Source organism: Streptomyces sp. NPDC033177 (genome assembly GCF_055577715.1).
In genome coordinates this window covers 108,819-221,505 of sequence record NZ_JBVIPS010000004.1, presented here as the reverse complement: position 1 = coordinate 221,505, position 112,687 = coordinate 108,819, and the positions used below count along the sequence as shown (strand labels likewise).

General features: G+C 69.9%; 105 protein-coding genes and 4 pseudogenes (2 of these 109 only partly in view). 49 read left to right on the top strand and 60 right to left on the bottom strand.

Annotation, left to right across the window (positions count from 1 at the left end; translation table 11 throughout):
• Together ACZ5U5_RS15785 and ACZ5U5_RS15780 are read right to left on the bottom strand one after the other, a co-directional pair.
• Positions 1-681, bottom strand: the 5' portion of a protein-coding gene (locus ACZ5U5_RS15785; RefSeq protein ID WP_469021431.1) for an oxygenase MpaB family protein. The gene continues 546 nt to the left of window position 1, outside the view; 681 of the gene's 1,227 nt are visible here — the first part of the coding sequence; its start codon is at positions 679-681; its stop codon lies beyond the left edge, outside the window.
• 17 nt (positions 682-698) lie between these two features.
• On the bottom strand, positions 699-1,934 hold the full coding sequence (locus ACZ5U5_RS15780) for an oxygenase MpaB family protein (protein WP_469021429.1): 1,236 nt from the start codon (positions 1,932-1,934) through the stop codon (positions 699-701).
• A gap of 145 nt (positions 1,935-2,079) precedes the next feature.
• Here ACZ5U5_RS15780 and ACZ5U5_RS15775 point away from each other — a divergent pair, with 145 nt between their 5' ends.
• Positions 2,080-2,775, top strand: coding sequence for a TetR/AcrR family transcriptional regulator (locus ACZ5U5_RS15775; RefSeq protein WP_469021426.1), 696 nt, complete (start codon positions 2,080-2,082; stop codon positions 2,773-2,775).
• A 4-nt stretch (positions 2,776-2,779) separates the two neighbouring features.
• Here the strand turns inward: ACZ5U5_RS15775 and ACZ5U5_RS15770 are convergent, their stop codons facing one another.
• A complete protein-coding gene (locus ACZ5U5_RS15770) occupies positions 2,780-2,950 on the bottom strand; it encodes a hypothetical protein (protein WP_469021423.1) in 171 nt (56 codons plus the stop codon).
• Between the two features lie 223 nt (positions 2,951-3,173).
• Between ACZ5U5_RS15770 and ACZ5U5_RS15765 the strand changes: the two genes are divergently transcribed.
• Together ACZ5U5_RS15765 and ACZ5U5_RS15760 are read left to right on the top strand one after the other, a co-directional pair.
• The gene (locus tag ACZ5U5_RS15765) at positions 3,174-3,644 is read left to right on the top strand and encodes an NUDIX hydrolase (RefSeq protein WP_469021420.1); all 471 of its coding nucleotides are present in this window, start codon (positions 3,174-3,176) and stop codon (positions 3,642-3,644) included.
• 168 nt (positions 3,645-3,812) lie between these two features.
• Positions 3,813-4,533: pseudogene (locus tag ACZ5U5_RS15760) on the top strand (dienelactone hydrolase family protein).
• Between the two features lie 58 nt (positions 4,534-4,591).
• On the opposite strand, the gene ACZ5U5_RS15755 reads toward ACZ5U5_RS15760, so the two are convergent.
• The gene (locus ACZ5U5_RS15755; RefSeq protein WP_469021417.1) at positions 4,592-4,957 is read right to left on the bottom strand and encodes a hypothetical protein; all 366 of its coding nucleotides are present in this window, start codon (positions 4,955-4,957) and stop codon (positions 4,592-4,594) included.
• Between the two features lie 136 nt (positions 4,958-5,093).
• Here ACZ5U5_RS15755 and ACZ5U5_RS15750 point away from each other — a divergent pair, with 136 nt between their 5' ends.
• Positions 5,094-5,636 (top strand): hypothetical protein, encoded by a 543-nt coding sequence (locus tag ACZ5U5_RS15750; protein WP_469021415.1) that lies wholly within the window; start codon positions 5,094-5,096, stop codon positions 5,634-5,636.
• Positions 5,637-5,663: 27 nt separating this feature from the next.
• On the opposite strand, the gene ACZ5U5_RS15745 is transcribed toward ACZ5U5_RS15750, so the two are convergent.
• Positions 5,664-6,443, bottom strand: a complete 780-nt coding sequence (locus ACZ5U5_RS15745; protein WP_469021412.1) for an inositol monophosphatase family protein — start codon at positions 6,441-6,443, stop codon at positions 5,664-5,666.
• A 53-nt stretch (positions 6,444-6,496) separates the two neighbouring features.
• Here ACZ5U5_RS15745 and ACZ5U5_RS15740 point away from each other — a divergent pair.
• A pseudogene (locus ACZ5U5_RS15740) lies at positions 6,497-7,398 on the top strand (LysR family transcriptional regulator).
• Positions 7,399-7,408: 10 nt separating this feature from the next.
• On the opposite strand, the gene ACZ5U5_RS15735 reads toward ACZ5U5_RS15740, so the two are convergent.
• From ACZ5U5_RS15735 to ACZ5U5_RS15695, 9 genes are all read right to left on the bottom strand, one after another.
• On the bottom strand, positions 7,409-8,017 hold the full coding sequence (locus ACZ5U5_RS15735) for an NAD(P)-dependent oxidoreductase (protein ID WP_469021411.1): 609 nt from the start codon (positions 8,015-8,017) through the stop codon (positions 7,409-7,411).
• Positions 8,018-8,489: 472 nt separating this feature from the next.
• A complete protein-coding gene (locus ACZ5U5_RS15730) occupies positions 8,490-9,770 on the bottom strand; it encodes an NADase-type glycan-binding domain-containing protein (protein WP_469021409.1) in 1,281 nt (426 codons plus the stop codon).
• Positions 9,767-10,348, bottom strand: coding sequence for a phage tail protein (locus ACZ5U5_RS15725; RefSeq protein WP_469021406.1), 582 nt, complete (start codon positions 10,346-10,348; stop codon positions 9,767-9,769). The genes ACZ5U5_RS15730 and ACZ5U5_RS15725 overlap by 4 nt, the downstream gene beginning before the upstream one ends.
• A 43-nt stretch (positions 10,349-10,391) precedes the next feature.
• Positions 10,392-12,350, bottom strand: a complete 1,959-nt coding sequence (locus ACZ5U5_RS15720) for a putative baseplate assembly protein (protein WP_469021403.1) — start codon at positions 12,348-12,350, stop codon at positions 10,392-10,394.
• Positions 12,350-12,802 (bottom strand): GPW/gp25 family protein, encoded by a 453-nt coding sequence (locus ACZ5U5_RS15715; protein ID WP_363212340.1) that lies wholly within the window; start codon positions 12,800-12,802, stop codon positions 12,350-12,352. The genes ACZ5U5_RS15720 and ACZ5U5_RS15715 overlap by 1 nt, the downstream gene beginning before the upstream one ends.
• 73 nt (positions 12,803-12,875) lie before the next feature.
• On the bottom strand, positions 12,876-14,792 hold the full coding sequence (locus tag ACZ5U5_RS15710) for a VgrG-related protein (RefSeq protein ID WP_469021399.1): 1,917 nt from the start codon (positions 14,790-14,792) through the stop codon (positions 12,876-12,878).
• The gene (locus tag ACZ5U5_RS15705) at positions 14,792-15,511 is read right to left on the bottom strand and encodes a CIS tube protein (protein WP_469021396.1); all 720 of its coding nucleotides are present in this window, start codon (positions 15,509-15,511) and stop codon (positions 14,792-14,794) included. The genes ACZ5U5_RS15710 and ACZ5U5_RS15705 overlap by 1 nt, the downstream gene beginning before the upstream one ends.
• Before the next feature lie 72 nt (positions 15,512-15,583).
• Entirely contained in the window at positions 15,584-16,006 is a 423-nt protein-coding gene (locus tag ACZ5U5_RS15700; RefSeq protein WP_365825742.1) for a phage tail protein, read from the bottom strand.
• 68 nt (positions 16,007-16,074) lie between these two features.
• A complete protein-coding gene (locus ACZ5U5_RS15695) occupies positions 16,075-16,455 on the bottom strand; it encodes a hypothetical protein (protein WP_469021393.1) in 381 nt (126 codons plus the stop codon).
• Positions 16,456-17,839: 1,384 nt separating this feature from the next.
• Here ACZ5U5_RS15695 and ACZ5U5_RS15690 point away from each other — a divergent pair.
• On the top strand, positions 17,840-17,998 hold the full coding sequence (locus ACZ5U5_RS15690; protein ID WP_469021390.1) for a hypothetical protein: 159 nt from the start codon (positions 17,840-17,842) through the stop codon (positions 17,996-17,998).
• Positions 17,999-19,734: 1,736 nt separating this feature from the next.
• Here ACZ5U5_RS15690 and ACZ5U5_RS15685 read toward each other — a convergent pair.
• The 4 genes from ACZ5U5_RS15685 to ACZ5U5_RS15670 all read right to left on the bottom strand — a co-directional run bounded on the left by ACZ5U5_RS15685 (position 19,735) and on the right by ACZ5U5_RS15670 (position 22,519).
• The gene (locus ACZ5U5_RS15685) at positions 19,735-19,893 is read right to left on the bottom strand and encodes a DUF6760 family protein (protein ID WP_361195977.1); all 159 of its coding nucleotides are present in this window, start codon (positions 19,891-19,893) and stop codon (positions 19,735-19,737) included.
• A complete protein-coding gene (locus tag ACZ5U5_RS15680; protein WP_469021388.1) occupies positions 19,890-20,396 on the bottom strand; it encodes a hypothetical protein in 507 nt (168 codons plus the stop codon). Before ACZ5U5_RS15680 ends, ACZ5U5_RS15685 begins: the two co-directional genes overlap by 4 nt.
• Complete coding sequence (locus tag ACZ5U5_RS15675) at positions 20,396-20,839, bottom strand: phage tail protein (protein ID WP_469021386.1); 444 nt, start codon at positions 20,837-20,839, stop codon at positions 20,396-20,398. The genes ACZ5U5_RS15680 and ACZ5U5_RS15675 overlap by 1 nt, the downstream gene beginning before the upstream one ends.
• Positions 20,840-20,923: 84 nt before the next feature.
• Complete coding sequence (locus tag ACZ5U5_RS15670; RefSeq protein WP_469021383.1) at positions 20,924-22,519, bottom strand: phage tail sheath subtilisin-like domain-containing protein; 1,596 nt, start codon at positions 22,517-22,519, stop codon at positions 20,924-20,926.
• A gap of 254 nt (positions 22,520-22,773) precedes the next feature.
• On the opposite strand from ACZ5U5_RS15670, the gene ACZ5U5_RS15665 reads away from it, so the two are divergent.
• Positions 22,774-24,597: an eCIS core domain-containing protein gene (locus tag ACZ5U5_RS15665; RefSeq protein WP_469021381.1), complete on the top strand. Its 1,824-nt coding sequence runs from the start codon at positions 22,774-22,776 to the stop codon at positions 24,595-24,597.
• Positions 24,598-24,719: 122 nt separating this feature from the next.
• The gene (locus ACZ5U5_RS15660) at positions 24,720-26,117 is read left to right on the top strand and encodes a hydrolase (protein WP_469021378.1); all 1,398 of its coding nucleotides are present in this window, start codon (positions 24,720-24,722) and stop codon (positions 26,115-26,117) included.
• Between the two features lie 48 nt (positions 26,118-26,165).
• Here ACZ5U5_RS15660 and ACZ5U5_RS15655 read toward each other — a convergent pair whose 3' ends face one another.
• The 4 genes from ACZ5U5_RS15655 to ACZ5U5_RS15640 form a co-directional block, all read right to left on the bottom strand.
• Complete coding sequence (locus tag ACZ5U5_RS15655; RefSeq protein WP_469021376.1) at positions 26,166-28,262, bottom strand: ATP-binding protein; 2,097 nt, start codon at positions 28,260-28,262, stop codon at positions 26,166-26,168.
• On the bottom strand, positions 28,259-28,936 hold the full coding sequence (locus ACZ5U5_RS15650) for a Pvc16 family protein (protein WP_469021374.1): 678 nt from the start codon (positions 28,934-28,936) through the stop codon (positions 28,259-28,261). Before ACZ5U5_RS15650 ends, ACZ5U5_RS15655 begins: the two co-directional genes overlap by 4 nt.
• A gap of 218 nt (positions 28,937-29,154) precedes the next feature.
• Positions 29,155-29,820 (bottom strand): helix-turn-helix transcriptional regulator, encoded by a 666-nt coding sequence (locus tag ACZ5U5_RS15645; protein ID WP_469021371.1) that lies wholly within the window; start codon positions 29,818-29,820, stop codon positions 29,155-29,157.
• A 61-nt stretch (positions 29,821-29,881) separates the two neighbouring features.
• Positions 29,882-30,625: an FG-GAP repeat domain-containing protein gene (locus ACZ5U5_RS15640; protein WP_469021369.1), complete on the bottom strand. Its 744-nt coding sequence runs from the start codon at positions 30,623-30,625 to the stop codon at positions 29,882-29,884.
• A 763-nt stretch (positions 30,626-31,388) separates the two neighbouring features.
• Between ACZ5U5_RS15640 and ACZ5U5_RS15635 the strand changes: the two genes are divergently transcribed.
• The 4 genes from ACZ5U5_RS15635 to ACZ5U5_RS15620 all read left to right on the top strand — a co-directional run bounded on the left by ACZ5U5_RS15635 (position 31,389) and on the right by ACZ5U5_RS15620 (position 34,802).
• Complete coding sequence (locus ACZ5U5_RS15635; protein WP_469021367.1) at positions 31,389-32,057, top strand: DUF1360 domain-containing protein; 669 nt, start codon at positions 31,389-31,391, stop codon at positions 32,055-32,057.
• A gap of 37 nt (positions 32,058-32,094) precedes the next feature.
• On the top strand, positions 32,095-32,919 hold the full coding sequence (locus ACZ5U5_RS15630) for an alpha/beta fold hydrolase (protein ID WP_469021364.1): 825 nt from the start codon (positions 32,095-32,097) through the stop codon (positions 32,917-32,919).
• Between the two features lie 23 nt (positions 32,920-32,942).
• Positions 32,943-33,446, top strand: coding sequence for a metallophosphoesterase family protein (locus ACZ5U5_RS15625; RefSeq protein ID WP_469021362.1), 504 nt, complete (start codon positions 32,943-32,945; stop codon positions 33,444-33,446).
• A 333-nt stretch (positions 33,447-33,779) separates the two neighbouring features.
• Entirely contained in the window at positions 33,780-34,802 is a 1,023-nt protein-coding gene (locus tag ACZ5U5_RS15620) for a DNA-directed RNA polymerase subunit alpha (RefSeq protein ID WP_365825773.1), read from the top strand.
• Between the two features lie 79 nt (positions 34,803-34,881).
• Here the strand turns inward: ACZ5U5_RS15620 and ACZ5U5_RS15615 are convergent, their stop codons facing one another.
• The gene (locus ACZ5U5_RS15615) at positions 34,882-35,856 is read right to left on the bottom strand and encodes a helix-turn-helix domain-containing protein (RefSeq protein WP_469021360.1); all 975 of its coding nucleotides are present in this window, start codon (positions 35,854-35,856) and stop codon (positions 34,882-34,884) included.
• Positions 35,857-36,147: 291 nt separating this feature from the next.
• Between ACZ5U5_RS15615 and ACZ5U5_RS15610 the strand changes: the two genes are divergently transcribed.
• From ACZ5U5_RS15610 to ACZ5U5_RS15585, 6 genes are all read left to right on the top strand, one after another.
• Positions 36,148-36,972, top strand: a complete 825-nt coding sequence (locus ACZ5U5_RS15610) for an alpha/beta fold hydrolase (protein ID WP_469021357.1) — start codon at positions 36,148-36,150, stop codon at positions 36,970-36,972.
• A gap of 139 nt (positions 36,973-37,111) precedes the next feature.
• Positions 37,112-37,942, top strand: a complete 831-nt coding sequence (locus ACZ5U5_RS15605) for an alpha/beta fold hydrolase (RefSeq protein ID WP_469021355.1) — start codon at positions 37,112-37,114, stop codon at positions 37,940-37,942.
• Positions 37,943-37,956: 14 nt separating this feature from the next.
• Positions 37,957-38,748: an alpha/beta hydrolase gene (locus tag ACZ5U5_RS15600; RefSeq protein WP_469021353.1), complete on the top strand. Its 792-nt coding sequence runs from the start codon at positions 37,957-37,959 to the stop codon at positions 38,746-38,748.
• 61 nt (positions 38,749-38,809) lie between these two features.
• Entirely contained in the window at positions 38,810-39,238 is a 429-nt protein-coding gene (locus ACZ5U5_RS15595; RefSeq protein WP_469021350.1) for a VOC family protein, read from the top strand.
• A gap of 75 nt (positions 39,239-39,313) precedes the next feature.
• The gene (locus ACZ5U5_RS15590) at positions 39,314-42,328 is read left to right on the top strand and encodes a helix-turn-helix transcriptional regulator (RefSeq protein WP_469021348.1); all 3,015 of its coding nucleotides are present in this window, start codon (positions 39,314-39,316) and stop codon (positions 42,326-42,328) included.
• A gap of 216 nt (positions 42,329-42,544) precedes the next feature.
• Entirely contained in the window at positions 42,545-43,495 is a 951-nt protein-coding gene (locus ACZ5U5_RS15585) for a helix-turn-helix transcriptional regulator (protein ID WP_469021346.1), read from the top strand.
• A 375-nt stretch (positions 43,496-43,870) separates the two neighbouring features.
• Here the strand turns inward: ACZ5U5_RS15585 and ACZ5U5_RS15580 are convergent, their stop codons facing one another.
• Together ACZ5U5_RS15580 and ACZ5U5_RS15575 are read right to left on the bottom strand one after the other, a co-directional pair.
• A complete protein-coding gene (locus tag ACZ5U5_RS15580) occupies positions 43,871-44,572 on the bottom strand; it encodes a response regulator (protein ID WP_469021342.1) in 702 nt (233 codons plus the stop codon).
• Positions 44,569-45,864 carry a sensor histidine kinase gene (locus ACZ5U5_RS15575; RefSeq protein ID WP_469021340.1) on the bottom strand — a complete coding sequence of 432 codons (1,296 nt, stop codon included), beginning with the start codon at positions 45,862-45,864 and terminating at the stop codon, positions 44,569-44,571. Before ACZ5U5_RS15575 ends, ACZ5U5_RS15580 begins: the two co-directional genes overlap by 4 nt.
• A gap of 221 nt (positions 45,865-46,085) precedes the next feature.
• Between ACZ5U5_RS15575 and ACZ5U5_RS15570 the strand changes: the two genes are divergently transcribed.
• From ACZ5U5_RS15570 to ACZ5U5_RS15545, 6 genes are all read left to right on the top strand, one after another.
• Complete coding sequence (locus ACZ5U5_RS15570) at positions 46,086-46,778, top strand: ABC transporter ATP-binding protein (protein ID WP_469021338.1); 693 nt, start codon at positions 46,086-46,088, stop codon at positions 46,776-46,778.
• Positions 46,775-49,198 (top strand): ABC transporter permease, encoded by a 2,424-nt coding sequence (locus ACZ5U5_RS15565; protein WP_469021335.1) that lies wholly within the window; start codon positions 46,775-46,777, stop codon positions 49,196-49,198. The genes ACZ5U5_RS15570 and ACZ5U5_RS15565 overlap by 4 nt, the downstream gene beginning before the upstream one ends.
• A gap of 353 nt (positions 49,199-49,551) precedes the next feature.
• Positions 49,552-50,913 (top strand): polyprenyl synthetase family protein, encoded by a 1,362-nt coding sequence (locus tag ACZ5U5_RS15560; protein WP_469021333.1) that lies wholly within the window; start codon positions 49,552-49,554, stop codon positions 50,911-50,913.
• Entirely contained in the window at positions 50,910-52,445 is a 1,536-nt protein-coding gene (locus tag ACZ5U5_RS15555; protein WP_469021330.1) for a phytoene desaturase, read from the top strand. Before ACZ5U5_RS15560 ends, ACZ5U5_RS15555 begins: the two co-directional genes overlap by 4 nt.
• A complete protein-coding gene (locus tag ACZ5U5_RS15550; RefSeq protein ID WP_469021328.1) occupies positions 52,442-53,497 on the top strand; it encodes a phytoene/squalene synthase family protein in 1,056 nt (351 codons plus the stop codon). Before ACZ5U5_RS15555 ends, ACZ5U5_RS15550 begins: the two co-directional genes overlap by 4 nt.
• Entirely contained in the window at positions 53,494-54,531 is a 1,038-nt protein-coding gene (locus tag ACZ5U5_RS15545; protein WP_469021326.1) for a DUF5914 domain-containing protein, read from the top strand. Before ACZ5U5_RS15550 ends, ACZ5U5_RS15545 begins: the two co-directional genes overlap by 4 nt.
• 66 nt (positions 54,532-54,597) lie before the next feature.
• On the opposite strand, the gene ACZ5U5_RS15540 is transcribed toward ACZ5U5_RS15545, so the two are convergent.
• The 6 genes from ACZ5U5_RS15540 to ACZ5U5_RS15515 all read right to left on the bottom strand — a co-directional run bounded on the left by ACZ5U5_RS15540 (position 54,598) and on the right by ACZ5U5_RS15515 (position 59,871).
• A complete protein-coding gene (locus ACZ5U5_RS15540; RefSeq protein WP_469021323.1) occupies positions 54,598-54,939 on the bottom strand; it encodes a hypothetical protein in 342 nt (113 codons plus the stop codon).
• Positions 54,940-54,951: 12 nt separating this feature from the next.
• The gene (locus ACZ5U5_RS15535; RefSeq protein WP_469021321.1) at positions 54,952-56,517 is read right to left on the bottom strand and encodes an FAD-dependent oxidoreductase; all 1,566 of its coding nucleotides are present in this window, start codon (positions 56,515-56,517) and stop codon (positions 54,952-54,954) included.
• Complete coding sequence (locus ACZ5U5_RS15530) at positions 56,514-57,233, bottom strand: class I SAM-dependent methyltransferase (protein WP_469021318.1); 720 nt, start codon at positions 57,231-57,233, stop codon at positions 56,514-56,516. The genes ACZ5U5_RS15535 and ACZ5U5_RS15530 overlap by 4 nt, the downstream gene beginning before the upstream one ends.
• On the bottom strand, positions 57,230-58,495 hold the full coding sequence (locus tag ACZ5U5_RS15525) for a lycopene cyclase family protein (RefSeq protein ID WP_469021315.1): 1,266 nt from the start codon (positions 58,493-58,495) through the stop codon (positions 57,230-57,232). Before ACZ5U5_RS15525 ends, ACZ5U5_RS15530 begins: the two co-directional genes overlap by 4 nt.
• Positions 58,496-58,636: 141 nt before the next feature.
• The gene (locus ACZ5U5_RS15520) at positions 58,637-59,137 is read right to left on the bottom strand and encodes a hypothetical protein (RefSeq protein WP_469021312.1); all 501 of its coding nucleotides are present in this window, start codon (positions 59,135-59,137) and stop codon (positions 58,637-58,639) included.
• Positions 59,138-59,253: 116 nt separating this feature from the next.
• A complete protein-coding gene (locus ACZ5U5_RS15515; protein WP_469021309.1) occupies positions 59,254-59,871 on the bottom strand; it encodes a sigma-70 family RNA polymerase sigma factor in 618 nt (205 codons plus the stop codon).
• Between the two features lie 177 nt (positions 59,872-60,048).
• Here ACZ5U5_RS15515 and ACZ5U5_RS15510 point away from each other — a divergent pair, with 177 nt between their 5' ends.
• On the top strand, positions 60,049-61,041 hold the full coding sequence (locus tag ACZ5U5_RS15510; RefSeq protein ID WP_469021306.1) for a MerR family transcriptional regulator: 993 nt from the start codon (positions 60,049-60,051) through the stop codon (positions 61,039-61,041).
• Between the two features lie 258 nt (positions 61,042-61,299).
• Here the strand turns inward: ACZ5U5_RS15510 and ACZ5U5_RS15505 are convergent, their stop codons facing one another.
• The gene (locus tag ACZ5U5_RS15505; protein WP_469021303.1) at positions 61,300-61,794 is read right to left on the bottom strand and encodes a hypothetical protein; all 495 of its coding nucleotides are present in this window, start codon (positions 61,792-61,794) and stop codon (positions 61,300-61,302) included.
• 321 nt (positions 61,795-62,115) lie between these two features.
• Between ACZ5U5_RS15505 and ACZ5U5_RS15500 the strand changes: the two genes are divergently transcribed.
• Complete coding sequence (locus ACZ5U5_RS15500) at positions 62,116-62,739, top strand: hypothetical protein (protein ID WP_469022438.1); 624 nt, start codon at positions 62,116-62,118, stop codon at positions 62,737-62,739.
• A 769-nt stretch (positions 62,740-63,508) separates the two neighbouring features.
• On the opposite strand, the gene ACZ5U5_RS15495 is transcribed toward ACZ5U5_RS15500, so the two are convergent.
• From ACZ5U5_RS15495 to ACZ5U5_RS15485, 3 genes are all read right to left on the bottom strand, one after another.
• Positions 63,509-63,892 (bottom strand): winged helix-turn-helix transcriptional regulator, encoded by a 384-nt coding sequence (locus ACZ5U5_RS15495; protein WP_469021301.1) that lies wholly within the window; start codon positions 63,890-63,892, stop codon positions 63,509-63,511.
• A gap of 135 nt (positions 63,893-64,027) precedes the next feature.
• Positions 64,028-64,675, bottom strand: coding sequence for a DUF1707 SHOCT-like domain-containing protein (locus ACZ5U5_RS15490; protein WP_469021299.1), 648 nt, complete (start codon positions 64,673-64,675; stop codon positions 64,028-64,030).
• Positions 64,676-64,864: 189 nt separating this feature from the next.
• Positions 64,865-65,065 (bottom strand): hypothetical protein, encoded by a 201-nt coding sequence (locus ACZ5U5_RS15485; protein WP_469021296.1) that lies wholly within the window; start codon positions 65,063-65,065, stop codon positions 64,865-64,867.
• A gap of 175 nt (positions 65,066-65,240) precedes the next feature.
• On the opposite strand from ACZ5U5_RS15485, the gene ACZ5U5_RS15480 reads away from it, so the two are divergent.
• The 4 genes from ACZ5U5_RS15480 to ACZ5U5_RS15465 all read left to right on the top strand — a co-directional run bounded on the left by ACZ5U5_RS15480 (position 65,241) and on the right by ACZ5U5_RS15465 (position 68,907).
• Positions 65,241-65,750, top strand: a complete 510-nt coding sequence (locus ACZ5U5_RS15480; protein WP_469021295.1) for a nucleoside deaminase — start codon at positions 65,241-65,243, stop codon at positions 65,748-65,750.
• Positions 65,751-65,839: 89 nt separating this feature from the next.
• Positions 65,840-66,040 (top strand): hypothetical protein, encoded by a 201-nt coding sequence (locus tag ACZ5U5_RS15475; protein WP_469021292.1) that lies wholly within the window; start codon positions 65,840-65,842, stop codon positions 66,038-66,040.
• A gap of 41 nt (positions 66,041-66,081) precedes the next feature.
• Positions 66,082-67,320 (top strand): MFS transporter, encoded by a 1,239-nt coding sequence (locus ACZ5U5_RS15470; RefSeq protein WP_469021290.1) that lies wholly within the window; start codon positions 66,082-66,084, stop codon positions 67,318-67,320.
• A 402-nt stretch (positions 67,321-67,722) separates the two neighbouring features.
• Positions 67,723-68,907 carry a PP2C family protein-serine/threonine phosphatase gene (locus tag ACZ5U5_RS15465; RefSeq protein WP_469022435.1) on the top strand — a complete coding sequence of 395 codons (1,185 nt, stop codon included), beginning with the start codon at positions 67,723-67,725 and terminating at the stop codon, positions 68,905-68,907.
• Between the two features lie 44 nt (positions 68,908-68,951).
• Here ACZ5U5_RS15465 and ACZ5U5_RS15460 read toward each other — a convergent pair whose 3' ends face one another.
• Positions 68,952-69,896, bottom strand: a complete 945-nt coding sequence (locus ACZ5U5_RS15460; RefSeq protein ID WP_469021287.1) for an SDR family oxidoreductase — start codon at positions 69,894-69,896, stop codon at positions 68,952-68,954.
• 205 nt (positions 69,897-70,101) lie between these two features.
• On the opposite strand from ACZ5U5_RS15460, the gene ACZ5U5_RS15455 reads away from it, so the two are divergent.
• The 3 genes and pseudogenes from ACZ5U5_RS15455 (at position 70,102) to ACZ5U5_RS15445 (ending at position 72,451) form a co-directional block, all read left to right on the top strand.
• On the top strand, positions 70,102-70,944 hold the full coding sequence (locus ACZ5U5_RS15455; RefSeq protein WP_469021284.1) for a helix-turn-helix transcriptional regulator: 843 nt from the start codon (positions 70,102-70,104) through the stop codon (positions 70,942-70,944).
• A gap of 81 nt (positions 70,945-71,025) precedes the next feature.
• Positions 71,026-71,618 (top strand): annotated as a pseudogene (locus ACZ5U5_RS15450) (TetR/AcrR family transcriptional regulator).
• A complete protein-coding gene (locus tag ACZ5U5_RS15445; RefSeq protein ID WP_469021282.1) occupies positions 71,615-72,451 on the top strand; it encodes an alpha/beta fold hydrolase in 837 nt (278 codons plus the stop codon). The pseudogene ACZ5U5_RS15450 and the gene ACZ5U5_RS15445 overlap by 4 nt, the downstream one beginning before the upstream one ends.
• Positions 72,452-72,514: 63 nt before the next feature.
• Here ACZ5U5_RS15445 and ACZ5U5_RS15440 read toward each other — a convergent pair whose 3' ends face one another.
• Together ACZ5U5_RS15440 and eno are read right to left on the bottom strand one after the other, a co-directional pair.
• Positions 72,515-73,324 carry a leucine-rich repeat domain-containing protein gene (locus ACZ5U5_RS15440; protein WP_469021280.1) on the bottom strand — a complete coding sequence of 270 codons (810 nt, stop codon included), beginning with the start codon at positions 73,322-73,324 and terminating at the stop codon, positions 72,515-72,517.
• Positions 73,325-73,393: 69 nt separating this feature from the next.
• A complete protein-coding gene (gene eno, locus ACZ5U5_RS15435) occupies positions 73,394-74,683 on the bottom strand; it encodes a phosphopyruvate hydratase (protein ID WP_469021278.1) in 1,290 nt (429 codons plus the stop codon).
• 169 nt (positions 74,684-74,852) lie between these two features.
• Here eno and ACZ5U5_RS15430 point away from each other — a divergent pair, with 169 nt between their 5' ends.
• The 6 genes from ACZ5U5_RS15430 to ACZ5U5_RS15405 all read left to right on the top strand — a co-directional run bounded on the left by ACZ5U5_RS15430 (position 74,853) and on the right by ACZ5U5_RS15405 (position 78,910).
• Positions 74,853-75,296 carry a MarR family winged helix-turn-helix transcriptional regulator gene (locus ACZ5U5_RS15430; RefSeq protein ID WP_469021274.1) on the top strand — a complete coding sequence of 148 codons (444 nt, stop codon included), beginning with the start codon at positions 74,853-74,855 and terminating at the stop codon, positions 75,294-75,296.
• A 415-nt stretch (positions 75,297-75,711) separates the two neighbouring features.
• Entirely contained in the window at positions 75,712-76,143 is a 432-nt protein-coding gene (locus ACZ5U5_RS15425; RefSeq protein WP_469021271.1) for an STAS domain-containing protein, read from the top strand.
• A gap of 32 nt (positions 76,144-76,175) precedes the next feature.
• On the top strand, positions 76,176-76,832 hold the full coding sequence (locus ACZ5U5_RS15420) for a response regulator transcription factor (RefSeq protein ID WP_469021267.1): 657 nt from the start codon (positions 76,176-76,178) through the stop codon (positions 76,830-76,832).
• A gap of 26 nt (positions 76,833-76,858) precedes the next feature.
• Positions 76,859-77,944 (top strand): PAS domain-containing sensor histidine kinase, encoded by a 1,086-nt coding sequence (locus ACZ5U5_RS15415; RefSeq protein WP_469021265.1) that lies wholly within the window; start codon positions 76,859-76,861, stop codon positions 77,942-77,944.
• Positions 77,941-78,345: a response regulator gene (locus tag ACZ5U5_RS15410; RefSeq protein ID WP_469021262.1), complete on the top strand. Its 405-nt coding sequence runs from the start codon at positions 77,941-77,943 to the stop codon at positions 78,343-78,345. The genes ACZ5U5_RS15415 and ACZ5U5_RS15410 overlap by 4 nt, the downstream gene beginning before the upstream one ends.
• Before the next feature lie 91 nt (positions 78,346-78,436).
• Positions 78,437-78,910, top strand: coding sequence for an ATP-binding protein (locus ACZ5U5_RS15405; RefSeq protein WP_469021259.1), 474 nt, complete (start codon positions 78,437-78,439; stop codon positions 78,908-78,910).
• Between the two features lie 31 nt (positions 78,911-78,941).
• Here ACZ5U5_RS15405 and ACZ5U5_RS15400 read toward each other — a convergent pair whose 3' ends face one another.
• Positions 78,942-80,198, bottom strand: coding sequence for an FAD-dependent monooxygenase (locus ACZ5U5_RS15400; protein ID WP_469021256.1), 1,257 nt, complete (start codon positions 80,196-80,198; stop codon positions 78,942-78,944).
• The gene (locus ACZ5U5_RS15395) at positions 80,195-81,592 is read right to left on the bottom strand and encodes an MFS transporter (protein WP_469021254.1); all 1,398 of its coding nucleotides are present in this window, start codon (positions 81,590-81,592) and stop codon (positions 80,195-80,197) included. Before ACZ5U5_RS15395 ends, ACZ5U5_RS15400 begins: the two co-directional genes overlap by 4 nt.
• Positions 81,593-81,750: 158 nt before the next feature.
• Here ACZ5U5_RS15395 and ACZ5U5_RS15390 point away from each other — a divergent pair, with 158 nt between their 5' ends.
• Positions 81,751-82,392: a TetR/AcrR family transcriptional regulator gene (locus tag ACZ5U5_RS15390; RefSeq protein ID WP_469021251.1), complete on the top strand. Its 642-nt coding sequence runs from the start codon at positions 81,751-81,753 to the stop codon at positions 82,390-82,392.
• Between the two features lie 235 nt (positions 82,393-82,627).
• On the opposite strand, the gene ACZ5U5_RS15385 is transcribed toward ACZ5U5_RS15390, so the two are convergent.
• Both ACZ5U5_RS15385 and ACZ5U5_RS15380 read right to left on the bottom strand, forming a co-directional pair.
• The gene (locus tag ACZ5U5_RS15385; RefSeq protein ID WP_469021249.1) at positions 82,628-84,241 is read right to left on the bottom strand and encodes an amidase; all 1,614 of its coding nucleotides are present in this window, start codon (positions 84,239-84,241) and stop codon (positions 82,628-82,630) included.
• Between the two features lie 141 nt (positions 84,242-84,382).
• On the bottom strand, positions 84,383-85,333 hold the full coding sequence (locus ACZ5U5_RS15380; protein ID WP_469021247.1) for an RNA-binding protein: 951 nt from the start codon (positions 85,331-85,333) through the stop codon (positions 84,383-84,385).
• Between the two features lie 78 nt (positions 85,334-85,411).
• On the opposite strand from ACZ5U5_RS15380, the gene ACZ5U5_RS15375 reads away from it, so the two are divergent.
• Both ACZ5U5_RS15375 and ACZ5U5_RS15370 read left to right on the top strand, forming a co-directional pair.
• Positions 85,412-85,894: a hypothetical protein gene (locus ACZ5U5_RS15375; RefSeq protein WP_469021244.1), complete on the top strand. Its 483-nt coding sequence runs from the start codon at positions 85,412-85,414 to the stop codon at positions 85,892-85,894.
• Positions 85,895-86,176: 282 nt separating this feature from the next.
• Positions 86,177-88,135 carry an acyl-CoA dehydrogenase family protein gene (locus tag ACZ5U5_RS15370; RefSeq protein WP_469021241.1) on the top strand — a complete coding sequence of 653 codons (1,959 nt, stop codon included), beginning with the start codon at positions 86,177-86,179 and terminating at the stop codon, positions 88,133-88,135.
• A 62-nt stretch (positions 88,136-88,197) separates the two neighbouring features.
• On the opposite strand, the gene ACZ5U5_RS15365 is transcribed toward ACZ5U5_RS15370, so the two are convergent.
• Both ACZ5U5_RS15365 and ACZ5U5_RS15360 read right to left on the bottom strand, forming a co-directional pair.
• A complete protein-coding gene (locus tag ACZ5U5_RS15365) occupies positions 88,198-88,662 on the bottom strand; it encodes an SMI1/KNR4 family protein (protein ID WP_469021238.1) in 465 nt (154 codons plus the stop codon).
• A gap of 157 nt (positions 88,663-88,819) precedes the next feature.
• Positions 88,820-89,386 (bottom strand): TetR/AcrR family transcriptional regulator, encoded by a 567-nt coding sequence (locus ACZ5U5_RS15360; RefSeq protein WP_469021236.1) that lies wholly within the window; start codon positions 89,384-89,386, stop codon positions 88,820-88,822.
• A 111-nt stretch (positions 89,387-89,497) separates the two neighbouring features.
• Between ACZ5U5_RS15360 and ACZ5U5_RS15355 the strand changes: the two genes are divergently transcribed.
• Positions 89,498-90,508 (top strand): NADP-dependent oxidoreductase, encoded by a 1,011-nt coding sequence (locus ACZ5U5_RS15355; RefSeq protein WP_469021233.1) that lies wholly within the window; start codon positions 89,498-89,500, stop codon positions 90,506-90,508.
• A gap of 30 nt (positions 90,509-90,538) precedes the next feature.
• Here ACZ5U5_RS15355 and ACZ5U5_RS15350 read toward each other — a convergent pair.
• The 8 genes and pseudogenes from ACZ5U5_RS15350 to ACZ5U5_RS15315 form a co-directional block, all read right to left on the bottom strand.
• Positions 90,539-90,682: pseudogene (locus tag ACZ5U5_RS15350) on the bottom strand (GNAT family N-acetyltransferase); the annotation flags it as partial.
• A gap of 132 nt (positions 90,683-90,814) precedes the next feature.
• Positions 90,815-91,561 carry an SDR family NAD(P)-dependent oxidoreductase gene (locus tag ACZ5U5_RS15345; protein ID WP_469022432.1) on the bottom strand — a complete coding sequence of 249 codons (747 nt, stop codon included), beginning with the start codon at positions 91,559-91,561 and terminating at the stop codon, positions 90,815-90,817.
• A 14-nt stretch (positions 91,562-91,575) separates the two neighbouring features.
• The gene (locus ACZ5U5_RS15340) at positions 91,576-92,547 is read right to left on the bottom strand and encodes a fumarylacetoacetate hydrolase family protein (protein WP_469021231.1); all 972 of its coding nucleotides are present in this window, start codon (positions 92,545-92,547) and stop codon (positions 91,576-91,578) included.
• Positions 92,548-92,643: 96 nt separating this feature from the next.
• Positions 92,644-93,579: a VOC family protein gene (locus ACZ5U5_RS15335; protein WP_469021228.1), complete on the bottom strand. Its 936-nt coding sequence runs from the start codon at positions 93,577-93,579 to the stop codon at positions 92,644-92,646.
• 3 nt (positions 93,580-93,582) lie between these two features.
• Positions 93,583-94,617, bottom strand: a complete 1,035-nt coding sequence (locus tag ACZ5U5_RS15330) for an amidohydrolase family protein (protein WP_469022429.1) — start codon at positions 94,615-94,617, stop codon at positions 93,583-93,585.
• A gap of 62 nt (positions 94,618-94,679) precedes the next feature.
• Positions 94,680-95,810: an FAD-dependent oxidoreductase gene (locus ACZ5U5_RS15325; RefSeq protein ID WP_469021225.1), complete on the bottom strand. Its 1,131-nt coding sequence runs from the start codon at positions 95,808-95,810 to the stop codon at positions 94,680-94,682.
• 24 nt (positions 95,811-95,834) lie between these two features.
• Positions 95,835-96,797, bottom strand: a complete 963-nt coding sequence (locus tag ACZ5U5_RS15320) for a cyclase family protein (RefSeq protein ID WP_469021222.1) — start codon at positions 96,795-96,797, stop codon at positions 95,835-95,837.
• Complete coding sequence (locus ACZ5U5_RS15315; protein WP_469021220.1) at positions 96,794-97,846, bottom strand: fumarylacetoacetate hydrolase family protein; 1,053 nt, start codon at positions 97,844-97,846, stop codon at positions 96,794-96,796. The genes ACZ5U5_RS15320 and ACZ5U5_RS15315 overlap by 4 nt, the downstream gene beginning before the upstream one ends.
• A gap of 148 nt (positions 97,847-97,994) precedes the next feature.
• Between ACZ5U5_RS15315 and ACZ5U5_RS15310 the strand changes: the two genes are divergently transcribed.
• Complete coding sequence (locus tag ACZ5U5_RS15310; protein WP_469021217.1) at positions 97,995-98,954, top strand: LysR family transcriptional regulator; 960 nt, start codon at positions 97,995-97,997, stop codon at positions 98,952-98,954.
• A 2-nt stretch (positions 98,955-98,956) separates the two neighbouring features.
• On the opposite strand, the gene ACZ5U5_RS15305 is transcribed toward ACZ5U5_RS15310, so the two are convergent.
• Positions 98,957-99,391 carry an alpha/beta hydrolase gene (locus ACZ5U5_RS15305; protein ID WP_469022428.1) on the bottom strand — a complete coding sequence of 145 codons (435 nt, stop codon included), beginning with the start codon at positions 99,389-99,391 and terminating at the stop codon, positions 98,957-98,959.
• A 37-nt stretch (positions 99,392-99,428) separates the two neighbouring features.
• Between ACZ5U5_RS15305 and ACZ5U5_RS15300 the strand changes: the two genes are divergently transcribed.
• Positions 99,429-99,683 (top strand): hypothetical protein, encoded by a 255-nt coding sequence (locus tag ACZ5U5_RS15300; RefSeq protein ID WP_469021214.1) that lies wholly within the window; start codon positions 99,429-99,431, stop codon positions 99,681-99,683.
• Between the two features lie 66 nt (positions 99,684-99,749).
• On the opposite strand, the gene ACZ5U5_RS15295 is transcribed toward ACZ5U5_RS15300, so the two are convergent.
• The 5 genes from ACZ5U5_RS15295 to ACZ5U5_RS15275 form a co-directional block, all read right to left on the bottom strand.
• The gene (locus ACZ5U5_RS15295; protein ID WP_469021211.1) at positions 99,750-100,652 is read right to left on the bottom strand and encodes a Gfo/Idh/MocA family protein; all 903 of its coding nucleotides are present in this window, start codon (positions 100,650-100,652) and stop codon (positions 99,750-99,752) included.
• A 322-nt stretch (positions 100,653-100,974) separates the two neighbouring features.
• Positions 100,975-102,189, bottom strand: a complete 1,215-nt coding sequence (locus ACZ5U5_RS15290) for an ROK family protein (RefSeq protein ID WP_469021208.1) — start codon at positions 102,187-102,189, stop codon at positions 100,975-100,977.
• A gap of 126 nt (positions 102,190-102,315) precedes the next feature.
• Positions 102,316-103,182 carry a carbohydrate ABC transporter permease gene (locus ACZ5U5_RS15285; RefSeq protein WP_469022425.1) on the bottom strand — a complete coding sequence of 289 codons (867 nt, stop codon included), beginning with the start codon at positions 103,180-103,182 and terminating at the stop codon, positions 102,316-102,318.
• Between the two features lie 80 nt (positions 103,183-103,262).
• Positions 103,263-104,246, bottom strand: a complete 984-nt coding sequence (locus ACZ5U5_RS15280) for a carbohydrate ABC transporter permease (protein ID WP_469021205.1) — start codon at positions 104,244-104,246, stop codon at positions 103,263-103,265.
• A gap of 63 nt (positions 104,247-104,309) precedes the next feature.
• The gene (locus ACZ5U5_RS15275; protein WP_469021202.1) at positions 104,310-105,716 is read right to left on the bottom strand and encodes an ABC transporter substrate-binding protein; all 1,407 of its coding nucleotides are present in this window, start codon (positions 105,714-105,716) and stop codon (positions 104,310-104,312) included.
• 136 nt (positions 105,717-105,852) lie between these two features.
• On the opposite strand from ACZ5U5_RS15275, the gene ACZ5U5_RS15270 reads away from it, so the two are divergent.
• From ACZ5U5_RS15270 to ACZ5U5_RS15255, 4 genes are all read left to right on the top strand, one after another.
• A complete protein-coding gene (locus tag ACZ5U5_RS15270) occupies positions 105,853-106,899 on the top strand; it encodes a zinc-dependent alcohol dehydrogenase (RefSeq protein WP_469021199.1) in 1,047 nt (348 codons plus the stop codon).
• Between the two features lie 98 nt (positions 106,900-106,997).
• A complete protein-coding gene (locus tag ACZ5U5_RS15265; RefSeq protein WP_469021196.1) occupies positions 106,998-107,798 on the top strand; it encodes a sugar phosphate isomerase/epimerase family protein in 801 nt (266 codons plus the stop codon).
• On the top strand, positions 107,795-109,180 hold the full coding sequence (locus ACZ5U5_RS15260) for an MGH1-like glycoside hydrolase domain-containing protein (protein WP_469021193.1): 1,386 nt from the start codon (positions 107,795-107,797) through the stop codon (positions 109,178-109,180). The genes ACZ5U5_RS15265 and ACZ5U5_RS15260 overlap by 4 nt, the downstream gene beginning before the upstream one ends.
• Positions 109,177-111,147, top strand: a complete 1,971-nt coding sequence (locus ACZ5U5_RS15255; protein ID WP_469021190.1) for an amylo-alpha-1,6-glucosidase — start codon at positions 109,177-109,179, stop codon at positions 111,145-111,147. The genes ACZ5U5_RS15260 and ACZ5U5_RS15255 overlap by 4 nt, the downstream gene beginning before the upstream one ends.
• A 13-nt stretch (positions 111,148-111,160) precedes the next feature.
• Here ACZ5U5_RS15255 and ACZ5U5_RS15250 read toward each other — a convergent pair whose 3' ends face one another.
• Both ACZ5U5_RS15250 and ACZ5U5_RS15245 read right to left on the bottom strand, forming a co-directional pair.
• On the bottom strand, positions 111,161-111,973 hold the full coding sequence (locus tag ACZ5U5_RS15250) for a methyltransferase domain-containing protein (protein WP_469021187.1): 813 nt from the start codon (positions 111,971-111,973) through the stop codon (positions 111,161-111,163).
• Between the two features lie 409 nt (positions 111,974-112,382).
• Positions 112,383-112,687, bottom strand: the final stretch of a protein-coding gene (locus ACZ5U5_RS15245; protein WP_469021184.1) for a lipase family protein. Its footprint extends 1,006 nt past the window's final position; only the last 305 of its 1,311 coding nucleotides appear in the window; its start codon lies off the right edge, out of view; the stop codon is at positions 112,383-112,385.

The window sequence follows — 112,687 nt, the reverse complement described above, 5'->3', positions numbered from 1 at the left end:
AATGTCCGCCTGGCTGATGGGGATCTTCTGGCCACCGCTGTTCTGCACCCAGGCCGGGGACTGCGGCAGCAGATGCCGTACCGCCGCGTGCACCATCCGCGTCTTCACCGCGGTCACGATCATCGAGCCCTGCGGCTGGTAGGCGTCCAGGTCCCCGATGTCGTACCCGAGCCGCGCCGTCTTGGCGATGCGGTCCTTCATGTCCGCACCGCCCTTGGAGTAGTAGACGGCACGCGCCTCCCGGGGAATGGCGGTGCTCATCAGACCGCTGCCGAGGCCGTACAGCGCCCCTACGTAGATCCCCTTGGTCTTGCTGAACTGGGCGCCGCGGTCGAGTTCGGCCCGGTCGGCCCAGGACGGCAGCCGACGGGCGTGCTCCATGAACTCCCGCAGATCACGCGGCAGTCCGTCGGGGAGCGGCTGATCGTTGCGGGTCCACTGCCGTAACGCCGCGTTGACCTTGGCCACGTCACCGCGGTCGAGTACGGCGGCCAGGACCGGGTCGGCCTCCTCGTCCCACAGCCACTGCGGGTCGACGCCCGCGCCCTTGCCCGCGATCGACGATGCGGGAGACCACGACCACAGGGACCGGGCCCCGGCCGGCGAGGCCATGCTCAGCGCCCCGACGGCGCCCAGGGTTCCGCCCGTCATCAATACCTTGCGTCTGCTGAGTTCATCCATCGCTGCGCACTCCTCCTTCAGCTGGTGCCCGGCCGATTGGTGTCGGGGATCTCGATGTGGGTGCCCTTGCCCTTGGTGAGGTAGAAGAGGATGTACTGGCGGGCCGCCTCGTCGAGCGTCCAGGCGAGCGGTGGCACCAGCGGCAAGGGGATGAGTTTTTCGCGGAAGGCCACCAGCTTCGGCCAGATGCTTTCTAGGACGCCGTCCCAGAACGGCTCCTTGGGGATGCCGTCCATGTCGGCGACCCGGTCACCGACCAGGTACCGGCCGAGTGCGTTGCACAGGGGCCGGTCGATGCCGCCGGGGCTGGTCTGCTCGGCGAGCTGGCCGAGCAGGATGTCGGTCAGTTCGACGCCTTCCCTGGTGGAGGTCAGGATCGGGTCGAGGACCTGTTTGGACTGGGAGTTGGCCGCCTCCCAGCTGGCCGGGATGTATTCGTCACGGACACCGAGCATGTGTACGGTCACCTGCCACACATGCAGGTAGGCCCCGGCGTCGGCGGAGCTGACCGGGACTTTCCACTCAAGGAGCTTCTGCATGGCGTAGGTGGCCAGGCTGTGCCAGGTGACCAGGATGTCGGCCTGGCTGATGGGGATCTTCTGGCCGCCGCTGTTGCGCACCCAGGCCGGGGACTGCGGCAGCAGATGGCGCACCGCCGCGTGCACCATGCGGGTCTTGACGGCGTGCACGATGACATCGCCGTCGGGCCGGTAGGCGTTCAGGTCCCCGATGGCGAAACCGAGCAGGCTCGTCTTGGCGACGCGGTCCTCCATGTCGGCGCCGCCCTTGGAGTAGTAGACCGAGCGCGCCTCCCTGGGGATGGCGGTGCTCAGCATGCCGCCGCCCACTCCGTTGAGCAGATTGAGGTAAAAGCCTCGGGACTTGTTGAACGCGGCTGCCCGCTCCAGCTTGTCCCGGTCCGCCCATGAGGGCAGTTGGCGCGCCCTATCCATGAACTCCCGTACATCCTGCGGGAGTCCGGCCGGTGGCGCCTGGTCGTTGCGGGTCCAGGTGCGCAGCAGTTCATTGACCTTGGGCACGTCGCCGCGGTCGATCACGGAGGCGAGCAGCTGGTCGGCCTCCTCGTCCCACACCCACTCGGGGTCAACTCCCGCGCCCTTGCCCGCTATCGAATTGCTCGGGGCCCAGGTCCACAGCGCCCTCGCACTGGCCGGCGATGCCGCTCCCAGCGCCCCGACGGCCCCCAGTGCACCACCCGCCGTCAACATCTTGCGTCTACTGAGTCCATCCATTGCTCTGAACTCCTCCGTGAGTCCGGCAGCTCTGTGGTTCCGCAGTTCGCTTGGTACGATGAAACGTATTGAGCATCTCTGTATCAACAGGGGAGCACAGACGAGGCTTGAACGCCAGAGGCTTCACGCAATCAGGGAGGCAGTAGTGGAACCTGTCCTGCCGGACCTCACCGGGCCTGCTCTCGGCTCCCCGTCGGTGCTGGAACTCGCGTTCAGCGACGCCACCGACGGGGCCTACGAGGCTGATCCGGCCGACGACGTGTCCACGCGGCTGCTCGACGCCGCGTACGAGCAGTTCTGCCGCATGGGGATCAAGCGCTCCACCATGGCGGACGTGGCACGCCTTGCGGGAGTCTCCCGCATCACCGTCTACCGCCGTTTCGCCACCAAGGAAACGCTGGTCGAGCACGTCGTACGCCGTGAATTCCGGCGCTACTTCGACCAGTTCACCCGCGAGATCCAGAACGCCGAGACCGTCTCCGACCGAGTCGTCCTGGGCTTCGTGAGTTCCCTGCGCGCCATTCGCCACAACCGTCTCATCGGCGGACTCATGGCCGTCGAGCCCGACGCCCTCACGCTGTCGACGGCCGGTGACGGCGGCCGCACCCTTGCCGTGGTGCAGCAGTTCGTCGCCGAACGGCTCCGACAGGAGCAGCGGGCCGGCCATGTCGCGGGCGAGGTGGACGTCGATGTCGTCGCCGAGATGATGGTCCGCGTCTCGGCCTCCTTCCTCGTCATCCCAAGCCAGGTCATCGATGTCGATGACGACGAGCGGATGCGATCGGTGGCCCGGCAGTTCCTCGTCCCCATGCTCGGACCACCACGGTCTGCTCACTCGTAGGGTCCTAAGGGATTTCGCGCCAGATCCCCGCCCCCAGCGCGACGATCACCGTCGCTGCCCACAGCGTCGGCACCACGGTCCGCCGCAACCGACGCAGCCACACCCAGACGCCGCCCATCGTTCTTCCCGCGGCCTGAGGCTGTCGCCGCTCGGCGTCCAAGGCAATGCTCCGCATCTCCACACACCACACGCACGCAGCAGTACCGCGCGGCGGAGAAGCAAGCCCGTAGGCTCCCGCCACCTTCGCCCTCGCTTCTCGCTCCGAGTCGTTTTTGTCCATGATCAGCTCAACGACGCACGGTGCACCGTGAGATGGCCCCGTCAGTACACGAAACAACGCACACGCTTTCGTGTCCCGACACTCCGCGTCCGTTGACGTGCCGCGTAGCGTCAGGGTGGTGGAGACAACGCAACGACCCGCCGCCCGGGTCATCTGCCTGGACGCTGCCCATCGCCTGCTCCTTCTGCGCTGGCGTGATCCGTTCGACGGAACATGGCTCTGGGAGCCTCCCGGTGGCGGCATCAAGGCTGACGAGACACCGCTGGTGGCGGCACGGCGTGAGCTGGCCGAGGAGACCGGTCTTGACCCGGCGGCCGTTCTGGACCGGTCCGTGCCCGTGGACCGCGATGTGCAGTGGAACGGCAAGCGGTACACGGGCACGGAGCACTTCTTCGTCGCCCGGTTCTCCGAGGCCCAGCCATCGCTGGTGCGCACAGGCCTGCTCCCCGACGAGCAGGCCAGCCTGGACACCCACATCTGGATCGCGTGGACGGATCTGGGCTCGCTGCCGGACCCCGTCGAGCCGCCGCAGCTGCTGACCGTACTCGGAGCCTTGGCGCCGGCTGGCCCGTGGTGTGAGCGCAAATAATTCGTTGGCGGACCATGGCCACCCCTGCTGGTTTCCCGGAGGCCGTGCGAGAGAACGAGGAGGTGGTACCCGTGAACGCAGAATCGACATGGGTGCTCCCCTCTGGGGTCACGGTCGGGCGATAGGTCGTCCGGGAGCGCCGTTCGCGAGCTCCCGAAAGGTACGACCATGCACTTCACTTCCGAGCAGCGCCTCGACGACGGCGTACTCGAACGCGAATTCACCCTCGGCGAGATCCCCGGCACCCTGTGGACTCCGGCATCCGCTCCCGCTCCGCTGGTCCTGATGGCCCACAACAACGGCCTTCCCAAGCGTGACTCCCGGCTCATGGCCCGGGCCCGGCACACCGCGGCGCACGGCTACGCGGTGGCCACCATCGACGCCGCCGGGTGCGGCGAGCGGCCCCGTTCCGCCGCGGACGAGCAGGTCCGCGCCGACCTTCGCCGGGCGATGCAGGCCGGCGAGCCGGTCGACGGGGTCTTCGAGTCGCTCATCGGCCCGCTGGTCGAGAAGGCGGCCCCGGAATGGCAGACCACGTTGGATGCCCTTCTTGCGCTGCCCGAGATCGACGGCCCGGTCGGGTACTCGGGTTGGACCGCCCTTGGCATCCGGCTCGCGGCGGTCGAGCCGCGCATCGCGGCCGCCGGCTTCTTCGCCGGGGGGTTATGTGCCCCACGCCCAACGCGAGGAGGCCCGGCAGGTCACCATCCCGCTGCTCCTTCTGCTGCAGTGGGACGACGAAGGGAACCCGCGCCGGCGGGCCCTGGACCTGTTCGACGCCTTCGGCACCAAGGAAAAGACACTGCACGCCAACCTGGGCGGGCACACCGGCACCCCGTGGTTCGAGATAGAGGACGGGGGCCGCTTCCTCGACCGGCACCTGAAGTAGGGCGGACCACCGGCGGGGGACGGTGGCCACCGCCGGCCATGGTGGGCGGCAGCCAGCTTCAGGTTGACGTTGCCCGCAGCCATTGACGTGCAGCCGCAAGTGTCACCTCGATGTCCTCGCTCCATGAGCAGACCTCGAGCCACGACAGGTAGCCGTCCTGCGTGAAGACCAGGACCTCACCAGGACACTCCCCGGCCTCGGTGACCAACTGCGCTGCGGCCGCCACGACGGTGCCGGGGCCGGCGGGCGCCGGCTCCACCTCGCTGGTGTCGAGTTCGAAGTAGGCGGTACCGCACCCGCATGTGCACCGTTCTCGCACGCTGAGGTGCGGCACCTGCTTTCGGAGCGCGACATGAACCGAATCCTCTGCGTCGAGGACCAGGGCAAGCACATCGGCTACGTCGGCAGGCATGCTCTCGGTCATCGAGTCACCGTATCTGCCGAGCAACTTCGGATGATGATGGCTCAGCTCCGATGGCCGGCCTGCCAGCAATGCCCCTCGGCATATACTCCGCACGATGTGGCCGCACGCCACGCGAACCAAGGGGGACATAACGCCCGTGCCTGACTTCGACGACCCGGCGTGGGGCCCATTGCCTGTTCGTCCGGCCCCACTGCGTTGGCTGTTGCTGCTGCCCCTCACTCTCCTGCTGCTGCCGCTGTGGTGGATGATGTGGCTTCTCCTGGCGGCTCTGTGCTACTGCGTGGCCTCCGTGGCGCAGCTGTTCGTCTATATGGTGCCGCGCGCCGAGAACGGTGCCGTTCGGGTGCTGGATGCCACCCTGGGCCAGGTTCCGTTCATCCCGCTGTGGTGCGTGACCCCGGTGTCTCTCGTACGCGAGGGCAACGCGGCGTACTACCGCGCTCGCGTGGACCGGCGCATCGAGAAGCAGACCCGACGCGTGGAGAACGCCGCCGTCCTTGCCGGGTACGACCGCGATCTCGACCTGGGAGCCCACTACTTCCGCGGTGCGGGCGCCAGTTACGTCGTGGGCGCGGCCTCGGAACAGAACTGGAGCCTGCACCCGCTGCTGCGCTCCCACCCCCGACGCCGGATCCGCCTGCGCCACAACGGCCGCCCACGCACGGACATCAGGACCTGACCTGCTCGCCGGGTCCCTCGACTCCCCTCAGGCGACGAGGACTTCGAGCGCGGCCGCGTGCACGCCCGACGCGGCGGCGAGGTAGCTCTTGGCGGCCAGGTCCCACGCCTTGCCCTCGAGGTCGGTCACGATGCCTCCGGCCTCTTGGACCAGCAGCACACCTGCCGCGTGGGACCGGACCTGGTCGAACTGCCAGTGCACGTCCATGCGCCCCGCCGCGACCTGGGCGAGCTGGCCGATGACCGGTACGGAGACCTGCACGTACAAGGCGGAGTTCATCATCGCGGCGAAGGCATCGCCCATCCGTCGGGCGAGTTCGGGGTGGTGTCCCGGCTGGGCCTGGCCGGTCCCGGCAAGGGCGGCGTCCAGCGATGCCTTGACCGAGACCCGCCGCCGCACACCGTTGAGGAACGCCCCGCCGCCCTCGGTCGCCGTGAACATCTCGTCGAGGACCGGGAAGTAGAGCACTGCCAGAACCGGGCGGCCGTCACGGACCAGGCTCACGCCGATGTTCCAGTCGGGCATCCCGTGCATGGCGTTGACATTGCCGCCGACCGGGTCGATGAGCCACCACTCGCCCGCGGCCATGGGCCCTGATCCGTGTTCGTCGTTGAGCCATCCCGCGTTCGGCAGGGCCTGGGCCAGTGCCGGGCGCAAGGTGTCGACCACGGCTGCGTCATTGGCCTGGAGGCTCGCGAGGAGTTCGGGGAGCCCCGGCTGGGGGGTCTCGGTGGAGTAGCTCGTCATCATCCTGGCGCCGGCCTGGCGGACGGCGGCGACGGTGGCGGCAAGCAGTTCCTGACTCATGGGATGCTCCGGGTTGATCGAAATGGATGTACTGCTGGCTAGGATTTACTTCCATGCACTTGGACTTGAATCTGCTGACCGTGCTAGACGCCCTGCTCGAAGAAGGCAGCGTGATGGGCGCGGCCGAGCGGCTGCACCTGTCCTCGCCCGCGGTCAGCCGCACCCTCGGCCGGCTTCGCGCCGTCACCGGGGACGACATCTTGGCGCGCACGGGCCACTCGATGACTCCCACCCCGTGCGCGGTGTCGGTGCGGGAGGAGGTGCACCGGCTGGTTCAGCAGGCACACGAAGTGCTTTCGCCCGTACGTGAGTTGAACCTGGCCGAGCTCGATCGCACCTTCACGATCCAGTGCCACGACGCGGTGACTGCCTCGATGGTCCCGGTACTGGTCGGGAGGATTCAGCAGCGGGCTTCCGGGGTGCAGCTGCGGGTGTTGGCCGAGAACGCCGTCGACACCGATGACCTGCGCCATGGCCGGGTCGATCTGGAACTCGGTGGCGACAGGCCCACCCTGCCGGAGTTCCGGTCTGAGCCCCTCGGCGACGATCGTCTCGTCGTGGCGATGCGTGCGGACCATCCTTGTGCCGCTGGATTCGATCTGACCGCCTATGCCCCTCTCAGCCGCATGTGGTGGTTTCCCGGCGTGGCCGCCTGACCGCGCCGATCGATGAGGTGCTGGCCGCCGAAGGCCTGCGACGCCGAGTGGTCGCGGCGGTGGCGACGGTCTCCACGGCCCTGCAGATCGCTGCCCACGGTGACGCGCTGGTCACCTGCACGGCGACCCTCGGCCGGCCGCTCATCGCGGCGCTCGGTCTGCTCGCCCGGCCGCTGCCGGTCGAGACACCGGCGGCGACGATCCACTGCAACTGGCACCAGCGCTTCGATTCCGACCCCGCCCACGCGTGGCTCCGCGAGCAGGTCCGAGCATCCCTGGAGGAGATCACCGCCTGCTGAACCACAGCGTCTACGCAGCCAGCGGCAGGGCCACGGCACCAGTGAAGCCAGGGGCTTCGGCTTCGTCGAGCATCGCTGCGGCGACGGTTTCGCGGCTGACCTTCACGCCGAGGTCAAAGGGAGGTCCGGCTTTCAAGCCGACCGTGCGCCGACGGGGGCTTTCCGACCCGTCAGCGAGCATGCCGGCGTGGAAGACGGTGCCTCCTGCCGCAAGGATGGCGTTGTCGGCTGCGACCTTGTCCGCGAGGCGATCGCCCAGCACCTTGGCGAGGACGCTCGCGCCCTTGCCCGCCGCTTCGGTCGACCTACCCGTGCCATAGGCGCCGAGCCAGATGATGCGCCGAGGGCCGGCGGCGATGACAGCGCGTGCGCCGGTCAAAAGAATCCCGGCCATGTCCGTGCCGAGTGCGGAGAGGACCACGGAATCCTCGTCCACGACGGCGGCGACGCTTGCCGCGTCGTTCACGTCACCCACCACTTTACGCAGGTTCGGGGTGTCGGGCAGGGCGATTCGCTCGGAGTTTCGGGCGATGGCAATCACGGTGTGACCGCGACGCAACGCCTGTCGGGTGAGGGCCATTCCGGTCCGGCCTGAGGCCGCGAGGACGGTGAGGTTCATGCCGAGAACGTTAGGAAGACCAGAACTTAACATCAAGTGCAAGTATCTGACGCAGTACGTTACTCAGGCGCAATCTGCCGGAGGGGCCAAGCTTCCGTCGAGAGGCCCGGCCTCGGAGGTGATGATTACTCCCTTGCCGAGGGACGCCACTCCCCTGCCGGACAAGGCGACTTTGGCACTGTGCGGAGGGTCGAGGAAATCGACTTGTCTCCCGTAGCGGTCAATTGCTTCCAGCACCACGTGGTGGGAGCCTGAACCTGCCGCATCGGTCGCGGGGTCGACACGGAAGGTCTGCCCGGCCCGAGCTATGCCGCCCACACATCGAACGATGCAGACGGCTTCCGACGACGTGGCGGTTTCGACGGAAACCATCTGCAGTCTGCTGGGTTCGCGGTCAAGCTTTCTTGAGGTCACGGCGACCGATCGTCGCATCCCGTGCCTCGCTGACCAACTCCCCGGCGGTCTCGATCGCTCAGGTGCGGCTGCCGTTGGATCGGCCGAAGAGTTCGACCTCGGCGATGGCCACCTGCTTCTTGGCCGACGCGGCGTGGGCCGACTGGACGGTGAAGCGGACCCGGGTGACCTCGCCCACGCGGAAGGAGCGGCGCTGGCCGCCCGGGCCCGGGTCCAGGGTGAGTTCGCGGGTCGCGGTGGAGCCGTCCTTCTTGGTGACCGTGGCCGTGACGCGGTGCGGCAGGGCTGACTTGCCGAGTTCGTCGGCATGGGTGGACACGCCGGGCGTGATGATGACGTCCAGGAGGCGGGTCGGCTGAGTGAAGCGCGCCTCGATCCACTCGCCCTGACCCGATTCCGCGACTCCCGGGCCCCACCAGGTGTTGTTGAGTTTGTCGAAGGCCAGCTTCGCACCATGGCCGGCGTACGCGTTCGAGGCGCGGATCTCGTCCGGTTCGACGGGGGCGCGCTTGGCGAAGTGGTCCCGCGTGGCCTGGATGCCGTCGGAGAGGTTCACCGCGGCGAAGATGAGCAGCGTCAGGACGATGGCCCAGGTGATCCAGGTGCCGATGTGGTCGAACACGCGGCGCAGCCGGGGGCGTTCACCCGCCCACGGCGTCTGGTTGCGGCCGGGGCCCATGAGGCGGCGCCACCACGGCAGCGGCGCTGACGGCTGGTCCGGCGTCTCTGCGAGCGGCATCGCGCAGCGGGCGCAGAAGTGCCGGTCGGGGCGGTTCGGGGTGGCACACCACGGGCAGGGCGGGCCGTTGCCGGCCTGCGGTTGCTGTCCGGGCACGCGGACATGCGGGCGCTCGGCATCGGGCCGGCCGGGGAGGACCGGGCTCACGGCCGGGGGCGGCGGGGTGGCTGCCGCCGGGTCCGAGACGGGCACGAGGAGGGACCGGACCGTTTCGGGACCCGGAGTATGCGCGGGCGCCACTGGCTCGTTGGGCGTCGTGTCCGTCAAGTCCGGGTTCCCCGACGCGGGTTGGGGCGGGGCCGTGGGCTCTGCGGACGCGGCCCGACGGGGCAGGCCGGAGTCGGTGGCACGCAGATCGGCGGCCGGGGTCCGCACCGGGCCGCCCGCGGCCGGGGCCGGCCCTGCGGCGAAGGCGTCCCGGCCGGGGCCCTGGTCGGCGCCCGGACGCCCGGCCCCGGAGCCCGCGTGGGAGTCCGCGGCCGGCGCCGCCCCCGAGCGCGCCCCGGCCGTATCCCAGCTGAGGACGGCGCCGCAGGCGTCGCAGAACGACTGACCGGGTTCCACGCGGGCGTCGCACTCGGTGCAGTTCTGCCTGGTCATGACTCCAGGGTCCTTTCAGTGGCGGTGGCGGTGACGTTGGCGGTGGCTGTGACGGTGACGGAGTAGGGCATGTGCGCGGGTCGGGCGGCGGCGACGAGCGCGTCCAGGCGGTGCGCGTCCGCCGGTGTCGGCTCGGGCAGCCGCAGCGCCACGTGCAAGCGGGGTCGGGGGTCGCCCGGGATCGGCCCGCGAGGACGCGCGCTCCATGCCGCGCCGCCGCTCTCGGTGATCTCCGGTGTGGTGCCGAACGCCAGGCGCACCGCCTCCGAAAGACCCTGGCGCGTGCCCCGTACCCGGTGCAGCGCGGCAGCGGCGGCGACAGCGGCGCGCAGCCGTTCCTCGGAATCGATGCCGTCCGTCTCGGCGCCCACCCAGATGCCGAGCCACTGGGCGAAGTCGATCGGGGTGAGAGCGGGGTCGAAGTAGGTGTCCAGGCAGTCGAGGACGTTCAGGATCGGCGCCAGGACCTCGTCGAGGCCCGCGACGAAATGCTGGGCCAGGTCGTCGTCGGCGAAGACGGCCGGGAGCATCATCCCGAGGGGCGCGGAGGAGCCCAGGCCGTCGATGGAGCCCCTCATCGGCGGCCGCCGCACTGTCGCTGCGGATGGCGCGGGGTCGTCCTCACGAGGCGTCCCCGATCACCCGTACGCGGTGGTCGAAGGAGAACACCAGGGCGGACGGCTCCAGGTCGATGCGGTCGGTGCGGTCACCGCGCTTGCCGGTCAGCGGGTCGGCCGGGTGCAGGACGACCTCGTCCACCAGCTCCACGCCGGGCACTCGCTGGAGGACCGCGAAGACCTCGCCCGCCTGGACGGGGCGGCCGAAGGGCCAGCCTCTGCCGTCCGCGCCACCCGTCAGTGGGTCGAGATGGCGGTAGATGGCGTCGTGGGTGGCGCGCCGTACGCGGTCGGTCTCCACGCCGCGGAATGCGTGCACGGTGGCCACCACCGTGATGCCCTGGTAGAACGGCGGGCCGACGGCGAGCCGGGTGCCGATGAGGCGTCGCTCGTCCAGGTGGCGGGTGATGCGCTCCAACAGGGCGTCGCCGGGGACGAGTTGCTCGAAGCGCAGCCGCCCACCGGGGTCGGCGACGGCCTGCGGCACGACCAGGACACGCACCGCGTGCGCCCCATGCTCGTCGGGTTTGCCCTCCAGGCAGGTGATGCGGGCCGTCTCCGGGGCGGCCCGGCGGGCGAGCTCCTCGTAGTCGCGCAGGGTCACGGCACGCTCCTGGGCGCGCAGCGTGATGGGCGCGCGGACCTTGGCCTCCTCGACCGTCTCCCCGTCGACACCGCCCCGGGCGGCCTCCCGGTTGACGACCTCGGTGACGTACGGGATGGAGGTACGCAGCACGCGTATCGCGCCGCGGGCCACGTTGCCGGAGCGGCCGCCGCCGATGCGGTAGCGGCGGGCGCGGATGACGGAGCCCTTGGGGGCGACCCCGCCGTACTGGCGCAGGGAGCCGTCGGCCTCGCGCACGGCGGGGCCGAAAGCGATGGCGCCGGTGGTCGCGTCCAGGGTGATGTGCCGGTCGTCCGGGCGGGATTCGGCGAAGTGCGTGACCACCTGCCAGTCCTCCCAGCCGTGGTGCTCGGCGGTCTGAAGGAGCACCGGCGGTTCGTCGCCGACGACGGGTGCGTGGGCGAGCCGCAGCCGCTGGCCGGGCAGCCCGGTGGCCTCGCCGAGCGCCTCGTCGTACACCGTGTCCGCGTGCACGACCGGGGTGGTGCCGCCGATCGTGCAGGCGTCGCTGGAGCGCACCGTCGGCGAGGTGGTGTAGAAGGGCTGGTCCGCCAGCGGCTCGGTGACGCGGCAGCGCAGCCAGCCCGCCTCGTGGCCGCCGTTGCGGGACAGGACGTGACCGCCGGGTATGTGCAGGACCACATCGCCGGGCCGGTTGAGGCCGCCGGTGCCGTCACTGTGCACCTCGCACGGCTGCCAGCCGTCCGCCGTCCATGCCTCCCAGACCAGCGGAGGCTGGCGGGGGTCGACGCCCACGCCGTCGACACGGCTGTCGAGTTCGAGGGCGACCGCGCAGTGCGGGACGGCGGCGGTCAGGCCGAACAGCAGGCAGTCGCCGGGGCTCGGGGCCTCGCTGAAGCACAGCACGTCGCTGCCCTCGGCGAGGTCGGCGGTGCGGTCGTTGACGGGCTCGCCGCGTCGCTGCACCATCAGGTGCCGCAGCATGCACGGGACGATGCGCAGGTCGTGCTCGGTGGCGAAGACGACGGCGTCCTCGGTCTCGGTGCGCAGCGTGGTCACCTCGGTGCCGACCGGCACGGCCACCGGCTCGTCACGGGGTGCGGACAGCCAGAAGGTGACGTCGGTGCGGGCGGCCGACGGCGGGAAAAGCGTGATGCCGACCAGGTCGAGGAACGCCAGGTGGTTCTTCTCCGGGACGCGGTTGAGGCGGTAGACGATCTGGTCCGCCATGTGCGCGACCGTCTCGACGAGGGTGACGCCGGGGTCGGAGACGTTGTGGTCGGTCCACTCCGGGGCGCGCTGCTGTATGTAGCGCTTGGCGTCGTCGACGAACTGCTGGAAGCGGCGGTCGTCGAGGTTGGGGCTCTGCAGGGACATCAGCGGTCGCTTTCGGGGAAGGCGCCGGGGCCGTCGGACGTCTCCGCGGCCCCCGGCTCCTCGTGGGAGGGGATGACGTAGAAGGGGAAGACGAGGCTGCGCGGGTTGTTCGTGCCGCGGATCGCGTAACGCACGTCGATGAACAGCACGCTCTGGTCCTCGCCCGCGGTGACCTCGACCTCGTGCACCTCGATGCGCGGCTCCCAGCGGTCCAGGCTCAGGTACACCTCGTGCTGGATGCGGCCCGCGGTCTGCTCGTTGACCGGCGCGAACACCAGGTCATGGATGGCGCAGCCGAATTCCGGGCGCATCGGCCGCTCGCCGGGGGCGGTCGCGAGGACCAGCCGGATGGCCTCCTCGACCTCGCGCTCCCCGCTGACCAGGGCGATGCCTCCGGTGGGGCCGATGCGCAGCGGGAACGCCCAGCCGGAGCCGACGAACTGTTCGGCCATCAGAGAACCACCGGTCCTTGCTTGGTGTGAGCGTGTGGGCGTGGGGCGGGTGAGCATGCGGGCGCGTGGGTCATCAGAAGGGCAGGGGTTTGCGGTTGACCAGGACCGCACCGTTCAGCCCGATGTTGGAAGAGGTCAGGGCCATCGTGGCGCCAGAGGTGAGCGCCATCGCCCCGACGGTGTTCACCGTGACTCCGCCCGTCGCGATGAGGGAGGCCATGCCCGCCGCCCGCACATTGAAGAACGAGGTGTTGACGCTGAATCCGCCGCCGCCCGCGTTCACGTTGACGGCACTCCCGGCCCGGAGGCTGAGCATCCCGCCGCTCTGGATCGACACATTGCGCTTGGCGCTCAACGTGAGGTCCGTCCCCGCCCGGACGGTCACCGAGCGGCCGCCCTTGATGGTGACCGACCCCTTGCTGTCCACGGTGATCTCGGTCTTGGCGCGGTCCAGATTGACGGTCAGTTTGTCGTCGCCCGTGGAGACCCGCACGCCCCGATGGGCGCCCACGCGCTGACTGAGCAAGTCGACGCGGTTGCCGGTGCGGTCGGAGATGGTGTGCCGACTGGCCTGGTTGCGCGCCCCGGAGTACAGGGGCGCCTTGTTCCGGGTCGGCTTGTCCTTGCCGTTGTAGAGCCCGCCGATCACGAAGGGGTGATCGAGCGCGCCCCGGTCGAAGCCGACCAGGACCTCGTCCCCCACGTCCAGCGGGAAGATGCCGCCGCCCCGCTTCCCGCCGAGCTGCACCACGCGCGTCCAGTCACTGATGTAAGTGTCGTCCAGCCACGGGAACTTGAGCTTCACGCGCGCCTGTTCGTCCTTGGTGTCGACGTCCGTGACGACGGCGTTGGCCACGCCGGGCAGCCGCGGCTCGCTCTCCGTACCGCCCGAGGTGAGGCCGTACAGGGAACGCCACTGCCGGCCACTGACGGTCACCCACGACTCGTAGCGCTGACCGTTGCCGAACACATGCCGCACGGAGGTCGTCGTGTACTTGCCCTGGAAGGGCCAGCCGACGTCGGCGAGCGCCACGGGCACACCAGGACGCAGCTTGGGGTTGCCGTGGACGATCACCTCCAGTTCGGAGAACGAGGAGGACACGTCGTCGAACAGGGCGTCGGCGGCGTGCTTGACCTCGGGCCGCTTGTCGTAGGGCATCGAGGTCTGCACGAGCTTGGTCTTCTTGAAGGCGGCCGCGGCCTTCTTCGGCGAGGAACCGATGGAATAGACGGGGTTGTTGGCCCGGCGCGAAGTCTCCACGATCTCCCGCGCGTTGGCGACGTCGTAGCCGCGCACCTCCACCTCGGCCACCTGGTCGGCGGCGGTCACGGAGGTGCGCAGGCGCAGGATGTCGGTCCCGGACTTCAGGACCAGGGGGTTCTTCTCACTGCGCGCGCTGGTCGGCGAGGGCGCACCCGAGGAGGGCTTGGGCGAGACGAAGTTGAACTTCCCGCGGGCGTCCAGAGACATCACCATCTTGTTCTCGTCCGCAAGGCGGGCGATGAAGTCCCAGTCGGTGACGTTGGCCTGGCTGATGAACTCGTAGTTCCCCTTGGAGGATTCGATCTTCCCGACGGGTACGCCCGCGAGCCCGGCCAGCTTCTTGACGATCGAGGAGGCGGTCTCGTTCGCGTACGCGACCACGCGGCGCCGGCGCAGGAAGCGGTGCCCGAGGTCGTAGCCCCGGATGACGGTGAAGGAACCGGTGCCGTCGTAGTCGGCCTCCAGGGCGGTGACCTCGCCGGTGAGGAGCGGTTCGCCGGAGCCCTGCCCGTCGGCCACCGGTGTCAGCACGACTTCGGTGCCGAACTTCACGTTGAGATCCTTCAGGAGCAGGCGGTGCGGGTCGCGGAAGGTGAGCCGGAACGCGGCGGGCACCCCGGCACCCTGGTCGACCCAGCCGTCGACGAACATCCGGGCGTACTCGTCGGGGAGCTTGGCCCCGCCGAGCTTCACCTTCATGACGCTGGAGAAGGCGACGCCGGCCATCAGCGACCCACCTCCTGCGCCGCGGGCAGCACCAGTTCGGTGCCGGACGTGAGAGTGGACGGATCGTCGATCCCGTTGGCCTCGGCGATGGCCCGCCACACCGTGGCGTCGCCGTACTCACGCCAGGCCAGCGACTGCAGCGAGTCCCCTGCCACCACCCGGTGCACGCTCTGCGCGGTGAGCGCGCCGGAGGTCGGGTTCTGCCCCAGTGCGTCGCTCGGTATCTCGTGCAGCTGCAGCTGGCAGGTGGCCCGGATGGGCACGCCAGAGGTGCCGAAGAGGGTGTACGAGGCGTCGACGGAAGCGACGTAGGCGGTGAACCGGGCCGTCTTGAACGACCCCCACTGGAAGATCACCCACGGCGGCGACGGCTGGTCGGCCTTCTTGCTCTTGGGGGTCACCCCACAACAGTCGAGGAGCGTCTGCACCTTCTTCAGGACCTCATTGCTCGTCGGCCTGCCGGAGGAATCGAGGAAGATCTCCACACTCATCTGGCGCTGCTCCGAGCCCATGAACTCCGGCATCGCGCCGTCCCGGTTGTCGGCCGTCGGTGTCACCGTCCAGTTGGCACGGCGCCCGATGGTCAACTGCGCCGGGTTGAAGTCGAAGTTGAACGTCCTGATGAGTCCGCCGGGCGTGGTGCTGGTGCCGACGGGGGGCTCGTGGATGGCCAGGCTGGCGCGCACGAGGCTCTTGCCGGCGCCTTTGCTCTTGGGCATGTGGGGGTCTCCCGCTCCTCTCTCCGGACTCCCGGGTCACTCGGACCCCGGGCCCTTGCTCTGTGCGGACCCTCAGTCCGTGAACCCGTGGTGGGCGATCTCCAGGACCTCCGTGGCGACGGCCGGGCTGCTGGGGTCGAGCCGGGGGCCCTGCCAGCTGACGGGAAGCACGTCGATAAGACCCCACCGCGCGACTTCCGACCCGTCCGCGCGCAGCGCCGCGATCTCGGCGGTGGGCCGCTTGATGCCCGTCTGCACGGACGAGATCCACTTGGCGACCTTGGTGGTGTCCGGGGTGAGGGGGCGGGTGAGCCGGATGGTGGAGAAGGTGACACGGGACGGCAGTTGCCAGACGAACCCGTTGTTCCCGCCCTCCTGGCGGTGCTCGATCTCCACCTGGGACGAAAGGCCCTCGCACCCGTTGAAGTAACCGAGGCTCTGGCCGTCGATGGAGAGGCTGAACCAGATCGTGGAACCCGGGTCCTGGCGGGGCATCGCGGGTGGGCCTTTCTGTCGTTGCTGCTGCGGCGCGCGGGTCGCGCCAGGACGGAGAACGGGGGCGGTCAGCGGCGGTCGTCGCGGAGCCTGCCGATACGTTCGCGGTCCATGCGGAGTTCGGTGCGGACCAGGCGCGTGATGCGGCCGATCATGAGGTGCACGAGTTGGTCGAGCTGGAAGTCCGTGAGGTCCTTCGGGTCGAACGTCCCCTTGGGCACACGGGTGTACGCGGGCGGCGCGGCGGCGGTACCGGCCGAAGTCGCCGCCGCGGTGCTCCGGTCGGGCGGGAACGGCAACGGGTCGTCCACGACCGTCTCCTGCTCCTGCCTGCTCGGCCGCCCCTGCTGGTCCTGGCCGCCCGGCCGAAGCCTTCCCAGCGTGTGCGCGACGGTGGCCGCGGTGGAGGCGGCAAGCGTCTCGGTGGCCGAACGGGTCGCCGAGCGCAACCCCCGCTGGACGACAGGTCCTGGGCCCGCGGGGGTGGCTGTGCGGGCGATGGGCAGAGGCTGGGCTGCAGCTGCCCGGGACGGCGTCGAGGGAGCGGTGAGGCGGGCTACGGGGAGGGGCCGGGGGGCCGCCTGGGTCTGCGCCGGGGTGTGCGTATGCGGTGCGTTTCCGCGGTCCGAGGCTGGTGCAGTCGACGGGGTAGCGCGTTGCACTGGGGGGAGCGCGGTCGCGTTGAAGTGGGACGAGTGGGGAGGCAGCTTTGGGTCCGCCTTGCCAGGCGTCGCCGCGGTCCGCGCCGAAGCGGGCTCGGGCGTTGACTTGGGGGTGGTGGTGGCGCGCTGAACGGGCGGCGCTGCAGGGGTGTTGGCGACAGCGGCTACAGCGGCGCGCTCAGAGGGACCGACAGGCAAGCTGGGCGTATCACTTCGCACGAGCGGCGCCGGCCTCGCGCTGATGGGCAGCGAGGTTTCCGGGGCCGGCACGGCAATGTCGGCGAGCGGGGCGGCCACAGCGGTGCGCTGCACAGGCGGCAGGGTGGGCGTCGCGGGCTCCTGTGAAGGGGCAGGCGCGGTCGGCGAGTTGGGGGAAACGGCTCGCTGGACAGGTGGCATCGTCGGGCCCGAGGACTGCGGCAGGGCGGGAAGCCGGGTCGTATCGCCCGTAGGCAGCGCTGACGACGGTGCGGACAAGGCGGGCGGGCTGAACGGACCGGATTCGGGGGCCCCTTGTGCCGACGTAGGTACGTGAGTGCGGGAGGGAACGGCCCGCTGAACCGGTGGCGGAGCCGGGCGTTCGCCGCCGTGCGATGCGGCGCTGGGCCCCTGCCGCGCGGCGTTCGTGAGCGGGGTGGCTCCCGGAGGCGGTGCGGACATCGGTGCGCCGAGCGGCGTACGCCCTCGCGGGGCGGGCTTGGTGACGGCGAGGGGAGCTGTGGAGCGCTGGACCGTGCGCTCGGGCGGCGTGGAGGCCGGGCTCGCAGACGGTTCAGCGGGGGTGGTGGACGCCTCGGAGGTGGCCCCCGCCGGGCTCGGGTGTGTCGCGGGCGGCGTGGGCGAAGGCAGGGCGGGCCGTGTCTTCTTGGGCACCGCGTCGGACGTCACCGGAGCACCGAGGCCCACGCGGGGGCTGCTGCGGTGGGCGCTGCGTTGGACTGTCGGGGGCTGGGGGGTGACGGGCACTGAGGAGGCGGCTGCACTCGACGGCTGTGGGCCGGGGGCAGCCACCTCTCCACGAGATGGCGAGGCCGAGGCGGGCGAGTTAGTTGCGCTCGATCGCGAAGTGCTGCTCTGTGTACGTGAGTTGTGTGCCGAGGTATGCGAGTCGGGTGCCCCCGCGAGTGGAGTGGACGGGGAGGGACGCGCCGCGGGCCGAGCAGGGCTGTGCGTGCGGGAAGTCGCTCGCTGCACCGCCGACCCCGGGTTGGACGGCGCCGACCCCGGATGGGACGTTCGGTTCGGACCTACCGGCGTCGCGGCAGCCGATACGGAAGTACTCGACGTAGCGGCGGGCGACGGCACGGCGGCCGAGGAAATATCCGGCTGAGGCGCGGGCGAAGCAGTCGACGTCGGGGCGGTCGGCACGCTCGTCTCGCGGAAGGCCCGAGCACGGGGCGGGGGCGCCACCGACGCACGCTGCACGGGCACAGGCAACGGACTCGGCGCGCCCGACACACCCGGGGCGGGCGCAGGCGATGGCACGGCGGCCGGAGAGGCATCCAGCCGAGGCGCGGACGAAGCAACCGGCTTACGGGCGGTCAGCACGCTCGTCTCGCGCACGGCCCGAGCACCGGGCGGAGGCGCCACCGACGCACGCTGCACGGGCACAGGCAACGGACTCGGCGCAGGCGCAGACGAAGCACTCGCAGACGACGAACTCGGCGCGGGCCACGCACCAGGCTCACGCATGGCCGAAGCGCCCGGCTGAGGCCCGACCGAACCACCCGGCAAACGCGCAGGAGACGTACCCGCCCCAGACGTCGGCGAAGCCGTCGACCCACGCACAGCCGAAGCACCCGGCACGGGCTCGGGCCCAGGCGGACCCGGCCGCCGCGCCAGCGACACACGCGGCTCAGATGCGGGGGAACTCGCCCCAGGCCCTGCCGAACCCTGCCCGGACACGGCGCCCGAAGTGTTCGTCTCACCCTCCACCGAAGAACCCGTCAACGGCTGCGCCCCACCATCTCCGCCCGACGAGGAGGCCGCCCGCGGCCCGGCACTCGCGTCACCCCGCGTCGGCGCAGGCTCCCGGCGGGACACGGGCAGAGCCCGGCGCTGCACGGCCGCCGGGAACGCCGGTGCCTTAGTGAGCGCGGGCGGCCGAGGCGCCGCCAGGGATGATGCGACCGAGGTCGGCGTCACGCGTATCCCGCGGGAAGGGGTGGGCGACGGCGTGGCAGCGCCCGGCGCACGGGACGGCGTGACTGCCGACGCCCCGTTCCCCTCCTGGACGGCACGCGAGCGCTGTACGGTCTGGGGCACAGGGCCCTGTCGGTCGGACCCCCGCGCCTCAGGCCTCCGTAGCCGCTGTGCTCCAGAGCTCTGGGCACCGCCAGGCGCTCCCGTGCTCCGAACCGCGGGCGCCGCAGCACGCTGCACCGGCACTGACCCCGGCCGCCGCGCCGATGCCTGCCCGAGCCCTGGCCCGCCCGGCACCTCCATCGGCGCCCCGCGGCCCGCCGGTCGACGTGATGCGGCGGTGCGCCTCGGACCGCCGGACGCGCCCGGCATCGGCGTAGCCACCACCCCGGAGCCCCCGGAGACCTCGGGAGCGGCGGGCGACGCCTCCGCCCGCTGTACCTGCCGCAATGGCGCGACCGGCAGGGGACGCGCCGACGGGGACGGCGACGTGGGCGTCCACGGCGCCGGGTTCGCGGCCCGTTCGAGCCCCGTGATCGGCCGCGCCGTGTCACTCAGCGACGCGGCCGACGTGGAGCCCGCCAAGGAGGGCAGGCTGCTCGACGTCGCCGCGTCCAGGACGCCGGTGCGGGAGGACGTCGCCGTGAACGAGGGGTCCTGCCACGTGCCGAGCCGCATGCCGAACGCGGAGTCCGCGACGCCGGACCCACCCTCGCGCACGGCCCGTTGGATCGGCGGCAGCCCGGACCACGCGCCCGGGACCGCTCCGACGCCACCGGACGGGGAAGCGGAGGTCGGCGCAGCCGCGACAGCATCACCGTCGCCCCCGCCACTCCCGCCGCTGATGTCGCTGACATCGCTTACGACATCGGCATCGCCAGCGCCCACGCCCCGCCCCCGCAGCCGGTCGAAGATTCCCACCGCTCAGCCCTCCGCACCGGCGAGCGTCACGAAGGACGCGATCTGGTCCGCGTACCGGCGGCGGTCGTGGTGTTCCAGGTCCAGGATCGTCTCCAGGTTCCAGTGGAAGTGGTAGGCGACGTACGCGATCTCCTCGTGCAGTCGGTCGGTCGCGTACGTCACGATTCCCCCAGGCGGCTCCCGCCGAGTTCCACCTCGAACGGCTCGGAGCAGAGCGGGCACTGCACGGCGGCGCGGGTGTGCCCCTCGGCGTTGATCTGTCGGTAGAAGTCCTGGAGGAACGCGAGGTCGGAGGCGAACAGGTTCTCCACCGTCCCGTCATGCACCGAAGGCAGCGTGCCCAGGCGGGTGATGACCCGGCCCAGGAGCACCACCGACAGGTACGCCGGGTTCTCCTGGACGCGGACATCACGCAGCGGGATCAGTTCGTCCCGTGCCGTCGACAGGCGCATCACTCCGTCGCGGTGCACGGTACCCGCCTCGTCCACGTAGCCCCGGGGCAGTTGGAAGGGGAACTCCGTGCGCAGGGTCCGGGGCGCGATGTCGTCATGAGCGGCGGCGGGAGGCAAAGCGGGGGACTCCGCTCCCGCCGCCGCGGTCTGGGTGGCCGGGGGCGCCGCGACGGCCGCGCCCGTGTCCGGCGTACCGACAGCCTTGCGGCGCATTACTCGATGACCAGTTCTTCGAAGACGATGGTCACGGTCTCGGTGAGCACGGCGGCCTCGCCGGCCTTCAGGCTGCTGGCGTCGATCTTGCTGCACCAGGCGTTGCGCAGGTTGTAGCGCTTCACCGGGTTGTCCTCGTAGTCCATCATGATGATCGAGGCGTTCTTGCGGGCCGTGCTCATGCGGCCGGTGATCGAGTCGTTGATCCACTGTGTGAACGCGGACGACTGGGTCATGCCGCGCACCACCGTGCACTGGCCGTTCTTCTGCACGCCCGGCAGGATGGCGGTCTCGACCTTGCCCTGGGCGGTGTTCTGCTGGCTGACGATGATGTCCTGTTCGAGGGTCAGGCCGCTGACCTCCTGGAGGTACTCGACCATCACCCCGTCGATCTGCAGACCGAAATTGTGTGAGGTGAGGGAGTCACCCTGCATGAGACTCATGGAATCGCTGTCCTTCTAAGGCTTTGGGGTCGTGGCGGTGGGCCGCCGCACGGCGACGAGGGCGGGGGCGAGGGGGACGGCGCTCTACTCGTCCAACTCCCCGCTGCCGCTGGAGAACTGGGCAAGGCGGAAGATCACGAACTCGGCGGGCTTGACCGGGGCGACGCCGATCTCGCACACGACCCGTCCCAGGTCGACCGACTCCGGCGGGTTGGTCTCCTCGTCGCACTTGACGTAGAACGCCTCTTCGGGCCGCTGGCCGAAGAGCGCGCCGTTGCGCCACTCGGTGACCAGGAACGCCGAGATGTTGCGCCGGATCCGGGCCCACAGCGCGTGGTCGTTCGGCTCGAACACCACCCACTGGGTGCCGATCAGGATCGACTCCTCCAGGTAGTTGAAGTACCGGCGGATGTTCAGGTAGCGCCACTCGGGGTCCGAGGCCAGGGTGCGCGCGCCCCAGACGCGGATGCCGCGGCCGGGGAAGGCGCGGATGCAGTTGACGCCGATGGGGTTGAGCAGGTCCTGCTCGCCCCGGGTGATCTGCAGCTCCAGGTCGACGGCACCGCGTACGACCTCGTTGGCGGGGGCCTTGTGCACGCCGCGCTCGGAGTCGTTGCGGGCCCAGATGCCGGCGATGTGGCCGCTGGGCGGCATCATGCGGGCCTTGCCCGATGACGGGTCGAAGGTCTTGAGCCAGGGGTAGTACAGGGCCGCGTACTTGGAGTCGTAGCCGGCCGTCTCCTGGCGCCACACCCGTATCTGACGGGCATTCAGGCTCGGCGGGGGGTCGATGACCGCGACGCGGTCGCCCATCAGCTCGCAGTGGGCGATGAGCCCGAGCTGCACCGCCTTGACGGACTCCAGGTCGATCGCGCCCTGCTGGTAGGCGGCCATGAGGTCGGGGACGGCCACCATGGAGATCTCGTCGATGGCCTCGAGGCCGCCGAAGCCGGTGCGGTCGGCGGAGTCGCCGAGGTACTGCGCCGGACCGGGGTGAGCGGGCGTGTCCTGTTCCACGGGCGCGGGTACGGGAGCCGGGGCGGCAGGCGTGGGCAGGGCGACGGTCTGGTTCTCGGGGCGGGTGAGCTGCGCCCCGGAGGCGTTCTCCGTCACGGTGATGAGCTTGGAGCGCTCCTTGACCTGGGTGACGACGTACGTCCGGTTGCCCTTCTTGGCGCTCACGTCGAAAGTCTCGACCGGCTTGTCGCCGCTCTTGACGATCAACTTGAAGCGCTCCGCGGGGCCTTCGCCCTCGGGATCGGCGACCTCGACGCTCAGCGGGCCGTTCGGGCTCTGGGCCGTGGCCGCCACGGAGAAGGCACCGAGCTGCTGCGGCTCGGCGGCGGGCAGAGCGGCGGCAGGAGCCGCGCCCGTCACCGCGACAGGAGCGTTGCCGCCTGCGGTCGAACCCTCGAAGGAGCCGCCCACCCGGACCACGTACGCGGCGGACCCACCGTTGTTGAAGAAGCCGTAGACGGAGTGCGCCAGGTAGTAGTCGCCGGTGAAGTCACCGAAGGAGGCGACGTACTGGGTCCAGTTGGTCACCAGCGTGGGCTCGTTGAGCGGTCCGGACGGCGCGAGTCCGACGAAGGCCGCCACGGAGGTGCCCACCCCCTCGATCGGGCGCGAACCGCCGGCCACCTCCTCGACGTAGACGCCGGGCGACAAGTAGGACGGCATGCTCTGCTCTCCTCGGGGTGCGAGACGGGACATCTTCAGCCTGGTCGGTGCGGGGCGCCGCCGGAATGTCCTCCGGTGCGGGTTGCCGGGCAATGCCGTTGCCCGCAAAGGCAGTTCGGGACAGCCCGGGTGCCCGCTCCTGCTCCTTCCCGCCCGGATCGTTGCCCGTACGGCTGCCCTCGCGGTCCTGCCCGCATGGGCGACGGGCGGGTAAGGCTGGTGAATCAGCTCTGCCTCGCGCCGAAGGGAACGTCGTGCACGTACACGGAATACAGGCCCAGCAGGCCGCCGATCAGCGCGAGGCTCGCACTGTGAGGAAACCGGTCACCCCGGCCGAGCGGCTGCTGAAACTGCAGGGTCAGGCCGGGAACCTGGCCGTGTCACGTGCCCTGGAAGAGACGGAACACGCGCACGGCCCCGGCTGCGGCCACGCCCGGACGCCCACCGGGGACCCGGCCGTCCAGCGCCGGACGGACCCGCAGGACACGACGTCCGCAAGGGACGCCGACCTCCAGCGGCGGTCGACCCTGGCGGCCGGCATCGCTTCGCCGAGCCGCCCGCTGGAATCACGCATCCGGGAAAAGGCGGAGCGCGTGTATCCAATGAACTTCGGCCATGTGCAGTGGCACGACGGGCCGGTGGCGCAACGGGCCGCACGGGAGTACGGGGCCCAGGCCCTTACCGTCGGGCCGCACATCCTGGCGGCGGAGTCGAACCTGCCGGACGAGGTGAAGCTCCACGAGGTCGACCACACGTACCAGAACGCGATGGGCGACGTGGCTGGCACCGCCGACGGAGCGGGCACGAAGGTGTCGAGCCCGCATGACCCGTACGAGGTCTCGGCCGCCTCGAACGGCAAGAAGGTCGCCCAAGGGGGTACGCCCGACTTGTCGCTGCCGGGGCGGCCCGCACCGGTCCAGCGGAGCACGGATGACGGGGGCGCCACCGCGGGAACGGACCACGCCGTGCAGCGCTACGCCGTGGTGCGCCCCGGCGAGAGCGGCTACCCCGAACGAGGACGGGAGAGCCCCGGAGGCACGCGGACCACCGTGCGGCAGGGAGACTTCTTCGACAAGAGCGGCGACGACTTCTTCCCCGGCCAGAACATGGAATCACGTGTCGTCCACAAGCCGGACGGGGACGTCGAGAAGGAGAGTTTCGTCGACGAGACCGGCAAGCCCAACATCGTCTACCAGGGTCTGGTGCCGCTGAAGATCTCGGACAATCTGGACCTGGCGGTGGAACACACCGGGGACGGCCGTCAGGCCAAGATGTTCTTCGCCACGGACCAGCAGATCGGCCGGGCGAACGAGCGGCTCGGCAACAAGGTGAAGCTGGAGAAGTCGGGAAGCCACTACCTGTCCGTCACCGTGGGCGACACCAGCAAGACGCTCTGGCGGGTCCAGCCCACGGTGACGCGCCATCAGACGAACTCGCCGCCGGAAGGGACCGTGACCCACGGCCTTGAGGTAACCCTGCCGCAGCGCTGCAACGAGATGGCGCAGGCGGTCTCCGGCCGGGCAGGGCTCGCCGAAGACGGCACGGACGCCTATTTCCACGCGCTCGGCGACGTCCTGGCCGACGTCAAGTCCAAGCTCTCGCTCAAGAGGGTGCCGACCGCCAAGGACTACGACAAGGCCAAGGCCGAGGCCACCAGCCGGGACCCCGAGAAGCTCCAGAAGTACAGCCAGGTCATGCAGCGTCTGATCGAGGGCGTGCTGTCCCATCGCGGCGAGGAACGCCTCGAAGAGGCGCTCAAACGCCGGGGAGTGAACCAGTTCACGCCTCCGGCCGCGATCGGCGACGTGCTGATGACCAAGACGCAGGCTCCGACGCGTGACGCACCCGGTGAGTTCGACTTCCACTTCGCCACCGCCGTGGCGACGAGCGGCTCGGACTCCATCACGCTGGAGAACTACGCCCGCGGCGAGGAGGGCAAGACGCTGAGCGGCAAGGACCCGCAGTGGTACTTCGCGATGAACGGCACGGCCAAGAGCCAGCAGTCGTTCCACGAGCAATGGAGCCACTTGGACCACGACGGACGGGTCCGCCTCACCATTCTCATGCGGGGTGCCTGAAGCCCCCTTCCCGGACCGGCAGTTCGGCGGGGACCGGCGAACCCCCGCCGCTGCCCCTCCAGGCAACCAGGTCTGCCCGGCGGACTCCTGACGGCTCCCGCGGGCTCTCCTAGCGTCGAGGCGTGAGCCTATGGACTTCCCTGGAACCCGCCTCCGCGACCGTCGATCCCGGCAGCAGCACCACGGTGCGGCTGAAGGTGCGCAACACCGGTGACATCGTCGACGAGTACCGCTTCGAACCCGTCGGTGCCCTCGCGCCCTGGACCACGGTGGAGCCGCCGTCGCTGCGCCTGTATCCGGGCACGACAGGCACGGTGGAGCTGACGTTCGCGCCGCCGCGCACGCCGGACGCGACCGCAGGACCCAATCCGTACGCCGTACGAATCACGCCGACCGAACACTCGGACGCCACCACCGTCCCCGAGGGCAACCTCACCATCAGCCCCTTCACCGAGGTGCGCGCCGAGCTGGTGCCGCCGACGGTGAAGGGGCGGTTCCGTGGGCGGCCGCGCCTGGCGGTGGACAACCTCGGCAACACCAAGGTCACCGCCTCGCTCAGCGGCAGCGACACCGGCGACCGGCTCTCCTACGACCTGCAGCCCAGCAACATCCAGATCGAGCCGGGCCGGGCCGCGTTCGTAAAGACGACGCTGCGGCCCCGGCAGATCACCTGGTTCGGGTCCAAGCAGGAGCAGCCCTACACGCTGGCCGTACGCCGCTCCGGAACCGAGCCGATGGACGTGGACGGCACCTTCGTGCAGCGCGGGATCCTGCCGGGCTGGCTCGCCACCACCTTCGGCCTGCTCCTCGCGGTGACGATCGCCTTCGTGGTGATCTGGCTGACGTACAAGCCACAGGTCAAGAGCGTCGCGCGGGAGAAGCCGGTGGAGGCGGGCAAGATCGCGCCGTCCACTCCGCCTCCTCCGATCAGCAGTCCGCCGCCCTCCCCCGAGGAGAAGCCGGAGGACGACGGCAAGAAGGAGGGGGGCGGTGGCTCGGACGGCGGCGGAGGGGGCGGCGGAGGCGGGGCCGAGAAGCCCCCGAAGCCCAAGAAGGAAACCGCGGCCGACGCGGTGCGCAAGCTCTCCGAGCGCAGCGAGGGCCGCCACATCTGTTACCGCGCATTCGTCGCGGGCGACGGCTGGCAGGACCCCGTGTGCGACGGGGCCGAGGCCGGCACGGTCGGCAAGGGCACGCCCATCAAGGCCCTGAACATCGCGGTGGTGAACACCGACGGCTTCCACGGCACCGGCGCCTGGGTGGGCGAAGGATGGCGCAAGGAAATCCCGTGGTCGGAGGAGGCGGACGGGAGAAACCTGTACTTCGGCAGTTCGAAGAGCGCCGACCCTGCCCTGGAGGGCTACACCTTCAAGGTCGTCGACGGCTCTGTGTGCAGCGACGCCCGGGTGAAGGACGAGCAGTGGATGGGCGAGGTGTGCACCGACCCCGGCGGGTGGAAGTACCACGGGAGCCCGATCGAGCAGTACAAGCAGCTGGAGGCGGTGCGCTTCACCGTGTGAGCCGGTTCGTTGGGCGTGTGTCGGCTACCCGCTCGCACCGGCCTGTGGTCACCAGTTCGCTTCGCCCGGGACGAGCCGGCCCGCCTTGCGGTACTCGCGGCGGGCGCCCTCCAGAAGGTCGCCCGCACCGACCGGTTCGTCCCGGCCCGCGGCGAGGTAGGCGGCGGTGACCACCGCGCTGCGGATGGAACCACCGGCCAGCTCGAAATCGCGCGCGAGCGCGTCCAGTTCGATGCCCTCGGTGCGCGGGACGTGCGCCAGGCCGTGCCGCCACAGCGCGATCCGCTGCCCCGCGTCCGGGAAGGGGAAGTCGACCACCAGGTCCAGACGGCGGGTGAACGCGTCGTCGATGTTGGCTCGCAGATTGGTGGTCAGGAGCGCGATGCCGTCGAAGGACTCCAGGCGTTGCAGCAGGTAGGCGCTCTCCATGTTGGCGTAGCGGTCGTGGGAATCCTTGACCTCGGAGCGCTTGCCGAAAACGGCGTCGGCCTCGTCGAAGAGGAGCACGGCATCCGTGCGGTCGGCCTCCGTGAAGATCCGCTCCAGGTTCTTCTCGGTCTCACCGACGTACTTGTCCACGATCGAGGAGAGCTGGACCACGTAGAGGTCCACGCCCAGATCGGCGGCGACCACCTCGGCGGACAACGTCTTGCCGGTGCCCGACTCCCCCGCGAACAGTCCGAGGACCCCTCGTCCTCGGCCGCCGCCCGCGCTGAGCCGCCAGTCGCCCAGCACACGGTCACGGTGGCGGGCGCGCAGGGCCAGTTCGTGGAGCTGGGCGAGGGGCGCGTGGGGCAGGACCAGGTCCTGCCACGTCACGTCGGGCCGGATCCGACGGGCGTGCTGTTCGAGGCCCGAGGCCGACTGCTGCCGCGCGGCGAGCCGGACGTGGGAAGCGGTGAGCGGCGTTCCGTCGAAGGCCGCGAGCGCCTCGGCGGCCCGGGCGGCGCGCCCGATGCGCTCGCCGCCGAGGTGGTACGGGGCCACGGTTCCTGCCAGGTCGAAGGCGTCGGCGGCCGGGCCCAGCGCGGCCTGCCAGGACGCCGTGCCGCCCGCGGGGAGCCGGGGTGCCTGGAGCACCAGCGGGTCGTGCGGGGACCATTGCGGGTCGTAGGGGCGGGGGTCGGCGAGGAGTACGGTCACGTCCGTGGCGGCAATCAACTCGGCCACCATCGGCCCCGGTTGCTCGGGTAGACCGGAGACGACGACTGCGTGGCCGCTGAGGCGTGCCTCGCGCAGCAGTTCGGGGAGGCGGTCCGCGGGGCCGGCGAAGCGCAATGCGGGCAGGCCCGCCGCGTGCAGGGCGGAGGCGAGGGCAGGCAGGGCGTCGCCCTCACGGTGTTCCTGGAGGTAGGCGGTGCAGGGGCCCGCACCGAGCCGGGCGGCGAGGCGCTGGACGAAATCGGGGTCCTGCGGGGGGTCCGTGGAAGGGGGCTCGGCGGTGGGCTGCGGGGTCGGCATCGGGTGCAACAGGCCCAGGAGCGCGGTGTCGGGGTGGGTGTCGCCCAGCAGATGGGCGGTGAGGCGGTCGGGAACGCGCAAGGAGCGTGTGAGGAGGGGGCGTTCGGGATCCTCGATCTCCAGCAGCCCCAGCGCGCGCAGTGGCGCGGAGAGGTGAAAGCGGGCGCGGGCTTCCTGCAGGTGCGGGGGGACGCCGCACAGTTCCAGGGCGAGTCCTACGGTGGCGCGGCGGCGGCTGACGTCGTCGTTGAGGTAGCCGTACAGCGGCTCGAAGGTGCGGTCGATGTCCGGGGCGAGGGCGATGAGCAGGACGGCCGCGTCCAGTTCGGTCAGGTGCAACCGGGCGGCGGTGCGGGCGAGTTGATCGTCGGGGTCAGCGCTGGGGCCACCGGGGCCTCCGAGGTCCCGCGACCCCGGAGACCAGGGCGCCATCGGTTCCTCCCCCGGCAGCGCGCGCGGCCAGGCGTGCAGCAGGTGGCGCACGGCCTCTTCGGACAGGTACAGGCCGCGCAACGGGTCGCTTGCCGTCGGGTCGCCGGCGGAACGCGCCTCGACGAGGGCGGCCACTGTCTGCCGCAGCCCGGCCAGCCGGCCGAGCAGGGAGGAGGCGGGTCCTGCGGCGCCGGGTCCCCCGGGGCTGTCGGCAGCGGGCGCGAGGTCATCTTCCAGGGAGGGGGCATTCATGACTGCTCCGGGCGGCGGGCCGCCGCCTGCTCGTGGGCGGTACGGGCGGCCGCGACCTGGCGGGGCCGGTGGGAGCGGTCCGCCGATCGGGGCGGGCCTCCGTCGGCGGCACGCAGCCGGACCGTCGCGCCCTCGGTGACCGGCGGCCCCGCGTCGTAGTCGGGGTGGGCCGGGAACGGCACGGTCACCGTGAGGTCCAGGGAGGGCTTGAGTTCGCCGCCGAGGGCGGACCAGATGTCGGCGAGGGACCTGGCCTCGGACTGACTGCCGGAGACCGTCACCGGAATCGACAGGCCCAGGCGCCCGAGCGCGTCGGGGAGTTCCTGCGCGGCGAGCAGCTCGTGCGGCAGCAGTGTCGCCAACACGGCCGAAAGCAGCCGGTGTTCGTCCTGCGGCGTCTTCGTCCAGGCCGTCACCAGGTAGGAGAGCCGGAACCAGCGCGGCGGACGGCGGCGGCGCACCACGATGTTCCGTTCGTCGCGCAGCCCGGTGTGGCCGCGCTGACGCAGGGTCACGTCCTCCCGAATGTCGTACAAGTAGGCGTTGACCACTGGGGCGTTGCGCCGGGCCGCCCAGTCGCGCGTGGGCACGTCGAAGGACACCTCGATGCCGGACCCTGACAGTGCCCCGCCGCCGATGAGGCCCTTGAGCACCTCGTCCACCTCATGGATCACCCTTGCGCTCCCACCTGCCGCTCGCTCCCCCACCGGCCGTGCGCTTGCTCGCCGGCCGATGACAGCCCTGCCGCCGATCGTGCTCCCCGGGCCTGCCCCAAGGGCAGGTACGTCAGGGATGGCGGCGGGGCAGGGCTTGCTGCCTCAAAGGGCCGCACGGAGAGCCCGTGCGGCCAGATGAGGCAGAAGACGCGGGAGGGGCAGGCGACACGGCTGGGTCAGATGTAACCCTCCCGCAGGGCGTAGGCCACCACGTGCGCCCGGTTGCGCAGATTCAGGCGTGTGGTCAGACCGTGCATGACGTTCTTGACGGTCCGTTCGGAGTACGACAGCTTCATGGCGATCTCCGCGGTGTCGAATCCCTCCGCCACCAGCGCGACCACGTCCACCTCGCGCTTGGTGAAGCTCAGGAAGGACCCCGGCAGATCGGTCCCGCCCCGGCGCAGGCGCCCGACCCGGCCCATGAGCTGGCCCAACAGGTCCGCAGGTAGGTCGCCGCCGCCCCTGGCGGTGGTCAACACCGCCTGGACCAGACGTTCGGCGGTTGCTTCGTGGCGCCAGACGATGGCACCCACACCGCACTCGATGACTTCCAGGAGCTCCTGCTCCCGGACCGTGCCCGCGACGAGCACGGCACGTACCCCCTCGGCGCGCACGGCCCGCCTCAGCCGGGTCAGCGCGGCCTCGTCGAGGGTGTCCTCGATGAGCAACGCCACTGCGGCGGAGCCGGCATCTGCTTCCAGTTCGACCTCCGGATGGCGGCGCAACTGGCTGAGGACCCCCTCTCGGCTGATCGGGTCGGGGGTGCTGACGGCGACCCGCACCCGGTTGGTCGTCGGTAAGGCGGAGGGAGAGGCCGGGGAGGCCGGGGACGAGCTGGACACGCGGACTTCCTTACTTGTGGGACTACGGCGGCGAGCAGGGGGGGGTCGCGCCCGGTTTGGGTCAGGAGCAGGAGTTGTAGAAGTGCTTCCAACCGTCCGTGGGCATGGCCGGGGGCTCGGCCGGCGTCCCGGTCTCGCCGTACTGCTGCTGCAGTTCGTAGTCGTAGGCGCCGGGGCCGCTGCCCGGCTTCGTCAGGCGGATGGAGCGCTCCCACACGCCGTCGCCCGCGTTGTTGAGGACGGCGAGGTCCGGATAGGCGTCGCCGCCGTAGTCGGCGATGCGCAGCTGGTTGGCCTCGCCCTGAGTGCCTATGTCGGAGCGCTTGGGGGCGGCCGAGGCCAGGTTCGACCGCTTGAGCGGGCCGGGGCGGAATTCGGAGACGCGTGCCGCGTTGGGGTCGTACCCACCGGAGGGCGTGACGAGATTGACGACCATGTCCAGGGTGCCGTCGTTCCGGAAGTCGGCGACCGCGGCGGTGGCGACCTCGCCCGCCTTCGCGCCAACGAGCTTGCTGACGTTCTGCTTGCTGCCGAATGAGCCGTTCGCGGCTCCCCATTGGACCGTCATCTTGGTGCCGGTGTGCCCGGGGTTGGCGATCTTGTCGGCGCGGCTGTCGCCGTCGAGGTCACCGAGCAGCGTGGTGGCGCCGGACAGGCACGGGAGGGGCGCCTGGGCGGCCTGACCGGACCGTGCCGCGCTCCCGTCCGGCATCTCGGCCGCGCTTGCCTGGTATCCGGCAGCGGTCAGGGTCAGGGCCACCGCGGCGGCCGGAACGGCGATCAGGTGTAAGCGCTTGCGAGACATCTGCGAACTCCTCAAGTGGTTGCTGCCGGACGTGCTGGAGGCCCGTACTCAGCGCCCGCACCTCATACGGGTGATCGCGAGGGGATCGCGATATGGGGCGTCGGGAGATCTCCCGGGTGAGCGCGTCTCGAGTTTGCTGGATGATCCATCCGGACCGCCACAACATCCGGGCAGTTAGGGACGCTGGAACAAGGAATGACCCTCTGACCAGCCAGAACGCATGCTACCTGGAACGCTGGGGTGGGACGCGCCTTGCTCATCACCGCTTGCCGGCGGTGCGCCTGACACCGGCGAGATGCCGCCTTGCGCGGTGCCGTCGTCGCTCTTGCAGCCCGCGAGCGAGAGACTCGCGGCCATGATGTCGGAGCGCATGGCGGTCCCCCCGGCGGTGGTGGATGTGGATCTCTCCTAGGAACAACACCCACCCTGGTCCAGCCCGCTAACGCAGGACTCCCACCGCACTAACTTCCGCCTAACGCAGGGAGATTCAGACGTACGGGCACACGGGGAGACGGGCGATGGGGTACGGACAGGGCGAACCTGGTCACGGTGGCCCCTGCCCACTCGGCCAAATGACATGGCCTGCTCCGGTCGGGGAAGACGGTTTTTCGCCTGTGTGCACGGTGTGGCGGCGTTTCCTGAAGGAGCGCGGTCGCGCGACGTCCCGAGAAGACGTGGCACCGTCGTGTATGAGGGAGCAGACCATCAGGAGCATCCGGCGGAGGTATTTGTGAACCACGGTCTACCCACGAACGAGAGCCGTATGGACCGGGTCAGAGGGGCCCTGCGGCGGGTCGGCGCGGCCTATGAACCGCCGAAGGAGCACCGGCTCGGAGGGCATTTCGCGGCCGTCGTGGCGTTCGGCGCGTACACGGCCGCCTGGGGTGCGGTTGCTGCCCGGCGCAAGACGAAGGCTCCGGACGGCCGGGAACCCTGGGATGTCCTGCTGACGGCAACCGCTGTGTTCCGGCTGAGCCGACTGCTCAGCAAGGGGACCGTCACCAGCCCGCTCCGGGCGCCCTTCACCCGTTTCGAGTCCTCGACAGGCCCCGCCGAAGTCAGCGAGAACCCTCGCGGAGGGGCCGTCAAGTCGACCGTGGGCGAGCTGATCACTTGTCCGTTCTGCCTGAGCGTCTGGCTGACGGCCACCTTCACCGGGGCCCGCTCGGTGTGGCCGCAGGCCACGCGGACCGTGACGGGCGGCCTCACGTCCCTGGCCATCGCCGACTGCATGCAGCTGGCCTACGACGGCTGGCTGCAGAAAGAGGAGCCCGCCATGGGTGAGGAAGATCAGACCAAGGACGAGGCCGACGGAGGCACCTCGAACAAAGAGGCGCAAGAGAACGCCGCGCACACCGGAGACGGGGCGAAGGACGAGGACCAGGGTGTGCGGGACCAGATCGAGGGCGGCCACCCCGAGTCCGGGCAGTAGCGCGAGAACACCGCAGCAAGCAGAGAGGGAGTCGAGGGTGAACTGGACACTTGGCGAGGAGTTCGAGACACCCGAGGGGGTGGTGCGTTGGAGGGCCCTCGGCAGCGGGGACCCGCTCGTGCTGGTGCACGGCACCCCGTACTCCTCCTTCCTCTGGCGGGACATCGCTCCAGCGCTCGCCCGTACCCGCACGGTCTTCGTCTTCGACCACCTCGGCTTCGGGCAGTCGGACCAGCGCGAGGGCCAAGACCTCAGCCTCGCTGCGCACGCGAGGACCTTCGCCCGGCTCCTCGACCACTGGGAGCTGTCCTGCCCCAGCGTCGTCGCGCACGACATCGGCGGTGCCGTGGCCTTGCGGACGCTGCTGCTGGAGGAGAGAAGCTACCGGGACCTGACGCTCTTCGACGCGGTGAGCGGCGGAGAGTGGGAACGGGGGCTGTTCCGGCTCATCCTGGAGCACGCGGACGTCCTTGGGCAGCTTCCGGACTACGCCCACGAAGCACTGGTCGCCAGCCATATGCGGCACGCGACGCACCTCGGCCTGCGGCCGGAAGTCCTCGACGCGTTTCTCGCACCATGGCGAGGAGCCGAAGGACAGGCCGCGTTCTATCGGCAGTACCGCCAGATCAGGCAGGCGGACACCGCCGCGTACGAGAAGCTGCTGGGCGGAATGTCGCTGCCGGTACGCCTCATCTGGGGCCGCGAGGACCGCATCCTCCCACCGGAATACGCCACCTGGCTGCACGAGCGCATCCCCCACGCCGAGCTGCACTGGATCGACGGGGCGGGCCACCTTCTCCAGGAGGACGCCCCGGGACAGCTGGCGGCCCACCTCACGACCGACTTCACCTCGAACAGGTGAGCGGAGCGGGATCAGGTCACCGTGTGCGGCTGCTGCTTACCTCTGACACGCACGTGCCGAAGCGGGCAAAAGTCCTGCCCGACGCTCTCTTGTCAGGCATCGACGAGGCGGACGCAGTCATCCACGCCGGGGACTGGATCGATGAGGCCACGCTCGATCTGTTCGAATCCAGATCGCGTCGGCTGATCGGCGTGTTCGGCAACAACGACGGTCCCCCGCTGCGTCGGCGCATTCCCGAGGTGGCCCGTGCGGAACTGGGAGGCCTGCGGTTCGGTGTCGTGCACGAGACCGGGGCGGCCACCGGACGCGAACGCCGGTGCGCCGAACGATTCCCGGACTTGGACGTACTCGTCTTCGGCCACAGCCACATTCCCTGGGATTCCACGGCCCCCGGCGGCCTGCGCCTGCTCAACCCCGGCTCACCCACCGACCGCAGACGCCAGCCGTTCTGCACGTTCCTCACCCTGACCGTCTCTGACGGCGCATTGCACGACGTGACGCTGCATCGGCTGCCGCCGAGACATTGAGCAGAACGTACGCCGTGGGCGGTGTCGCCATCGGAACCGAACTCATCTCCGAGGACGGGCCCAAAGTCGCTGCCCGACATTTCGGTCCGGCTCTGGTCAGCGGTCTGACCTGGGGGTGAGCGGGCTATGCCGGACGCGGGACGGCCTCAGACGGGTTTCGGGCGGGCCCCGGACAGGGCTCTTCGGCCCTCGTGGCAGGCTTCCCTCACGTTTTGCGTACCCTTGCCCAGCGACTCCTGGACCCAGACCACCAGGTGAGGGTGTGCGACCCATTACCCTTTGCAGTGTCCACGGCGTCAAATGGCGGGCGCCGAACTTTGGAGGAAATACTTCATGCTGATCGCTCAGCGTCCCTCGTTGACCGAAGAGGTCGTCGACGAATTCCGCTCCCGGTTCGTGATCGAGCCGCTGGAGCCGGGCTTCGGTTACACCCTCGGCAACTCGCTGCGTCGGACCCTTCTCTCCTCGATCCCGGGTGCGGCCGTCACGTCCATCCGCATCGACGGTGTCCTGCACGAGTTCACCACCGTGCCGGGCGTCAAGGAAGACGTCACCGACCTCATCCTCAACATCAAGCAGCTCGTCGTCTCGTCCGAGCACGATGAGCCTGTCGTGATGTACCTGCGCAAGCAGGGCCCCGGTCTGGTCACCGCCGCCGACATCGCGCCCCCGGCCGGTGTCGAGGTGCACAACCCCGACCTCGTCCTCGCCACGCTCAACGGCAAGGGCAAGCTGGAGATGGAGCTGACCGTCGAGCGCGGTCGCGGCTACGTCTCCGCCGTCCAGAACAAGCAGGTCGGCCAGGAGATCGGCCGTATTCCGGTCGACTCCATCTACAGCCCCGTGCTGAAGGTCACCTACAAGGTCGAGGCGACCCGAGTCGAGCAGCGCACCGACTTCGACAAGCTGATCGTCGACGTCGAGACCAAGCAGGCCATGCGCCCGCGTGACGCCATGGCGTCCGCAGGCAAGACCCTGGTCGAGCTGTTCGGTCTGGCCCGCGAGCTCAACGTCGACGCCGAGGGCATCGACATGGGTCCGTCCCCGACGGACGCCGCTCTCGCCGCCGACCTGGTGCTGCCGATCGAGGACCTGGACCTCACGGTCCGCTCGTACAACTGCCTCAAGCGCGAGGGCATCCACTCCGTGGGTGAGCTCGTGGCCCGCTCCGAGGCGGACCTCCTCGACATCCGCAACTTCGGTGCGAAGTCGATCGACGAGATCAAGGCGAAGCTGGCCGGCATGGGCCTCGCGCTCCGCGACAGCCCGCCCGGCTTCGACCCGGTCGCCGCGGTGGACTCCCTCGCCGCCACGGACGACGCGGACGCCGGTTTCGTGGAGACCCAGCAGTACTGATCGCTGATCCTGGTCGCGCGGTCCGGCAGTCACTGCCGGAGCGCGCGACCAGTCGCATGTCGGAGCGGAACTTCGCGCGTCACTCGTCCGATGACGGGCCGGCTGCCGGGTGGTGGAGGCGGCGCCACTGGCGGGGTGTGACGCCGTAGGTCTGGTGGAAGCGGCGGGAGAAGTGAGCCGGGTTGGTCAGGCCCCAGGACCTGGCGACGGCCTCGATCGTGCGGTGGGCGTGCTCGGGCAGGGCCAAGTCGCGGCGCGTGCCTTCCAGACGTCGCCGGATGATCCATTTCTCCAGGCCGAGGCCGCCTTGCTCACAGAGCCGGTAGAGGGTCCGTACGGAGATGTTGTGGGCCGCGGCGATGCTCTGAGGGGTGAGCCCGGGGTCGGTCAGATGCGCGCGGACGTAGGCGAGTATGCGGGTCAGGAGGGTGTCCTTCGCGACCGTACGCCGGGTGCGTTCGTCGGCGGACACCGAGACGACCAGGGCTCGGGTGAGTTCCAGCGTCGCCGAACCGAGCGCCTCGGCACCAGGGTCGCCGCTGAGCTGGTCGGCGCGGTGGTGCAGGCTCCGGAGATGATGCAGCAGTAACGGCGCGACACTGCTGTGCTCCAGTAGCGGTATGGCCGTCCGCACCAGGTGTTCGGGAAGGCCGAGACGTTCGGTGTCGACCATGAAGGCGACGGACAATCCAGCCCCGGACCACCCGTACTCATAGCCGGCGGTCTTGTGCGCCAGAGCCAGGGAGTCGGGCCCGACGCGCTGTTGATGGCCGTTCCAGGAAAAGGAACCCGTCCCCTGGCTCTGGGTGATGATCGAGACGGTGTTCATCGAGTCGAACCGCGAGTGGCGCGGGGTGCGCCAGATGCGCATGCCGGATCCGCGCGTGGCGAACAAGGTCAGCGGGCCGAAGTTCCAGACCTCCAGCCTCTTGCGCATGCCGACCGCGGAATGTTCCTGCTCGACCGAACAGCTGCCGCTCTCCCCCACGGCCACGGCGTGAAATGCCCCGACCCGGTCGGCGGCAGGTAAGTCCTCCGTGTCCAAAACCAGCATGGCCCCCCCAGGACGGCGGCAGCGGCCTTCCCGCTGCCGTGCCGTCTCCCGGATTCTTCAGCACCGCGGGCAACTTGGGCAGGCATATTCAAGTACCGCTGAGCCACGCGCGCACAGTTCCTCATCTCATGCCTCAGCAGCCACCGGGACGATCGCCACCTTGGCACTCAGGGCACAGTTCTCGGCGCGCACGGCAAAGAGCGGGGCCCCCGTCACTGGCACGATCCCCCTCACCGAAGACGGGCCCACACCGAAATCCACGCCCATACGGCTGCTGACGGGAGCGCTCCCATGCGCAACTTCATCACGACGCACGACGGCACGGAGATCTTCTTCAAGGACTGGGGCACCGGGCGTCCGGTGGTGTTCAGCCACGGCTGGCCGTTGAACGCCGACGCCTGGGACGACCAACTGCACCTGGTCGCCTCGTACGGCTACCGCGCGATCGCCCACGACCGGCGCGGCCACGGCCGCTCGAGCCAGCCGTGGGACGGCAACGACATGGACACCTACGCCGACGACCTCGCCCAGCTGATCGAGGCGCTCGACCTGCACGACGCCGTCCTGGTCGGGCACTCGACGGGAGGCGGCGAGGTCACCCGCTACCTCGGCCGGCACGGTACGTCCCGCGTCGCCAAGGCCGTCCTGCTGGGGGCCGTGCCGCCCCTCATGCTCAAGACCGACACCAATCCGCAGGGCCTGCCCATCGAGGCGTTCGACGCCATACGTGCGGGTGTGTCGGCCGACCGGTCGCAGTTCTACGCCGAGTTGAGCCTGCCCTTCTACGGATTCAACCGGCCCGGTGCGACGGTCTCACAGGGAGTGTCGGACGCGTTCTGGCTGCAGAGCATGCAGGTCGGGCTCAAGGGCGCGCTTGACTGCATCCGCGCGTTCTCCGAGACCGACTTCACCGAGGACCTGGGGCGCTTCGACATCCCCACCTTCATCGCTCACGGCGACGACGACCAGATCGTCCCGATCGTGGCCGCCGGCCTGGAGTCGGCCAAGCTCGTCAAGGACGCGACGCTGAAGGTCTATCCGGGTGCGCCGCACGGTCTCGTGGGCGCCTTCAAGGACGAGTTCAACGCCGACCTGCTCGCGTTCCTCGCCTCCTGAGCCCCACCAGCCCGCGCACGGCCGCCAGCACCCGGACGCGGACCCGCTCCGCGTCGCGCCCGCGCCCTCACCCGCACGTCATCGCACCACCCAGCCGGCACCTCCGCACCGTTCAACCCTCTGCCTGAAAGGGTTCGTCATGCGTGTACCTGCTCCGCGCCGTCTGCTGACGGCACTGGCCGCCGCCGTCCTCCTCGTCACCGGCTCGGTCGCCGCCCAGGCGACCTCCCACACATCAGTTCAGGCCCAGGCGAAGGAGCCGAAGCCGACCGTGGTCCTGGTGCACGGGGCGTTCGCCGACGCCTCCGGCTTCAACGACACCATCGCCTTGCTGCAGAAGGCGGGCTTCCCGGTCATCGCACCGGCCAACCCGCTGCGGGACACCGCCGGCGACGCCGCGTACATCTCCAGTGTGGTGGACACCGTTCCCGGCCCGGTCATCCTGGCCGCCCACTCCTACGGCGGCGTCGTCATCACCAACGCCGCGCGCGGCCACGCCAACGTCAAGGCACTGGTGTACATGGGGGCGTTCGCACCCGCCGAGGGCGAGAGCGCGCTGCAACTGGCAGGCCAGTTCCCCGGCAGTGAACTGGCCCCCGCCCTGATCCCCCGCGCCTACCCCATCCCCGGCAGCAAACCGGGCACCGACGGCTACATAGACCCCGCGAAGTTCCAGGCCGTGTTCGCCGCCGACCTGCCCGCCTCCAAGACCCGTCTGATGGCAGCCACCCAGCGCCCTGGCAGCGTCCAGGGCCTCAGCGGCCCCAGCGGCGCGCCTGGCTGGAAGACCATCCCGTCCTGGTACCTGATCCCGACCCAGGACAAGGTCATCCCGCCCGCCGCCCAGCGGTTCATGGCCAAGCGCGCGGGCAGCAAGGTGACCGAGATCCGGTCCTCGCACGTGGTGATGATCTCCCACCCGGAGGCCGCCGCGAAAATCATCAAGGCGGCCCACGCCGCCACCCGTTGAAGGAGCGAACGCTCATGAAACCGGACACCATCGTCCTCATCCACGGCTTCTGGGTGACACCCCGCAGCTGGGAACACTGGATCACCCGCTACCAGTCCCAGGGGTTCCGCGTACTGGCCCCGGCCTACCCCGGTTTCGAGGTGGAGGTGGAGGCGCTCAACGCCGACCCCACCCCGATCGAGGAGCTCAGCGTTCCCTCGATCATCTCGTCGCTGGAGAAGCTGATCGACGGTCTCGGCACCCAGCCGATCATCATGGGCCACTCCGCGGGCGGGGTGTTCACCCAGATCCTCCTCGATCACGGATACGGCAGCGCGGGAGTGGCCATCAACTCCGCGCCCACCGAAGGCGTGACGACCATTCCGCTGTCGCAACTCAAAGCGACGTTCCCAGTGCTGAAGAACCCGGCCAACCGTCACAAGGCCGTCGGGTTCACCTACGCCCAGTGGCGCTACGCCTTCACCAACACCTTCCCCGAGGACGAGTCCCGCGCCCTGTACGAGCGCTACCACATCCCCGCCTCCGGCCATGTGTTCTGGGGCAGCGCGCTAGCCAACATCCACCCCGGCCACGCCGACTCCTATGTGAACTACCGCAACGACGACCGGGCTCCGCTGCTGTTCGTCTCGGGTGAGCACGACCACCTGATGCCGCCGAAGATCCAGCAGTCCAACTACAAGCACTACAAGTCCAACACCGTCACCGACATCGTCGAATATCCGGGGCGCAGCCATTTGATGCCCGCCCAGGAGGGCTGGGAGGAAATCGCCGACCACGCCCTGGCCTGGGCCCTCGACCACACCTGACCGACACCCGCCCTCGCCATACCGGGTACCGCTGAGCACCACGTACCCTTACGGTGACCCGATGGAGTCGATCAAGAAGTTCCAGGTCACCTTCGACTGCGCGGAACCCGAGCGCCTCGCCCGTTTCTGGTGCGAGGTGCTGGGCTACGTCATACCGCCGCCGCCGAACGGCTTTGCCACGTGGGACGAATTCAAGCGTTCCCAGCCACCGGAGCAGCAAGACGCGTGGTGTGCATGCGTCGACCCCTCGGGCGAGGGTCCGCGGCTGTACTTCCAGCGCGTTCCCGAAGGGAAAGCCGCCAAGAACCGGGTGCATCTCGACGTGCGGGTCGGCACCGGACTCGTAGGGGAAGAGCGCCTCGCCGCGCTCGAGGCCGAGTGCGCACGGCTGGTCCCGCTCGGGGCGGTCCACGTACAAACGCTGTACGACGGCAATGATGCGTGCATTCCGATGCTGGACATCGAGGGCAACGAGTTCTGCGTCGACTGAGCTGCCGCGCCCGCATACCCGTGCGCCGGCCCGGGGGCCACGGAACCCCCTGTCCCCCACCGCGTACGAGATGCCATGCTCAGCGCTGTGCACAGTAGTCATACAAGCCCCGTCCTCGTGGGCCGCAGCGCCGAACTGACCACCCTCGGCGAAGCCTTGTCCCGGGCGGACGCCGAAGAGTCCGGCGCCGTCATCCTGGGCGGCGAGGCCGGCGTGGGCAAGACCCGGCTGCTTCGGGAATTCCTCGACCGGGCCGCCGCAGGCGGTGCCGTCGTCGCCCTGGGCGGCTGCGTCGAGACCGGTGCCGACGCCCTGCCGTACCACCCCGTCTCGGCGGCCCTGCGCTCCCTGCGCCGGCAGCTCGGCGCCGAACTGGACACCGCCGTCGCCGGGCAGGAGGGCGAGCTCGCCCGGCTCCTGCCCGAGCTCGGCGATATGGACCGGGACCACCCCGAGACCGATGGCCGCGCCCGCCTCTTCGAGCTCACCGTCCGCCTCCTGGAACGGCTCTCCAGGGACCGGACTCTCGTGGTGGCCCTGGAAGACCTGCACTGGGCCGACCGCTCGACCCGCGAGCTGCTCAGCTACCTGCTGCGCGCCCTCACCGACAGCCGCCTGTTGATCGTCGCCACCTACCGCGCCGACGACCTGCACCGCCGCCACCCGCTGCGCCCCGCCCTCGCCGAGTACGAGCGGCTGCGCACCGTCACCCGCCTCGAACTCCCCCGCTTCGAGCGCCCCGAAGTGCGCCGCCAGCTCGCCGCCCTCCACGGCGAGGCCCCCTCCGAGCAGCTCCTCGACCGCGTCTTCGCGCGCTCGGAGGGCAACGCGTTCTTCGTCGAGGAGCTGGCCCGCAGCATCCTCGGGGGCTCCCCCGGCGGCCTCAGCGACTCCCTGCGCGACCTGCTGCTGGTCCGGGCGGAAGCCCTGCCGGAAGAAGTGCAGCGCGTGGTGCGGATCGCTGCCGAGGGCGGCTCCGAGGTGGAGTTCCGTCTGCTGGCCACCGTGACGGGCCTGGCCGAGGACGAGCTGATCGAGACCCTGCGTACCGCTGTCGGTGCCGCCGTCCTGCAGCCCTCCGACGAGGGCGAGTCCTACCGTTTCCGTCATGCCCTGATGCGCGAGGCCGTGGCCGGTGACCTGCTGCCCGGCGAGCGCTCCCGGCTCAGCCGCCGCTATGCCGAGGCGCTGGAGGCCGACCCCACCCTCGTACGGTCCGAGGAGCGTGCCGGGCGTCTTGCCGGCTACTGGTTCGACGCCCGCGTCCCCGCCAAGGCGTTGCCCGCCGTGCTCGCCGCGGCGGGCGCCTCCCGCGGTCGCCATGCGTTCGCCGAGCAGCACCATCTGCTGGAGCGGGCGCTGGAGTTGTGGGACGACGTTCCTGAGGAGGTGCGCCGCCAGGCGATGCGTCAAGGTGTCGACGACGGCCTGTGCCCGGCCCTGTCCTCGGACGCGCCCGGCGACTTCGTGGACCTCCTCGCCGCGATCACTGTCGCCGCGCGTCTGACGGGAGAGTGGGAGCGAGCGCTCGCCATCTGCAAGCGGGCGCTGCGCGAGCTGGCGGACACCGATGCCCTGCGGGCTGCCTGGTTCTGGACCGAGCGCTACCAGCTGATGCGCGACCTCTCCCGCTCGGACGGCTGGGATGAGATCGCCCAAGCCCTGAAGCTGCTCGAAGGCCTGCCGCCGTCCGTCGTACACGCCTATGTGCTCACGCATGCGGCGCACTGGTACGTGGTGCACCAGCCCGGGGCGAAGGCCATCGAGATCGCGCAGCAGGCGGTGGAGCTCTGCCGCATGACGGGCGCGGAGACCAGCGGTCTCACCGCGCGGCACACCCTTGCCTGGCTGACCATCCACTCGGGCGATGTCGAGACCGGGCTCGCGCAGGCCCGGGACGTGTGCGCCCAGGAACTGAAACCCGGCAACGCCAACGCCCTGCTGCACGGCTTCGGCAATCTGTCCACGGCGCTGCACGGCCTCGGCCGTTACCGCGAGGCCGTCGAGGTCGCCGAAGAGGGCAGCGGGCTTGCCGAGCGGTACGGGTTGCCGGACACCGCCTCGTTCATCGACGGCAACCTCGCCGAGTCCCTCATCCAGCTCGGCCGCTGCACAGACGCCGACGAGGTGCTCGACCGGGCGTCCGGTCGCCGCGGGGTGAGCTCCCGCACCCAGGCCCAGATCGCCGAGCAACGGGCCGAACTGGCCCTGGCCCGAGGTGCGTACGCCGAAACTTTGCGCCATCTCGAGCACTCCGGTGGCCGGGCCACCGGCGCCTACCCGGAGCTGCAGCACACACTGTCCGTCGCCCGGATCGCCATCGCGCTGGCGGCCGCCGACGGCCGGATCCTTGACGTGCGCTCGCTGCTGGAGAGGGCCGTCGGCGACGCCATCGCCCCCGGCCACCATCGCTACGGCTGGCCACTGCTGTACGAGGCCGCCGCGGCGGAGGCGCGGGCCCACGGGCTCGCGGTGGCCGGGCCGGGGCGCGCGGCAGCGGTGCGGCGGATCCGCGAGGCCATGCAGGGCCAGCCGGAGTTCGTACCGCTGTGGGCCGCGCAGTCCCTGATGATCCAGGCCGAACTGCTCACCGCCGAGGGGCAGGACGCGACCGCCCGATGGACACAGGCTCTCGCCGCCACCGAGCAGTTGGAGGCCCCGGCGCTGATGGCCACCGCCCGGTTGCGGCTCGCGGAGAGCTTGATCACCCAGGGCGGCGCCGGTTCGCGTACATCGGCCGGCGAGCTGCTGCGACAGGCCAGGGCCGTGGCGGGCGAGCTGGGCGCGGCGCCGCTCGAGCGGGAGATCACCGCGCTGGCGGACCGCGCGCGGATTCCGCTGCACGAGGCCGAGGGAGGGACGGCGCCCCTCCCCCCGACACCAACGGCGACCCTGGGCCTGACTTCCCGGGAGCGAGAGGTACTGCACCTGGTCGCCGCCGGGCGAAGCAACCGGCAGATCGCGGAGGAACTGTTCATCTCGCCGAAGACGGCGAGCGTGCACGTCTCCAACATCCTGGCCAAACTGGACGTTTCAGGCCGCGGGGAGGCCGCGGCGATCGCGCACCGGCTGGGGGTGTTCGACACGTGATCACGTAGCGGATCGCTCCGACTCGTCGTCGAGGGGGCGGCCGCGGTCACGGGACATCATCAGGCTGAACGGCTCCGCGGCTGGATGCGGCACCTGTCCCTGGTCCGCGGTTCGGAGTAGATTCGGTATGTCGGTCAACGCAGTGACGCAAGGATCGACAGCTCGTGACCCGAAGCCAAAGGGGCGGCTGTGGGCATTGCGCCGGGAAACGTGCGCTTGATACGAAGCACCCTCGCCACCAAAGAAGCCGCGCTGGCCCGCGAGTTCATGGACGCCTCCTACGGTACGAGCCTGCGGCTCAGCGGCCGCCTGGAGGGCGAGGACCTGCGGTTCTCCCGTGTGGGTACCGACCAGTTCACCGTCGACCACGTGGTGCTTCCTGGCACGCTGCACTTCGCCTGCGATCCGCTGAGCCGTCTCGTGGTGAGCGTGACCAGCCAAGGACACCTGGGAGTCGACTTCCCGGACCGCAGCGACCGTCCCGGACTCACCACTCCCCTGCTGACCCCGTACGGGAAACCCTACCGAGTTGTGTGCGAGTCGGCGGTGACGCAAGTGACCACAATCGACCCCGCCCTCCTCCACGACACGCTGGGCACCCTCCCCGACGACCGCACACCACTGCACTTTCTCGAGCTGCAGGCTCCGGACCCTGCCGCAGCCCGGCTGTGGCAAGCCGCGACCTCGTTCGCATCGCACCGGCTCGACGGCGCGCAGTCGGTGCCGGCCCTGCTGTCCGGGCAGATGGCTCGTCTGCTCGCCACGACCTTGCTGGCTGTCTTCCCGCCCCGGACTCCCGACCGTCGCCGGATCGACAGCACCGATGCGACACCCGCGACGTTGCAACGCGCCCTCGCCTACATCGACTCCCACGCCCACCGGAACATCACGCTCACTGACATCGCCCGAGCCGCATGCGCCTCTCCCCGAGCCCTGCAGCAGGCCTTCCGCCGCCACCGCGACACCACGCCGCTCGCCTACCTGCGCCGAGCCCGCCTCGAACAGGCGCACCGCGAATTACAGACCGCCACCCCGGATGCATCGACCGTCACCCAGATCGCCGCGCGCTGGGGATTCGCCCACACCAGCCGCTTCGCGGGCCACTACCGCGACGCCTTCGGCCAATCCCCGGCCATGACGCTGCGCCAGAACACCCAACACAATTGAGACGCCAAACAACCGGCCACGCTCACACCGAGACCGACGACACGTCCGCTGCCACCGCATACCCGCCGTCCACGCGGCCCTCATGGGCCCACTCCCGCAAAGCCCACTGGCCCCGCGTGGACGGCTCTCCGTCCGGCTTGCTGAGCCTTGCCGTCCACGGCACATGAACCGCACGCCGCAGGCAGACCGTTCGGGGTCAGGGAAGCGGCCGGCCTGGGCGCACCGAAACGGCCCAAGTGACCATCTTTCCGCTCTGCCGGTACAGACGTCTGCCCAGCAAACGCGGCCCCCCGTCCAGAAAACGCGCATTCCACTGGCGAGGGGACGATCAACGCAGTCAGGTCGGCAGTTCTGGTCGTCCGGCTCCGTGTGTGATCACCCGTCCACGCTCGGGGCGCCGCCTCTCGGGGCGATCAGCCCCGTCTCGTAGGCGAGGACGACGGCCTGGACACGGTCGCGCAGGTTCAGCTTGGACAGGATGCGGCCGACGTGGCTCTTGATCGTGGTCGGACTGAGATGGAGCCGCGAGGCGAGTTCGGCGTTGCTGAGGCCCGTCGCGAGCAGGCGCAGTACCTCGAGCTCACGCGGGGTCAGGCTGGCCAGGTCACGGTGCGGGGCGATGGTCTGTGGTGCGTCGTGCTTGGCGAAGCGTTCGATCAGTCGGCGGGTGATCGTGGGTGCGAGGAGGGCATCGCCGGACTGCACCAGCTGCAGGGCGGCCACCAGGTGTTCCGGGGAGACGTCCTTGAGCAGGAAGCCGCTGGCGCCGGCCGTGAGTGCGGCGTAGACGTAGTGATCGAGGTCGTACGTGGTGAGGATGATGACCCGGGTCGCCTGCAGATCGTCACCGGCGAGGATGCGCCTGGTGGCCTCGATACCGTCCATCTCCGGCATCCGGATGTCCATGAGGACGACGTCAGGCCGCGTGCGGCGGACCGCCGCGACAGCCTCGGCCCCGTCAGCCGCCTCAGCGTTCACCTCGATGCCGTCCGCGGCAAGAATCATCTTGAAGCCGGTGCGTACGAGGGCCTGGTCGTCCGCGATGACCACCCGTAGCGGCGGCCTGTCCGCCGTCATGCCGCGCTCCGCGGGATACGGGCCGTGACCCGGTAGCCGCCGGCGGGTGTCGGCCCGGCCGTCAGCTTGCCTTCGTAGACGGCCAGTCGCTCGCGCAGCCCCAGGTGGCCACGGCCGTTGTTCTCCACCGGTGGGGAGCCCTTCGCGCCGCCGGTATCCGTGACCTCGATGTGCAGACTGGTGTCGGTGTAGCCGATGGAGAGCGTCGCCTCCGCGCCGCGTGCGTGTTTGATGGTGTTGGTCAGCGCTTCCTGCACGACGCGGTACGCCGCGAGGTCCACGCCTGGCGGCAGCGGTTGCGACGGCAGCGAAAGGCCGACACGCACGGGCGTTCCGGCAGCTCGGACTCGCGCGACCAGCGCGTCGAGCTGCGCGAGGCCGGGCTGAGGCTCCAGACCGTCTGACTTCTCCTGGTCCGTGGCAGCCAACAGGCCCATCACATGGCGCAGTTCTGCCATGGCGGCCCGGCCGCCTGCCTCCACGGCCAGCAAAGCCTCCTTCGATTGCTCCGGCATCACGTCCATCACTTTGCGTGCCGCACCCGCCTGGATCACCATCACGCTCACATTGTGCGTGACGACGTCATGCAGTTCGGCGGCGATGCGGGCACGCTCCTCCTCAACGGCCCGCCGCGTGGCCTGCTCCTGAGCCGCCTGTAGTTCGGTGACTCGGTCCCTGCTGGACGCAAGGCGTAGTTGCAGGAAACGGACGAGGCTGGCCAGCATCCCGGCCACCAGCAGCACGAAACCCGGGCTGGACCACCCTGGGACCACCGGATCCGCATGGCGGAAGGCGAAGCCGGACAGGACAGCGGCGATCACCAGGCCGGCGATCGCCATGATCCGGTATCGGCTGTGCACGACGGCGCTGTAGGCAGCGACGACGCAGGCAAGGACGGTGATCCATGAGGCGGAGCTGCCGATGGCCAGGCTCGCGGCAAGGACTGTGGCGAAGACGGCCAGCGGGTAGCGGCGCCGGAGGACGAGCGGCAGCGTCGACACGAGGACCAAGGCCCAGGGCACAGGGGGAAGTTCTTCCTCCACGGGTGCCTGATCAGGGCCAGGGGGCGGCGGGGCGGGGATCCCGGTGCCGTCGTCGATCTTGGGTGGGCTGATGGTCACAGGACCGTCGCCGGGGTAGCGCATCGCAAGGTACAGAGCGGCGAGGGTCAGGACGATCGCCAGTGCCACATCGGCGCGTACCGCTCGTCTGGACAGCGGGGCGGCCTTCGCCTCAGGGCGCAATGCGTCGAGGAGCTGTCGCTGCCTGCCGCGCCGGTCTTCCGTCTCCATCCGCACATTGTGCTGGGTTCTGCACCCGGCCGACGTCCGCCTGACTGACCAGGGCACCGTCCTTGGGTCCTCGTCCTCAGGTAGGAGTCTGCGGCCGGTTCGTCCCCGAGAACGGCTTGATATTGGTTTCACGGCCGACGCGCCCCGCCGGCAGCGGCCCCTAGGTTCACAGGGCCGGCAACGGCATGCGCCTCTCGCGACCGTAAGGACGGGCCTCTCGTATGAATCAAGTGATCGAACTGGAGCGGGTGGCGAAGCGCTACGACAGCGCCGGCGAGCCCGTGCTCGGACCGCTCACACTCAGCGTCGCCAGGGGCGAGGCCCTCGCCGTGACGGGTCCTTCCGGCAGCGGCAAGTCCACGCTGCTGAACCTCGTCGCCGGTCTGGACAAGCCGACGGACGGCGCGGTGATCGTGGCCGGGCGGCGGATCGACCAGCTGAGCGAGCACGCCCTCGCCAAGTTCCGTCGTGCGCGCATCGGTATGGCCTTCCAGTTCTTCAATCTCCTCGACGACCTCAACGTCACCGACAACATCCAGCTCCCTGCCCAGCTGACCGGGGCCGGCCGGCGCGACGCCGCGTCCCGCGCGGGCGAACTCATGGAGATGCTGGGCATCCAGAAGCACGCCCGCGCCTACCCGGGCCGGCTGTCCGGGGGTGAGCGCCAGCGAGTCGGCGTCGCCAGGGCGTTGATCAACCGGCCCGAGCTGCTGCTCGCCGACGAGCCCACCGGCGCGCTCGACACCGCCTCGGGCCACGACGTGCGCAACCTGCTGATGGACCTGCACCGCGGCGGCCAGACCATCGTGCTGGTGACGCATGACCGGTCATTGGCCGAGACGGTCGCCAGCCGCACGATCCACCTGGTCGACGGTCACCTCGCCCGCGATACGTACGCGCAGGCCGTCCGATGAGCCTGTTGGGCACCAGCGCGCTGAGCCGGGTCGTGCGCTCCGGGGTGAGCCGACGACGGGTGCAGACCGTGGTGATCGCCGTCGCCACGATGATGGCCGTGGCTTCGGCCGTGGTTGCCGGGTCTCTGATGGTCGCCGCGGCCGCGCCCTTCGACCATGCCTTCGCGAAGCAGCGGGGCGCGCACATCACCGCACAGTTCGATCCTGCCGAGGTGAGCACGGCGAAACTGGCGGCAACCGGAAAACTGGACGGCGTCACGGCGAGTGCGGGACCGTACTACTCCACGGCGTTCCGCCCGGTGGATCGTTCGGGCTTCCGGCTTCCGACGCTGACCCTGGTCGGGCGGTCCGTCGCGGACGGTGCCGTGGACCGGGTGGAGTTGAAGTCCGGCCGGTGGGTGCGGAAGCCGGGCGAGATCGTGCTCAGCACGTCATTCGAGGGGCCGGGCACCGAGATCGGCTCCACCCTCAGGGCGTCGGGAACCGCGAACGCCCCGTCCCTCAAGGTCGTCGGCGTCGCCCTGTCCACCAGCAAGACCGCCGACTCCTGGGCCACCCCCGCGCAGGTCGACGCGGTGGCGTCGCAGAGCCACCCCGTCACGCATCAGATGCTCTACCGCTTCGATTCCGCGGCGACGAAGCAACAGATCCTCACCGACCGGATGAAGCTCGACGCCGCCACGGGCTCCAAGGCACTGATGGGCACGCAGTCCTGGCTGGACACCAAGCGCGCCGCGGATCAGGGTGCGGCAGCGACCGTCCCGTTCGTGATGGCTTTCGGCGTGCTCGGCATCGTGATGTCGGTGATCATCGTCAGCAGCGTGATCAGCGGCGCGGTCGGCACCGGTCTGCGCAGGATCGGCATCCTCAAGGCCATCGGCTTCACTCCGCGCCAGGTCGTACGTGCCTACGTGGCCCAGGCGATGGTCCCGGCCGTCGTCGGCATCGTCCTGGGGGTCCTGCTGGGCAACCTCTTGGCCGTGCCGATGCTGGCGGACACGGAGTCGGTGTACGGCACCGTCTCGCTTTCGGTGGCCTGGTGGGTGGATGTGGCAGTACCGGCCGCGGCCCTGTTCGTCGTGGGAGTCGCGGCGCTGATTCCCGCACGGCGGGCCGGAAAGCTGCACACGGTCGAGGCCATCGCGGTCGGCCGGGCGCCGCGCACCGGGCGCGGGCAACGGGCACACCGGGTGCTGGGGCGGCTGCCGCTGCCGCGACCGGTGACCTACGGTCTCGCGACCCCCTTCACGCATCCGGTCCGCGCCCTCGCGATGCTGCTCGCGGTGGCGTTCGGCACCATCGCCGTGACCTTCGCGGTGGGGCTGACCTCGTCCCTGGGCGTGATCAGCACGTCACAGGCCCCAGAGAGCCGTGCCGCGGTCACCGTGACGACGGTCAGGCCGAACAATATCGCGCCCCCGCCGCCGCCTCCCGAGGCGGGCGCCGAGACGAGCGCGCCTCCCGTGGCACGCGCCCTGCCGGACCCGACCAGGGCCAAGGCCAAGGCCGCCGACCCGGCGAAGGTACGTTCCGCCATCAACTCCCAGCCCGGCCTGGACTCGTACTACGGCAAGCTCCAGGCCGAGGTCGTCGTGGCCGGCACCTCCGGTTCGGTTCAGGCCAGCCTCTACGAGGGCGATTCACGCGACGGCAGCTACGAGATGCTCTCCGGGCACTGGCTCGCTGGTGAGGGGCAGGTCGTGGTGCCCACCCGCTTCCTGGAGCGGACCAGCACCAGGGTCGGCGACACCGTGCGGGTGACCTACGAGAAGGAGAGCGCCGACCTGAAGATCGTGGGCGAGTCCTTCGACACGTCGGGCAACCAGCTGGAGATCCACGCGGACATGGCCGACTTCCCGGCGGCCGAGCCCAGTACGTTCCTGGTCAAGGTGAAATCCGGCGTCTCGGCGGACGACTGTGCCCACGAGCTCGCGTCGGTGGTGCGACCACTGGGCGGCGATGCCACGACCATCCCCCCGGCGGAGCAGAAGGGGGTCATCCTCGTCATGCAGGCGATGGCCGGGCTGCTGACCCTCATGCTGGTCGCCGTAGCCTGCCTCGGCGTGCTCAACTCCGTCGTCCTCGACACTCGCGAACGCGTCCACGACCTCGGCGTCTGCAAGGCGATCGGCATGACACCGCGCCAGACCGTGAGCCTAGTCCTCGCCTCGGTGACCGCGATCGGCGTGCTCGGCGGACTCCTGGGCGTCCCCGTGGGATACATGCTGCACAACCTCGTCATGCCGTTCATGGCACACGCCGTGGGCACCACGATGCCGTCTTCAGTGCTGGATGTGTACGGGCCAACACAGCTGCTCGCCCTGGGGCTTGGTGGAGTGGTGCTCGCCGTGCTGGGCGCGCTGGTCCCGGCGGGCTGGGCGGCCAGGGCCCGTACGGCTACCGCACTGCGCTCGGAGTAACACCATGACCGCTCGGCATCCCGAAGCAGCTGGTCACCACGGCAGGGCACCAGGAGCACAGCACGGGGAGCGAAGTGCTGCCAGCCTCGTGTCGTCGACATGCGTGTCAGGCCGCGCCGCGAGACGGTGGCCTCATGACTCGTCCACTCGTCCCGCCGAACGCAACTCCCCCGCCGCGGGACCCATAGCCGAAGCGCATGCGGAGCGTCCGAACGGCGGCATCTGGGACGCATCCGGCCGGTCGGCCCAGACCTGTTCCCCCAAAGGTTTGCGTGTGAGCTGCATCCGTCCGATGCAGGCGGACGGAAGGGGAGGAGACGTCATGCCGATCGAATGCGACGAGAGGAAGTGCGATGCACCGCGCCCGGACGGAGGCATTCCTCGCCCCTGACCTGGGCGATCCACGGATCGCGTACGACCACGGGCACGATCGGGTGATATCCGGCCGGGCTCCAGGCCCATCCCCCGGGGTGGCACAGACCCCGGAGATTCCCGGAGTCCCCGAGATCCCTGAGGTCCCGGAGGCTTCAGCAGCCCCAGAGGTTCTTGAGGATTCGGCCCTCGTCGACGCAGATGTTCCCGCGGCCGTCGGCCGCACCCTGGAGCAGGTCCTGGCCGAACGTCTTGAGGCCGCCCGCAGAATCGACCCCGCCTTCGCCAAGGACGTGGCCGGACGCGTCGCTCACTTCACCTCCAGCGGTGGCAAGCGGCTGCGCCCGCGCTTCCTCTGGTGGGGGCTGCGGGCGTGCGCCGAGACCCTCGATGCCGACCGGATCCGGGCCGCGCTGCGCCTGTGCGTCGGCCTTGAGCTGATCCAGACCTGTGCGTTGGTGCATGACGACGTGATGGATGGCTCGCTACTGCGCCGGGGGCAACAAGCCGTCCATGTCGAGCTTGAGGCCCGCTACAACACCAACACCAACACCACCGCCCGCGGGGCCGGCGCCCCGTTCGGGACATCCGCAGCCATCCTGGTCGGCGACCTGGCCCTGGCCTGGGCCGACGACCTGGTGGCCGACACGGCGCTCGACGCGGACACGGCACAGGCCGTCCGTGCGCTGTGGCAGGCCATGCGGGAGGAAATGGTCGCGGGCCAGTACCTCGACCTGCACGGGCAGGCGACCGGTTCTCGTTCCCTGTCCCGGGCCGCCCGCACGGCGACGCTGAAAAGCGCCCTGTACTCGGTGGAACGGCCGCTGGCCTTCGGTGCGGCGCTGGCCGGTGCGGACGGCCGGACCACGCGGGCGCTGTGCGCGGCAGGCCGCTGTGCGGGCCTCGCCTTCCAGCTGCGCGACGACCTGCTGGGCGTCTACGCGGAATCCGACCACACGGGCAAGCCTGCGGGCGACGACATCCGCGAAGGCAAGGCGACGTATCTGATGGCCGTTGCCCGGGAGCGCGCCGAGGCGGGGGCCGACCAGGACTCGCTCGCCGTCCTCGATGCCGTCCTCGGCGGCCGGGCCGAGTCGACAGGGCTCGAACTGGACCGCGTACGCAGCGTGCTGGAGACGACCGGAGCCCGCGGCATGGTCGAGAACCGAGTACGGCGGCTCGCCGCGCAGAGCGTGCGGCATCTGGCCGATGCCGCACTCCCCCGCCAGGCGGCCGAGGCGCAGCTACGGGCTCTCTTTTACCTGGTCAGCGGCGTTTCGGAACCCCTGCTCGCCGCTGCCCCCACTGTCGCCACTGTCGCTCGTGAAGAGAGGAAGCAATGAGGCGTCTGCAAGGGCCGACCGATCATGTGGTGGTCGTCGGAGCGGGACTGGCGGGCCTGTCCGCCACGCTGCACCTCCTGGGCGCCGGACGACATGTCACCGTGGTCGAGCGAGACCTGGAACCCGGCGGGCGGGCCGGATTGCTCGAACGCGGCGGCTACCGGATGGACACCGGGCCCACCGTCCTGACCATGCCCGACCTGGCGGACGAAGCGTTCGCCGCGGTCGGCGACCGGCTCAGCGACCGTGTGGAGCTGCTTGAGCTGCACCCGGCCTACCGGGCGCGGTTCGCCGACGGCAGCAGCCTGGACGTCCACACCCGGGCGGAGGCGATGGAAGCCGAGATCGAGCGCTTCGCCGGAGCCAGGGAGGCCGCCGGATACCGCAGGCTGCGTACGTGGCTGCATCATCTGTACAAGGCCCAGATGCGCCGGTTCATCGACACCAACTTCGACTCTCCCCTGGGACTGCTGACACCGGATCTGGTCCGCCTGGCGGCACTCGGCGGCTTCGGCCGCCTGGACGCGCGCATCGGCCGGTTCATCTCCGACGAGCGGCTCCGCCGCGTCTTCACCTTCCAGGCGCTGTACGCGGGTGTGCCCCCGGCCCGAGCGCTGGCCGCGTACGCCGTCATCGCGTACATGGACACCATCGCCGGCGTCTACTTTCCGCGGGGCGGGATGCACGCCCTGCCGCGGGCCATGGCGGCGGCCGCCGCCGACGCCGGTGCCGAGCTGCACTTCGGGCAGGAGGTGACGCGCCTCGAACGCCGCGGGGGCCGGATCACGGCCGTGGTCACCGATCAGGAACGGTTCCCGTGCGACGCCGTGGTCCTGACGCCGGATCTGCCGGTCGCCTATCGCCTGCTCGGTGCTCAGCCGCGCCGCCCCGTGCGCCTGAGCCACTCTCCCTCGGCGGTGGTCCTGCACGCGGGCACCGACCGCACCTGGCCCCAACTGGCCCACCACACCATCTCGTTCGGCTCGGCCTGGAAGCGCACCTTTCACGAACTGACCCGCACCGGCAGCCTGATGTCCGACCCCTCCCTGCTGATCACCCGCCCCACGGCCACCGACCCCGGGCTCGCTCCGGAAGGCCGCCATCTGCACTACATCCTGGCGCCCTGCCCCAACACCCGCATCGGCCCGTCTGCCCACCAATGGCGCGACCTCACGCCCCGCTATCGCGACAGCCTCCTCGCCGAGCTTGAACGACGCGGGTTGCACGGCATGGCCTCCTCCATCGAAGAGGAGTGCCTGGTGACACCGGCGGACTGGACCGCGCAGGGACACGCGGCCGGCACCCCGTTCTCCGCCGCCCACACCTTCGCCCAGACCGGCCCCTTCCGCCCACGTAACCTCGTACGCGGTGTCGAGAACGCCGTCCTGGCGGGCTGCGGCACGACCCCGGGAGTCGGCGTACCGACCGTCCTGATCTCGGGAAAGCTCGCCGCGGCACGCGTCACCGGGCCACGGCCGACAGCACCCGCCCGGATCCAGGCTCCGACCACCACGAAGGGCCTCGCGCCATGACCGCCCGGGAACTCGACAGCGCAGGCATCACCGACCCCGCCCTGCGCGCCGCCTACACCCACTGCCGCCAACTCAACGCACGGCACGGCAAGACGTACTTCCTGGCCACGCGGCTGCTGCCCGTCGAGCGCAGGCCCGCCGTACACGCCCTGTACGGATTCGCCCGCTGGGCCGACGACATCGTCGACGACCTCGACTCCACGGCCACGGCGGGTGAGCGCGCCTCGGCCCTGCACCTCCTGCAACAGGACCTTGAGATCGGCCTGCGCAAGGGAACGAGCACTGACCCGGTGGTGGCGGCCCTGTCGGACACCGCCGCCCGCTATGCCATCGCCCCGGAGCTGTTCACGGACTTCATGACGTCGATGCGACTCGATCTGGAGGTCACCGAGTACCCGCGCTACGCGGACCTGCGGAACTACATGCACGGCTCGGCAGCCGTCATCGGCCTGCAGATGCTTCCCGTCCTGGGCACGGTCGTCCCCCGCGATGAGGCCGCCCCGCACGCCGCCGCGCTCGGCGTCGCCTTCCAACTGACCAACTTCCTCAGGGACGTCGGAGAGGACCTCGACCGCGGACGCATCTACCTCCCCATGGACCTGCTGGCCGCACACGGCGTCGACCGAGCCCTCCTGCGCTGGAGCAGGGACAGCGGGCGCGACGACCGGCGCATCACGGCGGCTCTGCGGGACGCCGCCTCGCTCACCCGGCACGTCTACCGCGAGGCAGCGCCCGGCCTGCCGCTGCTCGACCCCGTGTCCCGGCCCTGCATCCGTACCGCCTTCGTGCTGTACGGCGCGATCCTCGACGCCATCGCACGCGACGGGTTCGCGGTTCTGCACCGACGTGCCGTGGTACCCCACCACCGCAGGGCGGTGGTCGCCTGTGACGGCATGGCCCGCCTGGCCGCGGCTCGCCTGCGCGCCCGCTCCATGGGCTCCACCGTCCCAGTCCCGGGCGCACCTGACGCGTCGCCTGTCTCATCGCCGCCCCAGAACATGCCGCACACTGCGCAGACACGAACGCGGCAGCCGAGGAAGGAGGCCGTATGAGCTCCGGGCGCTTCTCCGGCACCGGGCGCCTCTCCGGAACCGGCCGCTATCCGCTGAGGCTGCGGCGTCGTCCCGTGGCCTGGGAGCGGCAGCAGCCGACCTGGCGCGAGGCGAAGCCGGCCGTCATCGCGCAGGCGCTCAAGCGCGCCCAGGCCAGGCCGTCCGGCAATTGGTACGTGCTGGGCGACGCCCGCAACATCACGGCCGAGCGACCGCTGGGCCGGACCATCGCCGGCACCGAGGTCGTCGCGTGGCGCGACGCCGCGGGGGCTCTACGGGCCGGCCCCGGCGCCTGCCCCCATCTCGGAGCGCCGCTGAAGGACAGCGTCGTGCGATGCGGCACCCTCTTCTGCCACTGGCACGGGCTGGCCCTCGACGGATCGGCGCGCGCGGGCTGGCAGCCTTACCCCGCCTACGACGACGGGGTCCTGGCCTGGGTACGCCTCGACTCGGTCGGCGGTGAGCAGCCCCTGGACCGGCCGGTCATTCCCGAGCGTCCGCGGCTGGCCGGAAGTGTGTCGGCGGTCTGCACCGTCACCGGGGCCTGCGAACCCGAAGACATCATCGCCAATCGCCTGGACCCCTGGCACGGCGCCTGGTTCCACCCCTACTCGTTCGTCGATCTCCGCGTGGTGAACGAGCCCGGAACCGGACCGGTGAGCGATGCCGAGGACTGCTTCGCCGTGGAGGTGTCCTTCAAGGTTGCCGCACGCGCGGTGGTACCGGTCACGGCCGTCTTCACGGCTCCCGAACCGCGCACCGTCGTCATGCACATCACTCAGGGCGAGGGAGCGGGCTCCGTCGTGGAAACCCACGCCACACCTCTCGAACCGGACGCCGCGGGACAACCGCGTACGGCCGTGTTCGAAGCGGTGATCGCCGCGTCCGACCGGCGGGGGTTCGCGGTCGCCAGGTCCCTGACACCACTGCTGCGCCCCGCCATGCGGGCGGCGGCCGGGCGACTGTGGCGTGACGACATGGCATACGCGGAGAGGCGCTGGGCACTGCGAAGCAGCGGACGCTTCCCGGGCTGAGCACCGGGTTTGACGGCGGCCGCTGAAGTCTGGACACGGAAACCCGCCACCGCCCGGGAACGGAGATCAGGGGCATCGGCGCCCCATCTTCGCGAACTGACGGTTCCGCCCCTTGGTGTCCCACCACTCTTCCAAGAGGCCACGCACCAGCTGCACCAGTTGGCGAAGACGCTCGGGGTCAGGGGCGGACGAGGTGAACACGTCCACAAAGGACCGGTCGCTCCACGGCAGCGTGAACACCCAGCACTCCTCGGCGTGCCCCTTCCGCTCGATGGCAAGCCGGTACGCCAACGTGATGCTGCGATCCGGGTGGTGGTCCACCGTCAGGTCGGTGACGTGGAACCGGGTCGCGCCGTCATCGGAGGTGTGTGAGCGAGCCAGGACGCGCTCAGCCGGTGTGTGAGCCACCATCTGCACCTCTCACCTCGTACCGGCCACCTGGTTGAGGGCCCTCAGCGCCATCGTCCTGCCCTTGTCCGGGACGGTCCACAGTGTTTGTCCGGCCACGCCCCAGCGTTCGAGCAGGGCGTTCGCCGCGAGGAAGCCGGTCGTTGCCGCACGTTCCATCAAGGCGACCGGCAGATCGCTGCGCACGATGTCGCCGGCCAGCGTGACGGCCGGGTCCGAGGTGTGGACCGTGGGCCTGTCCCGGTATCCGCCGACGGGGAACAGCGGGCAATCGGCGCGCCACTCATGCCGTTCGTCGACGATCTTGGCATCACGAGTCTCCGGGTAGACCCGATACAACTGGGCCAGCAGATTGCGCTGTTCCGCTGCCCGGTCCGCTCCTGGATGGACCGCGTAGGCGTGCAGTTCGATGACCGAGCCACCCGTACGGGCCGACCAGTCGGCCGCCTCGTTCTCCCAGCGCTCAAGGACACTGACGTTGTCCAGTGACCCGTATCCGCTGGTGCCCAGAAAGCCGGGGCGCTCGGGCGCCGGCCGCCGGTCGAGCCACAGCCGGGAGACGAGGAAGGGCGGCGCGGTGCGCAGGCCCATGACCCTCGTACGCCAGTCGCGGTCGACGAGCAGCGGCGACTGTTCCACCACCTGTTGCAGACCCTTGATGTCCAGGGCCAGGACGACGGCGTCATGGCGCTTGCGCCCGTCCGGCGTGATGACATGAAAGCCGCCCTGGCACGCGGGCTCAATGCTCTCGACACCTTGGCCGGTACGGATGTCGGCCTGGTGACCGGCCAGATACCGGGCCAGCGGTTCCCACAAGGCGGCCGGGAAAGGTGCCCGGGGCACGTCGAACAGCAGACCCTCGCTGGAGCCGAGGAAGTAGATGTGGAACATCAGGGCAAGTTCGGCCGCCGACAGTTTCCGCGGGTCGGCGAAGAAGCTGCGAGAGAACACCTCGAAGGCCAAGTGATGCGCTGCCTGGGGGAATTGGATGCGTTCCAGCAGATCCCATGCGCTGATGTGGTCGAAGCGCCGGTAGACGTCGGGCACGCGTACATCGAGCAGCGGCAGCGCGGAGCGCGGACTCATCCGGGTCAGGTCACGCCAGCCGAAGGTGGGGCTCAGGGCCACGAAACCGAGCGCGCTCCAGGGCGGGGTGCGCGGAACCTGCGCGAAGCTGTCCTGCATGCCGCCGCTGTGTCGCAGCGGATAGTCGGGCAGGCCCCGGAGCATGCTCAGGGCGGGGTCGGCACGACGCAAGAGCCCGCGCAGGTTGTAGTACTGGCGGAAGAAGGCATGAAATCCACGGCTCATCGTGACCTTGGAACCGTCCGCCAGTTCCGTGGACCATCCCGCGAGCCGGCCCCCCAGCTGCTCGTCCCGCTCGTAGAGCGTCACCTCAACGCCCCGCTCCGCCAAAGCTGTTGCCGCGGCAAGACCGGCGATGCCCCCACCGATGACCGCAACGCCGCGAGCCTCACCACTGACACGCGCCACCCCCGTCGGGCCCGGCACCACACGGGCGCGCCGATCACGCCCGTGACGCCTCGCGCCGCTGTGCACCGCACCGCGTCCGCTCATCGCGCGGCGCCCGAGGCCGCAGCGACCACGGTGTGCACGATGCCCGTCTGCCAGCCCGGCATCGGCAGCACCCGCACCTGGCGGAAGCCCGCTCGCCGTACCCGTGCGGCGAATGCGGCCGCCGTGTCGAAATCGACGACGCTGCGAAACAGGTGCCGGTAGAGGCGACGGTCGCCGGCCACCGTGCCGGCAGGAAGAACCACGCCCTTGCACACGGCGGTCCACACCGCGCGGTCCAGCGCCCGGCCACTGAGCGTGTACTCGTGCACGCCCAACCGGCCATTCGGAGCGAGGAGTTGACGCATGGCGGTCAGTACGGCATCCGGGTCGTCGAGATTGCGGAACAGGTAGGCCGCGAAGATCGCGTCGAAGGGGCCCTCGACCCCGGCCCGGGCAAGCTGCTCGGCCGGCGCATGAACGAAGCGCACGCCAGGGGGCCACGGCTTGGCCGCGGCCCGGTCCAGCATGCCCTGCGAGGCGTCCACCGCAATGATCTCGGCTCGCGGTGCCGCGTGGAGGAGGGCGGCGGTCGACGCGCCGGTGCCGCATCCCAGGTCGAGCACGCGCAGTCCCGCGCCTTCGTCCGCCAGACCCAGGCGTCGGGCGGAGCGTCGCAGATGGGCGTGGTAGCCGGGATTGGCGGACACCAGCCGGTCGTAGGTGTGAGCGGCGTGATCGAACGCGGCGGACAGTTCGTCGTCGCGCAGCAGCGTCATCTCGGCTTCTCCTTCGGTTCGTGCCTGGCTTGACTGATGGCCTGCCTGTGGTGCCGGGGCAGCCACGGCAGCTCCGCGACCGTACGCAGCATGGGCAGGACAGGCGTACGCAGACCGATCCTGAAGTCCTCGTCCCAGCGCGTACGTCCGTCGAGAAAGCGCAGCAGCCGTTGCATGGGCACCTTGCCGAACAGTCCGGCGAAAAACGCGGCTCCGTCCACGCGTCCGGTGTCCAGGGCCCGGAGCATGACGGAGTCCATGGCCAGCGAGCGCCGCGCGTGGACGGGCGGGGGCTCAGGCGTACGCCCGAGGTGGTAGGCGGCCGCGATGGCGGAGGTCTGTCGCTGCACCGCCGCGAAGGTGTAGCCGGTGGACGGGCGTGTCGCCCCGCCGGCCGTGCCGATACGGAAGACCGACCGGCCGGAGCGGCGGGGAAAGCGCGCGTCGGTCATGGGGATGACCCCCTGCTCGGCACGCCTGACCTCGTAGCGTTCCAGGCCGAGTCGCTTCGTCACGTGCAGGCGCAGCGCCTCGTCGTAGGCACGCTCCTCAAGCACGGCACGGGAGAATTCCGTGTACTCGACCAAGGCGTCGTACGGAGTCGTGGGCAGCACGTACGCGAAGGAGAGGCCGTGCGCGGGCTGTGGTGTGCGAAAGTCCATCAGGTCCGCCAGGCCGGGCTCGAAGGCGGGCCGGTCCGTGCGGATGAACCAGCCGCGGAAATGCTGCAGCAACGTGGTCCTTGCGGGCGGCAACGCCGTGAGCGGGCGGGAGTCGAACACCCACCGGGCACGCAAGGCCAACGCCTCGCCCTGCGGCGTGGTTCCGCGTACCTCTGCTCCCTGCGCCAGGTCACGCACCTCCTTGACCTCGGCCTCCACGCGCCGCACCCGAGCGTCTCCGTCGAGTCGCGCCACGACCAGTTCCTCGAAAGAGCTGGAGCGGAGCATCTTGTAGCGCAGCGGCGCCGGAGAACCGATCACGGATGTTCCGTCGGGGGCGCGCACTCGCAGGGTGTCCCACACGCCGGACAGCGACGCGTCGAACTCACCCTCGCTCCCTTCCCAGAAACACCAGGTCCGCTCGGGCGGCCTCGCCGGGCCGCGCGGGGCATCAATAAGAACGATCGAAGGCTTGGTAGGGGCGACAGGGGTGGTGCCCGCAGGAGGACTGGTGCCCGCAGGAGGGCTGGCGCAGAGCCGATAGGCCAGGGACAGCCCGGCCGCACCGGCGCCCACGATGGCGATCTCCGCGTCGTCCATGCCGTCCCTCGTACATTGCCCGTGCGTCGGCCCTTGCAGCCAGCATTCCCTACGAAGGGAGCCGTTGGATGCACAGACATGGGTACTTACGAAAGTACGAAAGCCACCCCTCGGTGCGTCGTCCGACAGCCGACCGGCACCTCACCACCCCAACCGCCGCCCCCGGATAGCCGGACAGGTCCCCGAGCGGGCAGTTCCGCTGCTGTCCTGCCGGACCTGCGCCTGCGTCTGCACCTGCCATTGGGTGGCGGCGATGCCCAGCGCCCCGCCGACAAGCAGACAGCACGCCGCGAGCAGCAGCACGGACCTGCGTCCGGCGTTGCGGTCCGAAGTGACGTGTCCGGTCGGCTCCCGCCGTACGGTGGCCTGCATAGCGGCGGCATTCGGCGGGCGCGGCTGCGAGGCGCCGCCCAGGTCGTCGGTCAACTCCGCGGAGATCGCCTGCCAGACACGTCGCGGTGGCGGCGCCGGTACGTCGGCAGGGGAAACGGACCGCGCCGCATCGACGACCCGGCGCAACGCATCGAGATGCGCGCGGCATGTGCCGCACTGGCGAAGGTGGGCGCCGACGGGCCCAGATGGCGCCGCATCGGCCTTGGTGAGAGCGAGTTCAGCGAGATCCGATGAGTCAACATGCTTCACGGTCGCCCACCTCGCTCGCCTCGCCAATGTCGCCCGCATCGCCCGGCGCCTCAGATCTCGGACTACTTCTCGCGAGGGCACACTGCCGGATGCGGAAACGAACCTGAAAGCGGGTGCTAGCCGTCCACCGGGCCCTCTTCGCCTTCGAGGGTGTGCCTCAGCCGATGCAGGCCCCTACGGATGTGGCTCTTGACGGTGCCCAGGGGAAGGCCCGTGTGCTGGGCGATCTGCAGCTGGGTGAGGTCGTGGTAGAACGCCAGGCCCAGCATGAGCCGCTGCACCGGCGGCAGTTTGCCGAGTTCCTGCACGATGAGCACCCTGTCCAGCGCGGCTTCCGGGTGATCGTGCGTCGGAAGCATGCCGGTCCCACCCTGCACACCTGCGGCCGTGGCGAGCGCGAGACGGCGGGTGCGAGCCGTCAGCGCATCCGCCGTTCTCCGGCGGGTGATGCCTACGAGCCATGCCGAGAGAGGCCCTCGGTCGGGCCGGTAGCTCGCCCGGCCGCGCCATGCGGCGATGAAGACCTGCTGCGTGACGTCTTCCGCCTCACGGGCATCGCCCAGAGCACGCGCGGCGAGCGTGTGCACCAGGGCGCCCCAGCGCTGATAGAGCGCTGCGACGCAGCGTTCGTCGCCACGGACGAACCCGGCCGCGATCTCCTCGGCGTCCTGGCTCTCCTCGGCCGGCACATGCGATGGGACCGCTGTGGGAACGAGTGCCGCGTTCACCGCCATGGGTTTCCTCCTGCCGGACCTGACGGCCCGGTGAGCTCGGTCCAGTCGCCTCGGCGGGGCTGCGCGGGCTCACGCAGCCAGTTCCACCAAGCGTCTTGCGCGCTGTGATGGGCCAAGACTCGCGATCACGCGCTGGGCCGTGCAACATGCGTCGGTCTTGCGTCGTACGGTGAACCAATGACGGAAGCCGAGCTACAGCGCCCCCTACTGGCCGTGGCGGGTCTGAGCACCGGAGCTGTCGCCAGACGATTCGGCGTTGCGCCGACGACGCTGCGTTCGTGGGGCCAGCGCTACGGCGTCGGCCCCGCCGGCCACCAGAGCGGGCGCCATCGTCGGTGGACGCGTGAGGACATAGCGGTCCTGGAGCACATGTGCCGGCTCACCAGTGCGGGAGTGCCACCCTCCGAAGCTGCTCGGGCCGCCCTGGCGACCTCCGTAGCTCCTTCCAGCCGGCCGGAATCCTTGACCCCTGAACCGAGTGGTCGACCCTCACCGCTCGAGCGGCCTGCCCTGCCCGGCCAGGCCCGGCAGCACCTGCGCGGGCTGAGCCGTGCGGCGCTGAGGCTCGACTCCCCCGCCATCGAGAGCCTGCTCAGTACGGCCGTCTCGCAGTTGGGGCTGATCCCCGCGTGGGACGAGGTGATCATGCCTGCCCTGCATGCGGTCGGCCGTAAGTGGGAGACGTCCGGCGAGCGTTATGTCGAGGTCGAGCATCTGCTGTCGTGGCATGTGTCGACGGCTTTGCGGCGCGTGACGAAACCTTACGGAGCGATGCAGCGCGAGGCCGGGGCCTCGATCTCGCCCATACTCCTCGCTTGCGTGCCGGGCGAGGCGCACACCCTGCCGCTGGAAGCCCTCGCGGCGGCACTGTCGGAACGTGGCGTTCCGGTGAGCATGTTCGGATCCTCGGTGCCGGCCGAGGCGCTCGACCAAGCCGTACGCCGGCTCGGTCCCGCCGCGGTCGTGCTGTGGGCGCAGTCCTACGGCACCGCCAGCCGCCCTCTTGCCCAGCATTTCGGCTCGCTGCAGTGGGGCGTTCCCGGAGCTCGTACGCAATCAGCCGTCATGGTGGCCGGCCCCGGCTGGGCAGGACCACACCTCGCGGGCACCCTGCGCCCCCACCGACTCAGCGACGCCGTCACCTCACTCCTCGCTCTCGGCGACCTGTGAGTTGCGAGCCGCGCGTTGTGAGAGTCCCCCCCCCGCAGGTCCGACCCGCGAGGGCGAGAGGGTCCTTCCCGCACTTCTCTACCCCGCGGCTGCCGATGTGGGGGCCGCGGCCGACCTCGACGTGATGCTGGCACGGGCGCCACAAGGGAGAGTGGTGATCGCTCCACAAGCCCCCCATCCCGTGCGTCCGTAAGTGCCCACCTGACGCTCATGCGTTGACGCTCATGCGTTCAGTCGGACCTGCCACCTGCCAGGCCCCTACGACCGTTCCTGCAGCACGTCCGCAGGCAGCTCCGCGTCCTTCGCCTTGTCTCCCGGCTGGAGTTGATCGGCGTAACCCGCCTCGGTCCACACCAGCTTCTTGAACTGCTCCGGGGTGAGCACTCCCTGCCACGGAGTGCCGCCGGGGCAGAACACCGAGGTGCAGCCGTAGCAGTACCGCGCGGGCTTCCACAGGCGTTCCGCGCGAACTTCGCCTGCCTCCGCGGCGGATTTCTCACGCCCGTCGCCGCGCACGACCGCGAAGGTGCCGAAGAAGCAGATCAACGCGAGGACGACACCCCCGACCGTGTACAGCGGCTTGTCCTGCTCAACGCCCGTGTAAGCGAGCGCGACGCCCATGCCGGTCAGCACCATGCCTTCGACGAAGTGCAGGCATCCGTCGCCGGTCTTGTTCGGCCCCGGTTCCAGCCGACCGTTCAGGTCCTCACGCATCGCGCCCTTGCCGCCGCGCGCCTCCTCAACGGTGCGCACGTCAACACCGCCACACCCGGGACACGTCACTCCCGCCGACTCCCCGGCCCTCTCGGTCTCCATGAAGATCAGCCTATCGGTCAGCCGAATCGTGGCCGAGGTGGGCGGAACTCGACCCGATAGCAGCGTTGTTGCACGGTTTTGCGGCTGTGTTGTCCGCAGGAGTGGATCGGCGCCAACTGATGCACGACATACGGTGGTGGATCTGGGCCGGTGCCCGTCAGCCCTGTGATCGCGCGCGGCATCGACGGAGGATGACGCAAGAGAGCGGGCCCGCGCGGCGAAGCGGGCCCCGATGCCTACCGACAGCAAGGAGCAGTACTGACGGGCATCGTTGACGGCGCGCAGCGAGCAGCGGCGGAGGAGGCCCGAAAGAAGCTGCTTCCCAAGGACCTTGTGACAGCCATCGGCCGGGACATCGAGCTGGAGGTGGGAGAAATCTGGTACCGCCACAGCCCTACGTTCAAGGGGCTGACCGGTGTGGTGTGCGACGCCGAGGGTGTCGTCGTACACGCCCCCAGGCGCAGCAGGTCCCGCAAGCCCAGTGCCATGGTGGGCGCCCACAGGTTCGAGGCCGGGATCAGGAAGCTGCTGCCTCACCGGGGTACGGCAGCTGTCCCGGCGATGCTCAGTGATTTGGACGGGCTCGCGAGCGTGTTCCTGACGGACCTCGCCCGGGATGCGGCCTTGGTCGCGCGGGAGGGCGGGATCAAACGGTTCGGCACTGTCACCCTGACGCTGCCGGGCGAACCGGCTGACCCGCGCCCGTCCGTGCCGGAGTCCGTCCCCGAGCCCGTCCCAGCCCTGCCCACCCGCACAAGAGACAGGCGGACCATCGGCAGGGATGACGTCCTGGCCGCCACCATGATCCAGTTGTTCGGCGAAGTCAGGCAGCGAGCCCTCGCCGCGGCACGCGAAGCGACGGAGACCGGTTCGGAGGACTGAGCGGGGGCTCCAGGGATCACGGCTGGGGCCCCGACATTGGTAAGCACGCCAACACGCCACGCACCTCACCGAGTTGGGTGCGCGCACCGCATGCTTCCGCGAGCCGTCGCCGGGTCCACGCGCGAGGAGGCCGGGAGACTCGTCCGCACATGTCAACCAGTCCGACCTGATCCCCTCAGGCGTCACTCACTCCGGTGGTTCGGCCGCAGGCGGCTGCGCGCGGACTTGCTGCCGCGGGACAGTGGCCCGATGCGCCGCCCCCTCGTCATGCTCGTCGTCCTGGTCCTGCTGAGTACCGCGGGGTGCACCTCCGTGAAGCCGGGGCTCGCTCCGTCATTGAAGCCCGCGGGTGGCCAGGCGCCCGCTTCGCGGGAGGTTCGCGCGCCCGCCACCCAGCCCTCGGCCCGTGACGCGCTGGTGAGGAGCAGCGCGGGCAGGCCGAAGAGCGAGGAGGGAAAGAATCGCGCGGAGCCGACCCCGCGCCGCCAGGCACCAGCCGTCGACCGTGAGCCCCCGTCACCAGCCGCTCACCGCACGCCGGTTCAGCGGGCGTCGCCGCCGCCCCGGCCCGTGGCACAACGACCCGAGCGGCGCCCCCATCGGGTGGCGCCCCGTCCCCCGCGGCCACAAAAGACCTACGACGGCAAAATCGTGTGCGAGATGGCCGAGGGTGTCACGGACCCGGCCACGGTGGCGTTGTGCCGGGGCAGCCTGGGCCAATGAGCCGTCAGGCGCCGCCTGTTGGGCACGGCAGGGAGGTGCGTGTCCGTCAGTCGCCGAAGCGATGGCGCGCGTCCTCGATGTGGCCGAGATACTGATGGGTCCAGCCGCAGAGTGCGTCGACCGCGGCGCGCAGTGCGCGGCCCGGCTCGGTGAGGGTGTACTCGACCCGCGGCGGCACGGTGGCGTACACCTTCCGGCTGACCAGTCCGTTGCGCTCCAGCATGCGCAGGTTCTGGGTGAGCATCTTGTGGCTGACGCCCTCGACCTCGTTGCGCAACTCACTGAAGCGCAGGGTGCGTTCGCCCAGCGCCTCGATGATCAGGAGCGCCCATTTGTTGGCGACGTCCGAGAAGATCTCCCGCGCCAACGAGTCCGCGCGCCTCAGGTCGGCGTCCTCGGGCAGGCCCTTGAGTTGCTGCTTGGTCCCCATGGGGTCCCCCAGTCACCGAGAAGTGCGTTCATCCACATCGACGCCCGCCACTCTCCTACGGTTCCTCAGTAACCACAAGAGAGCATGTGCATGTGAGGGATGGGGCGAGACCCACCCCCAACGACGGAGCATCGCTCAGCCCAAGAACACGGGCCGGCGCAACAACCACTGCCCGAACGTCCGGCGCGGGGGCCGCACCACCACACGGCCGTGCGCTTTCTGACCGACCAGCTCCACGCGCAACTTGGTCGGCACGCCCGGGGGCGTCCGCGTGCCGTGGTCCACCAGCTTGCAGTGCACCAGGGTCAGGCCGTCGGCATCGACCTCGATGCCCGGCCCTGTGATCAGTGTCAGCCCCTTCCCCGCCATGGCCACGTCGACCCGAAGGGTGTCCTGAGCGATCACGGCCTCGGTGAAGTCGAGCGTCACGTCGCACCAGATCACCGCGAGCTCCAGCCGCCGCGGCACCACCCAGCGCCCCCGGCGCTCCACCGCACCGCTGTGAATCTGCTCGATACGGACGACGTCCTTGACCTCAGCCTCAGCCGCAGCCGTACCCGATACGGGCGGCAGGTCGGTGGTGAGCGCGGCCAGTTCACCCAGAGTCCGCGCCGACAGAGCAGTTCCCAGGCGCTCGTCCAACTCCTCCGCGGTCAGGAGGCCGTCCCCCGCCGCGACACGCAGCACGTCGACCACCCGGTCCCGGTCCGCATGAGAGGCCCGCATCTCGGGCGACGAGCGGGGGCCAGCGTGCTTTCCGATGGGCGCATTCTCTCCCGACATGCATCCGTCCTGGTCTTGGTCCTGTCGAGCGCTCCGCGCGACGCAGGGAGCGCCGCGCGCGTAAGAAGACTAACGCTATATCGCGACATACATCCTTGCCGTGGACGGCACCCATCATGCCGAGGACCCGTCACGACAACAACCGCATGTCATAAGCCGGTTCACCCCCTGCGGACTTCCGCTGCGACCTCACTCCTCGCCACCCGGCCCGGCGGGCGGGAGCCCTCGCTCGGTCGCCTGCGCGCGCAGCAGCGCGACGAAGGCGTGCACGGCCGCGGAGCGGAAGCTGCCGGTCCGGGTCAGCAACGCAGCCGTGCGGTGCGGCAGCGGCGGTGACAGCGGAACCTGCGTCAGCCCCGGCCGGTCCAGGGTCACGGCGTCCGGCAACACGGAGGAGACAGCGCAGGTGCCGCAGTTCCACAGGAGCCATGCCAGGCAGCGTAACGCCGCTTATTGCTCTCATCTAAAGGAGGCATGCACAGCGCGTCTTGGACGCTATAGCCGCAGATCAGCCAAACTGGAGGAGGTCCGAACGCAGGGGAAACGAACCGACCGGAGGCACCTCATGGACTTCGTCCGGCGCACGATCGACCTGGCACGCGCCAATGTCCTTGACGGCGGGCGCCCCTTCGCCACCGTCATCGTCAAGGACGGCGAGATCATCGCGGAGCGCGGCAATCAGGTCGCGCAGACCCACGACCCCACGGCGCACGCCGAGGTGCTGGCCATCCGGGACGCGTGCATGCTGCTCGGCACCGAGCACCTGACCGGCACGACGATCTACGTCCTGGCGCAGCCGTGCCCGATGTGCCTGGGCGCGCTCTACTACTGCTCCCCCGACGAGGTCGTCTTCGTCACGACCCGCGACGCCTATGAGCCGCACTACGTCGACGACCGCAAGTACTTCGAACTGAGCACGTTCTACGACGAGTTCGCCAAGCCCTGGCAGGAACGCCGACTGCCGATGCGCCACGAGCCGCGCGAAGGCGCCGTGGACGTCTACCGCCTGTGGCAGGACCGCAACGGCGGCGATCGCCGCGTGCCTGGCGCGCCGAAGGCTGACGACGCCCACTGAGGCGACGCCCGAAGCGGCTTGGTCACGCGAGACCCGCGCCGACGTTCGTTGTCGCGGCCGGGAACGAGGCGTTCCACAGCCTGCGTCGGATGCGCGACGCCTATGCCCGCGGGGTCGAGGTCGGGTCCGCGGAGGACAGGGCCTTCATCGAACAGGGCCGCACGGCCATGGCGGAGATGCGCCGCCACATGCGAGAGGACCTGGGCTTCGGCCCTCGGGATCGAGTGACCCCGGTCGCGCCCTGCACCCCCGGAGGCCTCGTACAGCCGCTGCTAATCTGCGTCCCATGATCAAGGGGAGATCAGCCGCAGCCGGACGTCGAATAGCGCGCATGGCGGGAGACAACCGGTCCGAACGCGTTCTGATCCTGGCCAGCTTCGTGAACCGGGTCGGCAATGGTCTCTTCAACACCGCGTCAGCGCTGTACTTCACCTTGGTCGTGCAACTCCCGGCAGTGCAGGTGGGCCTCGCCCTCACCGTCGCAGGACTGATCGGCCTGCTCGCGGGGATCCCGGGAGGCCACCTCGCTGATCGTCGAGGTCCTCGCACCATCATGATGCTGGCTCTCGCCGTTCAGGCGGCGGCGATGTCAGCCCTCGTCTTCGTCGAGAGCTGGACCGCTCTCGCGGCCATCGCGACCATCGACCAACTTGCCGCATCCGCGGGAGGAGCGGCGTGGGGAGCCCTCGTCGTCCGGGTCGGAACCGGTCAACCCGCCCTCTTCCGGGCCAAGTTGCGCACCTACGTCAACCTGGGCGTCGTCCTGGGCACCGTCGGCGCCGGAATCGCCGTGGCAGCCAACACCCGAACCGCCTACCTGGTGCTGATTCTTGGCAACGCCGCCAGCTTTGCGCTCTGTGCCCTTCTCCTGTTCCTGCTCCCCCACTACAAGGCGTTGGCAGCTCCGCCTGTGCAACGCCGCTGGATCGCGCTCCGCGACCGGCCCTTCGTCACGTTCACAGGCCTCTTTGGGGCCATGGGACTGCAATACCCGGTGGTGTCCCTGCTGCTGCCGATCTGGATCTCGGAACACACGGACGCACCACGTTGGACGGTCCCCGCGGTGTCCGCGTTGAACGCCGCCGTCTGTGTCCTGCTGCAGACCCGAATTGGTTCCCGCATCGAAACTCCTCGCGACGGGGGCCGGGCGTTTCGCACCGCGGGGCTCCTCTTCCTGGTCAGCTGTCCGCTGATGGCGCTGACCGCGCATGCTCCCGTCTGGGTGGCCGTCGGCCTGGCGGTCGCGGCGATCTGCGTCCACAGTCTCGGGGAGATCTGGGAGTCCTCGGCCGGATTCGCCCTCGGATTCGGCCTTGCGCCCGACCATGCCCAGGGCCAGTACCAAGGGCTTCTCGGTCTCGGGTTCAGCGCGGGCCAAGCGCTGGCCCCGGCCATCCTCACCACCCTCGTGCTGGGGTACGGCACGACTGGCTGGCTGTTCCTCGGCGTGTTCTTCGCGGCCGTGGGCGCCCTCGGCCCGCCGCTTGAACGCTGGGGCATGCGGACCCGATCCAAGTACGGAGCATCTACGGCGCACTCCGGCGCAGTGGCCGACGAGGCACGTTCGTGAGGGCGTAGGGGAAGCCGCCCGTAGGTCGTGTGACTGCCGTCGTCAGCCAGTCGAAAACCATCACGCTTCGAGTGCCTGTTCGGCCACAGGGCTGTCGAAGGCACGTACCCCCGTTCGGCTTCACCAACCGGTTTGGTTGAACCGACAGCCCACTGCCGACAGCCCCGTGCTCTGGATGTGGGCGCCTCACCCCTCACTGACCGAGGGACGGCCCTGCGCTGCTCGAGCCGGTTCCTGGGACAAACATGCAGGTCACCGCATCAGATGCGCTGCGGGCATATCCCCCACGCCACGCCCCGGGACCGGCCAGAAGGAACGGAGCTGCGGCCGGGCCTGACGAACGAACTGGGTGAGATCGGCAAATCCCGGGGAAGGAGTGGCGACGAGACGATGGAGGTTGCCATGGATGGTAGAGATCTGGAACTGGGCGAGCTTTTGGCCGCCGCGGAGTCAGCGCCGCCCGGGGAATCCGTCGGTGTCATAGCGCACGATCTGCGCAAGCGGTTCGGGGCGGATCGTGTGTCGTTCTTGTTCGTCGATCTCATGGAGCAGCAACTCCTGCGCCTGAGCGCGCCCGCCGAGGGCGAGGCGCCGAATGCCGCGGAGCGGCTCGATCTGCGGGGCAGCGTTTACGAGACAGTTCTGCGCGACCAGCGCCAGCATGTGGAGCCGGACGGTCAGGGCGGGCGGCGCGTGATCTCGCCGGTGACCAACCGCGGCGACTGCATCGGCGTGCTGGAGGTGAGCCTGCAGTACGCGGACGACTCCGTTCTCGGGCAGATCCGCGAAGCAGCTCACGCACTGGCTTACATCATCGTCACGGACCGCCGCTTCACGGACCTCTATCACGCGGGCCGGCGCACCACACGGACCAGTCTGGCCGCCGAGATCCAGCACCAGCTGCTGCCCTCGGCCTCTTGTTGTGAAGCCCCTCAGTTCACCCTCGCCGCGGGACTGGTCCCGGCCGACGACATCGGTGGCGACACTTATGACTACACGCTCGATCAGGACGCGCTGCACCTGTCCATCACCGACGCCATGGGCCACGACACCGACTCCGCTCTGCTGGCGACGCTGGTGATGGCCGCGTTGCGCGGCGCCCGCCGCACCGGTTGCGACGCGCTGCAACAAGCCCGTCGTGCCCACGAGGCCTTGCTGGCCCACAACCGCGGCCTTGCCACCGGGCAACTGCTCTGCATCCGCCTGGAGACGGGCGCGTGCGAACTGATCAACGCAGGGCACCCCTGGCCTCTGCGCCTGCGGGAGGGCGCAGCGGAGGTCGAGGAGGTCGAGCTGGCCATCAACCTGCCGTTCGGGGTGGCCTCACCCGTCCCGTACCGGCTGCAGGAGCTTCAGTTGAGCCCGGGCGACCGCCTGGTCCTGCTCACCGACGGCATGCAGGAACGCGGGGCGTCGGCCGTCGACCTGGCCTCCCTTGTGCGCGACACCCGCGCCTTGCACCCCAGGGAGGCCGTTCGCACCCTGACGACAGCGATCCTCGACGCCTGCCGCGGCAACCTCAAGGACGACGCCACCGTCATGATCCTGGACTGGCACGGAGCCGCCGGACCCGCTGCGGACGTCTAGGCCGGCGAGGCGGTAAAACCACGCACGACGCGGCGGCGAGCCTCTCAACCGACAAGGAAGGGAACCCTCGTGAGCTCTTCGGAGATCTGCCAGACGCGCTGGGCTTCCTCGGTGCTGCGAAGGCGCGAGTAGAGCTTTTGCTCCGCGGGAGGGCCGCCCATGTGCCCGGGTCCGCGCGGCCCGTAGAAGCCGCCGCGCTCGGCGTCGGGTGAGGTGGCGGCGTACAGGGCGGGGAGTTTCGCGGTGTGGACCGTCCCGACGACGATGCCGCGGGCCGACAGAGCCCGGATCAGGCGCACGCCCATGGTGTCCTTGTCGCGGCCGACCTCGGGGCGTGCGGCGAGCAGGCTCGTCGGTGCGACCCCGGGGTGGGCGAGATTGCTCGTGATGCCCCAGCCATTGGCCTGGCTGCGCCGGTCGAGTTCGAGGCCGAAGAGCCCGAACGCGATCTTCGACTGGCTGTAGGCCTTCATGCCGTCGTAGGAATGTTCCCAGTTCAAGTCGTCCCAGTTGATGGCGTTCTGATTCGCCGCGACGCTGACCTGTGAGGTCACGCGTGCGTGGCCGGCGCGCAGCAGCGGCAGCAGGTGGGCCACCAGGGCGAAATGGCCGAGGTGGTTGGTGCCCAACTGAAGCTCGAACCCGTCCGCGGTCGTCTGGCGATCGGGCGGGGTCATGACGCCGGCGTTGTTGACGAGAATGTGGATCGGCCGACCCTCCTCCCGCAGGGTCTCACCGAGGGCTGCCACGGAGGCGAGTGAGGACAGGTCGAGCTCGCGGAGCGACACGTTCGCGTGCGGGGCCACCTGTCGGATCGCGGCGAGCGCGGCCTCGCCCTTGTGCGGATTGCGTACAGGCAGCAGTACCTCGGCCCCTGCCCCCGCGAGCCTCGTGGCGAGGCCGAGCCCGATGCCGTCGCTCGCCCCGGTGACGACGGCGCGCTTGCCGGTCAGGTCGGGGACGGTGATGTCGATGGTTTTGCGTGGCATGTGCCCGCTCCTGGGGTGTGTGGTCAGAGCCTCGGGTACGCCGCAAAGCTCGCGTATGTCACTCAGCCTCGGATGGCTCCGCAGGGGCGGCAACCCGCGAAGGGGGGACTGACGATCCGTGGATGTCGAGGTGTGCGGGCGGTAGACATGAGCAGGTACGCAGGAATGCACGGAGACGGAGACACGCACGGTGACGGAGGCGCGCATGGTGATCGACCGGACCGGCCTTGCGGAGTTCCTGCGGCGTCGCCGGGAGTCGCTGCAACCCGAGGATGTGGGTCTCCCGCGCGGACAGCGCCGCAGGACGAGCGGGCTGCGGCGGGAGGAAGTGGCCGCGCTGTGCCACATGTCGACCGACTACTACGCGCGCCTGGAACGGGAGCGCGGACCTCAGCCGTCCGAGCAGATGATCGCCTCCATCGCGCAGGGCCTCCACCTCTCCCTCGATGAACGTGACCACCTCTTCCGGCTCGCCGGACAGACACCTCCCCCTCGGGGCGCGGACAGCGAGCACATCAGCCCCGGCCTGCTGCGCATCCTGGACCGGCTGCACGACACCCCCGCGGAGATCGTCACCGAACTCGGCGAGACGCTGCGGCAGACCCCGCTCGGCATCGCACTCACCGGTGACCTGACCAGCTACAGCGGCCCGGCCCGCAGCCTCGGCTACCGGTGGTTCACCGACTCCGCCACGCGACAGCTCTACGCCCCCGACGACCATGCGTTCCTCACCCGCATGTTCGTCTCGGGCCTGCGCGGGGTGGCCACACTGCGGGGCCCCGGTTCTCGCGCGGCCCACTACGCCGATCTGCTGCTCGCCCAGAGCGAGGAGTTCCGTCAGGTGTGGAACGACCACGAGATCGGCATCCGACCCCACGAGGTCAAACACTTCGTCCACCCCGAGCTCGGGGAGTTGGAGCTGACCTGCCAGACGCTGCTCGATCCCCACCAGTCGCATCTTCTGCTCGTCTACACCGCCGTCCCCGGCAGCGAGAGCCACGAAAAGCTGCAGCTGCTCTCCGTCATCGGAGCGCAGGCACTGCGCTGACCTCCTGACCAAGCAATTCACTTGCCCTTCCTAGGGGCCCTAGGTTTAACCTAGGGCCCCTAGGAACGATATGGAGGGCACATGGCGCGGGCAGGGCTGACGGCGGAGAGGGTGACGTTCGCGGGCGCCGAACTGGCGGACGAGGTGGGGCTCGACCAGGTGACCATGTCGCAGGTGGCCCGTCGGCTCGGCGTGAAGGACGCGAGCCTCTACGGGCACGTGCGCGGCCTGGAGGATCTGCGCGGCCGCATCGCCTTGCTGGCGGCGGACGAGAAGACCATCCGTATCGCGGAGGCGACCGCCGGCCGTTCGGGCAAGGACGCGCTTGTCGCCTTCGCGAACGCCTGGCGGGAGTACGCACACCAGCACCCGGGCCGCTACATGGCCACTCAATCCCAGATCCAGATCGACCCTGAGCTCGCCGCGCAGGCGCCCGGCCCCCGGCGCGCGGTCGAGCTGACCTACGGCATGCTGCACGGCTACGGACTGGCCGAACCCGACCTGACCGATGCGGTCCGGTTGCTGCGCAGCACTTTCCACGGGTTTGCCGCCTTGGAGGCCGCGGGTGGGTTCGCACACCAGCGTTCGCCACAGCAGTCATGGGCCCGCGCCCTCGACGCTCTGCACACCCTTCTTGAGCGCTGGCCCCGTCCCGAGAAGGAGACTCTCCATGACTGACCCGACCACCGGCACCCTGCGCGTGAACGGCGCGACTCTGCGCTACGAAGTGCGTGGCCAGGGCCCACTTGTGCTGCTGATCCCCGGAGGCTCGGGCGGGGCGGCCTCCTTCGACGAGCTCGCCGACGACCTGGCCGCTGGATACACAGTGGCCACGTACGATCCGCGCGGGATGTCCCGAAGCACACTGGACGACCCCGATGCCGAGCAGAGCGTGGCCGAACACTCCGAGGACGCCATCCGCGTGCTGGAGCTGCTGTCGCCCGGTGAGCCCGCCCGGGTGTTCGGCTCCAGTTCGGGCGCCATCGTGGCCCTGCATCTGCTCACCACCCGCCCTGAGCGCGTCCGACGCGTCGTGGCGCATGAGCCTCCGACGGTGGCGGTGCTGCCGGACGCCTCCACTCATCTCGCCCTCATAGCGCGGGTGCAGGAGGTATTTCGTACGCAAGGGCTCATGCCTGCGATGAACGTGTTCGCCGCGGGCCTCAGGAAGGACCCCGACACCGACGAGCCGGGGGCCAAGATCGAGCTTCCGCCGCAGGCAGCGGCGCGGGCAGAACAGACGATGGCCAACCTGCCGTATTTCGTCGGTCGCATTGTCCCCAGCTTCATGTCCTACTCCCCGGACCTGCCCCGGCTGGAGAAGCTGTCGGATCAGCTCGTGCTAGCCGCAGGTCAGGACTCTCGAGGAGAACTGCCCTACCGTCCGGCCGCGCTGATGGCCGAGCGCTTCGGCACGGAACTCCAACACTTCCCCGGCGGGCACATCGGCCTGAGCACGCATCCCACCCAGTTCGGCGAACTCCTTCGCAAGGCGTTCCGCGACTGAAGCACCTGACACATCCTGGCGGAGCCCGCCGCCCCCGCCCCCTTGGAAGCGCGGTCCGACTGGTCAGTCCTCGTCAGACGACGGTTGGTCAACTCGGCCGCCCTTGTGTGGCGTCGCGATGTAATCGTCAGCACCACTGGGCAGGGTGGCGACACACGCCGATGAGCAGGCGTTGACCAGCAGGGGCAGTACGTCGGTGGCCACCAGCAGCGAGATCCACCTCTGCTGGACTTCACCCCCTCCGATCGGGCCGTCACAGACACTGCATCTCGGCATGGCCGTGACTCCCCAGCGCCGGGGGTCCAGGTTGCCCAGGTCAAACCCCCTGACAGGGTCCTCTGCAGGTTGCAACCGCGGGAAGGGCGGCCGCAACTTGTAGTTGCCGAACAACGCGCGAGTACTCACCGTGCTGCGGGCCAACCTGGCACACCGGGTGACTTCGTAGGGAAACCAATGCAACCGGCGCGAGGTGTAGGGCGTGAGCTCCTCCAGGTTGGTCATGGCCCCGATTTCGGGCGGGATCCGGACCAGGTTGCTGTCGTAGAGCACGAGATGCTTGACCGCTGTCAGCCGGGCGATGCTCGAAGGCAGGGTGACGATCTGCCTCCGCTCTTCCGGGCTCAACTCCACCAGGGGACGGAACTCCTCGCGCCCGTCGGCGGCTGCCTCGTCGACCAACTCCAGCAGACGTCGCCAGCCCGGCGCGGAGGTGTCCTGGCGCTCGGCGTGAAACCCGACCTGGGCCTGCGGAGCCGGCCGGTACTGGTCGAAGCACGAGCAAGTAGCCTGGCGCCGTCCACGCCGTTCCGGCCCCGGATCTGACGTGTCACCCCAGCGGTTCGCGAAGAGCTGCGGCTCTCTGTCGCTTGTCATGACGCAACGATACGAGGGCCGACTCATCCACCTGACCGATTATGCGCGTCCCCGCGGCGACCGGCGGGCTCACGCAGCGGCGTATCCGTACACCGCCGACTCGCCCAACTCCTCCTCGATACGGAAGAGTTGGTTGTACTTGGCCGTGCGGTCCGATCGGGACAGTGAACCCGTCTTGATCTGCCCGCACCCCGTGGCCACGGCCAGGTCCGCGATGGTCGTGTCCTCCGTCTCGCCCGAGCGGTGCGACATGACCGCCGCCCAGCCGGCCCGCCGCGCGGTGCTCACCGTCCCGAGCGCCTCGGTCAGCGTGCCGATCTGGTTGACCTTGATCAGGACCGCGTTGCCCACCCCCGTACGAATACCTTCCCGTACCAGCGCTTCGTTGGTGCAGAAGACGTCGTCGCCGGTCAGCTGACACCTCTCCCCCACCCGAGCCGTCAGCTCGCGCCATCCGTCGTGGTCGTCCTCGGCCATCGGGTCCTCCACCGAGACGATCGGGTACGCGTCGATCAGCTTGGCGAAGTAGTCGACCTGCTCGGCGGGTGTACGCCGCACCCCCTCCCCCAGGTACTCGTACACACCGCCCCGGTAGAACTCCGACGACGCCGGGTCCATGACGAGACCGATGTCCGCGCCGGGCCGATACCCGGTCCGCTCGATCGCGGCCATGACGAAGTCCAGCGCCTCCTCGGCCGTACGCAGCGCGGGCGCGAAGCCACCCTCGTCGCCGACGGCGGTGGAGTGGCCCGCGGCCAGCAGGTCGCGGCGGAGCGTGTGAAAGACCTCGGAGCCCATCCGGACGGCTTCCGCGAAGGTGGCCGCACCCACGGGCGCGATCATGAACTCCTGGAAGTCCAGCGGATTGTCGGCGTGGGCGCCGCCGTTGACGATGTTCATCATCGGCACCGGAAGCACGCGGGCGTCGGCCCCTCCGAGATAGCGGTACAGCGGCTGCCGGTGCGAGAGGGCGGCGGCCTTCGCCGTGGCCAGGGACACTCCGAGCAGGGCGTTGGCGCCGAGCCTCGCCTTGGTGGGCGTGCCGTCGAGCGCGACGAGCGCGGCATCGAGGCCGGCCTGGTCATCCGCGTCACGCCCGGTGACGGCATCCGCTATCTCGCCGTTCACATGGGCCACGGCCCGGTCGACACCCTTGCCGTGCCACCGCCGAGGCTCGTCGTCGCGCAGCTCGACCGCTTCGCGGGCGCCGGTGGAGGCGCCGGAGGGCACTGCGGCACGGCCCAGCGATCCGTCGGCGAGGACGACGTCGACCTCGACGGTGGGGTTGCCGCGACTGTCGAGGACGGTGCGGGCGGTGACGCCGCGGACGCTGGTCGGCTCAACTGAGGGTGCGGGCATGGGAGTTCCTTCCCGTCGTCGCCTGCCGGGCCGCGGCTGCGACGACGCTGGCGCTCGGCCCGACGCGACAGACAATACAGCATTGCTGTTCAGTTCAGCTGTTCAGTTTCTCTGTTTAGCCATGCTGTTCAGTTCTGCTGCACGACGGCGGTCCCGGTTAAAGTGCCCTATGCCCACCTCGCAAGCCGCCACCGTCGCCGCCGAACTGCGCACCGCGATGGGCAAGCTCACCCGGCGCGTGAAGCACGAGGACCGGATCCCGCACGGACAGGTCGCCGTCCTCGGCGTCCTGGACCGCGACGGCGCCATGACCACCAGCGACCTCGCGACCGACCAGCGCGTACGCCCGCAGTCGATGGCTCGCGCGGTCGGCCTCCTCCTCGAGCAGGGCCTGCTCACCCGCACCGCCCACCCCACGGACGGCCGCAAGACCCTGCTGGACCTGTCCGACGCGGGCCGGGCCGCACTGGAAGCGGAACGCGGCCGCAGGGCCGGCTGGCTGGCCCAGGCCATCGAGGCCGAACTCACGAACGAAGAGCGGGAGTCGCTCGCGCGCAGCGCAGCCCTGATGGAGCGGCTGGCCGCTCGCCAAGGACTCTCCGAGCGCTCATGAGAACCATCAGCTGATCAGGTCCTGGACCCGTTCAGGAGCGCGGCGCCCCCTCACCCCTGAAGAGACGCCGGGGAACTGCACGGCTACCGCGCCCGCTTCGACGCCTCCCGTGCGACTCGGGCCGCCACCTGGGGCTGCCGCCCCAGCGGCCGCAGAAGCAGGTATGCCCGCCCGGCGCTTCGGCCTACCGGCGGCCTCGCTGCACGCGCCGCCCGCCACCGTCAACCTCCGCTGACGCGTGTTGACTTCTGCGTCTAGTGCAGATTCACTAGAGCCCAACTGATGCCCTCGCACTATGAGGCTATGAGGTAGTGATGCCGCAGCTGACAGCAGGAGAACCCTGCGCGGAAAGGGACCGCGGGATCGCGCCGCGCTCGTACGCGCCGCACGTGAGCACGGAGAGGTGCGGAACGCTGTGACCTTCTACCCCTTCACGTCGCACGCCGTCGTTCAATCCGGGCATGCCCGGGTGACGCTCGCCGGTGAACTCGACTTCGACACCGCGCCCTGCGTCCTTGAGGCGGTAGCCTCCTGCCTGGCCAAGCAGCCGACGAGCTTCTGCCTCGATCTGACCGGCATCTCCTTCTGCGACTGCGCCGGTCTGAACTCCCTGCTGACGGCGCGGCTTTCCGTCCTTCAGGGAGGCGTGGATCTTCTCGTCGTAGGGGTCGGAGCCCAGTTGGCGCGGCTCCTCGCGCTGATCGGGGCCGACGGCATCTTCACCGAGGGCGACACCTTTACGGAGGCGGAGGCGGAAACCGCCCTCTGTTCCTCCGATACGGCCACAAGCCGCCGCGAAGCCACGGTGGCCGCCGCCGAGTCGCCACTCCGGGACCTTCTGGCATGATCGTGCAGTCCGCCACCTGCAAGGATGCACTAATGCCTTCCTCTCCCCCGCACAGCCGTCCGATCAGAATCCTGCTGGTGGAGGATCACGACATGGTGGCCGAGGCCATCCGCCTCGCCCTGGAGCGGTCGCCCGATCTGCAGATCGTGGGACACGCGGCGTCGGTGGCATCGGCGCTGGCCGACGCGAAGCAGTGTGCACCTGATGTCGTGCTGATGGACCGACGCCTGCCGGACGGCGACGGAGTCACCGCCATCGCCGATCTGCTGGCCCTCAGGCCGGATGTGCGGGTACTGGTCCTGGCGGGTGAGGGCAGCGCATCGGTGGCCGCGCGCGTCGCGGAGACGGGCGGGGCCGGCTTGATCCTGAAGGCCCGGGGACTGAGCGAGCTGGAGGACGCCGTTCGCCGGGTGGCAGCGGGTGAGGTGGTGTTCAGCCAGGAGCTGCTGGGCGACGTACTGGGACGGCTGGCCGGCAGAACGCCGAGCCTCGGCGCGAACCTGACTCCGCGGGAGCGGGAAGCTCTGCAGCTGCTGGGGCAAGGATGCAGCACCACCGAGATCAGCGATCAGCTGGGGGTCGCTCTCAACACCGGGCGCAACCACGTCCAGCGGGTACTGGAGAAGCTGGGAGCACGTTCCCAGCTGGAAGCCGTGACGATCGCCCGACGCGAGGGGCTCCTTTCGTGACGGAGGAGCCGCGACAGCCAAGGCGCGTGCGCAAGCAGGCGGCGCCGATGTCGGAAGCCGCGTTCACCCTGCTGGTTCAGGGCGTGCTGGACTACGGCATTTTCATGCTCGATCCGCAGGGCCACATCATCAGTTGGAACGCGGGAGCGGAGCGGATCAAGGGATACGGCGCCGAAGACATCGTCGGACAGCACTTCTCCGTCTTCTATCCGCCCGAAGACCAGGCCTCCGGCAAGCCCCAATGGGAGCTGGAGACTGCCGTGGCCGACGGCAGACTGGAGGACGAGGGGTGGCGCGTCCGCAAGGACGGCTCCCGTTTCTGGGCGAACGTGGTCATCACAGCCCTGTGGGACGAAAAGGGTGTACTGCGAGGATTCGGCAAGGTCACCCGTGACATGTCAGAGCGGCGGGCAGCGCAGCACGCCCTCAGCGAGCGTCGACGCCTGTTCGATCACCTGGTCCAGGCGCAGGAAACGGAACGACGCCGTATCGCATGGGACGTCCACGACGACTCCATCCAGGCCATGGTCGCCGTCGCGATGCGGCTGGAACTGCTGGCGGATCGGGTGCCGGAGTCATACGCCGCGGAACTGCAGCGCCTGGACACATCGGTGCGCGAGGCGATCGGCCGCCTGCGCAGTCTGACCTTCCGCTTGCATCCGCCCGGAATCGACAGACATGGCCTGGTCGACGGCCTTTCCAGCCACCTGGCCGACGTCGTGGGCGCCTCCTGGGGCATGCCCTACTCCTTCGAGCACCAGCTGGACCGTGAACCCTCACCCGAGACCGCCATCACCATCTTCCGTATCGTCCAAGAGGCATTGCTGAACGTGCACAAGCACGCGCGCGGGAGCAGGGTCGACGTCCGTGTCGCGGCCGCCGACGGGGGCATCGTGACGCGCGTCGCGGACGACGGAACCGGCGCACCGATCTCCCGGGACGGTGCCCGTGATCACTTCGGGGTCATCGAGATGCGGGAAAGAGCCGAAACGGCCGGCGGCTGGTGGTCCATGCACAGCCGCCCCGGCACGGGCACGACCGTCGAGTTCTGGCTGCCCAACCCCCTTCCGGTTCCGCGGTCACCTGCGGCGTCACCGGACGACGCGCCGTGACCGCGGCGACTCCCGCGGACGACTGCCCCCCTTCACCGCTCAGCGTCGTCCTGTGCGACGACAACGCGCTGCTCCTGGAGACCCTGAGCGAGGTCGTGCAGGCACAGCCCGATCTGGAGGTCGTCGGCACCGCGCGGGACAGCGAGCGGGCCCTGCAGCTCGCCTCTCACCATCAACCGGACCTCGTCGTCCTGGATGTCCGCTTCCCCGGCGGCGGCCCCGCCGTCGCCCGAGGCATCGAGCAGTGTTCACCGGCCAGCCGCATCGTGGCGTTCTCCGCGTATGACGACAAGGGCTCCATCGAGCAGATGAAGAACGCGGGCGCCTTTGCGTACGTACTCAAGGGTGCCAGCAACAAGGAACTTCTCACAGCTCTGCGACAGGCGGCAGCAGTACGCTGAGCCGACGCCCTCCGCCGGGGCGGATTAAGCGGAGTTATGGGGGTAGTCGGCCCGCATGAGGCCGGGCTGAGCTAGGAGCAAGGCGGACTGCATGGATCAGACAGCGGGCGAGGACGGACAGCCGTCCGCAACCAACGGGACGGCGTCGGTCTCCCAGCTGTTCGAGGGCAGCGAGGGGATCGCACACGCGCGGCATCTGGCCCGAGACTTTTTGACAGACCTACGAACCGTTTACGGGCTCCCCGTGACCAATCAGGCCATGGGGATGGTGGAACTGGTGGTCAGCGAGCTGGTGACCAACGCCCGCAAATACGCACCAGGGCCGTGCCTGCTCGCCCTCGCGGTGCAGGGGGTCAACATCGAGGTCACCGTACGGGACAGCAACTCCGTACTTCCCGCGGTCTCGGCGCCAGATCCCAGCCGCCTCGGACAGCACGGCCTGGAGGTCGTGCAGGCCGTGTGCCGGAAACTCCAGGTGGACCAGGAACCGTCGGGCAAGCGCATCACCGCGGTCCTCGGCCTGGCCGATGATGCGGACGCGAGTCCGACCGACCCCCACGTGTGAACTGGTGCGCCCCCGCACTCGGCGAACAGTGTCACCTCATGGGAATGACTTCGGGAAGGGTGAGAGCCGAGTGCGCCCGTCGGCCCTGGTTCGCGGGCATGGTGCTGAGGTTGCGCAACATGTCGTTGCGCTGGGTGAGAGCGCGCGTTGTGGTGGGGAAGAGTGTGGCGTCGCCCTTGCCGATCTGTCCCTGGTTCGCGGTCACGAACGCGCGAAGGCCGTGTTCGTAGGCGGCGAGACCCGCGGCGACGTCCCGGTCGGCCAGGGAAGTGGCGAGCATGTACGCACCGACGAGCGCGAGGCTGGTGCCTTGTCCGGTGAGGAACGAGGGTGCGTACGCGGCGTCGCCCACCAGTGCGACCCGGCCGCTGGACCAGCGCGGCATGCGGATCTGGCTGACCATGTCGCAGTACAGGTCGTCCGCGTCGTGCATGGCGGCGATCATTCCCGGCACCTCCCATCCCGCGTCGGCGAAGACCGAGGCGATCAACTCCCGTTGGGCTCCTGGAGTACGGAGCGCGTCGAAGGGCGGTTCCTGTCGGGCGAAGTTCAAGAAGGCGTGCACTTCGGCCGTCTCCTCCACGGCGTAAAGAGCGGCTGCTCTGCCCGGGGTGTTCCACATCATGATCTCGTGGGAGAGGTCGAAGGTGTTGCGCAGGGTGCACACGGCAAAGCAGTACCCGAGGTATCGGTGAAACTGTTCTCCGGGGCCGAACAGCAACTTCCGGGTATGTGAGTGCAGGCCGTCCGCGCCGAACACCATGTCGAACGTACGACTGCTGCCCCGGCGGAAGGTGACGTCGACCCCGTGGCCGGACTGGTCGAGGGTGTCGATGGAGTCGTCGAACAAGAATTCCACGTCGTCACGGACCGCCGCGTACAGAGCGTCGGTCAGATCCCCGCGCCGCACCTCGATGTCCTCTCCCGCGACACCGCCGGCGACGGTGTGCGGGTTGATCGCGGCCACCTTGCCGCCGTCCGCGTCCAGGAAGGTGATCCGGCGCGTGTCGATGTGCGCGTCCCGTAGCTGGGGCAGGATGCCCATCCTCCGGACGACCTCCAGTGCGGTGCCGCGTACGTCGATGGGGTAGCCGCCGCTGCGTGGTGCGGCCGCCTTCTCCACCACCGTGACCGCGTATCCGTGCCGGGTCAGCCAGAACGCGAGGGCAGGGCCCGTGATGCTGGCTCCCGATATCAGGACCTTGCGCCTCGGCGACGTACGGCTGTCCGTCCGACTGTCTGCCTGGCCGCCCGTCTGGCTTCCCGCCAACTGATCGGTGTGGGTCATCGCTTGACTCCTTTGTTCAGCGTGCGGACGACGAGCAGGGACAGTGCCGTGACAATGCCGGCGACGACGAACCCCGTGACGAAGGCCGATTCGGCCGGGTCGTCCATTCCGGGGTGGGTCCCCGCGGTGAGGATGGCGCCGGAGATCTGGGCGCCCGCGGCGAAGCCGATCACGCGGGTCACCAGGACCAGGCTGGTGGCGGTGCCGGTGTTCTCGTGATCGACGGAGGTGGCGGTCTTGACGACCATCGCCGTGATGCAGACACCACTGGCCAGAGCGATCAGCGCCTTGCCGACGACGAGCTGCCAGACCTCGGCGTGCAGGAACGCCAGGGCGAGCAGCGTGGCCGTCATGACACCGATTCCGGCTGCGACCACGGCACTTGAGCCGAAGCGCCGCGCCGCGGCCCCGCCCAGCGGCCCGCTGATCGCCCCCGCGATGGCGCCGGGCAGCAGATACCGTCCGATGTCGGTGGAGTCGGCCCCGAAGCCGTAACCGTCGGCAGACACGTCGAACAGCTGCGGGACGAGATACATCGACACCGAGGTGCCCACGCAGACGGCGAAGGTGATGACGTACGAGCTCCAGATCGTGGGCTTGGCCAGCAGGTGCAGATCGACCATGGGCGAGGGCGAACGGCGTTCGACGGCGACCCATCCGGCCACGAGGAGGGCCAGGAGCACGACGAGTGCGGCGAGGGCGAACGGCCGGCTGCCGACCTCGGGCGCCATCGAGAGCCCGAGCATGAGGGTCAGCAGAATGCCGCTCAGCAGGGCCAGTCCGGGCCAGTCGATCCTGGCGTCCGAGCGGGTCGGCGGATCATTCGGCATCAGCCTGTGGACGGCCAAGGTCGCCGCGACGATCGCGATCGTCGGAATCGCGAACATCCAGTGCCGGGACAGCCCTTCGGCGATGGGCCCGGCCATCAGCGTGCCCAGCATGCCCCCGCCCACGAACAGCCCGCTGACCACCCCGATGGCCACCTGGGACTCTCCCGGCGAGAGGTGCTTGCGCACCAGGATGAACGAGAGCGGCATCGCGCCCACCATGGCGCCTTCAAGTACCTGACCGAGCAGCAGCACGGGCAGGTTCGGTGCCAGCGACGACACCAGACCACCGGCCACGACCACCGCCATCAGCCGGAGCATGACGCGTTTTCCGCCGTAACGGTCACCGAGGTTGCCCGCGACGGGCGTGACGAGCGCACCGGTGATGAGCAGGGTGATGCTGAGAAGTGCCCCTTGAGCGGGGCTCATTGATAACTCGCGTTGTAGCAGCGGGAGCGTCGGTGTCACCACCGACTCCAGGGCCCCGGTGGCGACCGCCAGCGCTCCGAGAGCAGCGATCGCGGCTTTCCCGATGCGGACTTGGGGCGCCAGGGTTGTGATGGTCATGAACTTCCCTTCCCTCGTTGCCGGATGAGACGGGGGTGACTTGGGAGTGCGTTAGATGTGCGTTGGGGGTCCGTTGGGGATGTGGGAGGGCGTCGGCAGCGGCCCCCTGACTCAGAATTACACTACACCGTGTAGTAAAGTCGAGCTAAGATACGGCCATGCCAACCACGAAGACACTGCGCGAGGGGTCCGCGAAGAAGCGGGCCGCCATCCTCTCCGCGGCCCGGGACCTGTTCCTCGCCGACGGCTTCGACCGCACCAGCGTCGACGCGGTCGCAGCTCGGGCCGGGGTGTCCAAGCGGACGGTCTATGACTACTTCGGCGACAAGCAGACGCTGCTGCAAGCAGTCGTCGACGGCGTCGGCCAGTCGCTGATCACCACGATCCGGCGCATCCTCGACGACACCCTCACCGACCCCGCCGACCTCACCGAAACCGCCGACCTGGAGGACGTGCTGGTCACGTTCTCGATGCGCATCGCGACCGACATGCTCGGCTCAGCGGAGTACGCCACGCTGCAGAGACTGGTCCGCACGCAGTCCGGCCAGCTGCCGGACGGCGGCGAGAACTCCATGGCCGACGCCCCCGACGAGGCGCTCGCCGAGCGGTTCGCCGCGCTCGCCGAGGCCGGCCTGCTCGATGTCCCCGACGCCCGCCTCGCGGCCGACCAGTTCATCGCGCTGACCTTCAACGTCGCACTCAACAGGTTCGGTTCGGCGAACGCCGCGGAGGACACACGGGTCCGACCCCTCATCGTCGAGGGAGTCCGCACCTTCCTGCGGGCCTACAAGGCCAAGTAGGGCTGACGAGCAGCGAGTTGATCAGGCGCGAGAGAATGCCCTACACCCGTTCCAACGGGCGGCGGCGGAAGGAGCGCGGTCTCGCCCCGGATGGAATCGCCAGGGCGGACGATCCCTCGCCATCGCGCCCTCCCCTGCTGTCGTTCCGCGCACGGTCGATCTTAGAGGGGAGTGAGGCCGAAGGGTCACGTGTCCTCGGCGGCCCCACTCCCCCTGGCGGGTTACTTCTGCCCGGTCACTTCTGCGCGCCGGACCCGACCGTCGGCAGGTAACGCGGTGCTCGCCAGGCCTTCAGGCGGTCCTCCACCGAGGCTCCCAGCGACAGGAGCTTGGCGTCCTGGTGGTCGCCGGCCATCAGGAGCAGGCCGACCGGCAGTTCGTTCACGGACCCGGCAGGTACCGAGAGGGACGGGTACCCGGCAACGGCTGCCGGGGTGGAGGAGGGGATGACGTCGTTGTCGCCGCGCGCGCAGTCGGTGGTCCAGGCGGGCGGGTTCGTGGGCGCGGCGATGGCGTCCAGGCGGTGGGCGGACATGGTCTCGTCGATCGAGCGCCGGGAGAGGTCCTTCAACTCGGCGCGCATCGACCGGTAATCGGGGTCGGTGGTGGGCGGCGCGGCGAGGGCCTGCTCGAACAGCTCCTGTCCGGCGAAGCAGGTCTGTTCCTCGGGGTGGGCGCGGTTGAACTCGATCAGCTCGGCGAGGTCGCGGGGCCCCTTGCGCGTACCGAGGTAGGCGTCGATGTCCCGGTGGAACTCGCTGAGCAGCGCCGGGAGCTCGAGTTCGGCCAGCCGTGCCTGGTACGGAGGCGTCACCTCGACGACCACGGCTCCGGCCTTGCGCAGCTTCTTCGCCGTACGGGTCATCACGGCGTCCACGTCCGGTCCCAGCGAGGGCAGGCGCCACAGGCCGATCCGTTTGCCGCGGAGGCTGGTACCCAGGCTGGTGCCTTGGTCAGCCGCCGCGTTCTTGGCCGACGAGCCGCGCGAACCCTCGCGCTCACTCAGTACCGAAAACGTGAGCGCGGTGTCGATCACGTTGCGCGCCATGGGCCCGGCCGTGTCCTGCTCGGCGGAGATCGGCACCACGCCAGACTGGCTGACCAGGCCGAGGCTGGGCTTGTGGCCGACGACGCCGTTCATCCCGGCCGGGCACACGATGGAGCCGTCTGTCTCGGTGCCGATCGCCACCTGCGACAACGAGGCGGCGAGTGCGGCGGCGGAGCCGGAGGACGATCCGCACGGATTGCGGTCGAGCACGTACGGATTCTTGGTCTGGCCGCCCACCGCCGACCACCCCGATGTCGGCTTCGCAGCACGGAAGTTGGCCCATTCGGACAGGTTGGTCTTCCCGAGGATCACCGCTCCGGCCTTCCTCAACCGGGTCACCAGCGCGGCGTCGGTGTCGGGCGGGCTCCCGGCGAGAGCGAGTGACCCGGCCGTCGTCGGCATGTCACGGGTGTTGACGTTGTCCTTGAGGAGAACAGGGATACCGTCCAGTGGCCCGAGGGACTTCCCACGTCGGTGGCGCACGTCGCTGGCGGCCGCCTCACGCAAGGCAGTCGGGCTGGTGCGCAGCACCGAGTGAATCTTGGGGTCGACGTGCGCGATACGTCGCAGGTAAGCCTTGGTCAGGGCCGACGAGGTCAGTGACCCCTCCCCCATACGCGCTTGTAACTCCGGGATCGTCACGGTGTCCAAGTCGACCCCGGAAACGTGAGGCGCCCCGGTCTGCGGTGATGAACTCTCGGTGGAATGCCCGGCGGGCTGCGCACCGGCATGCGGTACGCCCGTCAGAAGGGACCCCGCGACAAGGGCGGCGGTCATTGCGGCAGTGCTCCTCTTCCCCATGCGGGCCAGCGGACTACAGCAGGCGCTTCCGGCGCAAGGGTGCCGGGGTCTCACGTACTTCGCGAGCTGAGGAATGCGTGGGCGGCCGGGTCGCGCCGGCTGCGCTGCCCGCGCGGACCGGCTCACCCTGCTGTCACCAGGTCACCACGTGGCGCGCAGCACGCCGTCGCTGTCGGGCAGGGCGGCGCAGAGCAGCGGGTGATGGTCGTCGAAGGCCATGGGCAAGGCACAGGCCGCCCGCGCGCCGACGGTCAGGGCGGCGAGCTCCTGGTACTCGCTGTCGTCGACGATCACGTGCCTGATCGTCCCGTCCTGTGCTTCCCAGACGAACATCACCGTTCCCTCCTCGGGCAACTCCGCCAGAACCGCGCCGACATCGGGGTCCAAGTCGGGCCAGACGGTCAGCAGGGCGCGCGGGCTGAATCCGGTGCGCACCTCGTCGAGGTTGTCAGCGGTGAGGCGGTGCCAGCGTGCGGCGTTACGGACGAAGGCCTCCTCCAGGAGCAACGCCTGCCGTGCTGCCAGCTCCGCGCGCACCCGCGCCCAGAAGTCCTCGTCGGCGGCCTCCGTCACTTCTCGTTCCTCGGCCTCTGCCGCGTAGGGCGAGGCCGTCATCGGCTCGGCGAAGAGACCGAGTTCCCGAGTACGGGCCGCTGCGTCCGCGCAGAGCTGCTCGGTGCCCACGTACACGTACTGGTCCCACCCGACATGCACGGTGAACACGTCCCCCACCTCCAGCCGACACCAGACGCCCTGGTCGCGGAGCATGGCCCGGACCAGCTCCAGAGCGACGGGAAGCGAGACCTCCGCCCCGTCGTGGTAGCCGGTGAGGTCGGGCAGGAAGAGTTCGGCGAGGCCGTGTCCCTCCACCGGCGGCTCCAGGCCGAAGTGAACGAAGCCGGTGACCGCGGGCTCGCGAATCTCCAGCCGGTCGATGCCCGAGGCCACCGCGAAGGCGGCGATCGCCGCCAGGTACGCCGCCTCGACCGGCCCGTGGTCGCTGTCCGTGTCCTGCGCGCCGGTGTAGTGGCCGCGCTCGTCGCGGTCGGCGGGGTCGTACTTGGTGATGCGGTGGACGAAGGCCGGCGGCACGCTGCTCCTGGGACGGTAGGGGCCTCCAGCCTAAGACGCCGCTTCTTTTGGCTGTTCGCGGTGTGCAGGGATACTGCTGTGGTGCTGTTGACGTGGATCGCTGAGGTGGCGGACGAGCCACTGGTGTTGGAGCCGGCTGACCGGCGGGTGGAGTGGGAGACCAACTCCTGGTCACTGAGCGCGGCTGACGAGGACAGGAGTTCCTTGTCCGTCGCCGAGGTGGTGGCTGCCTTCGAGCAGACTGCTGCTGCCATCCGGGAACGCATTCGCGATCTGGGATTCTCCGGGGTGGCAACGTTCTACGTGTGGCACGACAGGCAGGCAGGACAGCTCCGGTGCTCGACCGGTTCCGTGCCCCCGGATGCGTTGCCGTTCAGCGGTACCTATGTGGCTTCCGACGACCTGGGTTCGGTCGTCGCGGGCTTTCTGGCCGACAGTGAGCCAGGCCCCATCGTCTGGTCGGACCTGAACGACGCGCAAAGCCTCCCAGAGCTGACCGAGACCGAGCCGGAGATCAGGCCCTTCGGTGTCTGGGTCAGCAGTGTCGGAACCTCACGCTGACTGGTGACGCCCGTTAACACGGACGAGTCGACGGTGGCAGATGAGGGCTGCGGCCATGCCGGCGAAGGCGAGCAAATGTTCTGCGACGTCTGAGGACAAGTGCCGGTGAGCGAGCGTGCTCAGGGCCTCGATCGAACCAAATGTCATACGCCCGATCATGCATCGCCCCACTGACACTCCCGCCCCGTCGGCAGCCCCGCGTCCACGGGGCGTCCTCATGGCGGCAGCGCAGATGGACCAGGCGACCGCTTTGATCCGCTTACGCGCGGGTAACAGGGCGACATGGTCACCGAAAGCTCTGCCTCCCCCAGCGGCTACGCGCAGCCCACCATCGACGTCCAGTCCCTCGCCGAGTTGCTCGACGGCGAATACGCCGAGGTCCGCGATCTGGTTCGTGCCAACCTGACGACGTACGCGGGCGTACTGGACGAAGCGGAGGAGCTCGGCTTCGACGAGTTCCGTGAGCGCGTGCGTGAGCTCGTCGTCGAGATGGCGGCGACGGGCCAGACGGGCATGGGCTTTCCGAAGGAGTACGGCGGGGGCGGCGACATCGGTGCGTCGATCGCCGCGTTCGAGACGCTCGCCTTCGGCGATCTGTCGGTGCTGGTGAAGGTCGGCGTGCAGTTCGGGCTCTTCGGCGGTGCGATCTTGCACCTGGGCACCAGGCGTCACCACGAGGCCTATCTGCCGCGCCTGATCACCGGGGAGCTGATGGGGTGCTTCGCGATGACCGAGACCGGACACGGCTCCAATGTCCAGGCCCTTGGCACGGTGGCTCGGTACGACGCCGACAGCCAGGAGTTCGTCATCACCACCGGCGGGGACGAGGCCCGTAAGGACTACATCGGCAACGCGGCCCGGCACGCGGAGCTGGCCGTCGTCTTCGCCCAGCTCGAGGTGGACGGAAAGCGCGAGGGCGTGCACGCGTTCGTCGTACCGGTCCGCGTCGACGGTGTGGTCGCCCCCGGTGTCCGGATCGAGGACGACGGCCGCAAGATGGGTCTCAACGGCGTGGACAACGGCCGCATCTGGTTCGACGGCGTACGCGTGCCACGCGAGGCGCTGCTCAACCAGTTCGCCGACGTCACTCCGGAGGGCGCCTACCAGAGCCCGATCGGCAACCCCGACCGCCGCTTCTTCACCATGCTCGGCACGCTGGTGCAGGGGCGGGTCAGCGTCGGCGGCGGTGCCATCAACGCCAGCAAGGTCGCCCTGGCGATCGCCACCAAGTACGCCGTGCGCCGCCGGCAGTTCCAGGCAGCCTCGGACACCGAGGAGCAGGTGCTCCTCGACTACGGCATGCACCAGCGCCGACTGCTTCCGCTCATCGCGCGCACCTACGCATTGCACTTCGCCCAGGACGTCGTCCGCACACAACTGCACGAGGTCTTCTCCGGGGGCGAGAACGACGAACTCGCGCGACGCGAACTGGAGGCACGGGCCGCGGGCACCAAGGCCCTCGGCACCTGGCACGCCACCCGCACGATCCAGGAGTGCCGCGAGGCCTGCGGGGGCGCCGGCTACCTCGCAGTCAACCGCTTCGCCGCCCTGAAGGCCGACAGCGACGTCTTCGCGACGTTCGAGGGCGACAACCACGTGCTGCTCCAGCTGGTGGCGAAGGGCTTGCTCACCCACTACGCCAGCGAGTTCGAGAACCTGGACCAGCTCGGCATGGTCCGCTACGTCACCAACCTCGCCGTCGAAACGGTCATCGAGAAGACCTCGGCCCACAAACTGCTCGAGCGGGTACGCGACTTGCTGCCCGGCGGCGACGAGTGGGACCAGGAAGCGGGCTTGTTCGACTCGGAGTATCAACTGGCCATGCTCCGCTTCCGCGAGGAGCACATGCTCGCCGGCGTCGCACGCCGGCTCAAGCGCGGAATGGACCAGAAGACCCACCCCGGGGTCGTCTTCTCCCAGGTGCAGGACCACGTCATCGCGGTGGCCCACGCCCACGTGGAGCGGCTGGTGCTCGAAGCCTTCGTCGACAAGATGCGCCAGCTGCCCGACGGTGACAACAAGGTCGCGTTGGGGCTGCTGTGCGACCTCTTCGCCCTCTCCACCATCGAGGCGGACCGCGCCTGGTTCATGGAACACGGCCGCCTGACGACACAGCGCTCCAAAGCGATCCGCCGCGAGGTGAACGACCTGTGCCGCAAGATCCGCCCCCTCGCGACCGACCTCGTCGACGCCTGGGGCATCCCGCCACAGCTGCTGCGCTCGCCTGATCTGGTGGGGTGACCGGGCACGGCCTCGGTGAACCGGGACCGGCGCCCCCTCACGGCATGCCCGAGAGGCGTACGTCAGAGGACGTCGTCGTTGGATTCGAACTGGTGCTGCTGAGGGGGAAGATCGTCGAAGTAGACCGTGTCGGCTTCACCGGTGAGCGCCAGGAGCAGGAACTGCACGCAGGAGTGCGGGTGGTACTCCCATTCCGGGCCACGGCCCTCGTTGAACAGGGTGGTCCATTCCTCCGGCTGTTGCCCCGGCCGGTGCAGCCAGTACAGCATGGCGCCGCTGCCCTCGATGTAGGCCCAGGGCAGCACCTGGGCCCCGTCGCCTTCCTTCAGTTGCGGCGGCTTGGGCTCGACCTCCCACAAGGAGGCGAGAATCTCCGCGCGCTCCCTGGCCTCGTCAAGGAGGTTGCAGTCCTTGTCCGGGCATTCGGGGTCCAGAAGCCAGATCTCCTCGTCGAAGAGCCCACCCCCATAGACCTCGACGAGTTCCTTGTAGTCCGGTGGCAGGGCGGTGCCGAGCTGCTGCTCCACGGCGGGCCAGTCCCGTGAACGGCGAGGCCCCGGAGGCGGAACGAGTGCGGTAAGACGTTCGACGGCGGGGTGCATCCGGGCTCCTGCGTGGGTGGGTTGAGGTTGACTGCGGGTGAGCGGCGGGTGGTGGTCGGTGGTGCGGGCGCGGGTTGCGCTCCTACTCGGCTTCGCCGGCCCGCGCCGTCGTCAGAAGCGCGCTCACCACCACCTCGAAGAGGTGATCGGCGCTTGGCGCGAGCGAGGGCTGATCGCCGGTCCAGGCGAGCATGGCCACCAGCGCGAACAGATCAGCACCGTCGATGTCCTTGCGCGCCACGCCCGCCGCCTGGGCCCGCGTGAGGAGCCGCGCACCGGCCGCGCGCAGCGTCACGCACGAAGCGTGGAGCGCGGATTCGGGGTCCTCGATGGCGGCCGCCATCAGCACGGTCACACCCCGGTACTCGGTGGTCCACCCGACGCAGTCCCGTAGCCAGGAGACGAGAGCAGCCTCGGGCGGACTCGACGTCTCGAGCGCGCACGCCTTCGCCGTCAGTTCGTCGAAGCTCGTGCGCAGCAGGGCATCGAGCAGCGCCTCGCGCGTCGGGAAGTGCCGCAGCAGTGTCGCGAGCCCGACATCAGCCCGGCGCGCGATGTCGCGCAGGGACACGTCGACGCCCTGCTCGGCGAGGGCGGTACCCGCTACGGCGAGCAGGTGGTCGCGGTTCTTCCTGGCGTCGGCCCGCATCGGTCCCCTTGACTATCCGGATCACTGGTCCATATATTCGGATCAGTGGTCCACTTATGTGGATCGCTGATCCGAATAAGCGTAACTCGCGGCGCAGGCAGGAGAAAAACGATGCCGAAACACACGATGAGGGCAATCCGGCTCCATGAACACGGCGGCCCCGAAGTTCTGCGTCACGAGGAGGTGCCGCTTCCCGAACCGGGGCCGGGCGAGGTACTCGTACGTGTCCACGCGGCCGGCATCAACCCACCCGACTGGTATCTGCGCGACGGCATGTCCAACCTGCCTCCCGAGACGAGGCCGAGGTTCGCACTGCCCGTGATTCCGGGGACGGATCTGTCGGGCGTCGTCGAGGCCGTGGCCGCGGATGTGGACGGCTTCTCCGTCGGTGACGAGGTCTTCGGTCTCCTGCGCTTCCCCAGCTTCGACGGCAGCACCTATGCCGAGTACGTGGCCGCGCCCGCCTCGGACCTGGCACTCAAGCCGCCCGGCATCGATCACGTGCACGCCGCTGGGGCGCCTATGGCCGGCCTCACCGCGTGGCAGTTCCTGATCGACCTCGGACACGATCACCCCTCACCCTTCCAGGCGGCACGGCACCGCCCCACAGTGCTCGGCGCCGACACGACGGTGCTCGTCAACGGCGCCGCGGGCGGCGTGGGGCACCTCGCGCTGCAGCTGGCGAAATGGAAGGGCGCGCGAGTCGTCGCGGTGGCATCGGGCGCACATGAATCGTTCCTCCGCGAGCTCGGCGCCGATGAGTTCATCGACTACACCAAGAGTCGTCCCGAGGACGTCGTGCGTGACGTCGACCTCGTTCTCGACACCGTCGGCGGCCCCGACAGCAAGCGTTTCCTGCGTACGCTCAAGCGAGGCGGCTCTCACTTCCCCGTGTTCTTCGGCGAGTTCGACGAAGAAGAGATCGCGAAGCTGGGCGTCACGGTCACGGGCACCCAGGTCCGCTCGAACGGCGCGCAGCTCGCCGAGCTGGGGCGCCTGCTCGATGCGGGCACGGTCCGCGTGGCGATCGACAGCACGTACACCCTCGCGGAAGCCCGAGCCGCGCACGAACGCGCCGCCCAAGGCCATATCCGCGGAAAGATCGTGCTCACGGTCGCCTAGGGGCATCCGATCGGTCGAGTCCCGGCACAGCAAGTCCAGCTCGCCGACTGTTTGGTCCCCGCTGGTCTCGCCCGTCAGGCGGAGCCAGAGCCCGAGGCAGAAACCCTCGGGGCCGCCCGTGCCGGGATGCCAAGTGGTCGTCAGGCGGGTGCCGCCGCGACGCCGGAGGTCGCTGCGTCGAGGTTGGCCGGGGTGATCTCCCGCAGACAGAGTGTGGTCGTCATGCAGGAACCCTAAGGTCGCCGAGTGCGGGCTCGGGCAGTGGGTTCACGTGGTCCGGCCCGTTCCCAGAGCGATCGGGATGGTTCAGGTTCGGCGGAGGGCGTCGGACACCGCCTTGGCGCCGCCGTGCGCGGTGTAGCCGCCGTCCACGGGGATGTCGGCACCGGTGATGAACGCCGCGTCGTCGCTGAGCAGGAACGTGACCAGCGGAGTGATGTCATCGACAGTGCCGGTGCGGCCCAGCGGGGTGTCGCGCAGGGTCGTGTCGCGGAACGCGGCCGGCGCGGTGGCCGTCATCTCCGTCTCGATGAAGCCGGGGTGGAGGGTGTTCACACGGATCCCGTGCGGGCCGAGTTCCATGGACGCGGTCCTCGACAGGCCGCGCAGGGCCCACTTGCTGGTGGTGTACGCGACCGGATAGTGGGCGGTGAGTGCCGCCGAGGAGCCGACGTTGACGATGGAGGCGCCCGGCGGCATCAGCGGCGCGAGGTGCTGGATGCCGAGCAACGGTCCGGTGACGTTGACCGCGTGGACGCGGGCCATGTCATCGGCGCGTACGTCATCGATCCGTGCGCGCCACGTGATCCCGGCGTTGTTGACCAGGCCGTGCACCTGCCCGTACGACTGCCTTAGTTCGGCGGCCAGTTGGGCCCAGTCCGTGTCGCTGGTGACGTCTACGCGGCGGATTCCGGGTGCCACGGTGACGTCGGTGGCGATCACAAGGGCACCTTCGCGGGTGAGAGCCTCGGCTTCGGCGGCGCCCTGGCCACGGGCCGCGCCGGTGACGATCACGACCTTGCCGAGCAGTCGCCTGGGGCGCGGATCGGACACGGCTTGCGGGTCGGTCACGGCCGCTCCCTGGTGCGGCGCCGGGCGGCGGGGATCGGGAGGGGCTCCGGGCCCGGCACCACGGTGTTGGAGACGGTGCCGATGCCTTCGACGGTGAGGGTGACGGTGTCACCGGGCTTGAGGGGCGGCGGGTCCTGTCGGCCGCGCAGGCCCCAGAGTTCGGCGAGGCAGCCCCCGTTGCCACAGGTCCCGGAGCCGAGGACATCGCCGGGGACGACGCGGGTGCCTCGTGAGGCGTAGGCGACCATCTCCTCGAAGGTCCAGCTCATGTTGGACAGCAGGTCCTTGCCGACCACCTCACCGTTGATCTCGGCGGTCAGGGCGAGCCGCAGGAAGCCGTCGCTGTCGCGGTAGGGCTCCAGTTCGTCGGCGGTGACGAGGTAGGGGCCGAGGGTGGTGGCGGTGTCCTTGCCCTTGCAGGGGCCGAGGCCCACCCGCATCTCGGCCGACTGGAGGTCCCGCGCGGACCAGTCGTTGAAGATCGTGTAGCCGACGATGTGCTCACGGGCCTGCTCGGGGCTGAGATCGCTGCCCTCGCGCCCGATCACGGCCGCCACTTCGAGCTCGAAGTCGAGGACCCCGGCTCCGGGCGCCGCCGGAATGTCGTCGTGCGGGCCGTAGACAGCGTGGGGGTTGCCGAAGTAGAAGGTCGGGGCCGCATACCACTGCTCGGGGACGCCGGTGGTGCCCTCCACGGAGCGGCGCACACCCTCCACGTGCTCCTCGAACGTGACGAAGTCTCGTACGGAGGTGGGCTGCAGGGGCGCCAGCAGCCGCACCTGGGAGGCATGCGGGCCGGCCGGCACGTCGAGTGCGGCGGCGCCGCGGTCGAGCAGACCGCGCAGTCCGTCGCCAGGGGCGAGCAGTTCGACGAGAGAGCTGGTCCCGGGCAGGGGGTAGAGGGTGCCGTCGTCCTCTACGACGGCGACTCGACGCTGGTGTTGGTGTTCGTAGGCGGCGATGCGCATAGTGGCCTTCTCCTGGCACAGGAAAGTGATCGGGGACGCGGGATGTGGCGTCAGGGCGTTGACTGGGTCACCGCGCCCCCGGAGCTTGGGGTGGGGTCAGACCGGCGGGGCGACGAAGCAGCCGCGGTCGACGTCGTTGAACGACTCCTTGGCGACGAATTCGTTCATCGCGTTCGCTGTGCCCCACTGGTCGGTGACCTCGGGGTTGGAGAAGTCGTACACGTGGGGGTGCCAGGTGTCCTCGTCGAGCATCTCCAACTCGGTGGTGTACTCGACGGTGTTGCCGCTCGGGTCGAGGAAGTACGTGAAGGTGTTGTCTCCCGCGACGTGGCGGCCGGGGCCCCAGATCTTGTGGTGTCCGGCACGGATGACGCGGCCCGATCCGCGCATGTACTCGTCGATGCCGCGCAGCTCGAACGAGATGTGGTGCAGGGCCGCGTGCGGGCCCTGGGCTATGGCCATGGAGTGGTGCTGGCTGGAGATGCGCATGAAGTGCATCGCCTCGCCCATGTTCGGGTGCATGAGCGTGTCGGAGAGCTTGAAGCCAAGGTGCCGCTCGTACCAGGCGCGGGTCGTGTTCAGGTCGGGGGCGTTGAGGACGACGTGGGAGAGCTTGACCGGGATGGCCTCCTTCGCCTCGATCTTCCGGTGCCGGCGCACCTCCACGTCGGTGGAGACTTCAATGGTGCGGCCGTCGACATCGAAGAAGCGGAAGCCGTAACCGCCGCCCGGGGTGTCGACGGTGCCGGGCTGGGTGATCAACTGCACGCCACCGGCGAGGAGTTGTTCGGCGAGGGTGTCCACGTCGGCAGGGGTCGAGGCCCCGTACGAGATGAGGTCGAGGCGCTTCTCGTCGGCCTTGCGCAGCCGGACCACGTATTGCTCCGGCGAGCCTTCGGCGGCCAGGAAGGAGATCCCGGAATCCTCCGTGACCTTCGTGAGGCCCCAGACGCCGGAGTAGAAGGCGAGCTGCCGGTCGTAGTCGGGCACGGCGAGGTCGACGTGGCGCAGGTGGGTGAGCAGGCGGGTCATGTGTCAGTCCTTCCGGAGGAGAGCGGCCGCGTTGGCGCCCCGTACGGCGTGGAAGTCGGCGTCGGGCAGGTGCGCGGCGCGCAGGGCACCGACGGGGTCCTGGGTGCCCATGTCGAAGGGGAAGTCGGAGCCGAGCAGGACCCGGTCCGCTCCGGCGACGCGGATCAACTCCCGCAGTACGTGCGGGTCGTGGACGAGGGAGTCGAAGTAGAGACGGTTGAGATAGCTGCTGGGCGGGTGTGCGCAGGCGATGTTCGCGTCCGACCGTGCCGACCAGGCGTGGTCGGATCGGCCGATGTGCGTGGGCAGGTAGCCGCCGCCGTGCGCGGCAAGCACCTTCAGGGCCGGATGCCGGTCAAGGACTCCGGAGAAGATCAGGTGGGAGAGGGCGACGGCGTTCTCGGTGGGCTGGCCGACGGTGTTGGACAGGTACCACTCGTCGAGTCGCTCGTCGAGCGTGCAGCCGAAGGGGTGCAGGAAGAGGATCGCTCCCGTCTCCTCTGCCCGGGTCCACAGCGGCTCGTACGCGGGGTCCGACAGCTCACGGAACAGCCCGCGGCCGGGAGCGTCGCCAGTCGCGAGGCCCGGGGCGTGGCTGGATATCTCCACGCCCAACAAGCCCTGCTCCAGGGCGTTTTCGAGGGCGCGGACAGCGAGGTCCGGATGCTGGAGCGGTGCAAGGCCCAGGCCGAGCAGCCGTTCGGGGGCGGCCGAGCAGTGAATCGCGGTGGCCTCGTTGGCCAGACGGTAGACCTTCTCGGCCGTCTGCTCGTCGGTCCAGTAGTGGTAGTGCGAGGGCGACGGGCTGACCAGCTGCACATCGACGCTCTGGATGTCCATCGCGGCCAGCCGGGCCGAGGGGTCGGTCAGGCGCGAGATGCGTTCGCCGATCATCGGGCCGTTGACGGCCAGGGCCGCAGGGCCGTTGCGCCGAGCGTCCAGGGCACGGGCTGCGAGATGGCCCGGCAGCCCGCTCACCATCGCGTCCACCTCGGGCAGCAGAACGTGCGCGTGCACGTCCACGGTGGGCGCGGCCAAGGCAGAGGGCGCCACCGCTCCTTCGGTGCGCACGGTCAGGGCCGCTCCCCCGGCAGCCGCGGTCACGGCCGCTCCGTCAGCATGGCCATGGTGCGGCCCATGAGGCCGGGCACATCCGCGTCGCGTACGCCGTCCAACTGCCACTGCCCGATCTGTACGGACGCCTCGACCACGGCCCGCACGCGCGGTATGCGCCGCTCGTAGTACGCCCTGAGCAAGGCGTCGTCCCAGGTGTCGGAGCCCGTGAGGAGTTCGGCGAGGACGAGCGCGTCCTCCAGGGACAGGGCGGCGCCCTGCGCGAGGGTGGGTGGGCAGCAGTGCGCGGCGTCCCCGACGAGGACCACGCGGCCGCGGTGCCAGGAGCCCTCCACCAGCATCTGGTCGAACCAGGTGTAGTTGACCTGGGTCGGGTCAGTGATGTGTGCGGTGATCTCCGGCCAGTGTCCGCCGTACGCCGTGGCGAGGCGGGTCATCTCGTCCGCGTACGACTGGGGCGGGATGGAGGCGCGGTCGCGGGCGGCCTCGACCACGAACGCGTAGAGCGTGGTGGCGCTCGTGGGGCAGTAACCGGCGATGTAGGCGGGACCGCCGTAGGCGAGGTCGGCCCGGGTGACACCCTCGGGGCGCGGCGCGGCGACGCGCCAGATGGCCATGCCGGTCGGCTCCGGCTTCGTGGCGATGCCGATCGCGGAACGCGTGCCCGAGCCGAGACCGTCGGCGGCGACCACCAGGTCGTAGCGGCCTCGGGCGCCGTCGCTGAACCGGACGTCGACGCCGTGCGCGTCCTGCTCAAGCGATGTGGCCGTGACACCCAGGCGCACCGTCGCGCCGCTCTCGCGGACGGCTCGCATCAGGATGCGTTGCAGTTGGGGGCGCTGCATGCCGACGGTGGCCGGCAGGTCGTCACCGCCGCTGCGGAGGTCTTCGGAGACGTGCAGCACGGAGCCGTCGGGGGACGTGATGCCGACGGCGTCGAATCCGAAGCCGGACGCTTCGACCTCCTCCCACACGCCGAGTTCGCGCAACACGCGCAGGGCGTTGCCCTGGAGGGTGATACCGGATCCGGCACTTGCGTTCCAGCCGGGCTGGGCCTCGATCAGGTCGACGGCCACACCGGCGCGGCGCAACAGGATCGTCACGGCGTTTCCGGCCGCGCCGCCGCCGATCACGAGAACCTTGCGGGTCTGATTCATGAGGGAACTCCTCTGTTCCACGGGCTACTTGACGGCGATCGGGTTCACCGGGGAGCCGACGGCGCCGGTGACGGGCAGCGGCGCGGCGGTGAGCCAGAACTCGTACACGCCGTCGGCGGCGCAGTCCCCGGCCAGGGCGTCCAGGTCCCACATCTCGCCGATGAGCAGGCCCATGTTGGGGATGGCGACCTGGTGCAGGGGCTGGAAGGCGTGCTCGAACTCGTTCGGCCGGACCTCGAAGCCCCAGGTGTCCGTGGCGATGGCGGCGATCTCGGTGCGGTGCAGCCAGCCGGCGGTCGTGAAGGACAGGCCGGGCGCGTCACCCCCCGCGTACTCGCCCCACCCATCGCGCCGCGCCCGGGTGAGCCGTCCGGTGCGCACCAGGACGATGTCGCCGCGGCCCACTCGCACGCCGTGGGCCTCGACGGTCGCGGTCAGGTGCTCCTCGGTGATGGCGAAGCCGTCGGGCAACTCGCCGTCTTCGCCCACCACATGGCCTACGTCGAGGAGGACGCCGCGCCCGGCGACGTGCGCGGCCATGTGCTCGATGCCGGTGACCAGGTCACCTTCGGAGGTCACCACTTCCTCGGCCGGGCGCCCGTTCCACGCCTTGCCGTGGTCGAAGATGTGGCCGAGGCCGTCCCACTGGGTGGAGCACTGCAACGGCATGGCGATCACGTCGTCGGCGCCGCCGAGACCGTGCGGGAAGCCCTGGTTGCCGAGGGCCGCGTCGGTCCCGGTGTCCAGCATGGTGTGCACCGGGTTCGTACGGCGCCGCCAGCCCTTCTGCGGACCGTCCATGCCGAACCGTTGCGACAGGGAGAAGCTGATACCCCGGCGAGCGAGCGCGGCGCCCTCGCGGCGCTTGGCCTCGTCGAGGAAGTTCAGCGTGCCCAGTACGTCATCCGCGCCCCAACGGCCCCAGTTCGAGTACGACTTGGCGGCTTCGGCGATCTCACGCTCCGGGTCGGTGCGATCCAGGCTCACGACGCGCCCTCCGCCACACATCGGGTGCGCTGCGAGCCGAGCCCGGTGATCGAACCGTCCATGACGTCGCCGTCGCGCAGCAGGCGTCCCCAGTGCATGCCGTTGCCGGCGGGAGACCCTGTCAGCACCAGATCGCCGGGCAGGAGCCGGGCGGTGTGGGAGGCGTACGACACCATGCGGGCGACGTTGAAGATCATGTCCTTGGTGGACTCGTCCTGCATCGTCCGGTCGTTCAGCTTCAGCGTCAGCCGCAGGTCGTCGGGGTTCGCGATCGAGTCGGCGGGCACGATCCACGGGCCGAGCGGGGTGAAGCCGGGCGCGTTCTTGCTGCGCAGCCAGTCGGTGCCGATCTGCGGCATGTCCCGGCGGAAGACGGTCGCGCGGTCGGTGAGGTCGTTGGCGATGGTGTATCCGGCGACGTACTCAAGGGCCTCCCCCGCGGTGAGCCGGTGGGCGGGGCGGCCGATGACGACCGCCAACTCCAGTTCCCAGTCGGGCTTTTCAGCCCAGAGGGGCAGCTCCACATTGTCGTACGGGCCGGTGATGGCGCTCGGCAGGCCTATGAACACGTACGGCAGGTCCTCGACCGCACGACGGTCCATGATCTCCGCGGCCTCGGCGCGGGCCTCCTCCACGGAGCGACCGTCGGACGGGTCGCGGTGCGCCACGTGCAGATCGATCACATGCTGCCGGTAGTTGGCACCGGACTGGAACACCTGCCGCGGCTCGACCGGGGCGTGCACCTGGAAGTCCGCCAGGGGCCGGCGTACGGGGTCTGTCGACGCGCCCGCCGCGATGGCGGTGGCGGCGGTGGCCAACTGGTGCAGAAGGGGTAGCAGTTCGGCCCACCGCTCCAGCACGGTGCGGATCGTCACCGTCGGGTCAACAAGTGCCACCCTGAGATCGAGAACCTGCTGATCGGGCGTGACGAGGGCGGGAAACGCGACCCCATCGGAGCCGGAGAGCGTGGCCAGGGCGAACGGCCCGGCGAAGGGGGCGAAGGCGGGAGCGGGAGCGGCTGCGGGCGCGGGTGCGGGTGCGGGTTTCACGAACGTGTCCTCCTGATGGCGATGCGACCAATCTGACGCCGAGACCCACGATCATGGAAATCGATTCTGTGGATACTGATCATCTGTCGTGTTTATAGTCGGTGGTCAGAGAGCCACGCTCCATCCCTTGCACAGGGAGAACGCACCCGTGAATCTTGCCCGCCTCGACCTGAACCTCGTCGTCGCCCTGCACGCCCTCCTGGAAGAACGCAACGTCACCCACGCAGGGCAGCGCGTGGGCCTCAGCCAACCCGCCATGAGCGCCGCGCTGTCCAGGCTGCGCAAACACTTCGGCGACGAGCTGCTGGTGCGCTCGGGCGGCCAGTACGAGCTCACGGCCCTGGGGCAGGTACTCCTCGACCGTACGGGCACGGCCTACGACCTGCTGGAGCGCCTGTTCAGCAGCCAGGCTGTCTTCGAACCGGCCGAAGAGGAGCGGGAGTTCACGCTCCTGGCCTCCGACTACGCGGTGGCCGTCTTCGGGTCCGCGCTCGCGAGGATCGTCCACCGTGAGGCACCCGGAATCCGGCTCAGGTTCACGCGGACCCCGCCCACCGTGATCGAGGAGACGGGAACGCTCCTGAGCGCACACGACGGGCTGCTGATGCCGCACGGCGTCGTCAGCGACCTGCCGTATACCGATCTCTACGAGGACAGTTGGGTCTTTATCGTCGCAGATGACAACGGCGAGGTCGGCGAGCAGCTGACGCAGCAGGACCTGGCCCGGCTGCCGTGGGTGACCTACCAGCGCACCTACGACGCCCCGGCCGTACGCCAGTTGGCGATGCTGGGGGTCGAGCCGCGGGTGGAGGTGTCGGTCGACACCTTCCAGTCGCTCCCCCTGCTCGTCGCGGGCACCCACCGGATCGCGCTCATGCAGGAACGCCTGGCCCGGCTCTTCGCCGGCATCGCGCCGGTGCGCATCATGCGTCCGCCCTACGACGCGGTCCCGCTGCGAGAGGCCCTGTGGTGGCACCCGGTCCACACACGCGACGCCGCCCACATGTGGCTGCGCTCCACCGCGGCGCGTGTCGGGGAGGGGCTGGCGGAGGCGCCTGACCAGCCGGCCGTGCGACCAGGTGCCCCGTCCGGCCGGGAAAGGAAATGACGTCAGCTCTTGGCTGCCGCAGTCAGAATGTCCGCCAGTTCCACCGGGCGGCTGAGTGCCGCGCAGTGGCTCGCCGCGATCTCGCAGGGGATCACGTCGAGGCGTTCCAGCGCGAGCCGGCGCTGGAGCTCCGGTGGGAGGAAACGGTCCTCGGTGCACACCACGGACCTGGTCGGCACGGTCGGCCAGGCGTCGAGCGGCCACGGCTGGGCTGACGCGGCCAAGGACGGGTGTGCCCGTTCCTTGCTCATCGCTTCCTCGGCGAGCGCGTGCGGGACATCGTGGTAGAAGGAAACGTGCGGGTCATCGCTGCCGGTGAGGCCGCCGTCCCGGTCGGCCTGGAGGGGTGGCGACGACCGGGCAACGGCACGTAGCACCCACCTTTCCGCAGTCAGGCTCCCATCAAGGTCCACCCGGTGAAGCGGTTCGGCTGCCAGAGCGAGTAGTTTTCAACTGCGGCCCCAAGGTGGGGCCATGAGTGATCAGGGGACGGGAATGGCACACGGGGTATGCACCGGCTGCGGGGGCAACGAGGTGTATGAGGGGCAGGCCTACTACGGACAGGCCCTGCCGAAGGTTCGGCTGAAGTTCGGAGCGCTCCGCGGAGAGACGGTGCCGACGTCGGCGCTGGTCTGCACGGACTGCGGACGTCTGGAGTGGCGCGTGCTTCTCGACAATGCCGCCAGGGACGGCGTCCGGCAGCACTTCACCCACGTACCGCCCAGGTAGCGAAAGGCGAGGGCCGCCACGACCCGCAGCAGAGTGACGGCGCCTCTGTCCTGCATCGAAGTGCGTCTACGCCCGGGCGCTGTCCAGCAGTCGTTGGATGTGCAGGCCGTGGGCCGCGTCGATTCCCGTGCCCCGGCCCGTACGGACCGCGGTGGCGAACTCGCGGCGCAGGATGGGCCAGCACTCCTCGTGGTCGATGTCGGCGGTGTCGTAGACGAGTTCTTCACCGGGTCCGAAGAGCTCCACGCGGGTCCTGGCGCGGGGGAGGTTCACGCTGCCGGACAGGGACGCCTGGCTGACCGCGCCGTTCTCGTGTTCGCAGGTCAGCTCGATCCAGCGCGTGGGGTCGCCCGTGGCGCGTACGGAGACGATCGGTGCGACCGCGGTGTCGAGCAGGTCCAGGAGGTGCGGGCCGAGGTCGAGCAGGGCGCCGTGTTCGAGCCGCCAGGCGGTGGCGAAGTCGCCCTCCAGGAAGGCTCCGTGGAGGTAGCACGAGCGTGCACCGGTCACCTCGCGTGTCGCTGCTTCGGCGAGGAAGGCACGGGTGGCCGGGTGGTATCGCTTGGTCAGGACGAGTTGCGAGATCACCTGATGCTCGGCGACGGCGTCCGCGACGGCGCGGGCGGCTTCCAGGTCGGCGCCGAGCGGCTTCTCCAGGAGCAGGGCGCGGCCCGCCGCCGCGGCACGCGGAGCCAGTGCGGCCTGCACGGCCGGAGGCACCGCGAAGGCCACCGCCTCGCACATGTCGAGCAGTTCCTCGAAGGAGGCGGCGGCCGGAGCGCCGTATGCCGCGCCGACTTCGGCCGCCGCCTCGGGCCGGCGCGCCCAGACCGCGGCGAGCGTCGTCTCGGGACCGGCGGCCAGCATGCGGGCGTGCATGGCGCGGGCCCAGGGGCCGGCGCCCACCAACCCGACGCGGACCGGCGGGTGGGTCCAGGCGGTGGTGGGGTCGGGGGTGGTGTGGGGCATGGTGTTTCTCCGTGGGTGAGCTGGTGTCGTCGGGGCGGCGTGCGGGGTGGCCTTGGCCGTCGCGTCGCGCGAACTGGGGTGTGGTTCCTGGTGCGGTGCGGTGTGGTCCGGGTGCTTGCCTCGTGATGGCAAGGCCTCGCCGCGCCACCACCTCGCCGCGCCTCGCCATGACCGTCGGCCCGGACACCGCCCGCCGTGCGCACCACAGGCAGGGCGGTGGGAATCTGCCGCGGTCCAGCCGGTGCTAGCCGCGGTTGCCTCCTTCGCCGCCAGCGCCCTCACGCCACACACACTGCGTCCAGCCAGTACGCACGAAGCCGGTTCACCCCGACTCGTTCGGCGCCAGCAGCTCCGCGAGCCGCGCGTCCGCCGTGTCCGGGGAGTAGAGGTGTTCGACGACCATGAGGGTGGCTCCCATCAGGGCGGCGTGGTCACCCAGTGCGGAGGTGACGACCTGGAGGTGGGAGGTGGTGCGGGGCATGGCGCGCTGATAGAGGAGTTCGCGTACGCCGGTGAGGAAGGGTGTGCCGGCCAGGTCGCCGGTGAGCACCAGGACGCCGGGGTTCAGCAGAGTGACGACGGTGACCAGGACTTCGCCCACGCGCTGGCCCGCCTCCCGGGCGAAGCGCACGGCGTCCGGGTGACCGGTGGCGAGGTGGGCGCGGACGTCGGAGCCGGAAGCGGTGGGCACGCCGGCGGCGGTGAGCTGTCTGGCGATGGCACCACCCGAGGCGACCGCGGCGAGACAGCCGTAGGAGCCGCACATGCACAGGGCGTCCGGGCGGTCGTGCAGGCGGATGTGGCCGATGTCGCCCGCGCCGCCGTCGATGCCTCGATAGACCTCGCCGCCGACGATGACGCCCGCGCCGATGCCGGTGGAGGCCTTGATGAGGACGAAGGCGCTGCAGTCGGGGTGGCCGGCCCGCTGCTCCGCCAGGGCCATCAGGTTGGCGTCGTTGTCGACGTAGACGGGCGGAGGCCCCGCGTCGGCCGCCGGGACGACGTGCTCGGACCATGCCTCGCGCAGGCGTCCCCGTACGGGAAAGCGGTCCCAGCCCGGCATGATCGGCGGCTGCACGATCTGGGCCGTCTCCCAGTCGACGGGGCCGGGGACGGACAGGCCGATGCCGCAGATGCGCGCGGCGTCGACACCGGCCTCGGCGAGCAGCGGCGCGAACCAGCGCGCCAGTTCGTCCAGGACGCGGTCGGGTCCGTCGCCGATGAGGAGGGCGCCACTGTGCTCGGCGAGGACGTTGCCCGCCAGGTCGAGCACGGCGACCCGCGCGTGCCGCGTCTCCAGGTCCGCCGCGATCACCGCGGCGTGCGTCGGGTCGAACTCCAGGCGGACGGAGGGTCGGCCGCCGGTGGAGGCGCCCGTCGCGTCGCGCAGCCAGCCGGCCGCGAAGAGCTGATCGAGCCGGTGTCCCACCGTGGAGCGGGAGAGCCCCGTCGCTTGCTGGAGCGCTCCGCGCGTGGTGGCCTCGCCGCTGCGGATGAGCTGCAGCAGGTGACCTGCGCTGGCCTGGTTTCCTGCCATGCCCGCTGTCCCCGTCCTGTCCTGTTGATCTGTGCGTGTGAAGCAGTGAAGCGTGTGGTGCTTGTGGTGCGTGCCGTCGGCCGGTCGAGCCGTACGGCTCTGTGCTGCCGCGGTGCTGAGCCGGTGTCAGCCCTTGTCGGCACCGCTGGTCAGGCCCTCGGTGAGGAGCCGTTCGGCGGCGAAGAACAGGAGTACCACGGGGATGGTGAGGATGACCGACCCGGCCATCAGTACGGTCTTGGACACCTCGATGCCGTTGGCCAGTTGCTGCAGTCCCAGCGAGACCGTCCACTTGTCGGGCTCGGCGGCCAGGAAGAGGAGGGCGAAGAGGAATTCATTCCAGGCGATCATGAAGACGTAGAGCCCGGTGGCCATCAGGGTCGGCATGGCGAGCGGCAGGATGATCTTGCGGACGGTCTGCAGCCGTGAGGCCCCGTCGATGGCCGCCGCTTCCTCGATGCTGTACGGGATGGTGACGAAGTAGTTCTTGAGCATGTAGATCGAGACGGGGACCGTCTGGGCGATGTAGACGATGGCCAGACCGACCAGGCTGCCGGAGAGCCCCATCTTGGCGAACATGACGAAGAGCGGCACGGCGAGCAGCGTGGCGGGGAAGAGGTAGACGGCCAGGAAGATGGCGCTGACGTGGCGGTTGCCGAAGAACTTCAGCCGGCTGACCGCGTAGGCGCCGGGCACCGCGGCGGCCAGGGTGAGCAGGACCGTGGCGATGGCGACGAGTGCCGAGTTGAGCAGCATGGCGAGGAATCCCTGGCCGCCCTCGGAGGACGGCTTGAGCACGTTCTCGTAGGTGCTGAGGGTGAAGTCCTTGGCCGAGACCCAGAGGTTGCCCGGGTCGAGGAGCAGCGCGTCGATGGGCTTCACCGACAGCATGAGCATGTAGTAGAAGGGCACGATCGTGATCGCGGCCAGGAAGGCGATCACGATCCAGCGCAGGACTCCGAAGAGGCGCTCCTCGAATTGTGCGCGGGTCAGGCGCTTTGCACTGCGCCCCGGTTGGGGCAGGGGGCGTTCCGGCCGTTCGGTCCGTTCGCGGGTGATCGTCTGGGTCCGGGTCATGCCGATTCCTCCTGCACCTTCTTGCCGAAGAACTTGAAGTAGATGCCCAGGAGGGCCATGAGGGCGACGGCCAGGACCAGTGCCTGTGCGGATGCGGCGCCGACGTCGAAGCGTGAGGTGAGGAAGTCGTAGACGCGTACGGCCACGACGTCCGTGCCGGAGCCGCCGCCGGTGAGCAGGTAGATGTCGTCGAACTTGTTGAACGTCATGATGAAGCGCAGGACGGACAGCAGCGCGATGACGGGCATCAGTTGCGGCAGCAGGATGTGACGGAAGCGCTGGGTCAGGGTGGCGCCGTCGACTTCCGCGGCCTCTTCCAGGCTGCTGGGCACCGCTTGGAGGCGGGCGAGCATGAAGAGGAAGGCGAAGGGGAAGTAGCGCCAGGTCTCGAAGGCGATGACGGTGAGCAGTGCCAGCGGGATGTCGAAGTGGAAGCCGAACACGCCCACTTCGTAGGAGCGGGTGGAGAGGAAGGCGATCGGGTCGTCCCAGCCGAAGAGCTTGTGGCCCCATTCGTTGACGATGCCGAACTGGGGGCTGAGCGCCACTTCCCAGACGAAGGCGACGGCGACCACGGGCGCGACGTACGGCAGGAGCATCGCGGCGCGCAGGATGCCCCGGCCGCGGAAGGGCTTCCGCAGGGCGAGGGCCGCGATGAGGCCGAGGACGACGGAGCCCGCGGTGGCGCCGACGGTGTACACCAGCGTGGTGCCCAGGCTGCTCCAGAATCCGGGCGAGCCGAATACCTGCTCGAAGTTGTCCAGGGTCCAGCGTCCGAAGAGGCCGTTGTCCTGGATGTTGACGAGCTTGGCGTGCTGGAAGGCGAGCAGGACGGTCCACAGGATCGGCAGGATCACCACGACCAGGACCACCAGGAAGGTGGGGGTCACGAAGGCGAGTCCGGCGCGGTTCTCCCGTGTGCTGGCGGACTGGGGTTGAGGGTCACGGCGCTTCTTCGCGCCGCTCTGGAGTGTGCTCATGGATGGGTTACCTCGGAGAAGGAGCGCCTGGAGGAACGCGGAGAGGGGCGCTTGTGCGGCTGACTACTGGAGGGACTTCTGGAGCGCGGCCACCTCGTCGTTGGCCTCCTTGGCGGCTTCGTCCGGCGAGATCTGGCCGCTGGTCATCGCCCCGATGGCCTTGGCCACGGGCAGCTCGCCGTTGGTCGCGCCCACCAGCGCGCCCTGCCCCTCGGTGAGGCCCCAGCGCTTCATGTCGCCCACGCCCGCGACGAGCCGGTCCAGGAGCTCGGGCGGGTAGGCCTTCTGCATGGAGGCGCGGCGGTCGACGCCCATGACGCTGGAGCGCCAGGCCCGGTCGAAGGAGCCGGGCTCGCTCTTGGTGCCGGTGCGGACCGGGATCTTGCCTTCGGGGGCCATGCCGAACCAGTCCTCGTAGCCCTTGCTCATCATGTACTCGATGAACTTGCGCGAGGCGCCGCTCTCGGCGGTCTTGGTGACGGCCCAGGAGGTGATCTCGCCGAACTGGGCGGGTTCCTTGCCGTCGGGGCCCTGCAGGGCGGTGATCACCTTGGTGTTGCGGGCCAGGAACTTGGGGTCCTTCTTGCACTGCGGGCAGCTGGGCAGCGCGTCCGAGCGCAGGCCGGCCATCTCGTCGAGCAGGAAGGACGACCAGATCATCATCGAGGACTTGCCGGCGAAGTAGGTGGCGCGGGTGGTGTCCACGCTCTGGGTGCCGGAGGCGCCGTGTTCGCGTGCGAGGGCGTCGTACGCGGCGAAGGCCCTGCGGCACTGGGGTGAGTCGAGGGCGGGTTGGCCCGCCGGGTCGACCAGGCGGCAGTCGTTGGCCAGGGCGAGGTCTTCGAAGCTCTGCTGGGTGAAGACGTCCGAGGGGTCGGTGGCGGCGGACATGCCCGCCCTGCCGTCCTTGTCGAGGGCGGCCGCGGCCTTCATGGCTGTCGCGTAGCTGTCCGGCGCCTTCAGGCCCGCATCGGCGAAGAGGTCCTTGCGGTAGACCAGCAGTTGGAGCCAGGCGTCGGAGGGGACGCCGAGGCGGGTGCCGCGGTCCTCGGTGAGGGACAGGGCGTTGGCGTTGAAGGTGTCCGGGTCCAGGTCCTTGACGATCTGGTCGGCGACCTTGGTGTTCAGCAGGCCGTTGCCGTACATCTGCCAGACCTGGCCCATGGGGACGGCGCCGATGACGTCGGGGAGCTTGCCGGACGCGGCCGCCGACATGATCAGCTGCGGGAGCTGCGCCTCGTCCACGCCGACCAGGTCGACCTTGACGCCCGTCTCCTTCTCGAAACGGCTGACGATCTTCTCGGTCGCCGCCATCCGGGGAGGCAGGTTCTCCTGCGACCACACCGTGATCGTGTTGTCCGCCTGCCGTTCGGCGGTGGAACTGCCGGAGCAGCCGGCGAGCAGGCCCGCGGCCAAGGTCGCGGCGAGCCCGAGGCGGGCCGCCCTCGACCGCCGGGTTTTCATCAACATGCTGTGTCCTCACGCCACTCATGCACTTCTCCCGAGCATCTCAGCACCACTTTTGCGTGTTGACAAGACATAACTCTGAGATATCTTCGACGTAAGTCATCGAGAACCACCCATTCCCAGCACTTCCGGAGCTCCCGTGGAACGCGTCGTCCAGTTCACCGGCCCCCGCCAGGTCGAAGTAGCCGAGCACGAGAGTGCCGCGCTGCCCACCGGCCATCTGCGGGTGCGCACCCGCTACTCCGGCATCTCCGCGGGCACCGAACTCACCGCCTACCGGGGCACGAACCCCTATCTGACGCGCACCTGGGACGCCGAGGCGCGCATCTTCCGCGACGGCGCGGCCGGCATCGAGTACCCGGTCGCCGGGTGGGGCTACTCCGAGGTCGGCGAGGTCACCGAGGTCTCCCCCGAACTCATGGGCACGCCGGGCATGCCGTCCCCCGGCGATCTGGTCTGGGGCATCTGGGGCCACCGCAGCGAGGGCATCGTCCCGGCCGAGCGCATGATCGGCCACACTCTGCCCTCCGGCCTCGAACCACTGGCCGGGGCCTTCGCCCGGGTCGGCGCCATCGCGTACAACGCGGTGCTCGCCGCCGACATCCACCTCGGCGAGGACGTGGCGGTCTTCGGCCAAGGCGTCATCGGTCTGCTCACCACCCGCCTCGCCCAGCTCAACGGCGCGCGCGTCACCGCGGTCGACGCGTTGGACGGACGGCTCGCCACGGCCCGTGAGTACGGCGCACGGCACACCCTCAACGCCCGCACCGACACCGTCGCCGAACGCATCCGCGAGGCCACCGGCGGCACAGGCGCCGACGTCGCCATCGAGATCAGCGGCGTGTACCCGGCCCTGCACGAGGCCCTGCGGTCGGTCACCGTCGGCGGCCGCGTGGTGGCCTCCGGCTTCTACCAGGGCGACGGCGCCGGCCTGCGCCTGGGCGACGAGTTCCACCACAACCGGGTGCAGCTGATCTGCTCCCAGATCGGTGGGGTTCCCCCGCAGCTGGCCGGACGGTGGACCGTCGAGCGGCTCCAGCAGACCTTCCTGTCCCTGGTGGCCGAAGGCCAGGTCGACGTGAAGTCCCTGGTCAGCCACGTCGTCCCGGTGGCGGACGCCGCCGATGCCTACGTGCTGCTCGACGAACGCCCCGCCGACGCCCTGCAGATCGTGCTGGAGTTCTGAGCCCCTCCCACAGTTCTGAGCCCCGCCCCCCGGATCGGCCCACGAGCAGTCACCCAGACCCACCAGATCGCTGACCCTCAGCGCTGAAAGGCTTCACCATGCTGAAAACCGCCTGCCAGGAACAGCTCCTCCCGGGCGACACGCTCCAGGAGAAGTGGGCGTTCGCGCAGGACGCCGGCTACGACGCCGTCGAGCTGCGCTCCAAGGGTGACTTCCACTTCCGCGACCGCCTTCCCGAGCTGAAGCAGGCCGCCGCCGACGGGGTGGTCATGCCGACCGTCTGCGTCGACATGCTCCACTTCTTCGCCGCGTTCGACGACGACCTGCGCCGCGACGCGCTGGAGCAGATCAAGTCGCAGCTCAGCGTGGCAGCCGAGATCGGCGCGCTCGGCGTGCAGACCCCGGCCTCGTACGGCATGTTCTCGCGCCGCCTGCCGCCGTTCGAGCCGCCGCGCTCCGAGCAGCAGGACCGCGAGGTGCTTCTCGAAGGACTGACCGCACTCGGCGAGCACGCCCGCGCCGAAGGCGTCACCCTCTACCTGGAGCCGCTCAACCGCTACGAGGACCACATGGTCAACCGCCTTGACCAGGCGGCCGACTTGATCCGCACCGTGGGCCTCGACTCCGTGCGGATCGGCATCGACAGCTACCACATGAACATCGAGGAATCCGACCCGGCAGCCGCCATCATCGCCGCCGCCCCCTACATCGGGCACGCCCAGGTCAGCGACTCCAACCGGTTCCAGCCGGGAGCCGGTCACCTCGACTGGCCCGCCTGGCTCGGCGCCCTGCACACCATCGGCTTCGAGGGGTACCTCGCCGCCGAGTGCCGCCTGACCGGCGACCCCGTCGAGGCGGTGCGCTCCGTCCCCGCGTTCCTGCGGAGGTCCGGCGCGTGACCTCGCTGCTCGAAACCCCCGTGCCCGCCGCAGCCGATGACCTGACCCTTCGGCGCGGTGCGGCACGGGTCCTGCTCCGCAACTGGACCGGCATCTCCACCGTTCCCTCCCGCGGCCTGTACCCCCACCAGTGGAGCTGGGACTCGGCCTTCATCGCGATCGGCCTGCGGCATCTCTCCGTACGCAGGGCCCAGCGCGAGCTGGAGAGCCTGCTGGGCGCCCAGTGGGCCGACGGGCGCGTCCCCCACATCGTCTTCAACCCGCTGGTGCCACTGGACGCCTACTTCCCCAGCCCCGACTTCTGGCGCTCCTCCACGGCCGGCGCCACCGCAGGAGCGCCCGCCCACACCGAGACCTCCGGCATCGTGCAGCCTCCGGTCCACGCGTTGGCCGCCTGGCTCGTGCACGAGGCCGACCCGCAGGCCTCGCACCGCCGGAACTTCCTGCCCCGCCTGTACGGCCGGCTCGCCGCCTGGCACGACTACCTCACCGGCCCGCGCGACCTTGGCCGCGGAGGGCTGGCCGCCATGGTGCATCCATGGGAGCCCGGCATGGACAACAGCCCTTGCTGGGACGGCCCGTTGGCACGCATCGACCCCGTCGCCCCCGGCTCCTACCGACGCGCCGACCTCGACCACGGGCAGCCCGCCGAACGCCCCACCGACCTGGACTACGGACGCTATGTGCGGCTGGCCACCGACTACCGCGACAGCGGTTACACGGACGCGGTCGGCCACCACGCCTTCGCCGTCGAGGACCCGTGCGTCAACGCCCTGTTGATCGTCTCGGAACACGCCCTCGCCAAGATCGCCGCCGAGATCGGCGCGGAACCGGCCCCGCACGAAGAGCGGGCCGCCCGCCTGACGACCGCGCTGGTCGAGCGCCTCTGGTCACCCGCCGACGGCATGTTCCTCAACCGCGACCTGGTCAGCGGCGAACTCATCGCCGAACGCAGCATCGCGGGCCTGGTGCCGCTCATCGTCCCCGCACTCCCCCGGGACATCGTCGAAGCCCTGCTCACCACGGCGGCAGGCCCCGGCTTCCGGCTCGGCTCGGTGCCCATGGCGCCCAGTTACGACTTCGACGGGCACGCCTTCGACCCCTCGCGCTACTGGCGCGGTCCTGCCTGGTTCAACACCAACTGGCTCCTGGAGCGCGGCCTGCGCCAGTACGGACAATCCCGCACGGCAAACGCGCTGCGCACGGCCATGCTCGGTGCCGCGGGCGCCAGTGGCTTCGCCGAGTACGTGGACCCGGTCACCGCCCAGGCCCGCGGCACCCGCGACTTCGGCTGGACCGCAGCCCTCACCCTCGATCTGCTGGCCGGCCGGCGGCCCGCGGACCCCGGCCACTCAAGCCCCTCGAACGGAGCGCGTACGTGAACGGCGCAGCGGACACCACCCTGATCCACGGCGGCACCTTCGCCGTCCTGGGCGCCGACGGAGGACTGACCGGCCGCCGCGGCACCGCGCCCGACGGCCTGTTCCACCGCGACGCACGCCATGTCAGCCGGTGGACCCTGACGGTCGACGGCACCGCGCCCCTCGTGCTCGTCCCCTCCGCCGGTGAGGTGTCCGCCCAGTGTGCGCTCACCCCGCCGGGCACCCGCGACGAACCCCCGCCCTACACCGTCTTCCGCGAACAGGCCCTCGCGGAAGGGGCCTTGACGGAATCCATCCGTCTGGTCAACAACCGCCCCGCCCCGACCACCGCCGTCCTCGGCCTGACCGTGGACGCCGACTTCGCCGACCAGCTCGAACTCCGCTCCGACAAGCGGCACTACGCCAAGGACGGCGCCCGGCGCACCGCGACGATCCGCCCCGACGGCATCGCCTTCGCCTACGAGCGCGATGCCTGGCTCGCACGCACCACGGTGTCGGCTGCCCCCGCGCCGACGGCCGTGGAGCCGGTTGGGGCGGTGGAAACGGTGGCAACGGTGGTGAGCACCGCTCACCGGCTGGAGTGGCACATCGAACTTCCGGCACACGGCGCCGCCCAACTGCTGCTGACGGCCACGGCCCACGCCCCCGGCGCACCCGTGACCGCCCCAGCCGGCACACCTTCCCAGGCCGCCGCCGACCTGGCCGCCGACCGCGCGGACTTCGTCGGCGCACCGCTGCCGATGCCACCCGACGCCCCCGACGGCCTGGCCGCCGCGTGCGCCCGCGGGCTGAGCGACCTGGCGTCGCTGCGGGTCTCCGCTCCCGGCCCGGACGGGGAGAGCGTGCGCGTGCCGGGTGCCGGGGTCCCTTGGTTCCTGTCGCTCTACGGGCGGGACTCGCTGCTCACCTCCCTCTTCGCGCTCCCCTACCGGCCACAGCTGGCGGCGGGCACGCTCAGCGCCCTCGCCGCGACACAGGGCACGGAGTACGACGCCTTCCGCAACGAGCAGCCGGGCCGCATCGTGCACGAGATCCGGCACGGCGAGCTGGCCCACTTCCACCAGGTGCCGTACGGCCGTTACTACGGCTCGGTGGACTCCACCCCGCTCTTCCTGGTGCTCCTGGACAGCTACAACCAGGCAACCGGCGACCACGACCTCGCCCTGCGCCTGGAGAAGCAGGCACGGGCCGCCGTGGCCTGGATGTTCGGTGACGGCGGCCTGGACGACCGCGGCTACCTGGTCTACTCGCCCGACCCGCAGGGCCTGGTCAACCAGAACTGGAAGGACTCCGCGGGCGCGATCTGCTTCCTCGACGGCACACAGGCCGAAGGGCCGATCGCCGTCGCCGAAGCTCAGGGCTACGCGTACGACGCGCTCGTCCGGACCGCGCGCCTCGCCCGTTCACTGTGGGACGACGCCCCCTACGCCGACCGGCTCGACGAGGCGGCGGCCCAGCTGCGAGCGCGCTTCGCACGTGACTTCTGGATGGCGGGCCCCGACTTCCCGGCTCTCGCGCTGGACGGCGAGGGCAGGCACGTCGACTCCCTGGCTTCGGACGCCGGTCACCTCCTGTGGTCCGGCATCCTCGACGCGGCGCAGGCCCGCCGCGTGGGCCAACGCCTCCTGGAGCCCGACTTCTTCACCGGGTGGGCCATCCGTACGCTGGCCTCGGGGCAACCCGGATACCACCCGCTCTCCTACCACCGCGGCACCTGTTGGCCGCACGACAACGCGGTGATCCTGCTCGGTCTCGCCCGCTGCGGCCTCACCCACGAGGCGCGCAGCATCGCCCATGGGCTGGTGGCCGCATCCACACACCAGAGCCACCGACTGCCCGAGGTCATGGCAGGTTACGACCGCACCCAGCACCAGCAGCCGGTCCCCTACCCCCACTCCTGTTCGCCGCAGGCGTGGGCCGCGGCAACGCCGTTGGCCGTCCTCACCGCTCTGAACGCGGTGTCGTAGCGACCGGCGCCGATCACGTCGAAGTCTGGATCTGCCCGGCACGGGAGATGAGGTGGAAGTGGCGGGCGACGCGCCGGTAGGGGTCGATCCGGCCGGCCTCCCACTCCGCCTGCAGCACCTGGTCGAAGTCGTCGCCGGAGGTCTCGTCCTCGAGGTGGTCGGTGAACACCCGTACCCCGTACCACTGCACAAGCTCCAGGCCGTGTTCGGCGAAGATCCGCAGGACCATCGCGCGGTCCACGCCGCGGCTGACCGTGCCGATGCTGTTGTCCTCGACCGGGCTGTGCAGCGCGTTCAGCGCGCCGCTCCAGTCCCGGGCCAGTCCTCGCCGTATGGCCAGGGCGTCGGCCTGATAGGCGAGGACGGAGATGATGCCGCCGGGCCGCAGGCACTGGGCCAGTGCGCGCAGCAGCGGGGCCGGGTCCTCGAGGTACATCAGGACGCCGTGGCACAGCACCGCGTCCCACCCGGTGCCGACAAGGCGCGGGGCTTGCTCACCGAAGCCGCGGCGGAAGGTGACGCTGCCCGATGCGTCGTGGGCGTGTGGCAGCCAGTTGGAGCGGGCTCTGGCCAGCATGGCTTCGTCGGGGTCGAGCACGGTGACATGGTGTCCGCGCCCGGCCAGCATCCGTGCCTGGACGCCGGTGCCGCCGCCGACGTCGAGCACCTGCTGCGGCCGCGCGTCCGGCAGGTGCTCGGCCAGAGCGCGATCGACGAGCTGATGTCGGACAGCACCGCGGAGCGAACTGCTGCGGCGGGCGTAGCGGTCGGCGAGCTTTTCGCCGAGCGGTTCGCCGGGACGGTCAGGCGTGGTCCAGGAATTCATCATGGGGATCTCTGAATCTGGGGCGGGGGCGCGTCTCGTGCCAGGACAGCTTGGCCAACGAAGCGATGTTCCGCAGGAAACGGCTCAACTCCCCCCGGGCGCCGCCTTATTGCTGGTTATCGAAGGGGGGGTGCGGACCGTACTCGGTGTAGAGCTGGATCACCTGTGCGGTCACCTCGTCACTGAGCAGGGCGGCCAGTCGGATGGCCATGTCGATGCCGGAGGAGACCCCCGGCCGAGGTGATCACCCTGTCGTGTCCGACCACCTGCTCGGAGGTGTGGCGGGCGCCGTACGACTCCAGTTGTGCGGCCGCGTCCCAGTGCGCGGGATCACTATGTCCATGTGTCGCAGCCTGGCCACCTCCGTCCGTGGACGGCGGTGGCCAGGCTGCGGGAGTGGGTTGCAGGCTCAGGTCCCGCAGTTGCCCGATGTCGGCTCGCCGGCAAAGCGCTGGCCCAGCCATTCAAGTGCCGGGCCGTTGCCCTGGATTGCCGTTCCCACATGGGACTGCCCGGCGAAGGACCTCCACTCCACGGCGTTGCCCTTCGCGCACCAGTCGGCCCGCAACTCCTGGCCGACCGCGTAGGGGATCGTCTCGTCCGCGTCGCCGTGATAGACGAAGGTCGGCGCGGACGGGCGCTTGCTGCCGATCAGTTGCTTGGCGATGGCCTTCTGCCACTGGGGCCGGTCCAGCGGGTTGGAGGTGGTGACGT

Coding starts and splice junctions, on each gene's coding strand:
- ACZ5U5_RS15780 (WP_469021429.1), bottom strand. CDS start 1,934: ATGGATGGACTCAGTAGACGCAAGATGTTGACGGCGGGTGGTGCACTG.
- ACZ5U5_RS15770 (WP_469021423.1), bottom strand. CDS start 2,950: ATGCGGAGCATTGCCTTGGACGCCGAGCGGCGACAGCCTCAGGCCGCG.
- ACZ5U5_RS15755 (WP_469021417.1), bottom strand. CDS start 4,957: ATGACCGAGAGCATGCCTGCCGACGTAGCCGATGTGCTTGCCCTGGTC.
- ACZ5U5_RS15745 (WP_469021412.1), bottom strand. CDS start 6,443: ATGAGTCAGGAACTGCTTGCCGCCACCGTCGCCGCCGTCCGCCAGGCC.
- ACZ5U5_RS15735 (WP_469021411.1), bottom strand. CDS start 8,017: ATGAACCTCACCGTCCTCGCGGCCTCAGGCCGGACCGGAATGGCCCTC.
- ACZ5U5_RS15730 (WP_469021409.1), bottom strand. CDS start 9,770: ATGACCAGGCAGAACTGCACCGAGTGCGACGCCCGCGTGGAACCCGGT.
- ACZ5U5_RS15725 (WP_469021406.1), bottom strand. CDS start 10,348: ATGAGGGGCTCCATCGACGGCCTGGGCTCCTCCGCGCCCCTCGGGATG.
- ACZ5U5_RS15720 (WP_469021403.1), bottom strand. CDS start 12,350: ATGTCCCTGCAGAGCCCCAACCTCGACGACCGCCGCTTCCAGCAGTTC.
- ACZ5U5_RS15715 (WP_363212340.1), bottom strand. CDS start 12,802: ATGGCCGAACAGTTCGTCGGCTCCGGCTGGGCGTTCCCGCTGCGCATC.
- ACZ5U5_RS15710 (WP_469021399.1), bottom strand. CDS start 14,792: ATGGCCGGCGTCGCCTTCTCCAGCGTCATGAAGGTGAAGCTCGGCGGG.
- ACZ5U5_RS15705 (WP_469021396.1), bottom strand. CDS start 15,511: ATGCCCAAGAGCAAAGGCGCCGGCAAGAGCCTCGTGCGCGCCAGCCTG.
- ACZ5U5_RS15700 (WP_365825742.1), bottom strand. CDS start 16,006: ATGCCCCGCCAGGACCCGGGTTCCACGATCTGGTTCAGCCTCTCCATC.
- ACZ5U5_RS15680 (WP_469021388.1), bottom strand. CDS start 20,396: ATGCGCCGCAAGGCTGTCGGTACGCCGGACACGGGCGCGGCCGTCGCG.
- ACZ5U5_RS15675 (WP_469021386.1), bottom strand. CDS start 20,839: ATGAGTCTCATGCAGGGTGACTCCCTCACCTCACACAATTTCGGTCTG.
- ACZ5U5_RS15670 (WP_469021383.1), bottom strand. CDS start 22,519: ATGCCGTCCTACTTGTCGCCCGGCGTCTACGTCGAGGAGGTGGCCGGC.
- ACZ5U5_RS15655 (WP_469021376.1), bottom strand. CDS start 28,262: ATGAATGCCCCCTCCCTGGAAGATGACCTCGCGCCCGCTGCCGACAGC.
- ACZ5U5_RS15640 (WP_469021369.1), bottom strand. CDS start 30,625: ATGTCTCGCAAGCGCTTACACCTGATCGCCGTTCCGGCCGCCGCGGTG.
- ACZ5U5_RS15635 (WP_469021367.1), top strand. CDS start 31,389: ATGGACCGGGTCAGAGGGGCCCTGCGGCGGGTCGGCGCGGCCTATGAA.
- ACZ5U5_RS15620 (WP_365825773.1), top strand. CDS start 33,780: ATGCTGATCGCTCAGCGTCCCTCGTTGACCGAAGAGGTCGTCGACGAA.
- ACZ5U5_RS15615 (WP_469021360.1), bottom strand. CDS start 35,856: ATGCTGGTTTTGGACACGGAGGACTTACCTGCCGCCGACCGGGTCGGG.
- ACZ5U5_RS15610 (WP_469021357.1), top strand. CDS start 36,148: ATGCGCAACTTCATCACGACGCACGACGGCACGGAGATCTTCTTCAAG.
- ACZ5U5_RS15605 (WP_469021355.1), top strand. CDS start 37,112: ATGCGTGTACCTGCTCCGCGCCGTCTGCTGACGGCACTGGCCGCCGCC.
- ACZ5U5_RS15600 (WP_469021353.1), top strand. CDS start 37,957: ATGAAACCGGACACCATCGTCCTCATCCACGGCTTCTGGGTGACACCC.
- ACZ5U5_RS15595 (WP_469021350.1), top strand. CDS start 38,810: ATGGAGTCGATCAAGAAGTTCCAGGTCACCTTCGACTGCGCGGAACCC.
- ACZ5U5_RS15590 (WP_469021348.1), top strand. CDS start 39,314: ATGCTCAGCGCTGTGCACAGTAGTCATACAAGCCCCGTCCTCGTGGGC.
- ACZ5U5_RS15580 (WP_469021342.1), bottom strand. CDS start 44,572: ATGACGGCGGACAGGCCGCCGCTACGGGTGGTCATCGCGGACGACCAG.
- ACZ5U5_RS15575 (WP_469021340.1), bottom strand. CDS start 45,864: ATGGAGACGGAAGACCGGCGCGGCAGGCAGCGACAGCTCCTCGACGCA.
- ACZ5U5_RS15570 (WP_469021338.1), top strand. CDS start 46,086: ATGAATCAAGTGATCGAACTGGAGCGGGTGGCGAAGCGCTACGACAGC.
- ACZ5U5_RS15565 (WP_469021335.1), top strand. CDS start 46,775: ATGAGCCTGTTGGGCACCAGCGCGCTGAGCCGGGTCGTGCGCTCCGGG.
- ACZ5U5_RS15560 (WP_469021333.1), top strand. CDS start 49,552: ATGCACCGCGCCCGGACGGAGGCATTCCTCGCCCCTGACCTGGGCGAT.
- ACZ5U5_RS15555 (WP_469021330.1), top strand. CDS start 50,910: ATGAGGCGTCTGCAAGGGCCGACCGATCATGTGGTGGTCGTCGGAGCG.
- ACZ5U5_RS15550 (WP_469021328.1), top strand. CDS start 52,442: ATGACCGCCCGGGAACTCGACAGCGCAGGCATCACCGACCCCGCCCTG.
- ACZ5U5_RS15545 (WP_469021326.1), top strand. CDS start 53,494: ATGAGCTCCGGGCGCTTCTCCGGCACCGGGCGCCTCTCCGGAACCGGC.
- ACZ5U5_RS15535 (WP_469021321.1), bottom strand. CDS start 56,517: ATGAGCGGACGCGGTGCGGTGCACAGCGGCGCGAGGCGTCACGGGCGT.
- ACZ5U5_RS15530 (WP_469021318.1), bottom strand. CDS start 57,233: ATGACGCTGCTGCGCGACGACGAACTGTCCGCCGCGTTCGATCACGCC.
- ACZ5U5_RS15525 (WP_469021315.1), bottom strand. CDS start 58,495: ATGGACGACGCGGAGATCGCCATCGTGGGCGCCGGTGCGGCCGGGCTG.
- ACZ5U5_RS15515 (WP_469021309.1), bottom strand. CDS start 59,871: ATGGCGGTGAACGCGGCACTCGTTCCCACAGCGGTCCCATCGCATGTG.
- ACZ5U5_RS15510 (WP_469021306.1), top strand. CDS start 60,049: ATGACGGAAGCCGAGCTACAGCGCCCCCTACTGGCCGTGGCGGGTCTG.
- ACZ5U5_RS15495 (WP_469021301.1), bottom strand. CDS start 63,892: ATGGGGACCAAGCAGCAACTCAAGGGCCTGCCCGAGGACGCCGACCTG.
- ACZ5U5_RS15490 (WP_469021299.1), bottom strand. CDS start 64,675: ATGTCGGGAGAGAATGCGCCCATCGGAAAGCACGCTGGCCCCCGCTCG.
- ACZ5U5_RS15480 (WP_469021295.1), top strand. CDS start 65,241: ATGGACTTCGTCCGGCGCACGATCGACCTGGCACGCGCCAATGTCCTT.
- ACZ5U5_RS15475 (WP_469021292.1), top strand. CDS start 65,840: ATGCGCGACGCCTATGCCCGCGGGGTCGAGGTCGGGTCCGCGGAGGAC.
- ACZ5U5_RS15470 (WP_469021290.1), top strand. CDS start 66,082: ATGGCGGGAGACAACCGGTCCGAACGCGTTCTGATCCTGGCCAGCTTC.
- ACZ5U5_RS15465 (WP_469022435.1), top strand. CDS start 67,723: ATGGATGGTAGAGATCTGGAACTGGGCGAGCTTTTGGCCGCCGCGGAG.
- ACZ5U5_RS15460 (WP_469021287.1), bottom strand. CDS start 69,896: ATGCCACGCAAAACCATCGACATCACCGTCCCCGACCTGACCGGCAAG.
- ACZ5U5_RS15455 (WP_469021284.1), top strand. CDS start 70,102: ATGGTGATCGACCGGACCGGCCTTGCGGAGTTCCTGCGGCGTCGCCGG.
- ACZ5U5_RS15445 (WP_469021282.1), top strand. CDS start 71,615: ATGACTGACCCGACCACCGGCACCCTGCGCGTGAACGGCGCGACTCTG.
- ACZ5U5_RS15440 (WP_469021280.1), bottom strand. CDS start 73,324: ATGACAAGCGACAGAGAGCCGCAGCTCTTCGCGAACCGCTGGGGTGAC.
- eno (WP_469021278.1), bottom strand. CDS start 74,683: ATGCCCGCACCCTCAGTTGAGCCGACCAGCGTCCGCGGCGTCACCGCC.
- ACZ5U5_RS15430 (WP_469021274.1), top strand. CDS start 74,853: ATGCCCACCTCGCAAGCCGCCACCGTCGCCGCCGAACTGCGCACCGCG.
- ACZ5U5_RS15420 (WP_469021267.1), top strand. CDS start 76,176: ATGCCTTCCTCTCCCCCGCACAGCCGTCCGATCAGAATCCTGCTGGTG.
- ACZ5U5_RS15405 (WP_469021259.1), top strand. CDS start 78,437: ATGGATCAGACAGCGGGCGAGGACGGACAGCCGTCCGCAACCAACGGG.
- ACZ5U5_RS15400 (WP_469021256.1), bottom strand. CDS start 80,198: ATGACCCACACCGATCAGTTGGCGGGAAGCCAGACGGGCGGCCAGGCA.
- ACZ5U5_RS15395 (WP_469021254.1), bottom strand. CDS start 81,592: ATGACCATCACAACCCTGGCGCCCCAAGTCCGCATCGGGAAAGCCGCG.
- ACZ5U5_RS15390 (WP_469021251.1), top strand. CDS start 81,751: ATGCCAACCACGAAGACACTGCGCGAGGGGTCCGCGAAGAAGCGGGCC.
- ACZ5U5_RS15385 (WP_469021249.1), bottom strand. CDS start 84,241: ATGGGGAAGAGGAGCACTGCCGCAATGACCGCCGCCCTTGTCGCGGGG.
- ACZ5U5_RS15370 (WP_469021241.1), top strand. CDS start 86,177: ATGGTCACCGAAAGCTCTGCCTCCCCCAGCGGCTACGCGCAGCCCACC.
- ACZ5U5_RS15360 (WP_469021236.1), bottom strand. CDS start 89,386: ATGCGGGCCGACGCCAGGAAGAACCGCGACCACCTGCTCGCCGTAGCG.
- ACZ5U5_RS15355 (WP_469021233.1), top strand. CDS start 89,498: ATGCCGAAACACACGATGAGGGCAATCCGGCTCCATGAACACGGCGGC.
- ACZ5U5_RS15340 (WP_469021231.1), bottom strand. CDS start 92,547: ATGCGCATCGCCGCCTACGAACACCAACACCAGCGTCGAGTCGCCGTC.
- ACZ5U5_RS15335 (WP_469021228.1), bottom strand. CDS start 93,579: ATGACCCGCCTGCTCACCCACCTGCGCCACGTCGACCTCGCCGTGCCC.
- ACZ5U5_RS15325 (WP_469021225.1), bottom strand. CDS start 95,810: ATGAATCAGACCCGCAAGGTTCTCGTGATCGGCGGCGGCGCGGCCGGA.
- ACZ5U5_RS15300 (WP_469021214.1), top strand. CDS start 99,429: ATGAGTGATCAGGGGACGGGAATGGCACACGGGGTATGCACCGGCTGC.
- ACZ5U5_RS15295 (WP_469021211.1), bottom strand. CDS start 100,652: ATGCCCCACACCACCCCCGACCCCACCACCGCCTGGACCCACCCGCCG.
- ACZ5U5_RS15290 (WP_469021208.1), bottom strand. CDS start 102,189: ATGGCAGGAAACCAGGCCAGCGCAGGTCACCTGCTGCAGCTCATCCGC.
- ACZ5U5_RS15280 (WP_469021205.1), bottom strand. CDS start 104,246: ATGAGCACACTCCAGAGCGGCGCGAAGAAGCGCCGTGACCCTCAACCC.
- ACZ5U5_RS15275 (WP_469021202.1), bottom strand. CDS start 105,716: ATGTTGATGAAAACCCGGCGGTCGAGGGCGGCCCGCCTCGGGCTCGCC.
- ACZ5U5_RS15265 (WP_469021196.1), top strand. CDS start 106,998: ATGCTGAAAACCGCCTGCCAGGAACAGCTCCTCCCGGGCGACACGCTC.
- ACZ5U5_RS15250 (WP_469021187.1), bottom strand. CDS start 111,973: ATGAATTCCTGGACCACGCCTGACCGTCCCGGCGAACCGCTCGGCGAA.